The sequence below is a fragment of the Paraburkholderia fungorum genome (genome assembly GCF_003610895.1).
Taxonomy (GTDB): Bacteria; Pseudomonadota; Gammaproteobacteria; order Burkholderiales; family Burkholderiaceae; genus Paraburkholderia; species Paraburkholderia fungorum_B.
In genome coordinates, this window is record NZ_MCAS01000004.1 from 115,343 (window position 1) to 230,685 (window position 115,343).

At 63.8% G+C, this 115,343-nt stretch carries 97 protein-coding genes and 1 riboswitch (1 of these 98 cut by a window edge); of the genes, 58 read left to right on the top strand and 39 right to left on the bottom strand.

Features of this window, described 5'->3' with window-relative positions; translation table 11 throughout:
- Window positions 1–44 precede the first annotated feature (44 nt).
- The 3 genes from BCY88_RS05635 to BCY88_RS05645 form a co-directional block, all read right to left on the bottom strand.
- Window positions 45–938 carry a LysR family transcriptional regulator gene (locus BCY88_RS05635; protein WP_120343320.1) on the bottom strand — a complete coding sequence of 298 codons (894 nt, stop codon included), beginning with the start codon at window positions 936–938 and terminating at the stop codon, window positions 45–47.
- Window positions 939–1,052: 114 nt separating this feature from the next.
- Entirely contained in the window at window positions 1,053–1,673 is a 621-nt protein-coding gene (locus BCY88_RS05640) for a cysteine hydrolase family protein (RefSeq protein WP_120343321.1), read from the bottom strand.
- Window positions 1,674–1,748: 75 nt separating this feature from the next.
- Window positions 1,749–2,711 carry a LysR family transcriptional regulator gene (locus BCY88_RS05645; RefSeq protein ID WP_120343322.1) on the bottom strand — a complete coding sequence of 321 codons (963 nt, stop codon included), beginning with the start codon at window positions 2,709–2,711 and terminating at the stop codon, window positions 1,749–1,751.
- A gap of 97 nt (window positions 2,712–2,808) precedes the next feature.
- Between BCY88_RS05645 and BCY88_RS05650 the strand changes: the two genes are divergently transcribed.
- From BCY88_RS05650 to BCY88_RS05705, 12 genes are all read left to right on the top strand, one after another.
- Window positions 2,809–3,585: an HpcH/HpaI aldolase family protein gene (locus tag BCY88_RS05650; protein WP_120343323.1), complete on the top strand. Its 777-nt coding sequence runs from the start codon at window positions 2,809–2,811 to the stop codon at window positions 3,583–3,585.
- Window positions 3,586–3,607: 22 nt separating this feature from the next.
- A complete protein-coding gene (locus tag BCY88_RS05655) occupies window positions 3,608–4,486 on the top strand; it encodes an amidohydrolase family protein (protein ID WP_120343324.1) in 879 nt (292 codons plus the stop codon).
- A gap of 50 nt (window positions 4,487–4,536) precedes the next feature.
- The gene (locus BCY88_RS05660) at window positions 4,537–5,682 is read left to right on the top strand and encodes a DUF5624 domain-containing protein (protein WP_120343325.1); all 1,146 of its coding nucleotides are present in this window, start codon (window positions 4,537–4,539) and stop codon (window positions 5,680–5,682) included.
- A gap of 89 nt (window positions 5,683–5,771) precedes the next feature.
- Window positions 5,772–7,091, top strand: coding sequence for an MFS transporter (locus BCY88_RS05665; RefSeq protein WP_183081292.1), 1,320 nt, complete (start codon window positions 5,772–5,774; stop codon window positions 7,089–7,091).
- On the top strand, window positions 7,078–8,184 hold the full coding sequence (locus BCY88_RS05670) for a hypothetical protein (RefSeq protein WP_183081293.1): 1,107 nt from the start codon (window positions 7,078–7,080) through the stop codon (window positions 8,182–8,184). Before BCY88_RS05665 ends, BCY88_RS05670 begins: the two co-directional genes overlap by 14 nt.
- A gap of 133 nt (window positions 8,185–8,317) precedes the next feature.
- A complete protein-coding gene (locus tag BCY88_RS05675; protein ID WP_120343328.1) occupies window positions 8,318–9,427 on the top strand; it encodes a porin in 1,110 nt (369 codons plus the stop codon).
- 227 nt (window positions 9,428–9,654) lie between these two features.
- Window positions 9,655–9,903, top strand: coding sequence for a hypothetical protein (locus BCY88_RS05680; protein WP_120343329.1), 249 nt, complete (start codon window positions 9,655–9,657; stop codon window positions 9,901–9,903).
- A 220-nt stretch (window positions 9,904–10,123) separates the two neighbouring features.
- Window positions 10,124–10,591, top strand: coding sequence for a rhodanese-like domain-containing protein (locus tag BCY88_RS05685; protein ID WP_120343330.1), 468 nt, complete (start codon window positions 10,124–10,126; stop codon window positions 10,589–10,591).
- Between the two features lie 42 nt (window positions 10,592–10,633).
- Window positions 10,634–11,611 carry a serine O-acetyltransferase EpsC gene (epsC, locus tag BCY88_RS05690; protein WP_120343331.1) on the top strand — a complete coding sequence of 326 codons (978 nt, stop codon included), beginning with the start codon at window positions 10,634–10,636 and terminating at the stop codon, window positions 11,609–11,611.
- Window positions 11,608–11,883, top strand: a complete 276-nt coding sequence (locus BCY88_RS05695; protein WP_120343332.1) for a helix-turn-helix domain-containing protein — start codon at window positions 11,608–11,610, stop codon at window positions 11,881–11,883. The genes epsC and BCY88_RS05695 overlap by 4 nt, the downstream gene beginning before the upstream one ends.
- Before the next feature lie 108 nt (window positions 11,884–11,991).
- Entirely contained in the window at window positions 11,992–12,924 is a 933-nt protein-coding gene (locus tag BCY88_RS05700; protein WP_025495879.1) for a family 2A encapsulin nanocompartment shell protein, read from the top strand.
- A complete protein-coding gene (locus BCY88_RS05705) occupies window positions 12,899–14,977 on the top strand; it encodes a family 2A encapsulin nanocompartment cargo protein cysteine desulfurase (protein ID WP_120343333.1) in 2,079 nt (692 codons plus the stop codon). The genes BCY88_RS05700 and BCY88_RS05705 overlap by 26 nt, the downstream gene beginning before the upstream one ends.
- Window positions 14,978–15,025: 48 nt before the next feature.
- On the opposite strand, the gene BCY88_RS05710 is transcribed toward BCY88_RS05705, so the two are convergent.
- The 8 genes from BCY88_RS05710 to BCY88_RS05745 form a co-directional block, all read right to left on the bottom strand.
- Window positions 15,026–15,307 (bottom strand): DUF971 domain-containing protein, encoded by a 282-nt coding sequence (locus BCY88_RS05710; protein WP_259461254.1) that lies wholly within the window; start codon window positions 15,305–15,307, stop codon window positions 15,026–15,028.
- A complete protein-coding gene (locus BCY88_RS05715; protein ID WP_120343334.1) occupies window positions 15,304–16,299 on the bottom strand; it encodes a HEAT repeat domain-containing protein in 996 nt (331 codons plus the stop codon). Before BCY88_RS05715 ends, BCY88_RS05710 begins: the two co-directional genes overlap by 4 nt.
- Before the next feature lie 76 nt (window positions 16,300–16,375).
- The gene (locus BCY88_RS05720) at window positions 16,376–17,164 is read right to left on the bottom strand and encodes an ABC transporter ATP-binding protein (RefSeq protein ID WP_120343335.1); all 789 of its coding nucleotides are present in this window, start codon (window positions 17,162–17,164) and stop codon (window positions 16,376–16,378) included.
- Window positions 17,161–18,015 carry an ABC transporter permease gene (locus tag BCY88_RS05725; RefSeq protein ID WP_120343336.1) on the bottom strand — a complete coding sequence of 285 codons (855 nt, stop codon included), beginning with the start codon at window positions 18,013–18,015 and terminating at the stop codon, window positions 17,161–17,163. Before BCY88_RS05725 ends, BCY88_RS05720 begins: the two co-directional genes overlap by 4 nt.
- Window positions 18,016–18,055: 40 nt before the next feature.
- Window positions 18,056–19,486, bottom strand: coding sequence for an ABC transporter substrate-binding protein (locus tag BCY88_RS05730; protein WP_120343337.1), 1,431 nt, complete (start codon window positions 19,484–19,486; stop codon window positions 18,056–18,058).
- A 53-nt stretch (window positions 19,487–19,539) separates the two neighbouring features.
- Window positions 19,540–19,785, bottom strand: a complete 246-nt coding sequence (locus BCY88_RS05735; RefSeq protein ID WP_120343338.1) for a 4Fe-4S dicluster domain-containing protein — start codon at window positions 19,783–19,785, stop codon at window positions 19,540–19,542.
- Window positions 19,786–19,794: 9 nt separating this feature from the next.
- On the bottom strand, window positions 19,795–21,528 hold the full coding sequence (locus BCY88_RS05740; protein WP_120343339.1) for a fumarate reductase/succinate dehydrogenase flavoprotein subunit: 1,734 nt from the start codon (window positions 21,526–21,528) through the stop codon (window positions 19,795–19,797).
- Window positions 21,525–22,316 carry a GntR family transcriptional regulator gene (locus tag BCY88_RS05745; RefSeq protein ID WP_120343340.1) on the bottom strand — a complete coding sequence of 264 codons (792 nt, stop codon included), beginning with the start codon at window positions 22,314–22,316 and terminating at the stop codon, window positions 21,525–21,527. Before BCY88_RS05745 ends, BCY88_RS05740 begins: the two co-directional genes overlap by 4 nt.
- Window positions 22,317–22,578: 262 nt before the next feature.
- Here BCY88_RS05745 and BCY88_RS05750 point away from each other — a divergent pair, with 262 nt between their 5' ends.
- Window positions 22,579–23,901: an LLM class flavin-dependent oxidoreductase gene (locus BCY88_RS05750; protein ID WP_120343341.1), complete on the top strand. Its 1,323-nt coding sequence runs from the start codon at window positions 22,579–22,581 to the stop codon at window positions 23,899–23,901.
- Between the two features lie 78 nt (window positions 23,902–23,979).
- Here BCY88_RS05750 and BCY88_RS05755 read toward each other — a convergent pair whose 3' ends face one another.
- On the bottom strand, window positions 23,980–24,738 hold the full coding sequence (locus BCY88_RS05755; protein WP_120343342.1) for a GntR family transcriptional regulator: 759 nt from the start codon (window positions 24,736–24,738) through the stop codon (window positions 23,980–23,982).
- Between the two features lie 190 nt (window positions 24,739–24,928).
- Between BCY88_RS05755 and BCY88_RS05760 the strand changes: the two genes are divergently transcribed.
- A complete protein-coding gene (locus BCY88_RS05760) occupies window positions 24,929–26,485 on the top strand; it encodes an SLC13 family permease (protein WP_259461255.1) in 1,557 nt (518 codons plus the stop codon).
- Window positions 26,486–26,603: 118 nt separating this feature from the next.
- A complete protein-coding gene (locus tag BCY88_RS05765) occupies window positions 26,604–28,985 on the top strand; it encodes a hypothetical protein (protein ID WP_120343419.1) in 2,382 nt (793 codons plus the stop codon).
- A 38-nt stretch (window positions 28,986–29,023) separates the two neighbouring features.
- Here BCY88_RS05765 and BCY88_RS05770 read toward each other — a convergent pair whose 3' ends face one another.
- Entirely contained in the window at window positions 29,024–30,379 is a 1,356-nt protein-coding gene (locus tag BCY88_RS05770; RefSeq protein WP_120343420.1) for an LLM class flavin-dependent oxidoreductase, read from the bottom strand.
- A 363-nt stretch (window positions 30,380–30,742) separates the two neighbouring features.
- On the opposite strand from BCY88_RS05770, the gene BCY88_RS05775 reads away from it, so the two are divergent.
- The 7 genes from BCY88_RS05775 (at window position 30,743) to BCY88_RS05805 (ending at window position 39,799) form a co-directional block, all read left to right on the top strand.
- Complete coding sequence (locus BCY88_RS05775) at window positions 30,743–32,290, top strand: sugar ABC transporter ATP-binding protein (protein ID WP_120343343.1); 1,548 nt, start codon at window positions 30,743–30,745, stop codon at window positions 32,288–32,290.
- Window positions 32,291–32,330: 40 nt separating this feature from the next.
- Window positions 32,331–33,386 carry an ABC transporter permease gene (locus BCY88_RS05780; protein WP_120343344.1) on the top strand — a complete coding sequence of 352 codons (1,056 nt, stop codon included), beginning with the start codon at window positions 32,331–32,333 and terminating at the stop codon, window positions 33,384–33,386.
- Between the two features lie 122 nt (window positions 33,387–33,508).
- Complete coding sequence (locus BCY88_RS05785) at window positions 33,509–34,747, top strand: SfnB family sulfur acquisition oxidoreductase (RefSeq protein WP_120343345.1); 1,239 nt, start codon at window positions 33,509–33,511, stop codon at window positions 34,745–34,747.
- Window positions 34,748–34,778: 31 nt separating this feature from the next.
- The gene (locus tag BCY88_RS05790; protein ID WP_120343346.1) at window positions 34,779–36,161 is read left to right on the top strand and encodes an LLM class flavin-dependent oxidoreductase; all 1,383 of its coding nucleotides are present in this window, start codon (window positions 34,779–34,781) and stop codon (window positions 36,159–36,161) included.
- Window positions 36,162–36,305: 144 nt separating this feature from the next.
- Window positions 36,306–37,304 carry a substrate-binding domain-containing protein gene (locus tag BCY88_RS05795; RefSeq protein WP_259461262.1) on the top strand — a complete coding sequence of 333 codons (999 nt, stop codon included), beginning with the start codon at window positions 36,306–36,308 and terminating at the stop codon, window positions 37,302–37,304.
- Between the two features lie 136 nt (window positions 37,305–37,440).
- A complete protein-coding gene (locus tag BCY88_RS05800; RefSeq protein WP_120343348.1) occupies window positions 37,441–38,805 on the top strand; it encodes an LLM class flavin-dependent oxidoreductase in 1,365 nt (454 codons plus the stop codon).
- Between the two features lie 154 nt (window positions 38,806–38,959).
- Window positions 38,960–39,799: a CmcJ/NvfI family oxidoreductase gene (locus tag BCY88_RS05805; protein ID WP_120343421.1), complete on the top strand. Its 840-nt coding sequence runs from the start codon at window positions 38,960–38,962 to the stop codon at window positions 39,797–39,799.
- Window positions 39,800–39,989: 190 nt separating this feature from the next.
- Here the strand turns inward: BCY88_RS05805 and groL are convergent, their stop codons facing one another.
- Together groL and BCY88_RS05815 are read right to left on the bottom strand one after the other, a co-directional pair.
- Window positions 39,990–41,630, bottom strand: a complete 1,641-nt coding sequence (gene groL / locus BCY88_RS05810) for a chaperonin GroEL (protein WP_120343349.1) — start codon at window positions 41,628–41,630, stop codon at window positions 39,990–39,992.
- Window positions 41,631–41,648: 18 nt separating this feature from the next.
- Window positions 41,649–41,939, bottom strand: a complete 291-nt coding sequence (locus BCY88_RS05815; RefSeq protein WP_007177123.1) for a co-chaperone GroES — start codon at window positions 41,937–41,939, stop codon at window positions 41,649–41,651.
- A 292-nt stretch (window positions 41,940–42,231) separates the two neighbouring features.
- Here BCY88_RS05815 and BCY88_RS05820 point away from each other — a divergent pair, with 292 nt between their 5' ends.
- Window positions 42,232–43,449 carry an acyl-CoA dehydrogenase family protein gene (locus BCY88_RS05820; RefSeq protein ID WP_120343350.1) on the top strand — a complete coding sequence of 406 codons (1,218 nt, stop codon included), beginning with the start codon at window positions 42,232–42,234 and terminating at the stop codon, window positions 43,447–43,449.
- A gap of 54 nt (window positions 43,450–43,503) precedes the next feature.
- The gene (locus BCY88_RS05825; protein WP_120343351.1) at window positions 43,504–43,848 is read left to right on the top strand and encodes a DUF3088 domain-containing protein; all 345 of its coding nucleotides are present in this window, start codon (window positions 43,504–43,506) and stop codon (window positions 43,846–43,848) included.
- Between the two features lie 109 nt (window positions 43,849–43,957).
- Here BCY88_RS05825 and BCY88_RS05830 read toward each other — a convergent pair whose 3' ends face one another.
- A complete protein-coding gene (locus BCY88_RS05830; protein WP_120343352.1) occupies window positions 43,958–45,187 on the bottom strand; it encodes a porin in 1,230 nt (409 codons plus the stop codon).
- A 327-nt stretch (window positions 45,188–45,514) separates the two neighbouring features.
- Here BCY88_RS05830 and BCY88_RS05835 point away from each other — a divergent pair, with 327 nt between their 5' ends.
- The 5 genes from BCY88_RS05835 (at window position 45,515) to BCY88_RS05855 (ending at window position 52,774) form a co-directional block, all read left to right on the top strand.
- Window positions 45,515–47,158: an ABC transporter substrate-binding protein gene (locus BCY88_RS05835; RefSeq protein WP_120343353.1), complete on the top strand. Its 1,644-nt coding sequence runs from the start codon at window positions 45,515–45,517 to the stop codon at window positions 47,156–47,158.
- Window positions 47,159–47,344: 186 nt separating this feature from the next.
- Entirely contained in the window at window positions 47,345–48,949 is a 1,605-nt protein-coding gene (locus BCY88_RS05840) for an ABC transporter substrate-binding protein (RefSeq protein ID WP_120343354.1), read from the top strand.
- 13 nt (window positions 48,950–48,962) lie between these two features.
- Complete coding sequence (locus tag BCY88_RS05845; protein WP_120343355.1) at window positions 48,963–49,943, top strand: ABC transporter permease; 981 nt, start codon at window positions 48,963–48,965, stop codon at window positions 49,941–49,943.
- A 46-nt stretch (window positions 49,944–49,989) separates the two neighbouring features.
- Window positions 49,990–50,961, top strand: a complete 972-nt coding sequence (locus BCY88_RS05850) for an ABC transporter permease (protein ID WP_120343422.1) — start codon at window positions 49,990–49,992, stop codon at window positions 50,959–50,961.
- 97 nt (window positions 50,962–51,058) lie between these two features.
- Entirely contained in the window at window positions 51,059–52,774 is a 1,716-nt protein-coding gene (locus BCY88_RS05855) for an ABC transporter ATP-binding protein (protein ID WP_120343356.1), read from the top strand.
- Between the two features lie 108 nt (window positions 52,775–52,882).
- On the opposite strand, the gene BCY88_RS05860 is transcribed toward BCY88_RS05855, so the two are convergent.
- From BCY88_RS05860 to BCY88_RS05920, 13 genes are all read right to left on the bottom strand, one after another.
- Window positions 52,883–54,421, bottom strand: coding sequence for an amidase (locus tag BCY88_RS05860; RefSeq protein ID WP_120343357.1), 1,539 nt, complete (start codon window positions 54,419–54,421; stop codon window positions 52,883–52,885).
- 25 nt (window positions 54,422–54,446) lie between these two features.
- Window positions 54,447–56,081, bottom strand: coding sequence for an ABC transporter substrate-binding protein (locus BCY88_RS05865; RefSeq protein ID WP_120343358.1), 1,635 nt, complete (start codon window positions 56,079–56,081; stop codon window positions 54,447–54,449).
- A 3-nt stretch (window positions 56,082–56,084) separates the two neighbouring features.
- The gene (locus BCY88_RS05870) at window positions 56,085–57,134 is read right to left on the bottom strand and encodes an aldo/keto reductase (protein ID WP_120343359.1); all 1,050 of its coding nucleotides are present in this window, start codon (window positions 57,132–57,134) and stop codon (window positions 56,085–56,087) included.
- Between the two features lie 38 nt (window positions 57,135–57,172).
- Window positions 57,173–58,792, bottom strand: a complete 1,620-nt coding sequence (locus BCY88_RS05875) for an ABC transporter substrate-binding protein (RefSeq protein ID WP_120343360.1) — start codon at window positions 58,790–58,792, stop codon at window positions 57,173–57,175.
- 63 nt (window positions 58,793–58,855) lie between these two features.
- Window positions 58,856–59,914 (bottom strand): ABC transporter substrate-binding protein, encoded by a 1,059-nt coding sequence (locus tag BCY88_RS05880; RefSeq protein ID WP_120343361.1) that lies wholly within the window; start codon window positions 59,912–59,914, stop codon window positions 58,856–58,858.
- Between the two features lie 27 nt (window positions 59,915–59,941).
- Window positions 59,942–61,156 (bottom strand): LLM class flavin-dependent oxidoreductase, encoded by a 1,215-nt coding sequence (locus BCY88_RS05885; protein ID WP_120343423.1) that lies wholly within the window; start codon window positions 61,154–61,156, stop codon window positions 59,942–59,944.
- A 313-nt stretch (window positions 61,157–61,469) separates the two neighbouring features.
- A complete protein-coding gene (locus tag BCY88_RS05890; RefSeq protein WP_120343362.1) occupies window positions 61,470–62,711 on the bottom strand; it encodes an SfnB family sulfur acquisition oxidoreductase in 1,242 nt (413 codons plus the stop codon).
- 48 nt (window positions 62,712–62,759) lie between these two features.
- Window positions 62,760–63,707 (bottom strand): TauD/TfdA dioxygenase family protein, encoded by a 948-nt coding sequence (locus tag BCY88_RS05895; protein WP_120343363.1) that lies wholly within the window; start codon window positions 63,705–63,707, stop codon window positions 62,760–62,762.
- Window positions 63,704–65,113 carry an LLM class flavin-dependent oxidoreductase gene (locus tag BCY88_RS05900; protein WP_120343364.1) on the bottom strand — a complete coding sequence of 470 codons (1,410 nt, stop codon included), beginning with the start codon at window positions 65,111–65,113 and terminating at the stop codon, window positions 63,704–63,706. The genes BCY88_RS05895 and BCY88_RS05900 overlap by 4 nt, the downstream gene beginning before the upstream one ends.
- A 46-nt stretch (window positions 65,114–65,159) precedes the next feature.
- On the bottom strand, window positions 65,160–66,026 hold the full coding sequence (locus BCY88_RS05905) for an ABC transporter ATP-binding protein (RefSeq protein ID WP_120343365.1): 867 nt from the start codon (window positions 66,024–66,026) through the stop codon (window positions 65,160–65,162).
- 91 nt (window positions 66,027–66,117) lie between these two features.
- Window positions 66,118–66,891: an ABC transporter permease gene (locus BCY88_RS05910; RefSeq protein WP_120343424.1), complete on the bottom strand. Its 774-nt coding sequence runs from the start codon at window positions 66,889–66,891 to the stop codon at window positions 66,118–66,120.
- Window positions 66,892–67,053: 162 nt separating this feature from the next.
- Window positions 67,054–67,905: an ABC transporter permease gene (locus BCY88_RS05915; RefSeq protein ID WP_120343366.1), complete on the bottom strand. Its 852-nt coding sequence runs from the start codon at window positions 67,903–67,905 to the stop codon at window positions 67,054–67,056.
- A 16-nt stretch (window positions 67,906–67,921) separates the two neighbouring features.
- The gene (locus BCY88_RS05920) at window positions 67,922–68,989 is read right to left on the bottom strand and encodes an ABC transporter substrate-binding protein (RefSeq protein WP_120343367.1); all 1,068 of its coding nucleotides are present in this window, start codon (window positions 68,987–68,989) and stop codon (window positions 67,922–67,924) included.
- A gap of 348 nt (window positions 68,990–69,337) precedes the next feature.
- On the opposite strand from BCY88_RS05920, the gene BCY88_RS05925 reads away from it, so the two are divergent.
- From BCY88_RS05925 to BCY88_RS05950, 6 genes are all read left to right on the top strand, one after another.
- The gene (locus tag BCY88_RS05925) at window positions 69,338–70,798 is read left to right on the top strand and encodes a SidA/IucD/PvdA family monooxygenase (protein WP_120343368.1); all 1,461 of its coding nucleotides are present in this window, start codon (window positions 69,338–69,340) and stop codon (window positions 70,796–70,798) included.
- A gap of 57 nt (window positions 70,799–70,855) precedes the next feature.
- On the top strand, window positions 70,856–71,917 hold the full coding sequence (locus BCY88_RS05930; RefSeq protein ID WP_120343369.1) for an ABC transporter permease: 1,062 nt from the start codon (window positions 70,856–70,858) through the stop codon (window positions 71,915–71,917).
- On the top strand, window positions 71,911–72,741 hold the full coding sequence (locus BCY88_RS05935; RefSeq protein WP_120343370.1) for an ABC transporter ATP-binding protein: 831 nt from the start codon (window positions 71,911–71,913) through the stop codon (window positions 72,739–72,741). The genes BCY88_RS05930 and BCY88_RS05935 overlap by 7 nt, the downstream gene beginning before the upstream one ends.
- A gap of 41 nt (window positions 72,742–72,782) precedes the next feature.
- Complete coding sequence (locus BCY88_RS05940) at window positions 72,783–73,823, top strand: ABC transporter substrate-binding protein (RefSeq protein WP_120343371.1); 1,041 nt, start codon at window positions 72,783–72,785, stop codon at window positions 73,821–73,823.
- 119 nt (window positions 73,824–73,942) lie between these two features.
- Window positions 73,943–75,208: a sulfite dehydrogenase gene (gene soxC / locus BCY88_RS05945; RefSeq protein WP_120343372.1), complete on the top strand. Its 1,266-nt coding sequence runs from the start codon at window positions 73,943–73,945 to the stop codon at window positions 75,206–75,208.
- Window positions 75,201–75,809, top strand: coding sequence for a c-type cytochrome (locus tag BCY88_RS05950; RefSeq protein ID WP_120343373.1), 609 nt, complete (start codon window positions 75,201–75,203; stop codon window positions 75,807–75,809). The genes soxC and BCY88_RS05950 overlap by 8 nt, the downstream gene beginning before the upstream one ends.
- Window positions 75,810–75,901: 92 nt before the next feature.
- Here BCY88_RS05950 and BCY88_RS05955 read toward each other — a convergent pair whose 3' ends face one another.
- Complete coding sequence (locus BCY88_RS05955) at window positions 75,902–77,050, bottom strand: acyltransferase family protein (RefSeq protein ID WP_120343374.1); 1,149 nt, start codon at window positions 77,048–77,050, stop codon at window positions 75,902–75,904.
- Between BCY88_RS05955 and BCY88_RS39785 the strand changes: the two genes are divergently transcribed.
- Together BCY88_RS39785 and BCY88_RS05960 are read left to right on the top strand one after the other, a co-directional pair.
- Window positions 77,050–77,199 carry a hypothetical protein gene (locus BCY88_RS39785; protein ID WP_183081295.1) on the top strand — a complete coding sequence of 50 codons (150 nt, stop codon included), beginning with the start codon at window positions 77,050–77,052 and terminating at the stop codon, window positions 77,197–77,199. The genes BCY88_RS05955 and BCY88_RS39785 overlap by 1 nt on opposite strands.
- 107 nt (window positions 77,200–77,306) lie before the next feature.
- On the top strand, window positions 77,307–77,738 hold the full coding sequence (locus BCY88_RS05960; protein WP_120343375.1) for a DUF1801 domain-containing protein: 432 nt from the start codon (window positions 77,307–77,309) through the stop codon (window positions 77,736–77,738).
- A gap of 14 nt (window positions 77,739–77,752) precedes the next feature.
- Here the strand turns inward: BCY88_RS05960 and BCY88_RS05965 are convergent, their stop codons facing one another.
- Window positions 77,753–78,523 (bottom strand): AraC family transcriptional regulator, encoded by a 771-nt coding sequence (locus BCY88_RS05965; RefSeq protein WP_120343425.1) that lies wholly within the window; start codon window positions 78,521–78,523, stop codon window positions 77,753–77,755.
- A 251-nt stretch (window positions 78,524–78,774) separates the two neighbouring features.
- Here BCY88_RS05965 and BCY88_RS05970 point away from each other — a divergent pair, with 251 nt between their 5' ends.
- The 4 genes from BCY88_RS05970 to BCY88_RS05985 all read left to right on the top strand — a co-directional run bounded on the left by BCY88_RS05970 (window position 78,775) and on the right by BCY88_RS05985 (window position 83,469).
- On the top strand, window positions 78,775–80,268 hold the full coding sequence (locus BCY88_RS05970) for an efflux transporter outer membrane subunit (RefSeq protein ID WP_259461257.1): 1,494 nt from the start codon (window positions 78,775–78,777) through the stop codon (window positions 80,266–80,268).
- Between the two features lies 1 nt (window position 80,269).
- Complete coding sequence (locus tag BCY88_RS05975; protein ID WP_120343377.1) at window positions 80,270–81,403, top strand: HlyD family secretion protein; 1,134 nt, start codon at window positions 80,270–80,272, stop codon at window positions 81,401–81,403.
- Window positions 81,400–82,986, top strand: a complete 1,587-nt coding sequence (locus tag BCY88_RS05980; protein ID WP_120343378.1) for an MDR family MFS transporter — start codon at window positions 81,400–81,402, stop codon at window positions 82,984–82,986. Before BCY88_RS05975 ends, BCY88_RS05980 begins: the two co-directional genes overlap by 4 nt.
- A 144-nt stretch (window positions 82,987–83,130) precedes the next feature.
- Complete coding sequence (locus BCY88_RS05985) at window positions 83,131–83,469, top strand: DMT family transporter (RefSeq protein WP_120343379.1); 339 nt, start codon at window positions 83,131–83,133, stop codon at window positions 83,467–83,469.
- Window positions 83,470–83,546: 77 nt separating this feature from the next.
- On the opposite strand, the gene crcB is transcribed toward BCY88_RS05985, so the two are convergent.
- The gene (gene crcB, locus BCY88_RS05990; RefSeq protein ID WP_120343380.1) at window positions 83,547–83,927 is read right to left on the bottom strand and encodes a fluoride efflux transporter CrcB; all 381 of its coding nucleotides are present in this window, start codon (window positions 83,925–83,927) and stop codon (window positions 83,547–83,549) included.
- An 80-nt stretch (window positions 83,928–84,007) separates the two neighbouring features.
- A riboswitch (Fluoride riboswitch) is annotated at window positions 84,008–84,071 on the bottom strand.
- A 145-nt stretch (window positions 84,072–84,216) separates the two neighbouring features.
- Here crcB and BCY88_RS05995 point away from each other — a divergent pair.
- A complete protein-coding gene (locus tag BCY88_RS05995; RefSeq protein WP_259461258.1) occupies window positions 84,217–84,564 on the top strand; it encodes a DUF190 domain-containing protein in 348 nt (115 codons plus the stop codon).
- Window positions 84,565–84,585: 21 nt separating this feature from the next.
- Here the strand turns inward: BCY88_RS05995 and BCY88_RS06000 are convergent, their stop codons facing one another.
- Window positions 84,586–85,788 carry an ammonium transporter gene (locus tag BCY88_RS06000; protein WP_120343381.1) on the bottom strand — a complete coding sequence of 401 codons (1,203 nt, stop codon included), beginning with the start codon at window positions 85,786–85,788 and terminating at the stop codon, window positions 84,586–84,588.
- Window positions 85,789–86,197: 409 nt separating this feature from the next.
- Between BCY88_RS06000 and BCY88_RS06005 the strand changes: the two genes are divergently transcribed.
- Window positions 86,198–87,961, top strand: a complete 1,764-nt coding sequence (locus BCY88_RS06005) for a sensor histidine kinase (RefSeq protein WP_120343382.1) — start codon at window positions 86,198–86,200, stop codon at window positions 87,959–87,961.
- Between the two features lie 17 nt (window positions 87,962–87,978).
- Here the strand turns inward: BCY88_RS06005 and BCY88_RS06010 are convergent, their stop codons facing one another.
- Together BCY88_RS06010 and BCY88_RS06015 are read right to left on the bottom strand one after the other, a co-directional pair.
- On the bottom strand, window positions 87,979–88,302 hold the full coding sequence (locus tag BCY88_RS06010; protein ID WP_120343383.1) for a hypothetical protein: 324 nt from the start codon (window positions 88,300–88,302) through the stop codon (window positions 87,979–87,981).
- A 131-nt stretch (window positions 88,303–88,433) separates the two neighbouring features.
- Window positions 88,434–89,015: a DJ-1/PfpI family protein gene (locus BCY88_RS06015; RefSeq protein WP_030102684.1), complete on the bottom strand. Its 582-nt coding sequence runs from the start codon at window positions 89,013–89,015 to the stop codon at window positions 88,434–88,436.
- A 253-nt stretch (window positions 89,016–89,268) separates the two neighbouring features.
- Between BCY88_RS06015 and BCY88_RS06020 the strand changes: the two genes are divergently transcribed.
- The 9 genes from BCY88_RS06020 to BCY88_RS06060 all read left to right on the top strand — a co-directional run bounded on the left by BCY88_RS06020 (window position 89,269) and on the right by BCY88_RS06060 (window position 99,620).
- Window positions 89,269–90,303: an ABC transporter substrate-binding protein gene (locus tag BCY88_RS06020; protein ID WP_120343384.1), complete on the top strand. Its 1,035-nt coding sequence runs from the start codon at window positions 89,269–89,271 to the stop codon at window positions 90,301–90,303.
- A gap of 44 nt (window positions 90,304–90,347) precedes the next feature.
- The gene (locus BCY88_RS06025; RefSeq protein WP_120343385.1) at window positions 90,348–91,337 is read left to right on the top strand and encodes a quinone oxidoreductase family protein; all 990 of its coding nucleotides are present in this window, start codon (window positions 90,348–90,350) and stop codon (window positions 91,335–91,337) included.
- A 114-nt stretch (window positions 91,338–91,451) separates the two neighbouring features.
- Entirely contained in the window at window positions 91,452–92,744 is a 1,293-nt protein-coding gene (gene tcuC, locus BCY88_RS06030) for an MFS transporter (RefSeq protein ID WP_120343386.1), read from the top strand.
- Window positions 92,745–92,756: 12 nt separating this feature from the next.
- Window positions 92,757–93,434 carry a response regulator transcription factor gene (locus BCY88_RS06035; protein WP_120343387.1) on the top strand — a complete coding sequence of 226 codons (678 nt, stop codon included), beginning with the start codon at window positions 92,757–92,759 and terminating at the stop codon, window positions 93,432–93,434.
- Window positions 93,415–94,794 (top strand): sensor histidine kinase, encoded by a 1,380-nt coding sequence (locus BCY88_RS06040; RefSeq protein WP_120343388.1) that lies wholly within the window; start codon window positions 93,415–93,417, stop codon window positions 94,792–94,794. Before BCY88_RS06035 ends, BCY88_RS06040 begins: the two co-directional genes overlap by 20 nt.
- 152 nt (window positions 94,795–94,946) lie before the next feature.
- On the top strand, window positions 94,947–95,426 hold the full coding sequence (locus BCY88_RS06045) for a BCAL1086 family glycoprotein (RefSeq protein ID WP_183081296.1): 480 nt from the start codon (window positions 94,947–94,949) through the stop codon (window positions 95,424–95,426).
- A 123-nt stretch (window positions 95,427–95,549) separates the two neighbouring features.
- The gene (locus tag BCY88_RS06050) at window positions 95,550–96,005 is read left to right on the top strand and encodes an Rrf2 family transcriptional regulator (protein WP_028199761.1); all 456 of its coding nucleotides are present in this window, start codon (window positions 95,550–95,552) and stop codon (window positions 96,003–96,005) included.
- A 167-nt stretch (window positions 96,006–96,172) separates the two neighbouring features.
- Entirely contained in the window at window positions 96,173–96,820 is a 648-nt protein-coding gene (locus BCY88_RS06055) for an NAD(P)-dependent oxidoreductase (RefSeq protein ID WP_120343389.1), read from the top strand.
- 199 nt (window positions 96,821–97,019) lie between these two features.
- Window positions 97,020–99,620, top strand: coding sequence for a mechanosensitive ion channel family protein (locus BCY88_RS06060; RefSeq protein WP_120343390.1), 2,601 nt, complete (start codon window positions 97,020–97,022; stop codon window positions 99,618–99,620).
- A gap of 18 nt (window positions 99,621–99,638) precedes the next feature.
- On the opposite strand, the gene BCY88_RS06065 is transcribed toward BCY88_RS06060, so the two are convergent.
- Window positions 99,639–100,232, bottom strand: coding sequence for a cysteine dioxygenase family protein (locus tag BCY88_RS06065; protein ID WP_120343391.1), 594 nt, complete (start codon window positions 100,230–100,232; stop codon window positions 99,639–99,641).
- Between the two features lie 189 nt (window positions 100,233–100,421).
- Between BCY88_RS06065 and BCY88_RS06070 the strand changes: the two genes are divergently transcribed.
- Both BCY88_RS06070 and BCY88_RS06075 read left to right on the top strand, forming a co-directional pair.
- A complete protein-coding gene (locus BCY88_RS06070; protein WP_120305114.1) occupies window positions 100,422–100,904 on the top strand; it encodes an Lrp/AsnC family transcriptional regulator in 483 nt (160 codons plus the stop codon).
- A gap of 86 nt (window positions 100,905–100,990) precedes the next feature.
- Window positions 100,991–101,194: a hypothetical protein gene (locus tag BCY88_RS06075; protein ID WP_120343392.1), complete on the top strand. Its 204-nt coding sequence runs from the start codon at window positions 100,991–100,993 to the stop codon at window positions 101,192–101,194.
- A 190-nt stretch (window positions 101,195–101,384) separates the two neighbouring features.
- Here BCY88_RS06075 and BCY88_RS06080 read toward each other — a convergent pair whose 3' ends face one another.
- On the bottom strand, window positions 101,385–103,832 hold the full coding sequence (locus tag BCY88_RS06080) for an FUSC family protein (protein WP_120343393.1): 2,448 nt from the start codon (window positions 103,830–103,832) through the stop codon (window positions 101,385–101,387).
- Between the two features lie 222 nt (window positions 103,833–104,054).
- Here BCY88_RS06080 and recC point away from each other — a divergent pair, with 222 nt between their 5' ends.
- Genes recC through BCY88_RS06095 form a run of 3 tightly spaced genes read left to right on the top strand, consistent with a single transcriptional unit; the run spans window position 104,055 to window position 113,298 of the window.
- Window positions 104,055–107,450, top strand: coding sequence for an exodeoxyribonuclease V subunit gamma (gene recC, locus BCY88_RS06085; RefSeq protein WP_120343394.1), 3,396 nt, complete (start codon window positions 104,055–104,057; stop codon window positions 107,448–107,450).
- The gene (recB, locus tag BCY88_RS06090; RefSeq protein ID WP_120343395.1) at window positions 107,447–111,142 is read left to right on the top strand and encodes an exodeoxyribonuclease V subunit beta; all 3,696 of its coding nucleotides are present in this window, start codon (window positions 107,447–107,449) and stop codon (window positions 111,140–111,142) included. Before recC ends, recB begins: the two co-directional genes overlap by 4 nt.
- Complete coding sequence (locus BCY88_RS06095; RefSeq protein WP_120343396.1) at window positions 111,139–113,298, top strand: AAA family ATPase; 2,160 nt, start codon at window positions 111,139–111,141, stop codon at window positions 113,296–113,298. Before recB ends, BCY88_RS06095 begins: the two co-directional genes overlap by 4 nt.
- Before the next feature lie 22 nt (window positions 113,299–113,320).
- On the opposite strand, the gene BCY88_RS06100 is transcribed toward BCY88_RS06095, so the two are convergent.
- Window positions 113,321–113,962 carry a VC0807 family protein gene (locus tag BCY88_RS06100; protein ID WP_120343397.1) on the bottom strand — a complete coding sequence of 214 codons (642 nt, stop codon included), beginning with the start codon at window positions 113,960–113,962 and terminating at the stop codon, window positions 113,321–113,323.
- Window positions 113,963–114,113: 151 nt separating this feature from the next.
- On the opposite strand from BCY88_RS06100, the gene arfB reads away from it, so the two are divergent.
- Window positions 114,114–114,518 (top strand): alternative ribosome rescue aminoacyl-tRNA hydrolase ArfB, encoded by a 405-nt coding sequence (gene arfB / locus BCY88_RS06105; protein WP_120292934.1) that lies wholly within the window; start codon window positions 114,114–114,116, stop codon window positions 114,516–114,518.
- 152 nt (window positions 114,519–114,670) lie between these two features.
- On the opposite strand, the gene BCY88_RS06110 is transcribed toward arfB, so the two are convergent.
- On the bottom strand, window positions 114,671–115,343 hold the 3' portion of the coding sequence (locus BCY88_RS06110) for a sensor domain-containing phosphodiesterase (RefSeq protein ID WP_120343398.1). Its footprint extends 623 nt past the window's final position; the window shows 673 of its 1,296 coding nt (coding positions 624–1,296); its start codon lies beyond the right edge, outside the window — the gene reads right to left on this strand; the stop codon is at window positions 114,671–114,673.

Genomic DNA, 115,343 nt, shown 5'->3' on the forward strand with positions numbered 1-115,343 from the left:
CGCAGATCGTCACCGCCGTTCGTCACTGAAGGCAAGCGGGTACCTTACCGCTCGCGATAGTGCTCGACCATATGGTCCACGAACGCTCGCACCGTGGGCGCGACATAGCGCGTTTGCGGGTAAAGGGCGTAATAGTGGCGCGCGCCGAGGGAGTAGGCGGGCAAAACCTGAACCAGTTGGCCGCGCGCCAGATCGGTCTGAACGGTGTGTCGCGTGAACGCCGCGATGCCCGCACCGGCCAGCGCGGCGGCGTACAGCGCGGTGATCGCGTCCAATGCCAGGCGGCCATTCAGATCGACATGGACCGGCGCACCGCGGCCGGATGTGAGCACCCACTGGTCCGTCGCATTGGCGCCTGAAAAGGTCAGCAACTCGTGCCTGGCAAGTTGCCCCGGCGCACGTGGAAGCCCGTGTTGTGCCAGATAGGCGGGGGAGGCGACGAGGACGATGTCCGACACCGTCAAGGTTCGTGCAATCAGGCTGGTGTCGGCGAGAGGTTCGCTGATACGCAGCGCGACGTCGAAACCCTCAGCAACGAGATCGACGAATTGATCGCTGCACGACAGATCGAGCTGGAGGTCGGGGTAACGTTTCTGGAGCGCGGGAAGCCAGTCTCCCAGTTCAAGCGTGCCGATGGCAAGGGGTACGCTCACGCGCAACCGGCCAGCCACCCTTTGATGTTCGCCGGCCATCGCCTGGCTTGCCGCATCGACACGCTCGATAATGTCGACGCTGGCCGCGAAGTAGCGCTCGCCCGCGGCGGTGAGCGCGAATCTTCGCGTGTTACGGTTGATCAACTGGACACCGAGCGTGGCCTCAAGCTGCTTGAGCTGACGCGATACGGTCGAATGCGACGTGTCGAGCCGTTCGGCGGCAGCTGAAAATCCCTTGGCCTCCACGATGCAGCGGAAGACCCGCATGGCGAGCAGTTGGTCCATGAATCGAGCATCGAGCGCGTTGTCGAAGCGTCGGATGCTAACACGGCCCGGTAGCCGAACCGCCCGGCATCGCGCCGGCGTGGCGTGAATGGCGCGAATAGTGCGGTTCTGGCTTCACGAGGTGCCTGACGAAGCCAGCGACAGCACCTCCCGTGTGTTGAGCACGGAGCCAAAGGTATCCGCAATTTCGGCCAATGCACTCAGGTGCAGCATCTCGTGCGGGACGCTGGCCGTGTCGTTGAACTCGATGTCGCGGGTCGCGCACGCGTCCGCTGCCACCACGACTTCAAAACCGGCAGGCACAGCATCACGCGCGGCGCCGGCAACGCAGGCATGCGTCATCAGCCCGCATATCACGAGGTGGGTGATGCCATCGGCTTTCAGCGTCTGCGCCAGATCGGTACTGGCAAACACGCTGACGGAAGTCTTCGTGATCAAACGATGATTGGCTTTCGGCTGGATATCCGCACAGATTTCGGCAAACCGGCCGTTGGCGGCGAACAGGGGCGACTCGGCCGGCGCGACGTGCTGCACGTGCACGACAGTCCAGCCATGGCGATCGGCGTAGTCGACGAGGGCGCGTGCGTTGTGCAAGGCGCTCGTGCCGTTGGGAATCGGCAACGAGCCCGTGAAATACTCGTTCTGGAAATCAATGACCAGCAAGGCGGTGGTGCGGGCCGGCAAAGAAGTGGGCTGACCGGCACCGAGGATGCTACGCAGTGTGCGCTTCGACATGTTCGTGTTCCTTTCGACTGACTGGGAAGGAACGCAGTCTAGGGGCCGCGGGTTGCCGCTACAACGCCGCGTGCGTCACAAGTTCTGTGCACGATATGCACAGCTCGCCGGCAGACAAGCTTCTGCGTTGCCGGCGGCGCTCGCCGCAACCTGGCGCAGCCCCTGCGCCAGCGCCACGAACTGCATCGCCCGGGCATTGGCGTCGCCACGGCGGTGAGCAATGTACAAGGTAGTGGTGGTATCGGTCTCGTCCAGCTGTCTGAACACCACCCCTGGCAGCGCGATGGCCTGCAGCGTCGAAGGCACGAGCGCGACGCCGAGCCCGGTGGCCGTCAGTCCGATCAGGGTCGAAGCCTGCTGGGCCTCCTGAACCACCTGAGGCTCGAACCCGCGTTTCGCGCACAACGCGACCGTCTTTTCGTAGACCGCGACCCCCGCTTGCCGCGGATAGGCGATGAACGGCTCGTCGCGCAAATCCTTGAGCTTGATCGATGCCGCTTTGGCGAGCCGATGGCGGGCATGCATGGCGAGCACAAGCGGCTCTTCCATGAGCGGCGTGAACACCAGATCGGCGGAGGGTGGGCCCTCGGGCATCCGCAACAAACCGACGTCGATTTCGCGCTGCTCGAGCGCCTCGATCTGCCGGGACGACGACAGCTCCAGCAACGTGATGTTGACCTTCGGACGTTGCGTCCGGTACGCATGAATCAGCTTGGGGAAAAACGGCGACAGCGTCGACGCATTGGTAAAACCGACCCGCAAACGCCCCACGTCGCCGCTGACCGTCTCCCAGACGCTTTCCTTCGCGTGTTCGATCCGCGCGAGGATCGCTCGGGCGTCGTCCAGCAACGCCAGGCCCGCCTCGGTCAGCGCGACGGAGCGGCGCGTGCGGTGAAAGAGCCGCGCGCCCAGTTCCGTCTCCAGCGACTGGATCGCAAGGCTCAACGGCGCCTGCGTAATGCCCAGCCGCTCGGCGCTGCGGCGGAAATGCAGTTCCTGCGCCAGCACCACGAAAAACTCCAGATGACGGATATTCATTGATTTGCTCTGTAAATCAATAACCTTGATTTGGAGAATAAATCAAAACTGTTTCCCGGGCGATACTGTCTTCCACCTACACAACGACGGAGACAGCATGAACGGTGCGGAACTGGTCGAACGCCTGCGCGGGCGGCACAAGATCATTGCGCTGGGAATTCGCGCCTCGCGCACGACGGACGCGGTCCGCTGGGCCAAGGCGGCCGGCTACGACACGATCTGGGTGGACATGGAACATAGCTCGCTGCCGGTCGATACCGTGTCGCAACTGTGCTCGTGCGCGGTCGACCTCGGCTTGATGCCGTGGGTGCGCGTGCCGGAGCGCGATTACGGCACGATCAACCGCGTGCTGGACGGTGGCGCGCTCGGCATCATCGTGCCGCGCGTCGAGACCGCCGAGCAGGCGCGCGATGCCGTGATCGCCACGCGCTTTCCGCCGCTCGGCCAGCGTTCGCAACTGGCGACGCTGCCCTACGTCAACTTCGAGAAATTGCCCGCCCGCGAACTCAACCGGCGTCTGAATGAAGCGACCGTTCTTAAGGTGCTGATCGAAAGCCGCGCGGGCGTCGAGGCGGCGGATGCGATCGCCGCGATCGAAGGCGTCGACGTGCTGGCGCTCGGCTGCAACGATCTCTCCGCCGACCTGGGCCACACCGGCGAATCGGCACATCCCGAAGTCGTGGCGGCATGCCGCAAAGTCATCGCGGCCGCGCAACGGCACGGCAAGGTGGTGATCGTGGGCGGCATGCCGGAGTGCGAGGCGCTCAATGAATTGCGCCGCGAAGGCGCCGCGCCTTTCGTCTTTGCCGGCATCGACAGCGATGTTTATCTGGCGGCGCTGCGCGAGCGCGTGGCGCAGGCACGTCAACTTTAATTCGAACTCTTACTTTCAGATCATGGCAGAAACCCCGCTGATTTCCACGCCGATGCGTGACTACGAAACGTTGTCGCGGCCGTCGTTCACGATGCCGGCGCTCGCATGCGACGCGCACATGCACGTGTTCGGCTCCGAAGACAAATATCCCAAGGTCGAGCATCCGCACTACACGCTGCCGGACGGCAAGCTTTCGCACTATCTGCAGATGATGAGCGTGCTGCAACTGAAGCGTTTCGTGATCGTGCAGCCGAGTTTCTACGGTACGGACAACCGTTGCCTGATCGACGCGCTGCACGTGGCGGGTTCGATCGCGCGCGGTGTCGTGATGATCGACGAGAACACAGGCGCGGCGACGCTCGACAGTTTCAACCGGTCTGGTGTTCGCGCGGTGCGGCTCGATCTGTTTGCGCGTTCCGGACTGCCGACTGCTGAAATCCAGCAGTACATCACGCGTATGGCCCGCCTGTGCGCGAGCCTCGGCTGGCACGTGCAGTTCTATGCGCCGGGCTGGGTGGTGCGCAATCTGATTCCGTTTCTCGCCGACGTACAGACCGATTTCGTCATCGACCACATGGGCTACATGCTCGAAGAAGACGGGCTCACGCAAGCGGACTTCGACCGCCTGCTCAGCTTGCTGAAAGACGGCCACTGCTGGCTTAAACTCAGCGCGCCGTACCGGATCGCCAAACATCGCGGCTATGAAGCGGTAGCGCCCATGGCCGAAGCGATCATCAAGGCCGCGCCGCACAAGGTGATCTGGGGTTCGGACTGGCCGCACATTCCCGATTCGACGCGCGACACCGGCGAGTTGCTGAATCTGCTCGGTGCATGGACTATCGATCCGGCGGTGCACAAGATGATCCTGTCCGACAATCCCGCGCGCCTGTTCGACTACTGAGCGCGCACTGAACGACTACTGAGCGATTACCGAGGCGGTACACACCCACTATGTCCTACCAACCCAACGCAGCGTTTGCCGGTCTCTTTCGCGCGTTCACGTCGGACCCGCAGAGCATTGGCGCGCACCTGACGCAGCAGATGGCGCAGCAGCAGGCGGACGATCCGCTGCTGGTGTCGACCGGCAGCGATATCGTGCTGTTTCCCGGCGCGGGGCGTGCGCCGACCATCGAGAGCTTTCGCAAATCCACGCGCGGTTTCATCGAGTTGACGGCGGTATCGCATTTGCCGCTGGCGCTGGCTTATCTTGCGCGGATGCGCGAAATCGCGCCGCACGACGCGGCATGGCAACGTGACGCGTCGAACCTGCGCAGCCACGCGCAGCAAACCCGCGAAGCGAACTCGCTGGCGCTGTGGCGCGACCACGTCGCGGTCGATAGTTTCGCGGGCCATGAGCAGAAGATCGCCGATCTCGTCGACTACACCTGTGGCGTGACGATCGGTCTGCTCGACCGGATCGAGAAAGATCATGCGCTGCTGAGCTTCGAACGCCTGAACGACGAGTACTTCGCCGCGCCGTCCACGAGCGCGTTTCCCGTACCGATGAACGACGTGATGTTCGCGACTTTCGGACTCGCGTTTCTCGACATCGTCTATCGCATCGGCAACTGGTTGCGCGCGCAGGCGCTCGACTGGAACCGCTTGATGGTGCTGGTCAGCGGCCGCTCGGGCCGCCCGACTGCCGGCGTGACCTGGGCGTCGAACAACATGTGCTACCTGGTGTGGTGCGCGTCGGATCGCGTGCTGCTGCCCGAGCGCGTGTTTATCGCGCCGCATGCGCCGTCGTTCTCGGTCGCCGAGTTGCCGGACGCTGCGGGCATGAAGGAACTGGAGCGCACGTACCGGGATTTGTGGCTCAACACGCGTGCCAGTATCGACGTCGCGCGCGCTCTGTTTCCTGCGCAGAATCCGTATCACTTCGATCCGGCGCCGCCCGGCGGCATGCCGCCCATCACCTCGATCGACGACCGCGCTGCGACCACCGCGCGCCTGCGCCGCATCATGGAAGATCCGACGCAACTGCTGTCCAATTGCGTGGCGGATTACATCGTCGATCAGCTGTACCGCAACGGCAATCAGCCGCAAAAGGTCGAGATTCCAGGTTTTACGAATGTGATTTTCCCGGGCGCCGCATAGTCATAACGACGGCCGCCCGAACGACACCCGCGCGCATGGGCGCCCGCGCGGGTCATAACAAAACGCCCTTGATGAAGGAGACAGGCTTCATGAATCCACTCGCACTAGAACCGTCGGCGGGTCCACCGGTCAGCAACGTGCTGCGCATCACGCTGGTGTGCTTCGCGGTGTCGATGATCGATGGCTTCGACACGCTGATGTTGTCGTTCGTCGCGCCCTTGCTGGCGAAGTCGTTGCAGATCGATCACGCAACGCTCGGCCGTGTGTTTGGCGCGGGCTTTATCGGCACGGTGCTGGGTTCGCTGATCGTCGGGCCGCTGGCGGATCGTTTCGGACGACGGCCGATGCTGCTGCTCGCGCTCGCCGTCACCGGCATTTTCACGCTCGGCTGTGCGTTCGCCACCTCCGCGGCCATGCTGGCCACGCTGCGGTTTATCGGCGGACTCGGCATGGGCGGCGCCATTCCGCCAGTGGCGGCGATCACCGCTGAGAGCAGTTCGCCGCAACGCCGGTCCTCGCTGGTGATTCTGATGTTCATCGGTTTTCCGCTCGGCGCGGTAGTGGGCGGCGCGATCACCGCGGCCTTGATGGTGCGTTTCGGCTGGCCGTTCGTATTCCTGATGGGCGGCACGTTCGCTTTGCTCGCGCTGATTCCGGTGTTGCTCGTCATTCCGGCGCAAACCGTCAGTCGCGCCGAACGGGCAGCGGCACGGCAGCACGCGGCGGCACGCGGTCTGAGTGTGGTCGGCAGCATGTTTACCGGCGGCCGGCTTCCGGCGACGCTGGCGCTGTGGGTCAGCGTGTTGTCGAGCATGATCCTGTCGGGCTTCCTGGTCAGCTTCATGCCGACCATTCTCAACATGAACGGTGTCGAACCGGGCCGTGCCGCGCTCGGTTCGGTGTTGCTCAATCTGGGGGCCATCGGCGGCGCGCTGGTGATCTCGACGCTGGTGGGCAAACGTGGGCCGTTTATGCCAGTGGCCATTTCCTTTGTGGGCGGCGCGGTGTTGACCGTGGCCTTGGGGCAGATCATCGGCGCGGGGAATATTGCGCTGGCGATGCTGTTTGCGGTCGGCGCGTTTCTGGTCGGCGGGCAATTGACGTTTCCGGCGATTGCCAGCTATCTGTTCCCTTCCAATGTGCGGGCGGCCGGTGTGGGTTGGACGCTCGCGATCGGACGCATCGGTTCGATCGTCGGGCCGGTGGTCGGCGGCATGCTGCTGTCGCAGCATCTGGCATTCGAAACGCTCTTCATGCTGGCCGCGATTCTCGCGGTGGGCGCGGCGCTCGGCCTTTGTCTTGCCAATGTGCTGCGGCCGCGAGAGAAGGAGGGCGGAGCGGCCACGCCGGCTGCGTCTTTTGCGATCACGGGTTCGGAGTTGGGAGAAGCCAGTCATGGCAAAAACTGAATTGGGCGCGGGTCTGCTCACGGTGCTGCAGCAACTGCCGACCAGCGGTGCGCGCGCGGTGGAAGTGTTTACGACGGATGAGGGCACCTTTCTCGGCGTGCCGCAACTCGCGCGCGACGTGCCGGGTGAGCCGCCTTATATGAACGGCGGCGACAGCGACATCGAAGCACCTGTCTACCGCTGGCAGGACGGCCGTTTTATCGAGTATGAAACACTGCCGCTACCTGGCGGCGAGGACCTCGAGTACTTTGAGATCGACGGTCGGCGCTTTCTTGCGACGGCCGGCATTCGAAGCGGCAAGGGGCCGTACGATCTCGATACCGATGCAGTCGTGTACGAACGCGTTGCCGGCGCATGGGTGCCGATGCAAAGCTTCCCGGTTTTCGCGGCGAAGCAGTGGACCGCCTTTTCGTTCGACTCGCGTCATTTCCTCGGTTTGTCGCAAGGCGTGGTGGTCGACGGTGTCGAGCCGAAACATCCACGCGAATCCTGTCTGTTCGAGTGGAATGGCGAGCGCTTCGTGCCGTTTCAGAACTTCAATGGTCAGTGGGGCTACAACTTCGCGTTCGTGTCGTTCGGTGGCGAGCACTATCTCGCGTATGCGGATCACGTCAGCGGCTCGTCCGTGAGTCGCTGGAACGGCGAGACGTTTGTGCCGCTGCAAACCTTCAGCGAAAACGGCGGCCGTGCGTTCCGCTTTTTTGAAACCGATGGTGCGCTCTGGATGGTGCACGCGAATCTGCTCAAACACACCACGCTCTATCGATTCGATGGTGCGCAGTTCGTCGAGATGCAGGTGCTGGGCGGACCGGGCGGGCGCGAGCTGTGTCTGATCGACGGCAAGGCGGGACGCTATCTGGTGCGCGCCTGCTTTATCACCGGAACGCCTAAAGCGCCCGTCGTCATGCCGCAATCGGAGATTTTCCACTGGCGGGATGGATGTTTCGAACTGGTGGGCGACTTCGCGAGTTCCGGCGCAACCGATGTCGCCAGCTTTGTCGAAGGCGCTCAGCGATATCTGGTGGTCAGCAACAGCCTGAGCGGCGAGATCCGCTTTCGTACCGATTCGACCTTATACCGGTTCAACGGTTAGCGGCTAGCAGCGGGACCCGAATCCCAGCAGTGCCCCGGCGGCCCGCCGGGCAGTTCCACACAGGAACCGATGTCCCTTTTTGCGGGGGAGGGCGACGCTTTGCCTTTTAAAAATAAAACATTGGAGACGAGCAATGAAGAAGTTTGCCTTGAGCTTAAGCGCAACTGCAGTACTGGCTTTGAGCAGCCAGATGGCCCATGCACAAAGCAGCGTGACTTTATACGGCATTATCGATGCGGGTATTACCTATTTCAGCAACGTGAACGGCCATTCGAATTTCGTCGCCAACGACGGTTCGATCCAGTCGAACCGTTGGGGCCTGCGCGGTGTGGAGGATATCGGCGGCGGCACGCGGGTCGTCTTCGATCTCGAGAACGGCTTCAATCTCTACTCGGGCACGATGGTGCAATCGGGCGTGCTGTTCAGCCGCCAGGCGTGGTTGGGTGTCGAGAATCAGACTTACGGCAGGTTCACGCTCGGCAAGCAGTACGATTTCTTCTGGGACAATCTCACGCAGTTTGCGATGGGGCAGGTCGCCGGTCAGTACTCGTGGCATCCAGGTGACTTCGATCACCTTGCGGGTACGTTGCACATCAATAACGCAATCAAGTACACGTCGCCGAATTACCTTGGATTGCAAGCGGGCGCGCTGTATGCATTTCCTTCGCAATCCGTATCAGCGGGAACGGGGCGCGTGATCGCGTTCGGATTGCGCTATTCGAATGGACCGTTGAACCTCGGCGCCGCGTACACCGATACGCACGATCTTGGCCTGAATGGACCGAGCCAGGCCGGCACCACGTTCTTCCCCGATCTGCCCGGCGCGCCCGTGCTGGCCAGCAGCGTCAGCAGCTTCGGGGTGGGCGGCAGCTATCGCTTCGGCCGCAGCCTGACGCGGCTGCTGTTTACGGACACGCACTTCCGTATCCGTAACGACAACGGTTCGATGCCGACCTATGAAATCAACGAAGTATTCCAGTTGACTCCCGCCACGACGCTGATGGGCGGCTACTGGTACAGCAAGCTCGGCTCGCAGAAGTGGCAGAACGGCACGCTGCTGCTCGACTACGCGCTGTCGAAACGCACCGATGTCTATACGAGCGCGACCTATCTGCGCGCGTCGGGTGGCGCGGCGCCGGTTTTCCTCGGCGGCGGCGCGGCACCGGTGTTTACCAATGGCGTGTATGTCGGCACGGGTCAGTCGTCGACCGCGGTGCGTGTGGGGATCCGCACGCTGTTCTAGTCCTGGCCGCGCCAGCACAAAAGGCGCGGCGTAGTGACGATTGACACTGACGAAACGTACGCCGCGCGCCGACGCGGCGACTGATACGGCCAGCCACCGTCGTACGGCCCATGGAATCCATGGGGCTATAGGCTCTTTCTCCGAAAACCAATCCACAAAAGCTTGTTTGCGATTCCGTATCCAGGTCGCTAGATTCATTCATATCGCAATGAATCGACGGAGGTCGCATGACCACACTTTCAGCGACGCTTATCTGGGGCGGACTGCGGCATCCTGTGCGAAGCCTGCAGAAGCAATTGTCAAAACGCGCGCCTGTCTTGTCTGAACAATCGTCAGACAAGACGGCTGCCGCGACCTACACGTCTCCATCGCCCGAACAGCTCGAGCGCATTGCGGCTTACGCGCGCTGCGGCTATTTCCATATGGAATACACGGCGGGCATGTTTGTCGTGCCGCTCGAGATCCCACGGGACTAATCGGCAACCCGCCGCTCGCGCGGCGGGGCCGCCACGGGCGGCCGGTGCAGGGTGGTTCCAAGCAGGAGCGACCGAACCGATGCTTCTTTAGAAATCACAATTAATTGGTTCGGCTTCGGCTGACTCTCTTTCATAGTGTCTTCTGATGGCTATAGGCGGTTGCATTCGCAGATGGCTTAGACCCGCGCGTACTGATTCGCGCGATATCGACGGAGACATCATGACGCTTGAACTCGCAGAACGACCCACCCTCGCACTGCTCGAGGCCGCCCGTTCGAAGGCCGCCGAAGCCGGTTTGCCCTATGCCGGCGGCCTGTCGCCGCAGGATGCGTGGGCGCTCGTCCAGGCCGGCGACGCCGTGCTGGTGGACGTGCGCACCGCTGAAGAACGCAAATTCGTCGGACTCGTGCCGGACAGCGTGCATGTCGCGTGGGCGACCGGCACGAGCCTGACGCGCAATCCGCGCTTTGTGCGTGAACTGGAAGCCAAAACCGGCAAGGACGCGCTCGTGCTGCTGCTGTGCCGCAGCGGCAACCGCTCGGCGCTGGCCGCCGAAGCCGCGGCGAAAGCCGGCTTCACGCAGGTATTCAATGTTCTGGAAGGTTTCGAAGGGGAGCTGGACGGCGCGCAACGGCGCGGCGCCAGCAATGGTTGGCGCTTTCATGGGCTGCCGTGGATTCAGGACTGAAGACCTGATCGTTCACGCTGCACTTTACGGGGAGTAACCGCTGTGGCTGTGTTTGATGTCGATGAAATTGTCCACGCGCTTCAGACGGTCCGCCAGCAGTGGCGCGAAGTGCAGAAGCGCTCGCTGGAGCCGGGCGGGCGTGAATTGCCGGGGCGCGAAGCGCTCTCGGAGATCATCGAGACGCTCAAGGGCGTGCTTTTTCCGATGCGGCTCGGTCCGGCCGATCTGCGTCAGGAAAGCGAAAACTTCTATGTCGGGCACGCGCTCGACGCCGCGCTGCATGCCTTGCTGAGTCAGGCGCGTCTGGAGCTGCACTACCGCAGCCGTCACCAGCCGCCGCCTGGCGCCACGATCGAGGCACAGGCCGGCGTCGCGGTACGTGCTTTCGCGGCGCGCCTGCCGGCGATTCGCAGCCTGCTCGATAGCGACGTACTGGCGGCGTTTCACGGCGACCCGGCGGCAGGCAGCGTGGATGAAGTCCTGCTGTGCTATCCGGGCGTGCTGGCGATGATCCACCATCGGCTCGCGCATGAGCTCTATGGGCTCGGGCTGCCGCTGCTCGCGCGCATCATCGCCGAACTCGCGCATGCGCAGACCGGCATCGACATTCATCCGGGCGCGCGGATCGGCGCGGGATTCTTCATCGATCATGGCACGGGCGTGGTGATCGGCGAAACGGCCATCATCGGCGAACGCGTGCGGGTCTATCAGGCGGTCACGCTGGGTGCGAAACGCTTTCCGCGCGACGCGCAAGGTCATCTGGAAAAGGGCCATGCCCGTCATCCGATCGTCGAAGACGACGTCGTCATTTACGCGGGCGCCACGATTCTTGGCCGCGTCACGCTCGGGCAGGGTTCGGTGATCGGCGGCAACGTATGGCTCACGCAGGATGTCGCGCCGGGCACGCACGTGACGCAGGCCGTATCGCGCAACGAGGGCACCGGCGCCGCCGCGGTTCGCGAGCGCACGCCGCGCGATCACGCGGATGTCGAGCCAGTGGCTGCCGGAGCCGCGCGATGAGTGTGCTCGTCAGGGACTTCGGCGCCGCGGTGCGGCGCTTTCGCGAGGCGTCCGGCTGGTCGCAGGAGCAACTGGCCGAGCACGCCGGGCTCAATCGCTCTTATGTCGGCGAGATCGAACGCGGTTCTGCTATTGCGTCGATTGTCACGCTCGACAAGCTGGCCCGCGCGTTCAACGTGCCGGTCGAGCGCCTGCTCGGCCATTCATCCGATGGCGCGAACCTGGCCGCGCGCCCGCATTCCGCGCTCGTCGATCCGGCCTCTGCCCGTTAGACCGCCTCGTTGCCGTCTATAGCATGTTGAACGGCTGGGGGCGGCTTCCGATAATCACTTTCGTTCATAAGCTTTCCCGTTTTTCTTCTATCAAACCCGGAGCAACAGATGACAGCAACAGTGGGCGGCCTGACGGCGCTCGGCGATACCGCAGCACGGCAACTAGCCAATGCCACCAAAACCGTTCCGCAACTGGCGACGATTACGCCCCGCTGGCTCACCCATCTGCTGCAATGGCTGCCGGTCGAGGCAGGCATCTATCGCCTCAACCAGGTGAAGAACCCGGAAGCCGTCAAGGCGGCCTGCACCGCGCGTGAAGACGAGAGCATTCTGCCGCGCACCTTCGTACCCTACGAGGAGCAACCGCGCGAATACTTCCTGAATGCGGTCAGCACGGTGCTCGACGTGCACACGCGGATCTCGGATCTGTATAGCAGTCCGCACGATCAGATCAAGGAACAACTGCGGCTCACGATCGAAACGATCAAGGAGTTGCAGGAAAGCCAGCTGATCAACAACCCTGACTACGGCCTGCTTGCCAACGTCGCGGAAGAGCAGCGCGTGTTTCCGCTGACCGGCGCGCCGACGCCCGACGATCTCGACGAACTGCTGACCAGGGTATGGAAAGAGCCGGCGTTTTTCCTGACGCATCCGCTCGCCATCGCCGCGTTCGGCCGTGAATGCACGCGCCGCGGCGTGCCGCCGCCGACCGTCAGCCTGTTCGGTTCGCAGTTTCTGACCTGGCGCGGCATTCCGCTGATTCCGTCGGACAAAGTGCCGGTTGCCGATGGCAAGACCAAGATTCTGCTGCTGCGCGTAGGCGACAAGCGCCAGGGTGTGGTCGGCCTGTTCCAGCCGGGCGTGGCCGGCGAACAGGGGCCGGGTCTGTCGGTCCGCTTCATGGGCATCAACAATCATGCGATCGCTTCGTATCTGATCTCGCTCTATTGCTCGCTCGCGGTGCATTCGCCGGACGCGCTGGCGGTTCTCGATGACGTGGAGATCGGCAAGTACCATGACTACCCAGACACCTACAAGTAAGCCCATGGATAGCGTTCTGCCGCACGACGTGCCGACGGGTCCGCCCGCGGGTTTGCCTGATCCGGCGACGTTGGCGTCGCTGGCCAACGCGTTCTTCTCGGCGCTGCCGGGCAACGCGCCGCAGGTAGGCGGTGCGCCCGGCGTGGCGGCCACGCTGCCGCTCACGGCGCCCGTGACCAGTGAAGTCAGCAATCCGGCCCCGGCCGGTTCGCCGCTCGCGGGTCCGGGCGGCACGGGCACAGGCGTGCCTGGCGCCGCGTTGCCGCAGGGGCATCTGCCTGGCGGCAACCTGTTGCCTTCGGCGCCCACCCATGTGCTGTCGCTCGGCAATCGTGCGCCCGCGCTGGCGCCGCATGCCGTTGCGCAGAACGGCTTGCCGGATAGCGCGGTGAGCGTGGCGCCGGCACTCGATCCGCGCTTTGGCGGGGCGGCGCTGGGCGTGCCCGAGGGACACGGTGCGCAGCGTCCGTCCGCGGGCGGTGCGTCACCAGTGTCACCAGTATCAGCGGGGTCCGCATCGCCTTTTTATTTCCTGGGCGAATCGGGACAAGCTGAAACCTCGAGCGTCGCGTCACCGGATATCGTCGTGCCTGGCTGGCATGAAGTGAAGGCGCAATCGTTCGGCCTGCCTGGTGTCGACGAGCCGCTGGCGGAGCAGCGCTTTCCGTACGACGGTCTGGCGGCCTCACCAGCGAGGTCGGCGACGTCGGCCACGACGCCCGCGCAGCACAGCGGCGGCTCGCATTATTTCCTGAATCTGAATGAGGGCTCACACTTGCCTCGCCAGACGCCAGGAGAGAAGGGCGGCGTGCCGCATGCGGGGCTGTCGGCTCACCCGCCATTCGATGTGAATGCGATTCGCCGCGACTTTCCGATTCTGCAGGAGCGCGTGAATGGCCGTCAGCTGGTGTGGTTCGACAATGCCGCGACCACGCACAAACCGCAGGCGGTGATCGATCGGCTTGCGTATTTCTACGCGCATGAAAACTCGAACATCCATCGGGCTGCTCATGCGCTGGCCGGCCGTGCCACCGATGCATACGAAGCCGCACGCAGCAAGGTGCAGCGTTTTATCGGCGCGGCCTCGCCTGAAGAAATCATCTTCGTGCGCGGCACCACCGAGGCGATCAACCTGATCGCGAAGACGTGGGGCGTGAAGCACGTGGGCGAGGGCGACGAGATCATCGTTTCGCATCTGGAGCATCACGCCAACATCGTGCCGTGGCAGCAGCTTGCCGCCCAGACCGGTGCGAAGCTGCGCGTGATTCCGGTCGACGACAGCGGCCAGGTCCTGCTCGACGAATACCGGCGGCTTCTCAATGACCGTACGAAGATCGTGTCGGTCACGCAGGTATCGAACGCGCTGGGCACGGTGGTGCCGGTCAAGGAGATCGTCGAGCTGGCGCATCGGGCCGGGGCGAAGGCCTTGGTCGACGGTGCGCAGTCGGTATCGCACATGCGCGTGGACGTGCAGGCGCTCGACGCCGATTTCTTCGTGTTCTCGGGGCACAAGGTATTCGGCCCGACCGGCATCGGCGTGGTCTACGGCAAGCGCGCGATTCTCGAGGACATGCCGCCGTGGCAGGGTGGCGGCAACATGATCGCGGACGTCACCTTCGAGCGCACCGTGTTCCAGCCTCCGCCGAATCGCTTCGAAGCGGGCACGGGCAATATCGCCGATGCAGTGGGTCTCGGTGCGGCGATCGATTACGTTCAGCGCGTGGGGATCGAGAATATCGCGCGTTATGAGCACGATCTGCTGGCCTATGCGACGAGCGTGCTGCAACCCGTGCCGGGCGTTCGCCTGATCGGCACGGCGCGCGACAAGGCCAGTGTGTTGTCCTTCGTATTGAAGGGTTACGAGACCGAGGAAGTCGGCCAGGCGTTGAACGAAGAGGGCATTGCGGTGCGCTCGGGCCATCATTGCGCGCAGCCGATCTTGCGGCGCTTCGGCGTCGAAGCCACGGTGAGGCCGTCGCTTGCGTTCTACAACACCTGCGATGAAGTCGACGCGCTGGTGTCGGTGGTGCGTCGGCTGTCTTCGCGGCGCTAATGAAAAGCGGCGGCCTTTCACGGCCGCCGCTTTTTTTCACGCCCGCACTCAGGCAATACCCGCCAGATAGTCCCACGGATAAATCCCCTGCGCGTGTCCGTCGCTGAATGCGATCTGCACGCCATATCCCATTGGCTGCATCTCGACGATCGCGACATGCGGCTCGATCCGCGCAGCGTGACCTGCATGCGTCAGGCGGCGGCAGGTGGAGCAGGGGCACCTTTCCCTCAGCGTCGCGTTGTCGATCCACTGCGTCTGTCCGCTATTCCATGTCAGGGACAATCGTCCACTCGCCGCGTGAATCGTTATATGGTCGGGCGCGTTCATCATTGCGCCTTTTCAATTTGCGTCAGGGCGATTCGGGCCGCTTTGCGTACTTCCGGATCGGGGTCGGCCGCGGCGGCGTGCAAGGCCGGCAGTGACGCCACGTCGCCCAGTTCGCCAAGCGACAAGGCCGCTTCCTTGCGCAAGTTGCTGATTGCGTGAGTGAGCAGTGCGGCGAGTGCGGTGCTCGCGGTTGCGTCGCGGAGTTTGCCCAATGCGCGGACAGCCTGCAAACGGACTTGCCAGTAGTCGTCGTCAAGCGCCGCGACCAGCGCATCGCGTGCGCTCTGCACGCGCAGTTTGCCGAGCGTGGCTGCCGCTTCTTCACGGACCTGCCACGCGGCATCGCGTAGTGCGCTCAGCAAGGCGGCGACGGTGTCCTCCGTTGCGGCCGCACCGATGCCCAACGACCCGATTGCCGCGCGCCGTACGGCGGCGTTCGGATCATGTGCGGCGATTGCGGTGAGGGGCCCGAGGGCACGCTCGCTCTTCAACCAGCCGAGCACGCTCACCGCTTCGAGCCGCACCAGCTCTTCGCTCGCACTCAGCGCGGCGAGCGCGGGTTCCAGGGCGCCTGCGTAGCGTAATTCGCGCAGACCGCGCAGCGCAGCCTGGCGCACGAATGGATCGCGATGTGTCGTGAAGGGGGCGAGCAGCGGTCCCGATTCGGGATTCTTCAGATTCGACAGACTCTGCGCCGCTGCGTCGCGCACCTCTTCCGCACGATCCGCCAGCGCTTCGCAGAGCGCTTGAACCGCGTCGGCGCGCTCCCACGCACCGAGCACCTCGGCGGCCTGAGCGCGTACCTCCGATGATGTGTCGGTACGCAAGGCGGCGACCATCGGTCCGAGCACGGTTTCGTCTTCGAGATCGGCGAGCGCGAGCAGGGCGATGCGGCGCACCGCGGCATCTGTGGACGCCAGGCGCGGCAAGATTTCGGCGGCTTCCGGATCGAGGGAATCGGGGTCGAACGTGAGCGGAAGCGAAATATCGGTCATGAATTGAATAGTGTCTGGATTGAAACGGGGGCGTTCAACAGAGGGGGCAATACCCCGCTCAGGCCCGCGAGGCGCGTTAGGCGGCCGCTTCGCGTAGCAGTGCGAGGCAGTGGCGCTTGATCGCGATGAACTGCGCGTCGGTGGTGGTCTCGTCGTCGCGTGGACGCTCCAGATCGACGCGCAGATCGGCGACGATGCGCGCGGGCCGTTGCGACAGCACGAGGATGCGATCGGCGAGAAACAACGCCTCGTCGATATCGTGCGTGACGAACAGCACCGTCGTGCGGATTTGCGTCCATATGTCGAGCAGCAGCGTTTGCATCATGCGCCGGGTTTGCGCGTCGAGTGCGCCGAACGGTTCGTCCATCAGCAGAACGCGTGGCCGGTTGATCAGCGCACGGGCGATTTCCACGCGTTGTTGCATGCCGCCTGACAACTGTGCCGGATAGCGTGTGCCGAAGCCGCTCAGCCCGACCAGATCGAGCAGTTCGCCGGCTTGCCGGCGCCGCTCGTCGCCGGCGAGGCCTTTCATCTTCAGGCCGAACGCGACGTTGTCGATCACGCGCTTCCAGGGAAAAAGCGTATGCTGCTGAAACACGAGGCCGCGTTCCGGATGCGGCCGCACGACCCGTTCGCCGTCGACGGCAATCTCGCCCGCGCTGGCTGCCACGTGTCCGGCGAGCGCCGCCAGCAGCGTGGATTTTCCGCATCCCGAGGGACCCAGCACACAGACGAATTCACCCGGCTCGACGCTGAAATCCAGCTGATCGAGCGCGGTGAAACGTTGTTCGCGCACGCCGACGTCGACACTCAGCGCGCGCACGTCGATGCGGCCAGACGGTTTCGCTTGCAATTCGGTGCTCATCGCTGCGTTGCCTCCATCCGGTACCACGGTATCAACGCCAACCCGGCGCGCCGCACCAGCACACTGCTGCCCATGCCCAACGCGCCGATCAGCAGCATGCCGACGACGATGTCCGCATAGTTCTGCAGCGTGTACGACTCCCATGTGAAATAGCCGATCCCGTACTGCCCCGCGATCATCTCGGCGGTGACGAGACAGAACCATGCGGTTCCCATCCCGATCGATAAGCCAGTGACGATGGCGGGCGCCGCGCCCGGCAGGATCACTTCGCTGAACAACGCACCACCGCGTGTGCCGAGCGAACGGGCGGTGGCGACGAGCCGCGGATCGACGCCTTCCACGCCGTGGATCGTATTGAGCAGAATCGGAAACAGCGCGCCGATGAAGGTGATGAACATCATGCTCATCTCCGCTGAAGGAAACATCAGAATGGCAAGCGGGATCCACGCAACTGCGGGAATCGGCCGCAATACTTCGAGCGGGGGCAGCACAGCGTCCTCGAATGCCCGATAACGCCCGATGGCAAGTCCCAGCCCGATGCCCACGGCGCTCGCCGCGACAAAACCCGCCAGCACGCGCATGACGCTGGACAGCAGGTGCATCGGCAGTTTGGGCGAGTGGAACAGCGCCCAGGCCGCGGGCACCACGTCGCTAGGCGCGGGCACGTTGGCGAACGTCAAGACACCGAACGAGACGTGATGCCCGGCGAGCACCTGCCAGATGCCGACACACGCCAGAATCGATGTGAATCTGATCAGCGCACGTGTGAGACGTGCTGGATTCCAGGTGCGCCGGATAGCAGCGGCACGCCGGATGCTCGCATTTTCCGTGACTTCGAGAATGGCTGACATCGAGGACCCTCGTGATTGATAAACGCCGCTGGATGAGCCCTTAGCGCGCCGCGACCGCCTGGGTCGCATCGGTCTTCGCGGCGGCGAAATCCACGACATTGCCGTTCACCTGTTTCGCGTAGCGATCGGCGCTGTCTTTCAGCAGGAAGGCGTCGATGTTGCCTCTCGCGTCCTTCACGTACCACGCCTGGTTGGCGAACAGCTTCAGTCCGCTCGAACGATCCTGTACGTAGACCACGCGCGCTTTCTTGCCGCCTTGCTCGAGCGTGTTGAGGGCGGCGAAGGCCTCCTGCGTCGATGCATAGTTGCGCACCTTGTCTTCGCCGTTGAGCCAGACCTGTGTCACGCTGTGGAAATCGGCGATGCGTTTGCCCGTTTGCGCGTCATTGGCAATGAGCGGTTGCTTCGCGTAGTTCTTGAGCGCCGCGTCGTAGTTCAGTCCGGATTGCCGGAACGCTTCGCGGATATAGCGATCGTCGATGAATGTGTTGACGTCCAGATCGACGTCGGTCTTCTTCAGCAGCTTGAGTGTGTCGATGGCCGTGGCGGTTGCCTGCCGGTATTCAGGCTTCCACGTCAGATCGCGTGTCTGCAGACCGAGCGGCCCGTGGAACAGATAATTGACCTCGGCGTCGATACCGGTCACCTTCTGGATCAACAGGCTGTATCTCTCGGGGTCTTGCGCAAACAGCTGATTTGCTTCGATCACCGCGCGCAGATAGGCGACCACAACTTCCGGATAGCGCTTCGCATAGTCGGCGTCGACGAGCGTGCCGTGGAAGGTCGGCGCGTGGGCCTGCGCACCGTCGTAGATCTTGCGCGCGAAGCCGCGGAAGGGGAAGAGTTCGGCAAACGGCACGAAGTCGGCGTGTGCATCGATCTTGTGCGCCTTCAATGCGCTGCCTGCCACCTCGGGCGATTGCGTGATGATGTTGACGTCGGTGTCGGGATTCCAGCCTTGCGCCTTGATGGCCCGCAACAGCATACCGTGCGACGTCGAAGCGAATGGCACCGAGATCGTCTTGCCTTTCAGGTCGGCGATCGAGCGGATGGGGGAATCGACCGGCACGACGATGCCATTGCCGCTGCCGTCGATACTGCCCGAGAGCACTGTGATGAACACGCTCTTCTTGCCGGCCTTCTGGAAGGCCGCGCCATTCAACGACCCGGGAAAATCCGCCATCGATCCGAAGTCGAGTTTGCCCGCCACCATTTCGTTGGTCATCGGCGCGCCGGACGTGAAATCTTTCCATTGCACGTCGTATTTGACGTCCTTGTACTTGCCGTCGTGCGGCAGATATTTGTCGAGCAGATTCAGCTCGCGGATCAGCAGGCCGCCGGTCGCGCAATTGATCGTCGTATCCTGCGTGCCGATCGCGACTCGGATCGTCTCGGCGCGCGCCGCGCCCGCCGTGAGTGAAAACAGGCCGCTCGCAAGGAGCGTCGCGGCAAGCAATTGACGGAGTGTCATGAGTTAAGCCCCGGTTGATAGGGAAACAAGGTTCTGGTCTGAATGATGTGCTGCTAGCGCAGCAGATAAGGAATGTCGACCCTGACCGCATCGGTCGGGCAATCTTTCTCGCACGGCATGCAGTACCAGCATTCGTCGAACTTCATGTAGGCGTTGCCTTTGCTCAGGTCGATCGCCAGCAGATCGAGCGGGCAGACATCCACGCAGACCGTGCAGCCTTTGTCGGCGATGCATTTGTCCTCGTCGATCGTGACGGGCGCGGCACTGCGTTGGAAAATGTTGTGCGGTGTCGTAGACATGGTGGTTCCTCAAGCGTCGGCAAGCGCGGGCTCGCCGATCCGCAGGTTCTGATAGGCCTGACTTTCGTGGTTGTCGAGCGGCACCACATACGGTTCCACTGCGCGTTTTTCGCTGACCATGCGGCCTGCAGCATCTTTCTTCAGATGCGTGTGGCAAAACCACTCCGCGTCGTTGCGCTGCGGATAATCGACGCGATGGTGGTACAACCCCCAACGGCTCTCCGTGCGATACAGCGATGCGTGCGCCGCCATTTCCGCGCAGTCGCGGATCGCGCGCACTTCCGCGGCGCGCATCAGTTCGTGCGGATTGTCGGCCTTGATCTGATCGATGTCGGCGGCGATTTCGGCGAAGCGCTGCAGGCCGATTTCCATCTTGCGCGTGACTTTCGGAGGCTGAAGATAATCGTTCACCATGCGGCGCAGCTTGTATTCGACTTGCGCCGGTGCGAGTCCCGTCTCCCGTTCGAGCGGGGCATAGATCCGCAACCGCTCCGCTTCCACCTGTGCGCTATCGAGCGCCGCGTGCTCGCGGCCATCGACGTATTGCGCCGCGTTCTGCCCCGCGAACCATCCGTAAGTAAACGCGCCGAGCATGTAGTTGTGCGGCACGGCGGCCATGTCCCCGGCCGCATAGAGACCCGCAACCGAGGTTTCCGCGCGCTCGTTCACGTAGACGCCCGACGCGCTGTGACCACTGCAAAAGCCGATCTCGGAGATGTGCATTTCGATCATCTGCTGGCGGTAATCGGTACCGCGTCCCGCATGAAACCGTCCGCGGCTCGGGCGTTCATTCGTGTGCAGAATCTGCTCGATGGTCTGGATGGTTTCCTCGGCGAGATGGTCGAGCTTCAGAAACACGGGTCCGTTGCCGCTTTCGAGTTCCTGATAGAACTCCCACATCATCTGGCCGCTCCAGTAATCGCATTCGATGAAGCGTTCGCCCTTGCCGTTCGCGGTGAAGCCGCCAAGCGGCCCGGTTACGTAGGCGCAGGCGGGGCCGTTGTAGTCCTTGATCAGCGGGTTGATCTGGAAGCACTCGAGGTTCGCCAGCGCCGCGCCCGCGTGATAGGCCATCGCGTAGCCGTCGCCGGCATTGGTGGGATTCTCGTAGGTGCCCATCAGATATCCCGAGGCGGGCAGGCCGAGCCGGCCCGCGGCTCCGCAGCACAGGACCACCGCTTTGGCGCGCACCACGTAGAAATCCGCCGTGCGGCAATCGAAACCCAGCACACCGCAGGCGCGCCCTTGCGCATCGGTCAGAACGCGCGTGACGACGATGCGATTGGTGATCGCAATGCGCGCGCGTTTGAGCTGCCGGTAGAGCACTTTCTTGATGTCGTGACCTTCCGGCATCGGCAGGACATAGGAGCCCATGTGATGCACTTTCTTTACCGCGTAGTCGCCCGTGCCGTCTTTCTCGAACTTCACACCCCAGCGGTCGAGCTCTTCGATGGTCTTGAAACTGTGCCGGGCGTAGGCATAGACGGCTGCCTGATCGACGATGCCGTCATTGGCGATGGTGATTTCCTTGGTGTACTGCTCCGGTGTGGCATGGCCAGGGATGATGGCGTTATTCAGACCGTCCATGCCCATCGAAATCGCACCGCTGCGTTTGACGTTGGCCTTTTCCAGCAACAACACCTTCAGGTTCGGATTCTGTTCCTTTGCCTTCACGGCGGCCATCGGACCCGCCGTGCCGCCACCCACGACCACCAGGTCGTACTCGATCACGTGCGTATTCATTTCGTCTTCCTTGGGGTCTTTCTTGAGGTCTTCTTATCTTTCTGACGGTCGATGCGAAAGCGGTACTGGAACGCGTCGCCGCGGAAATAGAGGTATTCGTAGTCGATCGGCGTGCCGTCCGCGCTATGCGTAAGACGTTCGATGCGCAACACCGGGCTGCCTTCTTCCACGTTCAGGGCTTCGACGATTTCATCGTCGGCGAGAATCGCGTCGATCGAAACGTCGGCGTGGCCGAGCGGCACGGCGCAGTCGTTCTCGAGAATCAGGAAGATGTCGCGCGTGACCAAGTCCGCGCTGGCGAGGCGTTTGCCCAATGCTTCCGGAACCCACGTGATTTCGAGCGACACGGGTTCGCGATTGAGCAGGCGCACCCGATGGATTTCGGCCACCTTCGTGCCTTCAGGCAGTTGAAGCCGGCTCGCGATGTGCGCGGTGGCCGGGATGAAGCGGATATGTTTGAGCTGGTTGACGATCTCATATCCCATCGACGACATCGCTTCGGCGAAACCCTGCAGCGCACTGACGTTCTGGAACGCTTTCGGCCTGGAGACGAAGGTGCCCTTGCCGTGAAGCTTGAAAACGAGCCCTTCCTTCTGCAGATCGCCGAGCGCCTGGCGCACGGTAATGCGGCTGACGTTGAACATCGTGCAGAGGTCGTTTTCAGACGGCATCTGGGAATGAGCCGGATAGGTGCCGTTGAGAATGCGCGAGCGCAACGCCGTCTTGATCTGCTCGTAGAGCGGCGGAGCGGAGAGCGGCAGTACGTTGGCCGGATCGGATTTCTGCATGGTATTGAGGGGGTGTCCGTACTTGTTATGACAAGTTGCAACGCAGTCTAGTGACGACACCCCGGCGGGCGAACGAAGATTTTGTGCTTTGTATTTCTGCGGGACAGCTTTCGGCGCGCGGGGTGGCGTCGGTGCCCCCGGCACAAGGCCTTCAGCACGGGCTTACGGTGAGGCGAGTGCGGTGGATAGGGTGGGTGGTGGCAAGCAGCGTCGGTGAAGGACGATTAAACTGGCCCGACCCGTTTGCGATGGAGCCTGTACCATGTCACGTCAGCTTCGCCTCGGCGCTTTCATGCGTCCCACGACGATTCATACCGGCGCATGGCGCTATCCCGGCGCCTATCCCGATGCCAACTTCAATTTCGCGCACCTGAAGCGCTTCGCGCAGACGCTCGAGCGCGGCCGCTTCGACGCGTTCTTCATGGCCGACCACCTTGCGGTGCTCAACATGCCGCTCGATGCGCTCAAGCATAGCCATACGGTCACCTCGTTTGAACCGCTGACGCTGCTGCCCGCGCTGGCGGCGGTCACGGAACGCCTGGGCCTCGTCGCGACCGCCTCCACCACGTTCGACGCGCCTTATCACGTCGCCAGACGTTTTGCGTCGCTCGACCATATCAGCGGCGGCCGCGCGGGATGGAATCTCGTGACCACGTCGAATCCCGATGCCGCGCTCAATTTCGGCCTCGACGAGCATGTCGAACACGACGAACGGTACCGGCGTGCCCGCGAGTTCTTCGATGTGGTCACCGGGCTCTGGGACAGTTGGGCCGACGATGCCTTTATCCGCGATACGGAAACGGGCACATTCTTCGATCCGCAAAAACTCCATGTGCTGAACTACAGGAGCGAGAACTTCTCGGTGCGCGGCCCGTTGAATATTGCCCGCCCGGTTCAGGGTTGGCCCGTGATCGTGCAGGCCGGTTCATCGGAAGCGGGGCGCCAGATCGCCGCCGAAACCGCTGAAGTGGTGTTTACCGCGCAAAGTCTGCTGGCCGACGGCAAGCGCTTCTATGCCGATGTGAAAGGCCGGATGGAAAAACTCGGCCGGGCGCGCGATCACATGAAGATCCTGCCGGCTGCCTTCGTGGTGGTTGGCGATACGCTGGAAGAGGCGCGGGAAATCCGTGCGCGGCTCGATACGTTCGTTCATTACGAGAGCGGTATCGCTTCGTTGTCGATTGCATTGGGGCACGACGTGTCCGGTTTCGATCCGGACGGCCCGCTGCCCGAGATCCCCGAGACCAATGCGAGCCGGACCGCGCGGCAACGGGTGGTCGAATGGGCGCAGCGCGACGGGCTGACGATCCGTCAACTCGCGCAGCGCATTGGCGGATACTCCGGGCTCGAGATGGTGGGCACGGCGGCGATGATCGCCGATCAGATGGAGCAATGGCTGGTGGAAGAGGGCTCGGACGGGTTCAACGTGATGTTCCCGTATCTGCCCGGCGGTCTTGATGATTTCGTGGACAAGGTCATTCCCGAGTTGCAAAGACGCGGCCTGTTCCGGCGCGAATACGAAGGGACGACGCTGCGCGAGAATCTCGGATTGCCGCGGCCCGGGAACCGCTTCTTTCCCCGGTGAGATGACCGGGGCGCGGGATCAAAAATCGGCTTGTTTCAGGACACATTCGCGGGGCGGCACAACGCCAGGCGCCACGTTCTAATGTTCTGCCGTGCGCGCGGTCAGTTCCCCGCCCATCGCGCTGCTCACAACAAACTCATACCGTTCCGGCCGGATATGAAAGAGCGTCGACTCGCAGACGCGCCCATCGGTGAGGCGCGAGATCCGTTTCATCACCAGCAGGGGCGCCTGCTCAGTTGTCTGAAGGCTGCGCGCGATGGCCGCTGACGCCGCCACGGCGGTAATGCTCATGTCCGCGCGGGCGATCTTCCATCCAGGCATCGATTCGATGATCTCGTAGGAAGGCCGCGTCTGCGCCAGTTGTTCGGAGATCGATTCCGCTTCGGGCAGCAGCCATGTCTGCGCCAGCGCGACGCTGACGCCGTCCACGGAATGCAGCCGTTCGAGATAGACGGCGGTCTTGACCTCGCTTGCGAACACACCGGCCATCTCGGGCGGCAGTTTCTTGCCGGGCTGCATGCGCAGGAGCCGCATCTGCGGCTCGGCGCCCTGGCGTGCCAGCGAATCGTAAAAGCCACGCAGCACATCGAGGCGATGCTGCATGCGCTTGCCGCTGGCAAAGGTGCCTTTGCCCTGTTTGCGCTCCACCAGTTTTTCGTCCGCCAGCTTGCCGATGGCAAGGCGCACGGTCACGCGGCTCACGCCAAAGCGCTCGCTGAGCTCGGCCTCCGACGGCAGCTTGCCGGAAGGCTCGTAACTGCCGCTTTCTATTTCGCCGCGCAATGTGCCGGCAATCTGATCGTAAAGCGACGTGACATTCTCGCGGACGAGGCTCATGGGTTCTCTTTTCCTTGTGCAGTGCGCAGCGGCACTGCGCTGAATCGATGCGGCGGGCTAAGCCATTTCTTCGTATAAGGATATGAGAAGTGCTTAGATCGGCAACTTGTATTAATACGTATTATGCCAACTTTCCGGCAGCTCAGGTTCGCATGCGGGCGAATCCTGGCCGCCTTACAGGAGCGGGGAAGTGGCAAACGAAACATCGAGCTATGCGGCGGTTGCAAGTGCAAGTCCAGGCGTGCCGCAGCACGCGAGTCATGCTCCCGCGGCGCAGTTGCCCGCAGGTGAGCGTCTGCGCGGAAGTCTGTTGAAGGCTCGGGCGGGCTTCCTGCTCGCGTGGCTCTGTTTCGCCGCTATCGCATGGATATTGCCGGTGCCGCAAGGTCTGACGCCGCACGGCAAAGCCACCCTGGCCGTGGTCGCGTGGGTGGCTATCGTGTGGATCACTGAGGCCATTCCCGTCGGCGTCAGCGGCATTCTGCTGCCGATGCTGCTGGTGTTGTCGCACGCGGTCACGCCGTTTCCCAAAGCCGCGAGCGGGTTCGCCGCGCCGGTGGTGTTCCTGTGTCTTGCCGCTTTCCTGTTTTCCGCGATCATGCAGGCGGCCGTGCTCGACCGCCGCATCGCGCTGGTTTTGCTCGACAAGCTCAGGGTGCGCTCGGCGAATGGCGTGATCTGGGCGATGTTCGTCGTCAACTTCGTGATGTCGCTGGTCGTGCCGGCTGCCAACGCTCGCGCGGCCGCATTGCTGCCGGTGACCAACGGCATCGTCGGGCTGTTCGGCGATAGCAAGCGCGAGCGCAGCGCCAGAAAGGCCATCGTGATCCAGACGCTGGTGTATGGCTCGATGATTAGCGGCATGTGCATTCTCACCGCGCATCTGCCGAATATGGTGGTCTCCGGTCTGCTGGAGAAGCAGCTCGGTGTACGGATTTCATATTTCACCTGGTTCCGGCTGCAATGGCCGTACCTGGGCATGTTCGTGCTGACGCAGTTCTGGGTGCAGCACTACTTCAAATCGCGCGGCGTGCCGGTGCCGGGCGGGCGTCAGGCGATCATCGACGCGCGCCGCGGCTTGCCGCCGGTGGCGCGTCAGGATTGGCGCGTGCTCGCCATCTTCGGTTTCGTCGCCGTGATGTGGGCCACCGAATCGCTGCACCATCTGCAATCCGAAATTGTCGCGTTGATTGCACTCGCGCTGATGTTCGCGCCTGGCGTGCTGCGCGCGAGCTGGAAGGAGATACAGGAACGCACCATCTGGGGCACGCTGTTTCTGCTCGGCGGGGCACTCTCGCTCTCCGCCGCGATCAGCGATTCGGGGCTCGCGCAGTGGGCCGCCGATCACATCTACGTACTCGCGCACGGCTATGTCTGGTGGCTGATGCTGGCGATCGTGATGATCGGCACGCATGTGATCCGGATCGGCATGCTCTCGAACGTCGCGGCCGTCACCATGATCGCGCCGATCGCGCTGGCTCTCGCGCCGCGCCTTGGTTTGCATCCGGTGGCTTTCACGCTGCTGATCAGCGATACCGACAGCTTTGCCTACCTGCTGCCCACGCAAATCACGGCGGGCGTCATTGCGTATAGCAGCGGTGCTTTCACGACCTCGGATTACGCCAGGGTCGGCGTGGTCTCGGTGCTGATCGCGATTGCCTACGGTATCTGCGTGATGGCGCCGTGGTACGCGTATCAGGGCATCCCGATCTGGAATCCCGCTGCGCCCTGGCCGTTCGCGCACTGATCGAGCCGCGCATCACCCCATACTTTCATCAAGAGATACTGACGTGAACCAACACCACGAGCACGCGCACGGCCACGACGGAGATAACGGCAGCGGCAACGAAAGCCCCGCCGCAACGCTGGCGGCAAAGGGCGCCGCGCTGCGCAAGCGGCTCGGCCCGCATGTCGCGCCGGCCGGCTTGTATGAGCGTCATAAGGCACTGCCGTTTGCCGGCCGTGTGAGCTGCAACGTGACGCGGCTCGAAGCGGGCAGTTGGAGCGAGATCGTCCTCGACTATGAAGTTGGCGCCTCGGGAATCGCCGACGGCGCCTGGTTGAAAGCGACCTTCAAGTTCTATTCGGATTGGGCGCTGTTTCAGACCAGCGATCCGGGCGCGGCCAACTACATCAGCGCGGAATATCACGCGGCGCCGCTCGTTCCGGGGCAAAGCCCGGCGACCATCCAGTCGTTGAATGTGCGCTTCGATCAGAAGGGGCACGAAAGGCCGTTTCAGAAGGCCGTTATTGTGGATGTCGCCGACGGTTACCTGAATGCCGGCGACCACATCGTGATTCGCCTCGGCGATCGGCGCCGCGGTCCGGGCACGCGTGTGCAGACTTTCGTCGAGGATCAGTTCCGTTTCCGTTTTTACGTCGACCCGCTCGGCACCTCGCGCTTTGTTGCGGTGCCGGGCGGCGTCGTAATCGATATTCATGCCGGCGCGCCTGCCCGGGTGTTGCTCAATGGGCCGCGCTTCGTGCAGCCCGCACAGTCCGCGCCGTTCAGGCTTTCCTTGCAGGACCAGTGGGGCAATGCCTGCCGCGATGCAGGCGGTGCGGTGCGCGTGCGCGCCTATGATGAGGGCGAACAGCTTGTCTATGAGCACGAGCTGCCGCTGCCGGCCGTCGGCTGGGCGAGCGTCGCGCTGACCGGTCTGCCGGCAACGCCTGGCACCTTGCGCATCGTGGCGGATGTGCCGTCGCTGCGTGACGTGCGCGCGGCGGAAGTCTTCCTGACGGTGGATGCCACGCTGCCGGTCGCCCGCTCCTTGTATGCGGACTTGCATGTTCACGCGCACGATACGGTGGGCACGAACAGTCCGGCCTACAACGCTGCGTATGCGCGCGATATCGGCGGCATCGACGTGCTCGGCTACACCGCCAACGATTTCCAGATCACCGACGCGAACTGGCAACTGGGTGTCGACACCGTCGAGCAGTTCAACGAGCCGGGGCGCTTCGTTGTCTATCCGGTGCAGGAATGGTGCGGCAGTTCGACGGCGGGCGGCGATCACAATGTGGTTTTTCTCGGCGACGAGCGGCCCGGTTTCCCTTACAACGCGCGCGGCGAACACAACCGCACGTTGGTATGGAACGAGGACATGAAGGGCGCGGCGGTCGAACTCGGCCGCTGGCCGGTGGATGAACTGTGGGACGCCTACGTGGACGATGCCGCCCACCATCTGGTGATGCCGCATGTAGGCGGCCGCCGCTATATCCCTGACTGGCATCATCCGGAACTCGAACGGCTGGTCGAAATCGCGTCGACGTGGGGCCATTTCGACTGGCTCTATCGCGACGTGATCGCGCGCGGTTATCAACTCGGCGTGGCGGCGAGCGGCGACGAGCATCGCGGCCGGCCCGGCGGCGGTGCGCCTGGCGTGAGCGTGTTCGGCGTGCATGGCGGCCTGACCGGCGTGCTGTCCGATTCGCTCGACCGGCGCTCGGTTGGCGAGGCATTGCGGGCCCGCCGCACGTGGGCCACCACCGGCGAGCACAGCGCGGCGCTGGTTCGCTGTGGCGAGTTCTGGCAAGGCGATGCCTTCACGCAGCGCGGTCCGGCTACGCTCGACTATCGTTTGCTGGGCCGTGCCGGGTGGGAATATGTTGCGGCGTTCGACCACAACGGTCTGCTGGTCGAGCGCAATCTGCACGAAGAACTCGGCTATGCCGAGCGCCTGATCCGGGTGCGTTGGGGCGGCGCGCGAATTCGCGACCGCTACCGGTGGGCCTCCTGGCAAGGGCGTATTCGCATCGTCAACGGCACGATCAATAACTTCGGCGCGGCGGGCTTCGAGCATCTGGAGGAGGCCGCGTGGCGCACGGGTGCGACCGACATCGAATTTCGCAGTGACACCTATGGCGACGCCGATAGCATCGAGATCGATGTGAGCAATCTGGCGCGGGCGCGCATTGTGATCGAAGGCACGATCGACGGCTTCGTGAAGGTAGGCGATCCGCTGCAGGGCAATCCGTTCGCACACGCGCCAACTTTTCACTGGGAAATCAGCGGCGCGGAACTACTCGCAAGCGGCACGGCGCGGCATGAACTGGGCGGCACCGAACTTTTCCTGGCCGTCGAGCGTTTGACGGATCAGCCCTTGCCGGCGGATCTAACAGGCAGCTTCGACGTCGCTGCGCAGAACGCCAGCTTTGGCTTTCGCCCCGTGTACGTATTCGGCCGTCAGCGTGACGATAGCAAGGTGTGGACCTCGGCGCAGTTCATCACGTTCGACAGCTAGGGCAAGCACGCTCGGCGGGGTAGAGCCGGGCGCTTACGTTACACGGTTGCCGCCGCTTCCCGCGGATGCAGGTGGCGGCTGACAGGGCGTCGTAATCCGAAGTGTTCGCGCAGGGTACGTCCTTCGTACCCGGTGCGGAAAATACCGCGTTGTTGCAGAAGCGGAACCACGCCGTCGGCGAAATCCTGCAAGCCGCCCGGCAGCACGTCCGGCATCAGATTGAAACCGTCGGCGGCACCGCCTTTGAACCAGAGTTCGATGTCGTCGGCGATCTGTTCAGGTGTGCCGACCACGACACGATGTCCGCCACCACCCGCCAGCGCGCGGATCAACTGTCGCGCGGTGTAGCCATGCGTGCGCGCCTGCGCGAGCGTGGCGTGGAAGAACGTGTGATTGCCGTTACCGCCGCCCGGCAGGGCGAGATCGTCCGGCAGGCGTTCGTCGAGTTTCAGGCGGTCGATGCCGATACCCAATATGCCGGCCAGTCGCGTGAGGCTGTAGCTCCATGGAATCAGATCGACCAGATCGTCGCGACGGCGCAGGGCCTCGGCTTCGGTTGCACCGATGATGGTGGTGAGACCGGGTAGCACGCGAATGGCGTCGTTGCCACGTCCCCACGCCGCAGCGCGAGATTTCAGTTCACGTGCATAGGCGGCGGCCTCGTCGAATGATTGCGATGCGGAGAACACGGCCTCCGCGTGCCGCGCCGCGAGTTCGCGTCCGTCATTCGAACCGCCGGCCTGGATCAGCACAGGGTGGCCCTGCGCGCTACGCGGCAGATTGAACGGGCCATCGACACTGAAGTATTTGCCGCGATGGTCGATGCGGTGCACCTTGGTGGCGTCGATGAAACGGCCGCTTGCCTTGTCGCCGATAAAGGCGTCGTCTTCCCAGCTATCCCAGAGTGCCTTCACGACCTCGGTAAACTCGGCGGCGCGCGCGTAGCGTTGCGCGTGATCGGGTACCGCCTCGCGGCCGAAATTGCGGGCTGAGCCGAGATCGGCGGTCGTCACGATGTTCCAGCCGGCGCGGCCCGCACTGAGATGATCGAGCGTGGCAAAGCGGCGCGCGATGTTGTACGGCTCGTTGTAACTCGTGGATGCCGTGCCGATTACGCCGATATGCGTGGTGGCCGCGGCAATGCCGGCGAGCAACACGGTCGGCTCCAGCGCCGTGATCGGGCGGAAGTCGATCTGATCGGCAATCGAGGCATTGTCCGCGAGAAACACCGCATCGAATTTCGCCGCCTCGGCAAGTTGTGCGACGCGAACGTAGTGAGCGATATCGACGAAAGCGCGCGGATCGGCTTCATGCGTACGCCATGCGGAAGGGACAAAGCCGGAGTGCAGGATATTGACGTTCAGATGAAGCTGGCGGGGCGGGTCGGTTCTCATGGTCCTGTCGAATGCGGAAGCAGCCAGCGGCGAAGGAACGTGCTGGCCGATTTTCCCATTGTCGATGAGCGGATCGTTCGCGGCCACGAAGGAATTGTGGCATCGATATGCCCGCGAAGACTAAGCGCGCCGCAAGGGCCGCTCTTCCCAATCTTCCCGCGCGATTCAAGGCGCCTGCTTGCAGGCAAGCCTGCGGTTCGCCGCGCGCGGCGCTTTCTATATCAGAACAAATTGGTTCGCCGCGAGTCCCGCCCAGGCAGACAATCATTCCCGGATGACGGTACGCAGTACGCCGCCGTTGGCGGAGCATGCGTCGCGCGTTTGCGTGGATCGTCACCCCTCTTACAGGCAGATGACGCTCTCATGAACTCGACCCGCCCGTCACGTCCCGATCGTATGGAAAAGGTTTCGTGTCCGAACGAGCCGATCCTGAGCGCCTCGGCGCTCACGAAGCAGTTTGGTGCAACCGTCGCGCTATCGAAGCTCGATCTCTCGATCCACCCCGGCGAAGTCGTCGCGTTGATGGGCGCCAATGGGGCGGGCAAGTCCACGCTCGTCAAGATCCTGAGCGGCGTGTATCCGCCCGACGCCGGGACCTTGACGTTGCTGGGCAAACCGTACCGGCCCACATCACCGCAGGCGGCGAAACAACTGGGCATTGCCACGGTGCATCAGTCGATTGCCGACGCGGTCGTGCCGGCGCTGTCAATCGCGGATAACCTGCTGCTCGATCGCCTGTGCGATCCGGCGTCGGCCTGGCGCGTGCCGCCGGCGGCGCGGCGCGAGGCGGCAAGGCCGCTGGCCGGGCGAGTCGGGCTGGAGGCCGACCTGTCGGCGCCGCTCGGGTCGCTCTCGCTCGCGAATCAGCAACTCGTGACGCTGGCGCGCGCGCTGGCTGCGCGCCCCAGACTACTGATTCTCGACGAGCCCACCGCCAGCCTGTCCGCCGCCGAAGCCGAACGCCTGTTCATGCGGCTCGAGCCCTTGCGCGAAGAGGGCGTCGCGATCCTGCTGGTCTCGCATCGGCTGGGCGATTTGCGGCGGATGGCGAACCGGGTGGCGATCGTGCGCGACGGACATCTCGTCGCCGACCTGTACCCCCCAATCGATTTCGACGCTGCCGTCGAGACAATGATCGGACGGCCCATGCCGCAGGGCCGTAACCAGCAGACGAAGCACGCTACCAGGCTCGAACCCTGTTTCAGCGTGCGTGACCTTCAATTGACGCCGGAGAGCCTCCCGTTCGACCTCGACGTCCAGCGCGGCGAGATCGTCGCGATAGCTGGGCCGGTGGGCGGAGGCAAATCGCGCCTTGCTAGAACGATCTTCGGTGCGGCACACGCGAGCCGTGGCCGGATGGTGCTCGACGGCAAACCGTGGCGTCCCCGTTCGCCGGCCGACGCGATTCGCGCCGGCGTGTTCCTCGCCGGCGAGGACCGCTGGCGCACGTCGTTGTTTCCCGACAGCGTGCCGTTCGCTTCGATTGCGGGCACGCTCAGCTTTCCGTTTTTGCCTCATTGGTTCAAGCGCGGCCTGATACGTGAGACGGTAGAGCGCGATGCCGCGATGGATGCGATCAAAACCTTTGGCGTACGTTGCACTGGCCCCGACGATCGGCTGACGCGCCTGTCCGGCGGCAATCAGCAGAAGGTCGTCCTTGCGCGCTGGCATGTCGAACGCGCGCGCCTCCTGCTGCTCGACGAGCCGTTTCAGGGCGTCGACGCCGGCGCGCGCGCCGATATCGTCGACACCTTGCGGCGGCATGCCCATGAACGCGCGACGATCGTGTTCGTCAGCGATCTCGAGGAGGCGATGGAGATTGCCGATCGCGTCGTGCGGTTCGACCGGGCGACGCTCGAACCCTTGACTCACGCGCCTGCTCATTCAGCGGCTCACTTAGCGGCTGAATGAGCGGCTCAATCCCTCACGACGTGAACGCGAAACTCAATCCATGAAACCCCTCGCACCTTCTATTGATGCTCACGCGGCTTCCGGCCAACCTGCGCAATCCGCATTGCGGCGCTTGCGCGATCATCTGGAGCGCACCGGCATCCTGCTCGTGCTGGCGATTCTGATTGTCGTGTTCGCCGCCAAAGAACCCGCCTTCCTGAACCTCGACAATCTGTTCAGCATTCTCCAGGCCGTATCGATCGTAGCGTTGCTCGGCATTGGCGTGACCATCACGCTGGCGGCGGGCGGCTTCGATCTCTCCGTGGGCAGCGTGGCTGCCTCGGCTCAGATGGCGGCGAGCTATGTGCTGATCGTCTGGCATGGCAGTGCGCTTGCCGCCGTGGCCGCATGCGTGGCGCTCGGCGTCGCGGCCGGCCTGTTCAACGGCCTGTTGATCACGCGGCTGCGTGTGCCGGATCAACTGGCGACGCTCGGCACATTGTTCCTGCTGGCCGGTCTGCAACTGATTCCGACCGGCGGCCGCTCGCTGGCAACCGGTACGGTATTGCCCGACGGCACGGAGGCGAGCGGCACGTTCTCCGATGCCTTTCTGGCCCTGGGGCGTCTGCGTCTGTTCGACGTCGTGCCGCTGCCCGTCGTGATTCTCGCCGGGTTGACGGTGCTGGCCTGCCTCGTCATGGAAGCGACGCGCTGGGGCCGGGTGATCTATGCGATCGGCGGCAACGAGACGGCCGCGCGGCTGGCGGGCGCGCCGACCGCCCGCTACCGGATCGCGGCCTATGTGGCCTCAGGGGCGATTGCGTTGCTGGGCGGCGTGCTGATCGCGGCGCGTGTCGGACGCGGCGACGTCAGCGCCGGTCACTCCCTGCTGCTCGATGCCGTGGCGGCTGCGCTGATGGGTTATGCGGTGTGGGGTGCGAAGCGGCCCAACGTGTTCGGCACCGTGGTGGGGGCCGTGTTCGTCGGCGTGCTGCTCAACGGCCTGACCATGCTGAATGCGCCTTACTACATGCAGGATTTCATCAAGGGGGCACTGCTGGTCCTTGCGCTGGCGTTCACCTTCAGTGTCGGACGGCCGGCGGACTCACAAGCCTGAATCCTGTGTGCCGCCAAAAAGTTGTTTGCCATCCGAAGGAATATCGATTGCCGAATCGTTCAGTTTGCGCGTGCGGTGTCCGCTGATAGATTGAGCGCACAGTCATTCAAGCGGAGGTTTCCATGGCAGAGATTGGCGAAGCGGCTTCATCGAACACCCGCAGCGAGAACCGGCATGCAGTTCGCGTAATCGCCGACGACGCTCAGGCCATCGCGGTGGCCCACGAGGTGGCAGCGCGCCTCGCGCAGGGCGCGGCCGCGCGCGATGCCGAACGCCGCTTGCCCCGCGAGGAGATCGAATGGTTCTCGCAGTCCGGGCTATGGGCCATCACGGTACCGAAGCAATACGGCGGTGCGGGCGTCTCTTTCGTCACCTTGACGGAAGTCGTCAAGATCATTGCAGCAGCGGATCCGTCGCTCGGACAGCTGCCGCAGAATCACTTCGGCCTCGTCGACGTGATCGCGCTCACCGGAACGGAAGAGCAGAAAAAGTACTTTTTCGCCCAGGTGCTGGCCGGCAAGCGTTTCGGCAACGGTTTTTCGGAGAAGGGCACGAAGAACGTGCTCGATCTGAAGACGAGTGTGACGCAGGAGGGCGGCGACTACGTTGTCAATGGCACCAAATTCTATTCGACCGGCGCGTTGTTTGCCGATTTCGTCCCCGTGCTGGGACTCGACGCCGGACGCAAGGGCTGGCTCGCCTACATTCCGCAGGGCACCAGAGGCTTGACCGTGATCGACGACTGGTCGGGCTTCGGTCAACGTACCACCGCAAGCGGCACCGTGGTGCTGGAGAACGTACGCGTGCCGGCCTCGCATGTATTGCCGGCACACCGTGTGTCCGACTATCCGACGCTCAACGGTCCGATCTCCCAGATCATTCAGGCCGCTATCGACGCCGGCATCGCGAAGGCGGCGCTCGACGATACGCTGACATTCGTTCGCCAGCGTTCGCGGCCATGGATCGACAGCGGGGTCGAGCGCGCGAGCGACGATCCGCTGACCGTGCGGGAGATCGGCCATCTGCATATCCAGCTGCATGCCGCAGAGGCTCTGCTCGAACGGGCGGCACGGGTGATCGACGAAATTGCGGCAAAGGCCGAAACAACGGAAGACGATGTGGCGCGCGCATCGGTCGCCGTAGGCGAAGCGAAAGTGTTGACGACCGAAACAGCCTTGCTGGCAGGCGAAAAACTGTTTGAGCTTGCCGGCACCCAGTCGACCCTCGGCGAACACAATCTCGACCGGCACTGGCGCAACGCGCGCGTTCACACGTTGCACGATCCTGTGCGCTGGAAGTATCACCTGGTCGGAAACTACTATCTGAACGGCGTCAGGCCGGCCCGTCACCCCTGGAATTGACGCCAACCGCAATCCCTTACCGAATCCGATCATGGCCAGAGAAATCCGCCTCAACGCATTCGACATGAACTGCGTGGGGCATCAGTCGCCGGGCTTGTGGGCGCATCCACGCGACACGTCCTGGCGTTATAAGCAACTCGACTACTGGACCGATCTCGCGAAACTGCTCGAGCGCGGCAAGTTCGACGGTCTTTTCATTGCCGACGTGCTGGGCGTCTACGACGTTTTCAACGGCAACGCAGAAGCCGCGATCCGGCAGGCCGCGCAAGTGCCGGTCAACGATCCTGTTCTGCTCGTCTCGGCCATGGCGAACGTCACCGAACACCTCGGCTTCGGCGTGACCTGCTCGCTCTCATATGAGCACCCCTATCCATTCGCGCGGCGCATGTCGACACTCGACCACCTGACCAATGGCCGGGTCGGCTGGAACATCGTGACCTCGTATCTGGATAGCGCCGCGCGCAATGTCGGTTTGCCCGCGCAGGCGAACCACGACGAGCGCTATACGCTTGCCGAAGAATATCTTGAGGTCTGCTACAAACTGTGGGAGGCCTCCTGGGAAGACGATGCCGTGGTGCGCGATGCCGCACGAAAGGTATTCACCGAACCGTCGAAGGTTCATCCCATCAATCACCGCGGGCAGTATTTCGACGTGCCGGGCATACACCTGTGCGAGCCGTCGCCGCAGCGCACGCCCGTGCTCTACCAGGCGGGCGCGTCGAAACGGGGCAAGGACTTTGCCGCGCAGCACGCCGAGTGCATCTTCATCGCGGCGCCCTCGCGCACGATCCTGAAGAACTTCGTCGCCGATATCCGGGCACGCGTGAAGTCGTTCGGCCGCGATCCGCACGACGTGCTGATTTTTAACCTGCACACGGTGATCACGGGCAAGACCTCGGCGGATGCGCACGCGAAGCACGCCGACTATCGCCGCTATACGAGCGACGAAGGCGCGCTCGCGCTGATGTCGGGATGGACCGGCATCGATCTGTCGAAGTACGACCTTGACGAGCCGCTGCGCTATATCGAGAGCAACGCGGTGCAATCGGCGGTGGAGGCGTTGTCGAGCGCGGACCCGACGCGCGTGTGGAGCGTGCGCGAGATTGCGAAGTGGGGTGGCATTGGCGGACTCGGGCCGCTTTCGGTGGGAAGCCCGCAGGAGATCGCCGACGAGTTGCAGTCCTGGGTCGAGGAGACCGACGTCGACGGCTTCAACCTCGCTTATGCGCTGACCCACGAGAGTTTTGCGGATTTCGTCGAACTGGTCGTACCCGAACTGCAAAGACGCGGTGTCTACAAGACCGACTACGCCACGGGCTCGTTGCGCGAAAAACTGCATGGCCGTGGCCCGCGCCTCGTCGAACCGCATCCCGGCGCAGCCTGGCGGGTCCGCACGCCGGCTCATGCCGGATAGCACTAGCTGATTGACCACCACTCGTTATCACAACGTCGTCTACCAGGTTGGAGATCACTGATGAAATCGCTTCTTCGTCGCAAGCTCGCTGTGAGCGTTGCCGTGAGCCGCACGTTGCGCACGCTTGCTTTCGCTGCGGCTACGATGCTGGCCGGAGCCGCAGCCTACGCGGCGCCGCTAAAGGGTGCGCCCGCGCCCTTCGACAAGGGGGGCGTGAAGATCGCGCTCGTCAACTATCTGTCGACGGGCGATTTTTTCCAGGCCTATGAAGCCGGTGCGCAGAAGCAGGCCAAAGCGCTGGGCATCGATCTGCGCATCTACGAAGGCCGTCAGGATGCGGCCGAGCAACGTGAGCAGATTCAGCAGGCGATCAGCCTGGGCGTAGCGGCGATTATCGTGAATCACGGCTTGCCGGAATCGCTCAAGGATGTCGTGCAGCGGGCGCTCGACAAAGGCATCAAGGTCGTCGCGTTCGATGTCGACCTGGGGAACCCCAAGGTGCCGCAGATCGAGCAGAGCGATCACGATCTGGCCGCGCTGCTGCTCGATCAGGCGCTCAAGGATAACGGCGATACCTTCGCCGCCGGCTATGTGTACGTAGCGGGTTTCGCACCGCTCGACCGGCGCGACGCGGTATGGCGTGACTTCAAGGCCGCGCATCCGAAGGTGCAGGAGAAGGCGCGCTGGGGCACGGTGGACAATCCGATCGCGCAGTCGGTGGCCAATCAGGCCGCGGCAGCCTATCGCGCTCATCCTGAGATTCGTGTGGTGTTCGCGCCCTACGACGAATTCGCGCGCGGCGCGAAACTCGCCGCGGACGAGGCGAACCTGGCGTCGAAACTGCGCATTTACAGCGCCGATATTTCGACCTCCGATATCGAGGCGATCCGCGCGCCGAATAGCGCATGGGTGGCGACGGCGGCGACCAACCCGGCGGTGGTCGGCGCGGTGTCGGTGCGGGCCGCGGCCTTGCTGCTCGCGGGACAGACGCCTGAACACCGGATCGTGGTCAAGCCGACCTTGATCACGCGCGACGATCTGGTGAAGAACAACATCAGGACGATCGCCGAACTTGGCGAGAAATTCCCGGCATTTCGTTCGAGCGACGCCGCCACCGCAGCGTGGATTCCGGCCGCTGACTGAACCCTCACGCTCGTACGAGGTGTCATGCGCGATTTCGCTGCGAGAAACTCAACTACGGGGCGCGACGTCGTGATGCGCTCGCCTCGCAACCCGACGCGGCGAGCGAGCTCGCCCCCAATCATCATTCTGGACTTCCATGAGCAAACGTAGCGGGCACCTGCGCCTCGGCGCCTTCCTTTATCCCTCCGGACACCACATCGCCGCGTGGCGGCATCCCGACGCGCAGGCCGATGCCGGCGTCAACTTCCGTCACTATGTCCGGCTCGCGCAGGCGGCCGAGGCCGCGAAGTTCGATCTGATCTTTCTCGCCGACGGCGTCGGAACACGCGGCGACAACGTCGATTTTCTGAGCCGTACCGCACACAGCTACGTCGCCCAGTTCGAGCCGCTCACGCTGCTGTCGGCGCTGGCGGCCGTGACCGAGCGTATCGGTCTGGTCGGCACAGCTTCGACAAGCTTCAACGAGCCGTATCACATTGCCCGCAAATTCGCCTCGCTGGATCACATCAGCGGCGGGCGTGCGGGTTGGAATCTGGTCACCTCGTCAAGCGAGCATGAAGCGAAGAATTTCAACCGCGACCGGCATTTCGATCATGCCGAGCGCTATGCGCGCGCTGCCGAATTCGCGGAGGTCACGGAGGGCCTGTGGGATAGTTGGGACGACGATGCGTTCGTGCGCGACAAGGCCGAAGGGCGCTTCTTCGACCCGCTCAAGCGGCACGTGCTCGATCACAAAGGGCGCTTCTTCCAGGTCAAGGGGCCGCTGAACGTGGCCCGTTCCCCGCAGGGGCATCCGGTCGTCGTGCAGGCCGGATCGTCCGAAGCCGGCCGGGACCTGGCGGCAAAGACGGCCGAAGTGATCTTCACGGCGCAGCAAACGCTGCAGGACGCGGTGGATTTTTACGCGGATGTGAAAGGGCGCATGGAGGCTTACGGCCGTCATCCGGACGATCTGAAGATCATGCCGGGCGTGTTTCCGATTGTCGGCCGCACGGAGGAGGAAGCGAAAGAGAAGTTCGAGCAGTTGCAGTCGCTCATTGATCCACGGGTCGGACTCGCGCTGGTATCCGGGTTGACGGGGGGCTTCGATCTCTCGGGCTATCCGCTCGACGGTCCGATCCCTGAACTGCCCGAAACGAACGCCAGCAAGAGCCGGCAGTTGTTGACGCTCGAACTGGCTCGCCGCGAGAACCTCACGATTCGCCAGCTTTATTTGCGGGTCGCGGGTGCGCGCGGCCATTGGCAGCTCGTCGGCACGCCGGCGCAAATCGTCGATCAACTCGAAGAACGCTTCGTGAATCACGGCGCGGACGGGTTCAACGTGATGCCACCGGTGCTGCCTCATGGCTTGACCGATTTCGTCGAACTGGTCGTGCCTGAGTTGCGGCGGCGTGGTTTGTTCCGCGAGGATTACGAAGGCCGCACCTTGCGCGAGAACCTGGGACTGCGGCGGCCCGAAAACCGTTATTTCTCAGCGGCCAGTCTCGAATCCGCTGCATAACTTTCCACGATTCGTTATTTCCATCCTGCCTGGCCATTGCCTACGCTGAAACGATAGGCGCCCGCTGGTATCTCCATCAGCGGGGCGCAGTGCATGGCCGCGAGAAGTCGATCCGCGGCCATTCAATGAATCGTTTTGACGTGAGGGCATGAACATGAGCGATATCGTCATCGATGCGCCGGTGTCCGCTGCGACGCTCCAGGCGGAGTTGAACTACCTCGAGTTCACCGGCGAGAAACCGGTGTCGTATCAGTACGACCCGCCGGCGGGCGTTCCGAAGCGCAGCGGCGTGTACCGCGCTCACCGGGTGAACATTTCGAATGCGCGCGTCGCGCCACCGCCCGGTGTGTTGTCGCTCGATCGTAACGGCTTCGAACTGCATCGGCACGCCAGCGCATTGGATGATTTCTCCGATCCGGCGAAGATTGAACCTGTCTACTATCCGGAAGCGGAGCGGCTGCTGAAGCAGGCAACGGGTGCCCGGCGTGTGGTCGTGTTCGATCACACGCTGCGCGACGGCAATCCCGGACGCAGCGATGGCGTACGAGAACCGGTCAAATACATCCATAACGACCAGACATTCGTGTCGGGGCCGCGCCGGGTGCGCGATCATTTGCCGGCCGGGGAGGCCGAACGTTTGCTGCAAGGCCGCGTGGCGATCGTCAACCTATGGCGTCCGATCGGAGCAACGGTGCAATCGTCGCCGCTCGCGCTGTGCGATTCGCGCAGCATCGCGCTCAACGATCTGGTGGCGTCGGACCTGGTGTATCCCGACAAGGTGGGCGAGACGTATGCGCTGGTATTCAATCCGCGGCATCGTTGGTACTACTTCCCGCACATGTCGCCGGATGAGTTCCTGCTGCTGAAGATCTACGATTCGGCAGGCGACGGAATCGCGCGTCTGACGGCGCATACGGCATTCGACGATCCCACTTCACCGGCAGATGCGCCGCCGCGCCAGAGTATTGAACTGCGCGCGTTGCTGTTCTTCTGAGTGAGCCTATGCATTGCGGACCGGCGCGGCAGGTTGCTGCGCTGGCGTGCGGAGCCTTGTCCACCTTGTCCGCCTGATACGCCTGCTCATGTTGAGACACGCCGGCATGTGTTCTGGAGAACATGCCGGCGTGTGTACGGATAAACCGTGTTAATACCTGGAAGTCGCCTGGAAGTCGCCTGGAAGTCGCCTAGAAGTCCAACCCCGGTCCGCCCGCGCCCGGACCACCCGGCTGGCCGGCTGCCGGCGCATCTTTCGGGGCTTCGTGCACGGTGGCGTCGGTGGTCAGCAACAGACCCGCAACCGAGGCCGCATTCTGCAGCGCCGTACGCGTGACCTTGGTCGGATCGAGCACGCCCGATTCCACGAGGTCGCCATACTGACCGGTCTGGGCGTTGTAACCGAAGTTACCCGTGCCTTCGGCCACTTTCGCGACCACCACGCTGGCCTCTTCGCCGGCGTTCGTCACGATCTGGCGTAGCGGTTCTTCGAGCGCGCGCAGCACGATCTTGATACCCGCGTCCTGATCGGCGTTGACGCCTTTGAGTCCGCTGATGGCCTGCTTCACGCGAATCAGCGCAACGCCGCCGCCCGGCACGATGCCTTCTTCGACCGCGGCGCGTGTGGCGTGCAGCGCGTCGTCCACACGGTCTTTCTTTTCCTTGACCTCGATCTCAGTTGCGCCGCCGACCTTGATGACAGCGACACCGCCGGCCAGTTTCGCCACCCGTTCCTGCAGTTTCTCGCGATCGTAGTCGGAGCTCGCTTCCTCGATCTGGGTGCGGATCTGCTTCACGCGCGCTTCAATGGTCTTGCTGTCGCCCGCGCCGTCGATCACCGTGGTGTTCTCCTTGCCCACCTCGATACGCTTGGCTTGACCGAGTTCCGCGAGCGTCGCTTTTTCGAGCGAGAGCCCGGTTTCTTCGGCGATCACCTGACCACCCGTCAGGATCGCGATGTCTTCGAGCAGCGCCTTGCGACGGTCGCCGAAACCTGGCGCCTTGACGGCGACGGTCTTCAGAATACCGCGAATGTTGTTCACCACCAGGGTGGCGAGCGCTTCGCCTTCGACGTCTTCCGCGATGATCAGAAGGGGCCGGCCGGCTTTGGCAACCTGTTCCAGAATCGGCAGTAGGTCGCGAATGTTCGATACCTTCTTGTCGTGCAGCAGTACGAAGGGGTTGTCGAGCACGGCGACCTGCTTGTCCTGATCGTTGATGAAATACGGCGACAGGTAGCCGCGATCGAACTGCAGACCTTCCACCACATCGAGTTCGTCGTCGAGCGACTTGCCGTCTTCGACGGTGATCACCCCTTCCTTGCCGACGCGATCGATCGCTTCGGCAATCCGCTGGCCGATCGACTCTTCGCCGTTGGCCGAAATCGTCGCAACCTGGGCGATTTCCTTGCTGGTCGTGGTCGGCTTGCTGATTTTCTTCAGTTCGTCGATCGCTGCGATCACGGCTTTATCGATGCCGCGTTTCAGGTCCAGCGGGTTGAGGCCCGCCGCGACATACTTCTGACCCTCACGCACGATAGCCTGAGCGAGCACGGTTGCGGTGGTGGTGCCGTCGCCGGCTGCGTCGCTGGTACGCGAAGCGACTTCTTTGACGAGCTGCGCGCCGATGTTCTGCACGCGGTCCGGCAATTCGATTTCCTTGGCGACCGAGACGCCGTCTTTCGTCACGATCGGCGAGCCGAAGCTGCGCTCCAGCACGACATTGCGTCCCTTCGGTCCGAGCGTGACCTTGACCGCGTTGGCCAGGATGTTGACGCCTTCGACCAGTTTCGAGCGGGCGACATCGCTAAAAATAATCTCTTTTGCTGCCATGGTTTGATGCTCCGTTCGTTATTGAGTGACGACTGCCACAACATCTTCTTCGCGCAGCACGAGCAATTCGTTGCCGTCGACTTTGACCGACTGCCCGGCGTATTTGCCGAACAGCACACGCTCGCCGACTTTCAGATCGGGCTCGATACGCTTGCCGTCGCTATCGCGCTTGCCCGGTCCAATGGCGATCACTTCACCCTGGTCCGGCTTTTCGGCGGCGCTTTCAGGAATGACGATGCCTGAAGCGGTTTTGGTTTCCTGGTCGAGACGCTTGACGATCAAGCGGTCATGCAAGGGACGTAGGCTCATGGTTCGACTTCCGCGATTGAGATTTGGCACTCGTCGGTGGTGAGTGCTGACCGGAATCGAGTATAGAAATATGCCGCGCCGCGCTCCAATAACGGATTCATCGATCCTTATCGGCGAATCGCATTTCAGAATCGCGCATATTCATAGCTTGAATTGCTTGTTCTGCGCTGCCTGTCGCGTCCCTATACTGATCCGTCGCATCGGCACGTCCCGCTCGGACGCCGATATTCATGCTCCCAGGACACATAGCCGGGTCAAGCCTGATCCGTGCGCTTCTACAAGGAATCAAGGCATGCAGGTCTCTCAGGAAAGCGCAGCGCGTGCGCGGCTTCAGGCGGCGCTCGCGGCGTTGCCGGCGCTCGCTGAAGCAATCGGCGAAGATGCCGCACAACGCGAGGTGCGTCGCGAATTGCCGTTTGACCGCTTCGCACTGTTTCGCGATTCGGGGCTGGGCGTGCTCCGGTTTCCAGCCGAGTGGGGTGGCCTCGGCGGTTCGCTGGAGGATCTCTTTGATGTGATCGCCACGCTGGCGGCGCATGAGTCGAATGTGGCGCACGCCTTGCGGATTCATTTCGATCTGACCGAGCAGTTGCTGCTGTCGCCGCGCTCCGCGTTCAACGACACGCAGATCGAACGTGTACAGCAAGGGGCGATCTTCGGCGGCGCTTCGACTGAACTGGGCACCGCAAGGCCCGGCGAAATCGTCACCAGGCTGGTGCGCGATGGCGAACACTTTCGCGTAACGGGGAAAAAGTATTACTCGACCGGCACGGCGTTCTCCGACTATGCGCGTATCAATGTGCAGGACGAGAACGACGAGAAGGTGTCGATCGTTATTCCGGTTGCTCGCGAAGGTCTGCGGGTACTCGACGACTGGGACGGAATGGGACAACGCATGACGGCGAGCGGCAGCCTCGTGCTCGACAATGTTCAGGTATTCGCGCATGAAATCGCGACACGTGGTTATACGAGTCTTGCAGGCCGTCATGGCAGCGCGGTGCGGCAGTTGCATCTGGTGACGGTCGCGGCGGGCATTGTGCGCAACATTCTTGCGGATGCGCGTCGCTATGTAACGCAGTACGGGCGCCCGGTGTTGCATAGCCCGGCAGCCTCGGCACGCGAAGACGGTTTCGTGCAGCAGGTAGTAGGTGATCTCGCGGCACACAGCCTCTCGATCGACGCGCTGGTGGCGCAAAACGCCCGCACCCTGGACCGCTCGGCCAATGCCATTCGCAGCGGCGCGGCCAATGCGGAAGATCTCGTGCTGGAAGGGGCGTTGGCGACCGCCAAAACGCAGCTGGTGGTCAGCAAGCTGGCGCTTCATGCGGGCGAGCGTCTGTTTGAAATCGGCGGTGCATCGGCTACGGGGCGAGCTCATAACTTCGACCGTCACTGGCGCAATCTGCGCACCATCTTCAGTCATAACCCATTGCTGCACAAAGCGCGCGTGGTCGGCGATTACGAGCTGAACGGCGTGACCACGCACCTGACCGAAGGCCGCGTTTTCTGACGTGGCGAAAAGAGCGCTACCCTCCATTCACCCATCATCCCATCATTGAACGCCATGAGCCGAGATCTGCTTTTACTGCTGGAACCGGGCTTCACCGATCCGAACCACCCCGGTGAACGTTTTATCTGTCCGGATGGCGCGCCTATCGAGGGTTTGCTGGCGAGCGACCCGGCGCTCAACGCGCGTCTGGATATTCGCCGCCTGCCGTTCCCGCGTCCGCGCGCGGTGGTTGTGGAGGCGCTCGACGCCGAACACCAGAGTCTGCCGGTATTGATTCTCGGCGACGAACAGCCGGCGCCCGCCGATGCGCAGACGCTGGGCGAAAAGCGCTTCGTGACCGATACGCGTCGGATACTTGACCTGCTCGCGCAGCGCCACGGTTTCCCCAAGGTGCATTGACGCAGCAGTGATTATGCTGAGGGTGTCCGCCGATCCTCGAGTGCGGCATTCGTTGCACGCTTAAGAAACAGCGGCCACCCGATAGCCATTCTGATCGGGTGTGCCTGCCTCAGAACAGATGCTTGATGCCCGCGGAGACGGCCACCTGCTTGTTGGTGGCGGACGGCGTGAGATACCCGATCGCGGCGACGGCAGGCCGGCCAAGCGAATCGGTGCCGCTGGCGTGCTGGTAGGCGCCGGTCAGGTAGAGATCGGTGGCTTTGGATAGTGAGTAGGCCGTACCGAGATTCAACTGCTCGTACTTCGCGCTACCCTTGCCGCCGACACTTCCCCCTTCCGTATAGTCGAACGATGTGCCGAAGCGCAGGAACGGCGTCGCCTGATAGCGCAAGCTTGCGCTCAAGGTACTGAGTGTCGTCGAACCGCTGTAGTTGAGCGTATTGAGCGACGCGTTCGAACCCAATCCACGGAACTGCGTATTCGAATAGGCCGCCCCGAAGGTTGCGCCACCGCTCGTATACGTCGTCGCGACTGAAATGGTCTGTTGTGTGTGTGCCGATGCGAAACCGGCGATCGCGGGATTCGACTCGGGCGCCGTGGCCGAGCCGGCGGAACCCAGGTTATTGCCCGTAGCGCTTGCATTGGCGTTAGTGCCGTAGAGCGACGTATTCGGGTTGCGCGCATTGATGATCGACGCGGCGATCGCAAACGCTCCGCCGGTATAGGTGCCGCCCGCGGACCAGAGTTGATTCTGTGTCACGTTCCCGGCCACGCCGCCCACGCTGTACAGCGCGCCGAAACGGAACCCGCCGAACGAGTCCGACAGGTACTTGATCGAGTTGTTGATACGGTGCGTGAAGTTCAGGTTGTCATAGTCGGCCGGATGGATCGCGAGGTTGCCCCAATACCAGCCGTTGATCAACGGCGAGATGAACTCGACGGACGTGTCGCCCTGGCGTCCCAGCGTGAACGTGCCGTAGCGCCCGGCCGTGACGCCCACCCACGCCTGGCGACCGAACTCGGTGCCCCCTTGTCCCAGCGCGCCGCTATTCACGCTGAGCCCGCTTTCAAGCTGGAATACGGCCTTCAATCCACCGCCGAGATCTTCCACGCCTTTCAGGCCCCAGCGGCTCGACGACAGACCCGATGAGCCGCTGTCGAACTGCGACACCTGCGTGCCGCCCTTGGGTTTGCCGGAAGCGGAAGTTGCGGCGGTTTGCGCGTTGTTCGTATACGTGACGTTGCCGGTGACGATCCCATACAGCGTGACGCTGCTTTGAGCACTTGCGGTGCCGGCCATTAAAGATGAAACGCTAAAAGCGAAAAGCAGTTTTTTCATGATTGTTGGAATCTATATTTTGCGAGCGTCGGAGAAGTGACGATTCGTGAGCGATGAATCGAGGGTCGTTTTGAAGCGACGAGTAACGATAAGCAAAACGAATTTATTGAACAAACAAGAAAATTCGATATGGATATCGATGATTTCCCCAGGGTGTGCGCTCAAACGGCGATCTTTAAGCAATAACACCAACTATCGGCAATAGATATGCAATCCTCAATTGATTCGTTCTTTTGCCGGATGGTGATTGATATCTTGCGACGCATCCGATAGTCATTGCAGACGCTTTGCCGTTTGGCATCGCGCTCGTATCCGAGGGGAGGTCGCATGAGTCAGCGCAGAGGATTTCATTCCGAACGCCGTCACGTATTGCAGGGGCTGGCAGGCGGTGCGGCCGGTATCGCGCTCGGCGCATTCACACCGCTGGCACCGTTGGCGCGGGCGGCCGTTCAGGACAGCACGGTGTCGCCGCGACGCGGCGGCCGGCTGACGGTACTGGTGAATCCGGAGCCGAACGCATTGGTCAATTTCGCCACCACGGCGGGCGCGGAACAGAGGATCAGCCCCAAGGTCACCGAAGGTTTGCTCGCCTACGACTTCAACGTGCAACCGCGCGCGCAACTCGCCACCGCCTGGTCGATCAGTCCCGACGGTTTGCAGTACACATTCAAGCTGCGAGAAGGCGTGCGCTGGCACGACGGCCAGCCGTTCACGTCGAAGGACGTCGTGGTGTCGATCGGGTTGCTCAAGCAGTATCATTCGCGCGGCCGCTCGACCTTCGCCAATGTCGTGGAAGTGCAGACGCCCGACCCGCACACGGCCTTGCTGAAATTATCGAAGCCCGCGCCGTATCTGATCTATGCGCTTGCCGCGTCGGAGTCGCCGATCGTGCCCGCGCACATATACGGCAGCGGCAATTCGCTGGAGAACCCCCATAACATCGACCCGATCGGCACGGGACCTTATCGGTTCAAACGTTGGGAGCGGGGCAGTCACGTGGTGTTCGTGCGCAATCCTGACTACTGGGACACGCCCAAGCCGTATATCGACGAACTGGTCGTGCGTTTCATTGGCGACCCAGCGGCGCGTGCCGTGGCACTCGAAACGGGAGAGCTGGATCTGGCCGGAGAAAATCCGGTGCCGCTGGTGGACATCCAGCGCCTCGCGGCGCTGCCTCATCTGGCGCTGGAAACACGTGGCTATAGCTACAATGCAGCGCAAACCCAGTTGCAATTCAATCTCGACAACGCTTATCTGTCGAAGCAGAAGGTCCGGCAGGCGATCGCGCACAGCATCGATCGGCAGGCAATCCTGAAGTCGGTATGGTACGGCTATGGGATCGTTGCGCCGTCACCGATCAGTCCGTTATTGACCCAGTTCTATGATCCGGGCGTGCCGACCTTGCCATACGATCTCGCCAAAGCCGGGCAATTACTCGATGAAGCGGGTTTGCCGCGTCAGGCCAACGGTTTTCGCTTTCCGTTGACGATCGATTTCAACCCGTACGACCCGACGTTCGCCCGCCTTGCCGAATATTTGCGGCAGACGTTGCGTCGCGTGGGGATCGAGTCGACGGTGCGCTCGCAGGATTTCGCCGCCTACGTGAAGCGGATTTACACCGATCGCGATTTCGATCTGGACGCCAACTTTCTGGGCAACACCTTCGACCCGACCGTGGGCGTGCAGCGCCTCTACTGGTCGCGTAACTTCAAGAGAGGGGTGGCATTCTCCAATGCGTCGCACTACGACAGCCCCGAGGTCGACCACCTGCTCGAAGCCGCCGCGGTGGAGAACGATCCTCGCACGCGAGTCGACTATTTCAGGAAATTCCAGCAAGTGGTGGCGCGTGACCTGCCGATCGTCAATCTGGTCACGCTCAAGCAGGTCACCCTCTACAACAGGCGTGTGCACAACCATACGGTGACCGCCGACGGTCTGGGTGGAAATCTGGCCGATGTGTTTCTTGCTTGAAGTGGCGTTCCAGAACGGTGCATCGCCTTTCCTTCGCACCGTGCTTTGCATATGCCTAACGATTGGTTCGTTTGCTGCCGCAGCGGCTTTATCGTGAGCGCTGCGGCAGCAGCATGGCCGAAACAATCATGAAGCATTTCATTCGGCCGAGACGGGTCGAATCATCGGCAAAAGGAACGGGATCACATGGCAGGGCTGAATCGACGCGAATTTCTGATTTCATCGGGCGCAGCGCTCGCGGCTGCGGGCATGCCCGCACTGACGTTCGCTCAAGGCGACACGGCTGCGCCGAAGCGGGGCGGCACGCTGAACATGCTGATCAATCCGGAGCCGCCGGTGCTCGTGTCGATCTTTCAGACCACGGGTCCCGCGCTCGTTGCGAGTTCCAAGGTGCTGGAAGGCCTGCTCGCGTACGACTTCGATCTGCGGCCCAAGCCGCAACTGGCCACGGCATGGACGGTCAGCCCGGATGGCTTGAAATACACGTTCACGCTGCGGCAGAACGTCAAATGGCACGATGGGCAGCCGTTCACCTCGGCCGACGTCGCGTTCTCGATCGATTTGCTCAAGGCGGTGCATCCGCGTGGCCGCAGCACGTTCGCCAACGTGACGCGTGTGGCCGCACCGGATGCGCGCACGGCGGTGATCGAACTGTCGAAGCCGGCGCCGTATCTGCTAAAGGCGCTGTCCGCGGGCGAATCGCCGATCGTGCCCAAACACCTTTATGCGTCGGGCGACCCGCTGTCCAATCCGCACAACAACGCGCCGATCGGCACCGGGCCGTTTCGTTTCAAATCGTGGACACGTGGCGCCAATATTGTCTACGAACGCAATCCGGACTACTGGGACGCCGGCAAACCGTATATCGACGGCCTCGTATTCAAGGTGATCCCCGACGCGGCCGCGCGTTCCGCCGCCTTCGAAACGGGTGCGCTCGATCTGGGCGGCGAGAATCCGGTGCCCCTCACCGATCTGCCACGCCTCACGCAATTGCCGCAACTGGCCGTTGAAACGCGGGGTTATCGCTTTCTCGAACCGCTTGCCGAAATCGACTTCAATCTCGATCATCCGATTCTCAAGGATCTTCGAGTGCGCCAGGCGATCGCCCACGCGGTCAATCCGCAGGTCGTACAGCGCACGGTGGCCTATGGCTACGCCGATCTGTCACCCACGCCGATTACACCGGGCTCTCCGTATCACGACGCCGGGCTCGCGCCGTATGCGTTCGATATCGGCAACGCCGAGAAACTGCTCGATGCAGCGGGTTATCCGCGCAAGGACGGCGGCGTGCGCTTCGGTTTGACGCACGATTTTCTGCCGTACGGCGACATGTACCGCCGCCAGGCGGACTACGTGAAGTCGGCACTGGCGAAGGTGGGAATCGAGGTCACGGTGCGCTCGCAGGATTTGCCGGCGTTCCTGAAGCGGGTGTATGCCGATCGTCAGTTTGATTTCACCAGTATCGGCGTCAACACGCTGTTCGATCCGAGCGTGGGGGTTCAGCGCCTGTACTGGTCGAAGAATATCCGCCCCGGTGTGCCGTTTTCGAACGCGCCGCACTACAGCAACCCTGAGGTCGACCGGCTGCTGGAAAGCGCGTCGGTCGAAACCGACGAAAGCAAACGCGTGGCGCTATACCAGCAGTTCCAGCAGATTGTGTATCGCGATCTGCCGATTCTCAACCTGGTCGCGCCGCGCATGGTCACGCTCGCGAATCGCCGCGTTCACAACCATACGGTTTCCGCGCAGGGCCTGGAAGGCAACCTCGCGGATGTCTATCTGAGCGCATGACAGGAGAGACCCGATGAGCCGACGTTTGCGTTTCGCTGCGATTGCCCGGCGTACCGCGTGGCAGGCACTGCCGACGGTGATCGGCATCGTGATCCTGAACTTCTTTCTGCTCAAGCTGATGCCGGGCGACGCCGCCGACGTGCTGGCCGGCGAATCCGGCTCCGCAACGGTGGAAACGATGCAGGTGCTGCGCGCGAAGTTCGGGCTCGATCAGCCGGTGCTGCATCAGTTATGGTCGTATCTCGCGCATCTGTCGCATTTCAGCCTCGGTTATTCACCGCGTTACGACATGCCGGTGATGCAACTGATCCTGTCGCGTCTGCCGAATACGCTGCTGCTGATGGGCGTGGCCTTGTCGTTTGCGATTGTGGCGGGCGTGGTGCTCGGCGCGGTGATGGCGCATTGGGCCGGCAAGTGGCCCGACCGGGTGCTGTCCGTGCTGGCCTTGCTGTTCTATTCCACACCGGGTTTCTGGATCGGCCTGCTGGCGATCGTGTTGTTCTCGGTGCATCTGGGCTGGCTGCCGAGCGGCGGCAACGTCACGCTCGGTGTGCAACTGCACGGATTCGCCTATTTTGCCGATGCGGCCAAACATGTCCTCCTGCCTGCGGCCACGCTGGCGACATTCTTTGTCGCGATCTACGCACGGCTCACGCGGGCCGCGATGCTGGAGGTGCAGCGCCAGGATTTCGTGCGCACGGCGCAGGCTAAAGGTTTGCATCCATGGCGCGTGACAGTGCGGCATGTGTTGCGCAACGCGCTGATGCCGCTCACGACGATCATCGGGATTCATTTCGGCACGCTGTTGGGCGGCGCCGCCGTGACGGAAACGGTGTTCAGCTGGCCAGGTCTCGGGCGTCTCGCGCTCGACGCCGTGATGGCGCGCGATTTCAGCGTACTGCTCGGGGTTTTGCTGTTGTCGTCGCTGCTCGTGATCGTCGCCAATGTTCTGGTCGATCTGCTGCAGGCGTGGCTCGATCCGCGCGTGGCGTGACGGTTTTCTTACGCATGCCGAACTGCTTTATTTTCAGAGGGATGAAATGGCTTCCGACTCTTCCAACCTGATTGCCACACCGCCGGAACCCGCGGCGTCGCCGTGGCGGCGTCAACTGGCCGGCACGCTGTTCGGTCAGCGGCGCGCCGGCGCATCGGCTGCATCCGGATCGCGCGGCGTGGGGCGAGGCGTCTGGCGCGCGCTGTTGCGCAACCCGTCCGCGTTCGCCGGACTCCTGTTGCTGGTGGCGTTTATCGCGCTAGCGCTCAGCGCGGGGCACCTGTTTCCGGGCGATCCGCTCGATATGGTGGCGGCGCCCTTCGAATGGCCGGGCGCCGACCCGCAATACTGGCTCGGCACCGATTCACTGGGACGCGATGTGGCGGCGGGCATCGCGCACGGCACACGTGTGTCGCTGCTGATCGGCGCGGCCTCGGCCGGCATCGGTCTGGTGATCGGCACGCTGGTCGGCGCGACGGGGGGATTCTTCGGCGGTGTGATCGACGATCTGCTGGTGCGCGTGACCGAACTCTTTCAGACGGTACCGTCGTTTCTGCTGGTGATCGTGATTGTGGCGATCGGCCGGCCGAGCGTGACGATCATCGCGCTGGCGATCGGTATTGCCTCGTGGCCCACCGTTGCGCGGATCGTGCGTGCTGAATTTCGCACGCTGCGCCAAGCGGATTTCGTGCTGGCCGCACGCAGCCAGGGATTCGGCAACGCCCGCATCATCTTTGGCGAAATTTTGCCGAACGCGTTGCCGCCGGTGATCGTCACCGCGTCCGTAATGGTGGCGAGTGCGATTCTGATCGAGTCGTCGCTGTCGTTTCTCGGCATGGGTGACCCGAATGTGGTGAGCTGGGGCGGCATGATCGGTGCAGGCCGCGATTCGCTGCGCACTGCGTGGTATCTGACCGCCATTCCCGGCGCGGCGATCGTGCTGGCGGTGCTCGCGCTGAACCTGCTCGGCGATGGGTTGAACGATGCGCTCAATCCGCGCTTACGCGAACGCGTTTGACGAGCGGCTCAAGCGCGGCTCAAGCGCGACTCAAACGCGACCCAAACATGGCCCAAGCGCGGCTCCAGCACAGCCGACAACATACAAAGGATGCACAGTGGCAAACCTGCTTGAAGTACGCGACTTGCGCGTCAGTTTCGGCGCGCACGAAGCGGTGCGTGGCCTGAGCTTCGACATCGCGCAAGGCGAGACGCTCGCGCTGGTCGGCGAATCGGGTTGCGGCAAATCGGCGACGGCGCTTTCGCTGATGCGTCTCGTGCCCACGCCGGGACGCGTGACGGGCAGCCTGCGTTTCGACGGCCGTGAACTGCTCGATTTGCCGGCGCGCGAAATTCGGGACATTCGCGGCCAGCAGATTTCGATGATTTTCCAGGAGCCGATGACATCGCTCAATCCTGTGCTGTCGATTGGCGCACAGATCGTCGAGACCTTGCGGCAGCATGAACGCCTGTCCAAAGCCGCGGCATGGAAGCGCGCCGTCGAATTGCTGGAGCTGGTGCGAATTGCCGAACCACAGCGGCGTGTGTTCGATTTTCCGCACGAGCTGTCCGGCGGTCAGCGGCAGCGCGTGATGATCGCCATGGCGGTGGCATGCCGGCCGCGTCTGTTGATTGCCGATGAACCGACCACCGCGCTCGATGTCACGATTCAGGCACGCATTCTCGACCTGCTCGACGGTTTGCGCCGCGAGTTGTCCATGTCCCTGCTGCTGATCACGCACGACCTTGGCATCGTCGCCAGCCATGCGGATCGTGTTGCGGTCATGCTCGCAGGAGAGAAGGTGGAAGAAGCGCCGGTTGCGCGGCTCTTCACGCAGCCGCAGCATGCGTACACGCGGGGTCTGCTTGGCGCCTCGCTGAATCTTGCTGACGACCTGCATTATCGCGGCTGGAAGCTACCCGAAATTCGCCACAGCGTCGGCGAAGACGGCAAGCCGGGTTTCGCCGTGGTGCCGCGCTCGGTTCGCACCGGGCGCTTCGTTGCGGATGCCGATCCCGCACAACGTATTACGACGGATAGCGAAGCGCCGTTGCTCGCGCTGCAGGATGTGCGGATCGACTATCCGCAGCGTCATGGCAAAACCACACTGCGTGCCGTCGACGGTGTTTCGCTGCAGATCGCCCGGGGCGAGACGGTTGGCCTCGTCGGCGAATCCGGCTGCGGGAAATCGACGCTCTCCAAAGCGATCTTGCGGCTCGTGTCGACAGCCGCTGGCGAAATCCGCTTGCGCGGAACCGATCTCGTGCCGCTGGGCGAACGCGAACTGCGGCCGTTTCGGCGTCATGTGCAGATGGTGTTTCAGGACCCGTATGCGTCGCTCAATCCGCGCCGCACGGTGGCGGAGATTCTCGATACGGTGCTGGTAGTGAACGGTATTGGCAACGCGCAACAGCGCCGCGCGCGGATCGCCGCCATGCTCGACCGGGTAGGGCTGCCGAACTCGGCGCTCGGCCGTTTTCCGCACGAGTTCTCAGGCGGGCAACGGCAACGCATCGGCATCGCGCGGGCGCTGGTGCTGGAACCCGACCTGCTGATCTGCGATGAACCGGTGTCCGCACTCGACGTGTCGATTCAGGCGCAGATTCTCAATCTGCTGGTCGACCTGAAGCGCGATCTGGGGCTTGCCTATCTGTTCATCTCGCACGACCTTTCGGTGGTGCGTTATGTCGCGGATCGCGTGCACGTCATGCAGGCTGGGCGGATTGTCGAAAGCGGGCATCAGCGGGACATCTGGCGTGCGCCGCAGCATCCGTATACGCGCTCGCTGCTCGACGCGATTCCCGGCAAGACCTTCGACGCGCAGGCGGCGTAGACCTTGCAAGGCTGCAAGTGGCCGCGAGAGGCCACAAAAGGCCGTGCAAGAGGCCGTGCAAGGGGCTGTGCAAGAGGCGCCGGGCAGCGCGGCAGATGCCGCCCTCGCTTATCGGACCGCGCCCGCTTTTGCGCCCGCTTCATAACCGGGTGGCACGAGAAAGCCGCCGTACGCTTGCTCCAGCAGGCGCGCGAAGGCAATCGGCGTACGGTCCTCGAGCCACGGGCCGACCGCTTGTGCGCTGACCGGCAAGCCGTCGTCGTCGAGACCGAGCGGGAAACTGGTGGCCGGCAAGCCGGGCAACACGGGCAGACCTGCCCAATAGAAGAAGTCGAGGAAACGCACCTGGCGCACACCGTCTTCGTAGGCCACCGGATAGGTTCGCGCGTCTTTCGGCTCTTCATGGTTGTGGCGAAACGCGGGCACCGGCGCGACCGGCGTCACGACCACGTCGAACGATTCGAAAAGCCGTTCCCATTCATGACGCAAGGCATGGCGTCGTTCGTCGGCTTTGAGCCAGTCGCGGTGCGCGAGTGTGGGCGCGCGCAGCCAGGCGGCATCGGCGCTGTCGTCGTCCGCGGCGAGTTGGGCGAGCCGTTGCCGGGCTGTTTCGCCTGGAGCCGGCGGCTCGGCGAGCGACGAACCCAGCAGCGTCCGGTACAACGGGTGCGCGCGGGCCAGATCGGGCAGCAGACCGGCGGGCAGGTCGGCGGGGCGGCTTACCTGCGCGCCCTGGGTGCGCAGACGTTCGACCACACGCTCGGTCACGAGGCGTTCCGACAGGCTGCGTTCCGTACCGGGCCATGTGTCGATCACCAGCACGCGAAAATCGGCGAGCTGGGCATGGCGTGCGGGCGGCAAGCTCACGCGCCACGCTTTGGCTGTCAACGGATCGCGATTGAGCAGTAGATCCAGTGCGAGTTCCAGGTCACTCGCACTGCGCGCCAATGGACCCGCCACGCTCAGATCGCGGGCGGAAAAGCGTCCCGGCGGCGCACCCGCGCCCTTGAGCGAGATGAGGCCGTAACTGGGCTTGTGACCGTAGACGCCGGTAAAGTGCGCAGGAATGCGAATCGAGCCGCCAATGTCGGAGCCGAGCTCCAGCGCGACGTAGCCTGCGGCAAGCGCCGCCGAAGAGCCACCCGACGAACCACCCGGCGTGCGGTCCAGATCCCATGGATTGCGCGTCAGGCCGTAGACCGCGTTGTAGCTTTGCAGGTCGGTCAGACTGATGGGCACGTTGGTCTTGCCGATGATCACCGCACCAGCTTCACGCAGCGCGGCGACCGCAAGCGAATCGCGTTCGGCGCGATTCGCCGCGAAAGCAGGGTTGCCGACGCTGGTGACGAGTCCCGTCACATCGAACGACTCTTTCACCGTAACCGGTACGCCGAGCAATGGGCGCCGTTCGCCGCGCGCCAACGCGGCATCGGCCTCGCGAGCCGCGGCGCGCGCCGCTTCGTGGTCGTGCGCGACCACGGCGTTCAGCTCGCTGTCGAAGCGGGCAATGCGCGCGAGGCTGTGTTCCAGCAGTTCGACCGCTGAAACGCGGCCATCGGCGAGGGCTTGTGCCTGCTCTCCTGCGCTGGCGAAAGTCAGTGCGTTGAGAACGGCGGACTTCGGATCATCCAGTTGATGGGCGGTCATGATTGGCGGGTCTCGTTTCGACGTGTCAGGTTTTGGGTTCGATCCACGTGTCGGACAAATCCCCGGCGATGAGATCGATGCTGTTGGTCAGGTTGTGCACCCTTGCGTGATAAACCTGCACCGCGGGCACCGTGACGAGCGGCAGCACCGGCAGGTCGCGGCCCACAATCTGCTGGATCTGACGGAACGCGGCCGCGCGGCGCGTCTCGTCGGTTTCGATGGCGGCCTCGCGAAACAAATCGTCGACTTGCGGATTCTGATAGTGCGACGCGTTGATCCAGATGAGCGGATGCTTGACGCCGTCCGACCAGTAGATGCGTTGCACGCCGACGGTCGGGTCGTAAAGACGGCCTAGCCCATTCAGGTTCAGATCAAACTCGCGCGCCGTGTAAGCCCGGCGCAGATAGGTCGGCAGGTCGCCGTCCAGAATCGTCGCCTTGACGCCGACGCGCGTTAGCGCCGCGCGCAGGTACTCGGCGGTGCGCCGGAAATCGGCGCCGGTGATGTAGTTGATCCTGAGCGCGAAGCGTTGCCCGTCGGCCTGTTTCGGATAACCTGCTTCGTCGAGCAGGCGGTTCGCGGTGCTCAGGTCGAAGGGATAGCGGAACGTGCTGTCGTCGTAGTAGCTCGCCAGCACGGCGGGCACGGGCGAATCGACCACGTTCGAGCGCTTGTAGAAGACGTTGTCCTTGATGAAATTGCGGTCGATCGCGTGCGCGATGGCCTTACGTACTTCAGGCTTCGCGAGTATCGGGTTTTCCACGTTGAATTCGAGGAAAGCCGCGTTATTCAGGTACGCATCATAGCTATCGTCGATTCTCAGCTGCGGCAGTTTCGCGAGCCGGCCAAGGTCGGCTAGCCCGACGCCCGTTGCGGCGTCGACTTCGCCTGTTTCGAGCGCGGCGGAAATGGCACCCTGATCGGGCACGATCCGGTAGATCACACGGTCGAGGAGCGGTTTGCCCGGGCGCCAGTAATTCGGATTCCTGCGCAGACTCAGGTAGCTGCCGCGCACCCATTTGTCGAAGATGAAGGGGCCGGTGCCGATCGGCGCGGTGAGATTCGGGCTTGTCAGCGGATCGCCGTCGCCGTAGCGGTGTTGCGGCACGATCGGCAATTCCGCCGACGAGAGCGCCTTGATCAGATAGGGCGTGGGCTTGCCGAGCACCACGACGGCCGTCAGCGGATCGGGTGTATCGACCCGCTCCACATTGGCGAGGGTGATGCGTCCGCGCGGTCCGAGGCGCTTTTGCGTGAGGATCGAGTAGCGCACGTCGGCCGAGGTGAAGTTCTCGCCGTCGTGCCATCTCACGCCCGGCCGCAGTTTGAAGGTGTACTGAAGGCCGTCGGCGCTGGTGCTCCATGCGATCGCGAGTAGCGGCTGCGGCCTGAACTGCGCGTCATAGCGCAGCAGCCCCTCGGTGATTTTGGCGCTGATGTTGCGGATCACCGTGTTGGTGTCGAGCAGGGATATCAGCGACGGCGGCTCCTGTGGCACCGCATAGGTGAGGGTGCCGCCCGGGGACGGCGTGGCGCTCTGGCCGGCCGACGCTGCCGTGGTGGCCGCGGCCGCATTGGCAAGCGCTGGCCAGGCCGCCGTCGTGCCGGCGGAAAGAAAGGCCAGCGAGGTATGCAGGAATTGGCGACGGTCGAAGCTCATGGGCTACCCCTGCTGAATGGCGGCCAGCGCGTCTTCGGACGCCCCGTGCCGCGCAATCCGCCCAAAGAAAGGATGACCCGGATCGTTGAAACCCGGCGTCGACGGATGCCCGCTCGTGACGAGCGAGTCGACGAACGCTTCGTCTTCAGGCGTCAGCCGATAGCGCAGCGCCGGCAGATAGTCCTGCCATTGCGCTTCAGTACGCGGACCGGCGATTGTGGAGCTGACGTAGCGGCTATTGAGCACCCAGGCGAGCGCGAATTGCCCTGCGGAAAGTCCCCGCGCTTCGGCATGCTCGCGTACACGCCGCGCGAGTTCGAGCGATTCGGGACGCCATTCGGTCTGCTGCAGGCGCCGGTCGCTGCGGCCCGCGCGGGTGTCTGAAGCGGGCGTCGCGCCTGGCTCATACTTGCCGGTCAGCACACCGCGTGCCAGTGGGCTGTACGAAATCACGCCGAGCCCGTAGCGATGCGCGGCCGTCAACTGTTCGGCTTCGGCCTGGCGATTGGCGATGTTGTAGAGCGGCTGGCTTGCCACGGGTCCATCGAGTCCGAGCGCCTCAGCGGTATGGCTGAACTCGGCTATTCTCCACGCGCGATGGTTCGATAGCCCGTAGTAGCGCAGTTTGCCTGCCTGGATCAGCGCGTTGAGCGCGCGCACGGTTTCCTCGACCGGCGTCTCGTGATCTTCGCGATGAATGTAGAGCAGATCGATGTAGTCGGTATTCAGGCGTTTCAGGCTGGCGTCGACCGCACGCACGATATGTTTGCGCGATGCACCACGTGCGTTGATGTCGCCGCTATCGAGCGGATTGGCGAACTTGGTGGCGAGCACCCAGCGCTCGCGCTGCGCGGCGATGCTGCGGCCGACAACGCGCTCGGATTCGCCTTTGCCGTAGACGTCCGCGGTATCGATCGAATTGACGCCTTGCTCGTGAGCCTGATCGATGATGCGGGCCGAAGTGGCTTCGTCGGTCGGGCCGCCGAACATCATCGTGCCGAGCGTCAGGGTCGAGACCTTGATACCGCTGCGGCCGAGTTGTCTGTATTCCATATGAGTGGGATTCCGTGAGAATGTGAGTCGAAAGAGGCTTAGCGTTGCAGCCAGACGTCGGTGAAACTGGCCGAAACACCGTCGGGCGAGGTCGTGTGGTTATGCACCGCACGCGAATAGACGGTCAGGTACTGAGGCGACACGAGATTGATGTCCGGCAGATCACGTTCGAGAATGCGTTGAATCTGCGAGAACAGTTGCTTGCGCTTCGCTTCATCGGTTTCTTCGGCCACCTGAGCGAACAGCTGATCGATCTCCGGATTGCTGTAATGCGAGCCATTGGTAAAGGGCACGCCACGCCGGAAATTGTTGCTCGTGTATAGACGGGCCACGCCGACCACCGGATCGAACAGATTGCTCATCCCGTTGATGCTGAAATCGAAATCGCGGTCGGTATAGATACGCTTCAGGTACGCGGGCAGGTCCTGGCTGCGCACGGTGACGGTAATGCCGACGCGCGCCAATGCCGATTTGACGTAAGCGGCGGTGCGGGCGGGCAGGTCGCCGATCGGCAACGGATCGACCGTCAGGGCGAACCGTGTGCCGTCTGCCTTGCGCGGATAGCCGGCTTCGTCGAGCAGCGCGTTGGCGTGCTCCACGTTGAACGGATAAGGCGTAGGCGCGGGATCGTAATAGGGACTCGACGGAATGATCGGGCTTGCGAGCGGCGTCGCGTAGCCGTAGTAGATCACCTTGCGGATCACTTCGCGATCCAGCGCCGATGCAATCGCCTGACGTACCTTGGGATTCTTCAGCACCGGGTTGTCGAGGTTGAACTCGATGCGCGCCACGCCTGCCTGAAATTCGTAGCCGCGTGTCTCCAGCCCGAGCTTCGGGTTGCCTTTCAGGCGTTCGAGATCGGACAGCGGGACCGGCGAATCGCCGCTCAGATCCACCGAGCCGTCTTCGAATGCAACCGTGCGGGCGGCGGGGTCGTTGATCACCTTGACGACAATGCGGTCGAGCCACGGCTTGCCTGTGTCCCAGTAGTCGTCGTTACGCACGTACTCGATATAGCTCCCACGTACCCATTTGACGAAACGAAACGGCCCGGTGCCGATCGGCGCGTTATTGGCGGGATTGGTCAGGACGTCCGTGCCGTCGTAGATGTGCTTCGGCACGATTGGCGTTTCCGACGAGGAAAACGCCTTGATCAGATACGGCGCCGGTTTCGACAGCGTAATGACGACGGTGTAGGGGTCCGGCGTCGCGACGTCGGTGACGTTGGCGAAGGTGGTCTTCGCACGCGGATGGACCTGCCTGAGCGTCTGGATCGAATACGCGACGTCGGCGGACGTGAAGGGCTTGCCGTCGTGCCATTTCACGCCATGGCGCAGATGGAAAACGTATTTGCGGCTATCGTCGCTGACTTCCCACGACGTGGCGAGCGACGGCTTGGGCTGGAACTTGAAGTCGTACTCGAGCAATCCTTCCACAACCTTCGGGCTGACTTTCAGCACGTTGGTCGCGGTGGTGGCCAGATCGACGAGGGCGGTCGGCTCCGGTGTGACAATGAAGTTGAGCGTGCCGCCCCGGGTTTGCGCGTGCGAAAGCGGGCCCGATAGCGCGAAGGCGAGCGTGAGCATCCATCCAAGTGCGCGGTTGAACAGGGGCTTGCCGCGGCGGCATGGCGCCGCCTGCGATGTGACATGTGCCATCGTTGGGTCGAGCGAGAAAAGGAGAGGGGCGCAAAACGAACGCAAAACGGACGCAAACCGGACTCAGACCGAAGACGTGAGTGCCTGCCGTCGCGCGAGCGCTGCATGAAGGGGCGTGGGGTCCACCCACGCGTCGAAATCGAAGTCCGCTGGAATGAAGCCCCATGTGAACAGAAAACGTTTGAAGTCGGCGAGGGCGGCAAGCGCATGAGGATCGAGGCCGATCGCCAGTTGCCGATGCAGGCCGCCCGGGTACGCGCGCTCAACCCAATGCTCGGCGCTGCGCGTTTCGCGCGCAACGTACTGCGTGACCTCCGTCGCGTGGCGGGCGGCCCAGTCGCCGGTGTCGAGCGTGCGCGCCAATACGCGTTCGACCAGATCGGGGCGCTCGCGCAGCAGTTGCGCATCCACGGTCAGCGGACGCGGCGTGCCGTTATTCGCGTGCAATGCGCGATTGGGCTGGGCGCTGATGTCGACGAGAATCCTGGCGTTGAGCAGGTTCGTTATATCGAGGCCGGTCGCGCCTTTGACGAACACGACGTCGGCTTCGCCGCGCAGCAGCGCCTCGGCTTCACGCGCGAATTCGTGCGGGCGTTGCGCGTCGAGCCAATCGGCGAGCGGCGCGTCGCCGGCGGGTTTGGCGTCTTCCAGACTGCGTGGGGTGTGCGGCAGATCGACCAGATCGATGTCTTCGAGCTGCACGCCCAGCACGCCGAGCAAGGATGAAAAACCGCGCAAGGCGGTCGTGCGGTGAAAGTCGACCACGCTCGCACGCGTATTGAGCGGAAATCCGAAGCGGCGGCCGGCCAGCGATTCGGGGTTCGTGTCGAGTTGCCGATCCAGCGTGATCAGCGCCTGGAATTCATCCACCCAGCTCACGCCGATCAGGCGGGTGTCGCTGCCCTGGGCGCGTGCCCAAAGCGCGGGAATATTGCCGCCCTGACGGAACGACCATGGCTGCGTATGAGTGAAATGCGAGCGGCGAATCTGCACGTCGTCGGCATCCTGCAGCGCCTTGACATCGATTCCGTCGGCAGCGAATTCTTCTTCCAGCCAGCCTTTTTGCACCGTGATGCCGAAAGGCGTGGGAGCGGGGCAGCGCGTGTACCAGAGTCGGCTCATATGTTCACCTATGTGTTTTGTGTGCCATCAGTAGCGCAAGCCGGCTTCGCGCAGTAGCGGCAGCACGCGCTCGCCGAAGAAATCAAGATCGGGCTGAAAATCGAAGAAACTCAACTGCACGCCGTCGACGCCGGCCTGGTGCAAGCGCACGATGTAGTCGGCGACCTGCTGTGGCGAGCCGACGATGGAGATGTTGCCGCCCACCGCGCGCGCAGCCGCCTGATTGCGCTGTTCCGCGTTGCCGCGCCAGGCGTGGGCGTCGCTATCGAAGCGGTGGAAACTGCCTTCGTCGCCGTGCGCGACGATCGCGTCGCGATACGCACGCGCTTCCGCCTCCGTTTCGCGGCAGATCACCATCGGGTTGATCAGCGTGCGGATCTTGCGGCCGTGCCTGGCCGCTGCGGCTTTCACGCGTGCCGTGTGAGCCGGCAACGCGGCCAGCGCTCCTTCGATCTCGGAGCCGGCAGGGCTCGTGATGAACACGATGTCCGAGTAACGGGCAGCGAAGTCGATGCCGGCATCGGAGCCGGTCGCATTCACCAGCAAGGGACGCCCATAGCGTGGTTTCGGTGTGACAAAGGCCTTGTCCAGCTTCCACGAAGAAAGCTCGGGCGCGAAGCTGAAGTTCTCCGGTTGCGCCCAGAGTTGCTGCACGGCGTCGAGAAACTCGGCGGCGAGTTCATAACGCCGGTCATGTTCGATACGGTGCCAGCCGAACATCTCATGTTCGATAGCGCGATGCCCCGTGACGACGTTGATCCCCCAGCGACCCTTCGAAATGTGATCGAGCGTAGCGGTGAATTTCGCGAAATGCAACGGATGCCATGGACCGTAGAGCACATGGCTGGTCGCCACCAGAATGATGCGTTCGGTACGCGCCGTCATTGCGGCGAGCGACATGAACGAATCGAGTGCCTCGCCGTTGAATACGCCGCCGTAGCCGCCCTTCGGCAACCACTGCGACAACGCGAAGACGAGATCGAAACCGAGCGCTTCGGCTTTCTGCACCAGTGCCAGGTTGTAGTCGAATGACCAGTCGGTGGTGCGCGCAAGTGTCGAAGCGCTCCAGCCGCCTGCCTGAATCGGCAGGAACAGCCCGAGCAGCAGAGGCTCCTCCAGCGCGCGCGATACCGGGCTATCCGCGAAACTGGTGGGCGAGCGGACCGCAACGAAAGGAGATGCGTTAGACGTCGTGTCGCCAGAGGTTGTCGACGTGGGCGACGTGAGCGAGGGCGCGCTCAGAGTTGAGTGAGTCACAGTGTGTATCCGTGCCGACCGGGTTGAAGCGGCGTGTGTTTGACGAAACGGCTTGGGAAATCGCTGCGCGCGGGTGAGTCGACAGTGGGTGCGCGCGGCGCGAGGACTTAAGTGTCTGCAGTAGATCACGCGAGAGTTGGCAATGCATAACAACGAATTCTGCTATTTATTCGAGCTGAAAAACGATGCTGCGATATGCGTGCTATAGCGTGATTGCCGTGCGCCGTAACGCGGATTCTGTCTGGCTGTGCGTGGCGATGCCGCGCAACGGGTTTTTGGATTTCCGGCTACGGCGAGTTCAGGTCTGTCCGCCATTGGGTGGTTTGACGTCGTTGAGATAGAAGTCGCCGACGGCGGCGTATTTCCAGCGCACCGGGTCATGCAGCGTATGAACGCGGGCATTGCGCCAATGCCGGTCCAGACTGAATGACGGATGCGTCGCGCGCGTGCCCGCCAGTTCGAACAGCTTGTTGCTGGCGTCGATTGCGATTTCCGTCGTCAATGCCTTGGCTTCGGCCACTGCGATCGAGGCCTTCGCCAGCGAATCGGGATGCGGGTCGGCGAGGTATGAGTCGATCTCGCGTCCCGCGCGCTCCGTCATCGCTTCGGCCGCGTGCAGCCGGGTCTTCAATTCGCCCAGCTGGAAGATGACATACGGATCGGCGTGAATCGGTCCCGTTGGCGGATGGGACGGGTTTGACGCGCGCTGCCGGATAAACGCGATCGTCGCGTCGATTGCCGCACGTGCGATGCCGGCATCGATACCGACGTGGCTGATCTGCGTGATGGCGTTTTGCGGCCACGCTTCGTAGCTTTGATAGATCGGCAGGACGTTGAGTGCCGGCACCCATACGTCGTCGAAGGTGACTGTTCCGCTTGCGGTGGTCTTCTGGCCGAAACTCTCCCAGTCGTCGACGATGGTCATGCCCGGATGTCCGGCAGGCACGATCGCCACGATGCGGCGGCCCTGTTCATCCTGACCGATTGTCGAGACGTAGTCCGCAAACAATGCGCCGGTTGCATAAAGCTTGCGGCCAGACAGGCGGTAGCCCTCGCCCTCCGGCGTAATGCTCATCCGGGGGCCGGGAACCGGCTGAGGTCCCGCGTCGACGTTGGCGTTACCGAAGCGCGCACCGCGAAGGATCGCACCGAGAAAATGGGCGCGTTGCTGTTCGCTGCCGGTTTTCCAGAGCCAGAATACTGCGCTGTTATGGTTCTGCTGGATTTGCGCGATCGACGGGTCGGCCGCGGCAAGAATCGCGAACACGCGCCCGACCGTGACATAGGAGACCTGAGCGCCGCCGTAGGCCCTGGGTACGGTCATCGCCCAAAGTCCCGCTTGCGAACAGGCATCCAGTTCTGCGATCGGTAAGGTGCGTTCGCGATCGCGGCGCGCGGCATCGACGGCGAAGCGGCTGGCGAGATGTTGCGCAATGCCGATTGCCTCGTCGTCGGAGGTGATGATGTGCGCCGGTGGGTAGACGCGCGTTGTGGTCGCCGTGCTTTCGGCGGCCACAACGGATGAGACCTGCAGAGTCATCGGTAGATCCGGGCAACCCGGTTGGAAAGAAAGTTGGAGGCGTGATACTCAGTTCAACGCGACTGCCGCTGCGGCGCTCACCGGTGAGCCTTCGATCGCCACGGACGGTGCGCCGTCCGGGCCGACAGGCACGTCGCCGACAAGCGTGGTGCGATACAACTGCCGGTCGAAGTCGAGATCGAAAATATCGGTGGGGGCGAGGTGAGCCGTCGCGCGGTTGTCCCAGAAGGCAATGCTGCCGGCTTCCCATTTGAAACGCACCGTGAATTCCGGCCGCGTCACGTGTTCCCAGAGCAGTTCGAGCAGCGCCTGGCTTTCGCGTGGCGTCACGCCGACGATCGACTTCAGGAAGCTCGGGCTGACGTAGAGCGCCCGCTCACCCGTTTCCGGATGCACTCTGACAAGCGGATGCTCGGTAACGAGAATGCGCTCTTCGACGGCTTTGACAAAGGCTTCGGTGCCGCTCGCGCCGGCCGGCGGCGTGAAACGATGCAGCCCCCGCAGCCCGTCGACGAACGCGCGCAACGGCGCGGAGAGCTTCTGATAGGCAGCCACGAGGTTCGTCCACTGCGTATCGCCGCCATAGGGCGGAATCGTCACGCCACGCAGGATCGAGGCCCAGGGTGGATTGACCGCGGCGGTGACGTCCGTATGCCAGCCGGTCCAGGGGCGTTGCAGCGTTTGCCCTTCAAAGCGCGTGGCTTTGCGGTACTTCGAGACCGAATAGACCTCCGGATGACCTTCGACGTGGCCGAAGACCGGATGTCCCAAGGTCAGTTCGCCAAACTGCGCCGAGAACGCGACATGCTGTTCATGCGTCAGGAACTGCTCGCGAAAGAACACGACGCGCCATTTGAGAAGCGCCGCGCGAATTTCCGCAATCTGGCGCGCGTCCAGCTGCTGCGTGAGATCGACACCGTGAATTTCAGCGCCGATATGCGCGGAAAGCGGGGTAACCTGAATCGACTGAATGTCCTGCAATGCGGCTGCGCTCATGCGAAGCTCCTCGTGGAAGAGAGCGTGGCGGACACCTGTTTCGCCACGTCGGTATAACGGTTGGCAGGTCGCGGCAGCCCGAGATTCTCGCGCAGCGTGCGCCCCTCGTATTCGGTGCGAAAAAGTCCGCGCCGTTGCAACTCAGGCACCACCAGTTCGGTGAACTCAGTGAGCCCGCCCGGCAGCCACGGCGACATGATGTTGAAGCCGTCGGCGCCTTCTTCTTCGAACCACTGTTGCAACTGGTCCGCGATGCTTTGCGGTGTGCCCACCACCTGTTGATGACCACGCGCGCCGGCAATGCGCAGGTACAGATCGCGGATCGTCAGGTTCTCGCGCCGCGCGAGGTCGAACAGCAGGCGTTGGCGGCTTTTGCCGCCGTTGGTTTCCGGCAATTCGGGCAGCGGGCCGTCGACGGGATACCGGGACAGGTCCACGCCGCCCGACATATTCGACAGCAGCGACAGACCGACGGTTGGATGAATCAGGTCCTGCAGCGCCGCGAATTTCGCATCGGCCTCTTCCTGGGTGCGGCCGATGATCGGAAAAATGCCCGGCATGATCTTCAGATGGTCCGGGGCGCGCCCGTATTTCGCGAGGCGCCCCTTGACGTCGCGATAGAACGACTGCGCTTCATCGAGCGTTTGATGCGCAACGAAGATCACCTCCGCGGTTTGCGCCGCGAGCTCACGCCCCGCCTCCGAGGCACCGGCTTGCACGACGACCGGCCACCCCTGCGGCGAACGCGCGACGTTCAGCGGTCCGCGCACCTTGAAGTGCTTGCCGGCGTGGCCGAGTACGTGCAGCTTGTCCGGGTCGAAATAGACACCGCTTGCCTTGTCGCGGATAAACGCGTCGTCTTCCCAGCTATCCCACAGGCCGGCCACCACATCGTAGAATTCGCGCGCGCGTTCATAGCGAACCGCGTGTTCCGGATGGCGTTCGAAACTGAAGTTGAGCGCCTCGGATTCGGTGCTCGACGTGACGAGATTCCAGCCCGAGCGTCCACCGCTCAGATGATCGAGCGAAGCGAATTTGCGCGCGAGGTTGTACGGTTCGTTGAATGTCGTGGAGACGGTCGCGATCAGGCCGACATGTTTCGTCACGACCGAAAGCGCGGATAGCAGCGTCAATGGTTCGAAATGATCGGCGCGCGCTGTGCGCGAGAGCGCGGGCAGATTCGTATCGCGTACGCTGACGCTGTCGGCGAAAAACACAGCGTCAAATTTGGCGCGTTCCGCGATCTGCGCAAGTTCCGCATAGTGGGCGAAGTCGAGTCCACCGCTCGCGTGCGCGTCCGGATGCCGCCATGCGGCGATATGGTGACCTGTCTCCATCAGGAAGGCGCCCAGTTTGATCTGCCGCTTCTGCTGCTGTTGCTGCTCTTGCCGACTCTCACCGCTCATCGTTAGCTCCGTGAAGGGTTTCTGTAGTTGGGGGATGCGGCGGAGCTCACCACGCGAGCCGCCATTCGGCGAACGGCGGGCTCGCGGCCGGAATGCGCGTGCCGCCGTGCGGCGGTTCGTCCTCACGAGGTTGGCGGCGTGCGCCGTCGTGCTCGGCGAAATCCGCCAGCACCTCGTCGCGCAAACGAATGAAGCGGGGATCGTTACGCTCGCGCGGACGCGGCAACGCCACATCGACGATCCGTTTGATGCGGCCCGGTCTTGGCGCCATCGTGACGACCCGGTCGCCGAGGTATAGGGCTTCGTCCACGTCATGCGTGACGAGAATCATCGTGATGCGTTCGTGTTCCCAGATGCGTTGCAATTCGTTCTGCAAACGGCCGCGCGTGAGCGCATCGAGCGCGCCGAACGGTTCGTCGAGCAACAGCACGCGCGGGCGGTTCACGAGGCCGCGCGCGATCGCCACGCGTTGCGCCATCCCGCCCGACAACTGATGCGGATACGCATTTTCGAAGCCGTTCAGGCCGACGAGTTCGATGTGCTGCGCGACCGCCTCGCGTTTTTCACGCACCGACAGCGGCGCGTTACGCAACGCGGCGAGAATGTTTTGTGACGCCGTGAGCCACGGAAACAGACGGTGATCCTGAAACACGATGCCGCGTTCGAGCGATGTATCGCGTACCTTTTCTCCGGCCACGACGATATCGCCCGAGTAATCGGTATCGAGGCCCGCGATCAGACGCAGCAAGGTCGACTTGCCGCAACCGCTCGATCCGAGCACGCTGACGAATTCGCCGGGACGCACCCGCAGGCTGATGTCGTCGAGTACCGCGAGCGGTGCGCCGCCTTGCTGCGCATAGCGCTTGCTGACGTGGAGAATGTCGATGCTTTCGGCAAGCGTGGAAGAAGTCATGAGCGGGCCTTGATCGATGTTCAGGGTAAATTCGGTGCGAGTTCTTTCTGTGGGCGGCCTGTGTGTCCGTGGCGAATCTCGAATACGGTGTTTATCGCGCGGGCACCTGCGAACGGCGCGCGAAGATCGCCCGTTCCACCGCACGCGCCAGCGCGTTCAGCGCCCAACCGGTCACGCCGACCACGATCACGCCGAACAGCACCAGATCCATGCGGAACTGCTCGCTGCCGTCGATCAGCGTATTGCCGATTCCGCTACCGGCCACCAGCAGATATTCCGCGCCGAGTGTGGCGAGCCACGAGTAGATCAGCGCGAGATAGATGCCGGTGAAGATCGACGGCAGCGCGGCCGGCAGAATGACCGCGCGGATCAATTGCCAGCGCGAATAGCGAAACGCGCGCGCGACTTCGATATAAGCGCGCGGCACCGCATGAATGCCGTCACACGTGTGCGCGGCAACCGGCAGCAAGGCCGCGAGCGAGAGGAACACGATTTTCGCCGCATCGCCAAGACCGAACCACACGGAAATCAGCGGAATCCATGCGAACAGCGAGATCTGTTTGAACGTGTCGAAGCTTGGGCCGATCATGCGTGTGGCGAGCCGCGAGAAGCCGAGCACGCTGCCGAGCAGCAGGCCGCCTAATGTGCCGATCACGAAGCCGCTGGCTTCGCGCGCGAGCGACGCGGAGAGAGCCTTGAGCAGCGCGCCGCTGACGATCTGCTGCCAGGCGGTGGCCAGCACCTGTGCGGGGCTGACCAGCAAGCCGCTTTTGATCAGATGCGCCTCCGAGACGGCCCACCAGATCGCAATGGCGGCGATCGGCAAGACCGCGCCGCGCCAGTCGACGCGCTCGTTGACGCGCATAAGCAGCGGCCGGCGCGGCTGTGCCGCGCGCTGGAAGGCGGCGGGCACATTAGCGCAGTCGCAAGACGCGGTGTCCGGTTGCTTCGATCCGGCGGCGCGCCTGAAAATGGCAAGACTCATCGTAGATACCTCATAGGCGATGCGTGACAGCGGTTTCTGTCATCACTCGCGGAACGCCGATGGTTGACCGCGCCGCAAACGTGCTTCGAGCGCGTCGAGCGAACGATTCATCACGTAGCCGATTGCGCCGACCACGACCACCGAAGCCATCACGAGGTCGAGCTGAAATAGTTGCCGCCCGTAGACGATCAGATAGCCGAGTCCTTCGGAAGAGGCCACGAGTTCGACCACCACCAGCGCGAGCCAGGCCTTGGTGAACGCGAGCCGCACACCGGTGGCGAGCGTCGGTACAGCAGCAGGGAGCACGAGGTAGACGATGCGCTGCCAGCCGTTGTACTCGAATACGCGTGCGACTTCATCGAGTGAAGCGGGTGTCTGACGGAATCCTTGCAGCGTGCTCAAGGTCACGGGAACGAGCGCGGCATGGGCGATCAGGATGTACTTGAGCGGCTCGCCAACACCGACGAGCAGCAACAGGAAGGGCAGCCAGCCGAGCACCGGGATCTGCACGAGCGCATTGAAGCTCGGCAGTACGTAGGCTTCGAAGCTGCGCGACAAACCGAGCGCCGCGCCGAGCGCAAAACCTAGCAGCGTGCCCACAGCGAAGCCCACCAGGACGCGCTGCAGACTGATCAGCGTATTGCTGGCCAGATCGCCGCTTTTCGCGAGTTCGACGAAGGTGTCGAAGACACGCTCGGGTGGCGGCAGGATTTGCGGCGCGATCCAGCCGCGTTCGCAGCCCACCGTCCACAAGGCAAGCAGCACAGCGGGCAGTACCCATGGTGCAAGACGCCACGCCAGCGCGCGCAATTGGGCGTTGCGATGGAGCGGCGTGCGAAGCGCGGCAGCGTGGGTGAGCCGCTCGCGGTCGGCCTGGAGTGCGGTGTCGCTCATCGTGATCGATCCCGGTTTAGCTGAGCGGTTTACCGGCGGCGTCGTAGCGCGTCCAGTAGTGGTCGAGTTTCTGGGCGCGCAGCGCGTTGTCGAGATACTTCGTCTCGAACCAGTTGTCGACTTCGACCGGCTGGCGGATCAGTTTGAGTTTCAGTGCATCCGCTGCGACCGCCTTATAGCGTGCGACGATAAACGGGTCGATCAACGGCGAATTGCGGTCTTTCAGACTTTGATTGGCGAACTCGGCCTGCCATGAGGAATAGGGCACGCCGCTTTTCGCCCACAGCTTGAAGAGCGCATCGCGGTTCGTTTCATCGGACGACCACTGCGCGCCTTTGACGACCACATTGACGACGCGTTGCACGATATCCGGATGCGCGCGATCGAAGTCGTCGAGTACCAGCAGATGCGCCTGGCGGGTGAACTGCGGTCCATCGTTCTGCGATTCGTAGACGATTTTCGCGAGACCCTGGTCGCGTAGCTTGTACAAATGGTAATCATTGAAGGATGCATCGATCCCTTTTGAAGCCAGCGCGGCAAGCGAGCTGGCGGAATCGAGATTGATCACGCGAAGATCCCGCTCGTCGAGTTGATTGGCGGCGAGTGCGTTATCCGCGACGAGTTGCAGATTGGTGCCGCGAAAGATCGACACGCGCCGGCCTTTCAGGTCCTTGATCGAGCGAATATCCGAATCTGCTGGCACAGCGATTTTGACGCCGACGCGCACGCCCGAAGCGAGCAACAGATGTGTTTTCAGTCCATTGGCACGGCCGAGCACCGAGGGCAGATCGCCCTGATAGGCGAAGTCGAGCGACTGGTTCGCGATCGCTTCATTCACTGCGGGGCCGGCGCCTTTGAAGAACAGCCATTCGACCTTGATGCCGTCGGCGGCGAATTCTTTCTCGAGCGACTGCTGCAATTGCACGGTCGCGGCCGGCGAACCGCCAAAGGTAGGCGGATCGCCATTGCCTTGTTGCGCAACGCCGATGCGAATCACGGTGGGCTTGTCGGCGTACGCGTGAACCGCGGCGAACGACAGGACCGCCATGGCGACGAAAGATTTCAGCAGACGAAAATGGCGCATGCGGCAATACCAGTCGAGTGAGAGGAGTGGGGCGCCAATGCTCGGGTGAGGCAAATAGCTGGCACTACACGGTAGATTCGCGTGCGCTCGAATCCAACCAATCATTCCTGATAAGAAAATCTGCAGGAGTTCGAACCTGCTGCCGGCATAGGGCCGTGCGGCACTAGTGTGGTGCAGTTTTGGAAGAAGCACGCGAGTGGACGAATCGCCTTGAAATACAAATAAGCAAAGCGAAATTTGTTGGTTTGGGGAAGCCGGCAGCGCCGTGATACTTGATCGTCCAATGGCCACGCGATTCGATCTCAGCGTATCCGTTCGCTATTCAACCCTCTCGCCGAACCCGACACCATGACGCAATCCACGCACCCCGATCAGCTTGCGCTCGAGACACTTCGGCTGATTGGCCCAGCGCCCGATAACTGGGTTCCGCCGCGCGCTGGCATCGACCATAACGTGGTGATTGTCGGTGGCGGACAAACCGGTACGGCGTTCGCCTTCGCACTGAAGCGCGCCGGCATCGGTCAGGTCAGCGTCATCGACGCCGCTGGCGATGAAGGCCAGGCGGGCGTCTGGTTGAATCGCGCACGCATGAACAAGTTGCGCACACCGAAGTCTTTGGCTGGCCCGGAAGCGGGTTTGCCGGGACTAAGCTTTCAGGCGTGGTATGAGGCGCGCTACGGCGCTGCTTCATACACGGAGATCGACCGGATTCCTCGCGCGCGCTGGGCGGAATATCTCGCGTGGTACCGGCATTTTCTCGAGATTCCGATTCGCTACGGTACGCGGCTCGTGCGAATCGAGCCTGCGGATGAGCACTTTCGTTTGCATCTGGAAATCCGCGATGGCGGCACCGTTCGCAGTGTCGTGGAGACCGCCCGCAAGATCGTGCTCGGCAATGGGGTCGCCGGCAATGGCGGCCCGAACATTCCTGCTGTGCTGAAAAACCTTCCGCCGACGCTGCTTGCTCACACCTCCGAGGCGATCGATTTCGCCGCGCTGCGCGGCAAATCCGTGGCGGTGATCGGCGGCGCTGCTTCCGCATTCGATGCGGCAGCAACGGCGCTCGAAGCCGGAGCAGGGCAGGTCCATCTGTTCGTGCGGCGTGAGCGGATTGCATCGGTGCCGGTGACGCGTGCGCGCGCCTATCCCGGTGCGTACGACAACTATTTCCATTTGCCGGACGCGATTCGCTGGTCGCAGGCCCGGCGTTTCCGCAAAGCCGGTTCGACCCCGCCGCTCGATGCGGTGGAGCGCGTCACGCGTTTTCCGAACTTTCATCTGCATCCCGGTACGCAGTGGTTGCGTGCCGACGTCAAGGACGGACGCGTCGAGACCGACGTGGCGGGCGAGACGTTGGCATTCGATTTCGTCATCGCCGGCACGGGCTACCTCATCGATCTCGCGCTGCGCCCGGAGTTGGCGCAGATCGCGGGGCAGGTCCGCCTGTGGCGCGATCAGTACGTGCCCGCCGCCAACGAGAGTGACGACGCGCTTGGCGCGCATCCGTATCTCGGCGCCGCGCTGGAATACCTCGAAAAGGTCGAAGGCGAGGCGCCTTATCTGAAGAATATCCACGTCTACAACCCGGCGGCCTTCGTCAGCTTCGGATTGCCGGTCGGCGACGTGCCGAGCATGAAGCGCGACATTCCCGCCGTGGTTCAGCGCATTAGCCGCGACCTGTTTCTCGCCGATCTGGGCGCGCATGAGGCGCGTATTCATGGCGACATCGCCGCTGATTTCGATGAATCGGTTTACGCACAGCGTGTGTGGCAGCGTGTTTCGCAACGTGACAAGGCGGACGTCGCCTGAGGCGAGTCAGGGGAACGCGGTCACATTAGCTCAACAAGGCAGGAGGCTGGAACCGTCATGTCCACTCAGTTCGAATCGATCGCGACGCGCGCTTCGGCCATCAGTGCGGAAGAGCCGGGCGACGTCGGCCGCGTCGCGGCACAGCGCGCAATTTCACGCAGCATCTGGATTGCCGGCCTTGCGGCGCTGGCGTGGCTCGGCAGCGCCGCGCTGACCGAATGGTGGCCGAGTGCGGACGACTGGCCGTACACGAAGGAATTCATCGCGCTCAAGCTGGTGCTCGCGGGGCTCGCTGCGGCGACGGCTGTCGCCGGATGGCGCAATCCGTCCGGCGAGGCGAGGCCACTCACACGTAGCCGCGCGTGGCTCGCGGCCATGCCGTGGCTGCTCGCGCTGGCACTCGGCGTGAGCGTGTGGGAAGCCGTCACTGCGCAACTGGAGTGGCTGCCGCGGCCCTTCTTCGCGCCGCCGCAAGCGCTGATCGGCGTCTATGCCGAAGACTACCCACGGCTCGGTTCGAGCGTCGTGCATTCGTTTGGACTACTCGCTTACGGCTACGTGTTGGGTGCGGCTGCCGGGTTCGTGACGGGCGTGAGCATTGGCTGGTCGCAAGCAGTCAGCTACTGGGTTCATCCGGTGCTGCGTCTGATCGGGCCGCTTCCGGCTACCGCGTGGCTGCCGCTGGCGTTCTTCTTCTTTCCGTCGAGCTTTAGCGCCAGTGTGTTCCTGATCGCGCTGGCGACCGCCTTTCCGGTTACGGTACTGACCTGGTCCGGTGTGGCCGGCGTCAACCCGGCCTATTACGACATCGCGCGCACGCTCGGCGCGCGCCCGTCCTTTCTGATTCTGCGTGTCGCGATTCCGGCGGCGCTGCCGTCGGTGTTTGTCGGCCTGTTCATGGGGCTTGGCGCATCGTTCTCGGTCCTGATCGTCGCGGAAATGATGGGCGTGAAAGCGGGACTCGGCTGGTATCTGCAATGGGCCCAGGGCTGGGCGGCCTATTCGAATATGTATGCCGCGCTGCTTGTGATGGCGCTCATGTGCTCGGGTCTGATCACGTTGCTGTTCCGCCTGCGTGACCGCTTGCTCGCCTGGCAAAAAGGATTGCTCAAATGGTAGCCGTACCCGAAGCACTGAATCAGACCGCTGCCGTCGCGCCGGCTCGCGATGGCGCGCGCATCGACGTGCGTCATGTCAGCCATCAGTTCGCGCTGCGCGGCGCCGCCTTGCCGGTGTTGCAGGACGTCAGCTTTACAGTCGAGCCGGGCGAGTTCGTCGCGCTGCTGGGTCCGAGCGGCTGTGGGAAGTCCACCTTGCTGCGTCTCGTGGCGGGACTCGATGCGCCGACGCAAGGCAGCGTGCAGGCGGACGGCGCCGCGATCACGGGCCCCGATCCGTCGCGCGTGGTGGTATTCCAGGACCCGACCTTGTACCCGTGGCGCACGGTGCGTGGCAACGTCGGCGTCGGTCCGCAGGCGCAGCGCAAAGGCTTAGCGCGGCGCCACGCTGCGCAGGAAGATCGGGCGCTGCAGCGGATCGAGGCCGCGCTGGAGCTGGTCGGTCTTAGTGAGTTTGCCGAAGCGTTTCCGCATCAATTGTCGGGCGGCATGGCGCAGCGGGTGGCGCTGGCTCGCGCGCTCGTCAACGATCCGGCGCTGCTGGTGCTGGACGAGCCGTTCGGCAAGCTCGACTCGCTGACGCGCATCCGCATGCAGGGCGAACTGGCGCGGCTTTGGCGGGACGCCCGTTTTTCCGTGCTGCTGGTGACGCACGACGTCGAAGAGGCGCTCCTGCTCGCGAGGCGCGTGATCGTGTTCAGTGAACGGCCCGCTCGCGTGGTCGCCGAAGTGCGTAACGACGCGCCGTATCCCCGCCATCGCGACGATCCGAAACTGGTGGCGCTGCGCCGTGAGGTGCTCGCCCAGCTCGGACTCGAAACCTGAACGCGTCGAATAATCCATAACGATCTGAGGAAGCGTCAAGCATGAATCCCTACGATGAATCGCCGCTGAGCGCGAGCCGCCGCGCGTGGTTGCGCAAGACGGCGTGGACCGCGGGTGCCGCGGCGCTCGGCGGTGCATGGCTGGGTGTGTCGGGCTCGTTAGCCGTTGCCCAAACGCCGCAGGCTGGTCTCAAACCGCTCAAGCTTTCCTGGAACGCAGGCGCGATCTGTACCGCGCCGGTGGCCGTGGCGGTGAAGCAGGGCTTTTTCGAGCGGCATGGTTTGCAGGTGGAACTCGTGAATTTTTCGGGCTCGACGGACCAGTTGCTTGAAGCAATCGCGACAGGCAAGTCCGATGCCGGCGTCGGCATGGCGCTACGCTGGATCAAACCGCTGGAGCAGGGCTTCGATGTGAAACTGACTGCCGGGATTCACGGCGGGTGCATGCGTTTGCTGGCCACGCGCGCGTCGGGCATCGTCGACGTGGCGGGGCTGAAAGGCCGCACGATTGGCGTGAGCGACATGGCGAGTCCCACCAGGAATTTCTTCGCCATCGTGCTGAAGAAGATCGGTGTCGATCCGGAACGCGATGTGAACTGGCGTCAGTATCCGGCGAATCTGCTGGGCGAGGCGCTGAAGAAAGGCGAAGTGCAGGCGATCGCGGACGGCGACCCGAACATCTGGACGATCCGCGAATCCGATCGCCTGATCGAAGTGTCGAACAATCTGTGCGGCGAGTATCAGAACCGCTCGTGCTGCGTGCTCGGCGTGCGCGGTTCGCTGGTGCGAAAGGATCGCGCGACTGCACAGTCGTTGACACAGGCGTTGCTCGAAGCAACCGAATGGACTGCCAATCATCCGGCCGATGCGGCGGCGATTTTCTCGGTCTATACGCCCTCGGCCGACGTGGGCCAATTGACGGCAATGCTCAAGAGCCATACCGATCGCCATCATCCGGTCGGCGACGCGTTCAGGAAGGAAATCTCGCTTTATGCCGACGACCTGAAGGCGGTGGGCGTGCTCAATAGCAGCACCGATTCCAATCGTCTGGCGGATCGGGTGTTCTCGAACGTGCTGGCTTGACGGCGGCGGCCCATAGCCGACTGATATGCGGTCTGCGTCGATCGATAGTCGAATTTATCGTTTGGCCGTGACAACTGGCATCGGTAGGCTAGTCGGCTTGCCCACGATGCGCCGTCGCCATGATGAACCCGCCTAACGCTCCGCCGTCGCGCGGCCGCCGCCGACTCCTGGGCCGCCTGGCGGCCGGCGGTCTGGTTGTTTCCCACGCCGCGGCCGCAAGTGAACTGCTCAAGCCGCTTGCAGTCGCGCAATCGAGCCGCGTGCCCGGCGCGCCCGTTCTCGAGCATCCCTACGGTGTGCCCTCACCGTATGAGGCGAATGTCGTGCGGCGCAGTGCGCGCGCATGGCCGCTACCGGGCGCGGCTTCGTCGATGACGCCGCTCGCCGATCTGCACGGCACGCTCACCCCCAACGGTCTGGTCTACGAACGACATCATGGCGGTGTGCCGGATATCGATCCCGATCAGCATCGGCTGGCCATTCATGGCCTCGTGCGCATGCCTAAACTGTTCACGATGGACGACCTGCTGCGCCTGCCGTCCGAGTCGCGGATTCATTTTCTCGAGTGCTCGGGTAACACCGGCAACGAATGGAATGGCCCGAGCGGCATGCCTGTGCAACTCACGCATGGTCTGCTGTCGTGCTGCGAATGGACCGGCGTGCGGTTGTCGACTCTGCTGGAAGAGGTGGGCGGTCTGTCGAATCCAACCGATCCGGCGAGCGCCTGGTTGCTGGCGGAAGGCGCGGACGCCGCCGTGATGACGCGCAGCTTGCCGCTCGAACGGATACTCGAGCGCGCACTGGTCGTCTACGCGCAGAACGGCGAGCGCCTGCGTCCCGAGAACGGTTATCCGTTGCGTCTGATCGTTCCCGGCTTCGAGGGCAATACGAACGTCAAGTGGCTGCGCCGGCTGAAGGTGGTCGATGCGCCCTTGCAAACGCGTGAGGAAACCTCGAAGTACACCAGCCTGCTCGCGAACGGCACCGCGCGTCAGTTTGCGTTCGAGATGGACGCGAAGTCGGTGATCACGCGGCCCTCGCCGGGGCATCGCCTCACCACGCACGGCTATTACCCGATCACCGGTCTGGCGTGGTCCGGACGCGGGACGATCCGTAAAGTGGAAGTGTCGACCGACGGCGGAGCGACCTGGCGTCTCGCGCGGCTGGACGGCGCCATCCACGATCGCGCGCTCACACGCTTTCAGGCGGACTGGCGCTGGGATGGCGGCGCGAGCGCGATTCTCTCGCGCGCCACCGATTCGACTGGCTACGTGCAGCCCACGCGTGCCGAACTCGTTGCCGCGCGCGGCCTGAATTCGCAGTACCACTACAACGCGATCCAGCAGTGGCGCGTCGATGCAAGCGGCGAGGTGCGCAATGCGTGAGGGCCGCCGTTCGATACACACGCCGCCGCGAACGGCACGGGCCGCGCTGCTCGTGCTGCTGTCGCCGCTGGCGCTCGTGGTGCTCTCGGTGCTGGCATCGTGTTCTTCCATTGCGCCGGGCGAGCAAAGCGCGGGGGCAGGTCACGAGATCGGCACACCGCTGACCGCGCAAGACCTCGCCGCCTGGAACATCGACGTCGCGCCGGATGGCCGCGGCTTGCCTGCGGGCAGCGGCGACGTCGCCACCGGCGCGCATGTGTTTGCCGCAAAATGCGCGGCATGCCACGGCGCCCAGGGCGAGGGCGGTCTCGGCGATCAGTTGATAGGCGGGCAGGGCACGCTGATGAGCGCGAAGCCGAAGCGCACCGTGGGCAGCTACTGGCCCTACGCGACGACCCTGTTCGATTACATTCGCCGCGCGATGCCGTACAACGCGCCCGAATCGCTTTCCGCCGACGAGGTCTACGCGCTCAGCGCATTCCTGCTCAACCGGAACGGCATCGTGCCGGCGGATACGCGGCTCGACGCGGCGTCGCTGCCGCGCGTGGCGATGCCCAATCGTGACGGCTTCGTGGCCGATCCGCGGCCGGGACGCTTATGAGGTACTTGGGTTGACCGGACGATCCAGGCTTCGTTGCCGAAGCGTCGCCAACCCGGCATTGCCGGCTCGGGCGGGCGCCTCAGCGAGGCGCTTCAAGCCACCGGGGCAGCCGGTGCATTCGGCGTGTATTTCCGTAGCCGCTGCGACAGCAGATGCGAAGGTTTTTCGATCATCCGGTAGAACGCATAGCTGATAGCGAACGCCAGCGTCACCTGCACGAACCACGCGAAGCGGGATGTGTCGTCGAAGCCGGTTATTTCCAGCAGGGCCAAGGCCATCTTGTGGCAAAGATAGAGGCTATAAGACCATGCGCCGAACGCGGCCAGTCTGGGCCATGCGCCGCCTTTGGACGGCGTGGCGGTTTCCGCCGCGATCCAGACTGCCGCGAGGAACTGAAATAGCGGTAGCGTGATATCGGGCGTAATCAACGGCACGATGGCCGGTTTGAGATTCGATTCGGACAGCAAAATCATAATGGCCGCACCGGCCGCGACCACCACCACTCGCAGCGCAAGCAGATGGTTTGCCAGGTAGCGCGTGCTGCGCTCAAGGCCGCGCTGGATCATCAGCGTGAGTGGCGAATAGGCGCCACGAACCTGGAATTGCTCCGCGTTGCGCTGGGTCTCCGCGATCAGGCAGCCGAAAATCCATCCGGCCGCATACAGCAAAGCCGTACCAGGCACGCCATACGTCTCGATGACGCAGCCGTGGCAGACCGGGTGCCCAAGCAGACGAACCACGGCCACCATCACGCCCGCCGCAAGCGCGCAGCCGACGATCATTTCGCCGATGTAGCGAAAGCGGGCGCGCAGAAGCGGATAAGCGGCGTAATACACCATCTCGCAGTAAAGCGACCACAGCACGGATTCCAGATAGTTTTGCCCCGTCGGCAAAGGTTGCACGAGGCATAGCAGGATGACCAGCGGCAAGCCGATGCGGATGAATCTGGACGCGTAATAGTTGATCGGCTTGAGCGTCACATCCTTTTGATATGCGTTGTGGATGCAGTAGCCGGAAATGACAAAGAAGACGATGACGGCGGCGGGGCCCGCAAACAGCGCTGTCGAACCTGACCACAACGCGCCGCCGAGGAAGGCGAACTGATGGGGCAGCAGTTCCTTAAACGCGGGTGGCTTGAAGTGATACATCAGAACCCAGACGGCCGCCAGGAATCGGATGGCGTCGATCTTCAACGACTTGTTCGGATTTGCGGACGCTGACAGATTCAAGGTGATCGCCATTGTTTGCCCCTTCTGCTATTCAGGCTGCGGCGATCTTACCTCCGGGTTCGCTGACAAAAATAACGATAAAAATCGAAAAAAATGGGGAAATTAATGGCGAAGCTAGCGGGGAAATTAATCGGGAAACGAATGGGAAAATCAAGGCCTGATTGGCGCGGGCAGATCGATGCTGGCACAATCGAAAGAGCAGGCCCTGTCTGAACCGAACCCGAACCCGAACCCGAACCCGAACCCGAATTCGAGGCGTGACGATCCAATGAATCCATCAGAAACGATTGACCAGATGATCGCGGGAATCACGGATTGGCGTGGCCAAACCTTCGCCGCCATGCGTAAGGCCATTCTTGCGGCCGCCCCGGAGATCGTCGAGGAATGGAAGTGGATGGGAAGCCCCGTTTGGTCGCGCGACGGCATGATCGCTGTCGCCAACGCCCACAAAGGAAAGGTAAAACTGACCTTCGCGCACGGAGCGAGCCTCCCGGACCCTGACAAGCTTTTCAACGCGGGTCTCGAAGGCAACGCGAGACGGGCGATCGATTTTTTCGAGGGGGACAAGATCAATGGGCCTGCGCTGAAGCGTCTGGTTCGCGCCGCGATTGAACACAATCAGACCAGATTGAAGAAGAACGTGAAGAAGAGCGCGCCGGCGAGTACGCGGGCGAAAGTCAGCAAAAGCAAAGACTCGTAAGACGCCATCACGCCTCATCTGAAGTACTCGCTGGGCGCCACCCCTAGCACTTTGCGAAACATCGCCGTGAATGCGCTCGGGCTGTCGTAGCCGTGCTCAAGCGCGACATCGACCACCGATGCGCCGGTTGCCAGCTGTGGAAGGCTCAGCAGGACCCGCGTGTGACGGCACCACGAACCATGCGTCATACCGGTTTCGCGCTGGAAGGCCCGGGCGAAGGTCCGCGGATTCATGTTGGCGCGGCGCGCCCAGCCTTGCAATGTCGCGTCGAGCGACGGCTGCGCAATCAGCTCAGCGCACAGTTCGACGAGCGCCGGATGACGAGGCATCGGCACGTGCAGGAGGAGAGGGGCGGCCATGCAGATCTCGTCGAGGATCAGTTCCTGCACGCGCCGTTCCCGTTCACTGTGTCCGGCGGCCGGTCGAATACCGACGGCGGTCACGATCAGCTCGCGTAACAGCGCGCTCACCAGAATCACCCGGCAACTGTCCGGCAAGGCGTCGCGAGCGTCGGGTGCCGCATAGACCGTGCGGATCTGCACGTCGCTCGCAATTTCGATTTCATGGCGCACGTCGCCCGGCACCCACACCGCGCGCCCGGTCGGCACGATCCAGCTGCCGGCGGCCGAACGCACGATCATCACGCCGGAAATGGCGTAGATCAATTGGCCGCTGCTGTGCGCGTGGGGCGGGAATACCGTGCCTGCGGGCTGATCTGTGGCGAGCACGGTGACGGAGGCGACTTCAAGCGCTCTTTGGCTTTCGAAAAAACCGAAGCTGTCCATTTCGCGACGATGCATGGCAATTCTTCGAGAGATGACCGGATCACCGGACTCTACCATCATGCCTTCGACTCCACTGCCGAGCTTCTGTCATGGTTCCTCCGGGCGCTTTTTGCACCGCGTTTAGTAACGCTTTCGATATCGCTGTCAGTACCGTTTTTTGCGCCGTTCCGCGCCTCATTCATTGTCTGATCCGTCCCGGCGCGCAGCTTCGTTCACACCTGCGGCGCCGCTGCGCGCCTGCGCATTTACGCGTGGTCTGCGTTGCGGCGGTCGCACTGCTTGCCTCGGCGTGTTCCCTTGAGGCGCCGTACCGGGCGCCGCAGTTGCCGGCCGCTGCCGCCGCGCCGTTCATGTCGGCAGAACATGCGCCAGTTGTGCAGCAGCCCTTGCCTGACGACTGGTGGCGTCTCTATCAGGATCCGGTGCTGGACGGTCTCATCCAGGACGCGCTCGAACAGAACCGTGATCTGGCGGTCGCGCTCGCACGTTTTGCGCGTTCGCAAGCGGTGGTGAACGAAACCGGCGCCGCGCGGTGGCCCGATACGCAGTTGGCACTCGGCGGCAACTACGGCAAGCAGAACGCCGATCAGATCGTCGCGGCGGCGCGGCGCGAGTCGGCTGACACGCGCTGGGCTTACGCGCCTTCGCTGGCGGTCTCGTACGAAGTCGATCTGTGGGGGCGCGTACGTCATCTCGTCGACGCATCGCAAGCCGACGCCGACGCCATGCAGGCGGCCAGCGACGCGGTGCGCGTCTGGGTCGCCGCATCGACGACCGATGCGTACCTGCACGCCTGCGCCTACGGCGAACAGATCGACGTGGCCAACCGTTCGCTCGGGATCGCCCAACGCCTGGTGGATCTGACCACCCGGCAGCGCGATCGTGGACTCGTCTCCGACCTCGAGGTCACACGTGCCAGCGCCTTTCGCGATGAGACCCGCGCGACGGTGCCGACGCTCGAGGGCAAGCGTCGCGCCGCGCTGTTCGAACTGGCCGTGCTGCTGGGGCGCCCGCCCGGCGAATTTCCCAGAACGGCCGGGCAATGCCGTGTCGTGCCGGTGCTCAGCGCGCCCTTCCCGGTTGGCGACGGCGCCGCCTTGCTGCGCCGCCGTCCCGATCTGCGCGAGGCGGAGCGCAAGCTGGCCGCCGCCGATGCCCGGGTTGGCGTCGCGCGGGCGGATCTGTATCCGTCGATCGTACTGGGCGGCTCGGTGAACCTCCTGTCGACGACCGGCAGCCTGGCATCGCTCGGCGATCAGTACGCGCTGGCATGGGGCGTCGGGCCTTTGATCAGCTGGCGCTTTCCCAACATGGCCGTGAGCCGCGCGCGGCTCGCGCAGGCAAAGGCCGACAACACCGAAGCGCTCGCGCAGTTCGAGCACGACGTGCTCACGGCATTGAAGGAATCCGAGCAGGCGCTGACGTTCTACGGCGCGCAGTGGGAGCGTCAACGCGCGTTGCAGGCCGCCCGCGCGAACGCTGCCCGCGCCTTCCATCTCGCGGAGCTGAACTACCAGGCGGGAGCACTGGATTTTCTCGATGTGCTCGATGCCGAGCGCAGCCTCGTTGCCGGCGATGCGGCGCTCGCGGTGTCGACCGAAGCACTCGCATCCGACCAGGTCGCGGTGTTCAAGGCGCTCGGCGGCGGCTGGCAGCGCGAGGCCGCCGTGCCTTGCGCATCTTGCGGCACGCATCTTGTCCCGGCGCCGCCTCAAATGTCCGTTAATTTCTCATCAGGGTCCTGATATGAGTACCACTGTCGTTCCAGAAAAGACGTCGCCGTTCAGCAAAAAGAACCTTGTGCTCGCGGGCGCGCTCATCGCAGTCGTTGGACTGGTGGTGGCGGGCATCCACTGGTGGAGCGTCGGCCGTTTCATCGAAAGCACTGACGACGCCTACGTGCGCGCGGACGTGGTGACGATCAGCTCGCGCGTGCCCGGCTATGTGACGGGCGTTGATGTCGACGACAACCAGCCGGTGCACAAGGGCGACGTGCTCGCGCATATCGACAGCGCGGACTATGCAGCCAAGGTCGCGAGAGCTCAGGCGACGGTCGACACGGCGCTCGCCACCTTGCACGCGGAGCAGGCGAACGTCGCCACGCTCGATGCGCAGATCGCGCAGCAAGGCAGCGTGATGGAGGCCGCGCGGGCGGACGTCGACGCGGCGCGGGCCGGTGCGAACCGCCGCAAGTCGGACGCGCAGCGCTACCGGCAACTGGCGGCCGAACAGGCGTCGAGCACGCAGCGCTGGGAGCAGGCGCATGCCGACGCACTCACCGCCGACGCCGAACTGGCGAGAGCCGCCGCAACGGCTCAAGCCCAGCGCGGCCAGCAAACCGTGCTCGAGAAGCGCCGGGCGCAGGGCATGGCGGCAATCGAACAGGCGCAGGGCCAGCTTGAGGTTGCACGTGCCGCCTTGTCGCTCGCGCAGATCGATCTCGAGCACACGACAATTCGCGCGGCGAGCGACGGCACGGTCGGCCAGCGCACCGTGCGAGTGGGGCAATACGTCGAGACCGGACAACCGCTGCTCGCCGTGGTGCCGCTTCAGGACGTCTACGTGATCGCCAATTTCAAGGAAACGGAAGTCGCCGCCATGAGCGCGGGTCAGGCGGTCGACATCGACGTCGACACTTATGCGGGACATCCACTGCGTGGGCGCGTGCTGAGCATCGCGCCGGGCTCGGGTGCGCAGTTCGCGTTGCTGCCGCCCGACAACGCGACCGGCAACTTCACCAAGGTCGTGCAGCGCATTCCCGTGAAGATCCAGGTGGACGCCGGTCAGCACGACGCGATCAGCCTGCGGCCGGGCATGTCGGTGATTGCGCGGGTGCATACCGGCGCCCCCGTGACGCAGCCCGCCGCGAGCCGCTCATGAGCACGACGGCCGCATCTTCCCGTACTCATGACCCGGTGTCGCTGCGCGCGTGGGTGGCGGTGCTCGGCGGCGTGTTCGGCTGCTTCATGGCCGGCATGAACGTGCACGTCACCAATGCATCGCTGCCGGATATTCGCGGCTCGCTCGGTGCGAGTTTCGAGGAGGGCTCGTGGATCACCACGGCGTATCTGGTCGCGGAAATCATCGTCATTCCGTTGACCGGCTGGCTCGTGCGAGTGTTTTCCATCCGCCGCGTGATGCTGGTCGGCACGAGCGGATTCCTGATTTTCTCGCTGGTGTGTTCGGTGGCGCCGACCATCGATGCCATGATCGTTGCGCGCGCCTTCCAGGGGGCGTTCGGCGGCGTGCTGATTCCACTGTCGTTTCAGCTGATCCTGACGGAGCTGCCGGCGTCACGGCATCCGCTCGGCATGGCGCTGTTCGCCGTCGCCAACAATGTCGCGCAGGCGGCCGGGCCTTCTCTGGGCGGCTGGCTGACCGACATGTATTCGTGGCGCTGGATCTTCTATCTGCAGATTCCACCCGCGCTCATTCTGCTGGGCGCGATCGGCTGGGCGATCAAACCCGAGCCTGTGCATCTCGACCGCCTGCGCAAGGCGGATTGGCTGGGCATCGCGACGATGGCAATCGGACTCAGCGCGCTGCAGATCGTGCTGGAGGAGGGCGGACGCAAGGACTGGTTCGGCTCGAGTTTCATTGTGAACATGTTGCTGGTCGCGGTGGTTGGATTGACTGTGTTTGTGGTGGTGCAACTGCGTCGCGAGGAACCGTTCATCAATCTGAGGCTGCTTGGCCGCTATAACTTCGGCATTGCCAGTTTGATGCAGTTTCTGTTCGGCGGCGTGGTGTTCGCGGTCGTGTTTCTGGTGCCGAATTACTTTGCCGAACTGCAGGGCTACAGTGCGCGGGATATCGGCGTTCTGATGGTGCCGTACGGACTGGTTCAGTTCGTCATGTCGTTTCTGACGCCGCCGCTGATGCGCCGCACCAGTGCGCGCACGGCCATCATCGCCGGCTTCACGCTCGTCGCCATCGGCTGTCTGATGAACATTCATCTCGACGTGAACGCCTCGGCGAATGTCGTGGTCCCGTCGCTGATCGTGCGCGGCATTGGACAGTCGCTGGTGGTCGTCGCACTCGGCGTGATGGCCGTCGACGGCATCGAGAAGAGCCAGCTCGGATCGGCTTCGGGCCTGTTCAGCATGGTGCGTAACCTGGGCGGTGCGATCGGCATTGCGATCGCCAGTCAGATTGTGGTCGAACGCGAGAAGCTGCACGCCTCGCGTATCGGAGAAGCGATCACACCGTTCAACGGCGCGTTTCAGGAGCGCATGATCGGCATGGTCAGGGTGTTGACTCAAGGGCATGTGGGAAGGGCCGATGCCATGGCGGCGTCCGGACTCGCCGGCGCGCGCGAGGCGGCGCTGGGGATCGTCGACAAGCTGATCGGCCGCGAAGCGCTGCTGATGGCTTACAGCGATACCTTCTACGTGGCGGGCATCGCAATGCTCGGATGCACGCTGGCCGCGTTTGCGTTGCGTGGCCGCAGGAAAAGCGGCTAGCGGCGGGGGCGAGGAATGGCTATTCGCCGGCCTCGCCATGGACAGCCTGTTTAAGGGATGATATTTTCGCGGTGTTGGGGGTACCGCCACCTGTTTTCGCTCGCACTAACGTTCGGTATAAACGTTGGGCTGCGAGGTACGTGGATGCTCACCACTCAGGCCGCATGGCTCATTCTTGCTGCAAGCGTCGCTGCTGAGGCGCTCGGCACCGCAACGCTCAATCTCTCCGCCGGTTTCACCCGCCTGCTTCCCTCGCTCATGACGGTCGCGTGTTACGCGACAGCCGTCTGGCTAATGGCCATCGCGACGAAGCGAATAGAAATGGGCATGGCTTACGCGGCCTGGGCCGGGTGTAGCGCCGCACTAACGGCGGTGATTGGCGTCGTCTGGTTTGGCGAAGCGCTTAGCGCACTAAAGGCGATCGGAATTTGTACCGCCATCTCCGGGATCGTTCTGCTCAATCTCAGCGGCGGCGGGTCCTAGGTTCCGGCAGCCGGTTTTCAGCGAGACATTCAGTGCGGTATTTGGCGCGGTATCTAGCGCGGCGCTCAGCCTGAGGTTCAGCGTGACAGCAAGGAAACGGTCGCGATGCCGAGGATCGTCATCACGAGCGAAGCCGCCACGTGAATGACGATCTCGCCTGCCGCCCAGCCGAGCCGGCCGTCCTGCAAGCGCTGCACGACTTCCGCGGAGAACGTCGAGAATGTCGACAGGCCGCCCATCAAACCGGTGATAACGAAGAGCCGCCATTCGGGTGCGATCTGCGGCGCCCGCGCGAACCCCGCAACCGCCACGCCGATGACGTAACCCGCAATCACGTTAGCGGCGAAGGTGCCGAGCGGCATTCCCGTGAACACGCCGTTCAGACGAATCCCCAGAAACCAGCGGAACAGCGAGCCGAGCGCGCCGCCAATGCCGACCGCGAGAATGGACAAATACATGGAAAAGTACTCTGGCGAAGCCAAAAGATCGACAAACCGGGCTCGAGCGGCAGGCGTGATGCCACGTCCGCGGTCGTCCGGGCGAAGCAGGCATCATCAGCCATCAAAGGGCGGTTAATGGAGAATGCCATCTCCAGCGCGCAAGTCTAGCATCCACGGGACATTGGGGACAGGTGAGCGCAGCGCCGGCGCGCACGCGCTCGCTGCATGGCCGGGAGCGTGATCTAGAATGAATGGAGAGCCTGCGGGCGTTGGCCGTGGGCTCGCCGTCACTGCGCGGGAGGCCGCCATGATGAAGGGCTACCAGCTCACGTTCTATACCGAGCAGAACAAACACCACCGCCATCAAACCGTCGTCGAATGTCTGCTGTCGATCGCGAAGCGCGCCGGCATTCATGGCGCGACCGTGGTGGCGGCGGCCGAAGGGATCGGCCACGCGGGCGCGCGGCATGCGGCGCGCTTCTTCGAACTGGCCGATCAGCCGCAGCAGGTGATTTTCGCGGTCACCGAAGGGGAGGCGGAAGCCTTGCTCGAGGCGGTGCGCGAGAGCAACGTGCCGGTGTTCTACACGCGCTGCCCGATCGAATTCGGGCTGCTCGGCGAACATACGGGCGCGCAGCAGCCGGCGCGCCGCTAACCCTGTAGCGCGGCGAGACCGTCAGCCGACGCTTTCGCGCTCCGGTGTGGCGGAAATTCTGTGGATCGACAGGTCCGCGCCGTTGTATTCGTCTTCCTGGTCGAGCCGCAAGCCCACCGTCAGGCGAATCGCTCCGTACACGAGTGTGCCGCCGAGCAGCGCCACCACGATGCCGCCCAGCGTGCCGACCAGTTGCGCGCCGAACGACACGCCGCCAAGCCCTCCGAGCGCACGCAGGCCGAAGATGCCGGCCGCGAGGCCGCCCCACGCGCCGCACAGACCGTGCAACGGCCATACGCCAAGCACGTCGTCGATGCGCCAGCGGTTCTGCACGCAGGTGAACATATAGACGAACAGCACACCCGCAATGCCGCCCGTGACGAGCGCGCCGAGCGGATGCATCAGGTCGGAGCCGGCACACACCGCCACCAGCCCGGCAAGCGGGCCGTTGTACGTGAAGCCGGGGTCGTTGCGGCCCGCGAGCCATGCGCTCAGGGTGCCGCCGACCATCGCCATCAGCGAATTGACCGCCACGAGGCCGCTGATCTTGTCGATGGTCTGCGCGCTCATCACGTTAAAACCGAACCAGCCGACCGCCAGCACCCATGCGCCCAGCGCGAGGAACGGAATATTCGAAGGCGGATGCGCGGCAATGCCGCCGTCGCGGTGATAACGGCCGTGGCGTGCGCCGAGCAGCAGCACGGCCGGCAACGCGACCCAGCCGCCGAACGCATGCACGACCACCGAACCGGCGAAGTCGTGAAACGGCGCGCCGAATACCTGGGTCAGCCAGGCCTGAATGCCGAAGCGGCCGTTCCATGCGATCCCTTCGAAGAACGGATAGACGAAGCCGACCAGCACGAAGGTGGCGAACAGTTGCGGGTTGAATTTCGAGCGCTCTGCGATGCCACCCGACACGATCGCCGGAATCGCCGCCGCAAAGGTCAGGAGGAAGAAGAAGCGCACCAGCGCGTAGCCGTTGTGTGCGGCCAGCGATTCGGCGCTGCCGAAGAACTGCACGCCATAGGCGATCGTATAGCCGATGAAGAAATACGCGATCGTCGAGACCGAGAAGTCCACCAGAATCTTGACCAGCGCATTGACCTGATTCTTTTTGCGGACCGTGCCGAGTTCGAGAAACGCGAATCCCGCATGCATGGCGAGCACCATCGCGGCCCCCAGCAGAAGGAAGAGCGTATCGGTGCCGGTTTTCAAACTTTCCATCGATGTGTCCCGCTTATGCCAAAAAAGCGGGCATTGGATGCAAGAAGCGGGCCAAACTTGTGCCGGGACGGCTCGATAAGGTGCAGAGCCGCACCGGAATGGGTTTTGTGTGATGGGTCGCCGATTGCGCGGTATCTCTACCTTGCACCTTGGATGACGCGAAAAGCACAAAGTAAGTGCATGATGGTTTCATCCCGCTCCTCATGATCCAAATGAGGGCGAAATATTCGATTTTATTTACGTTTAATTCAAAATCCTGACGCTGTATGCGCAATCGTTGCGTATGGAGCGGTTTGTGGCGGCACAAACAGGCCAGCTGGCGCGCCGTCTTTGTCTTCCTGCGCAAACGCCGACATAATGTGCCGTCCCCGTGCACGATCTGCCGGCCACCGACCTCCAATGTGCACGCATGAGACTGACCACTAAAGGCCTGTTGCTGATCGCAATTCCGGCTTTCTTCGAACTGGCGCTATTGTCCGGCCTGGTCAAGGCGCAGTCCGACGCGGCGCTCGCCGAGCAGTGGGCTATCCATAGCGAAGACGTGCTGCGCCAGACCACCGCGATTCTCGATCCGGTGCTGGGTGAGTCCGTGGCGCTGCGCGGCGCGGTGCTTACCAACGACACACGCTTCACAACGCCGGTCACGCTGTGGATGGACGTCGACCGCCGCATCGATCAACTGGCCGAACTGGTTGCCGACAACCCGGCGCAAGTCGAGCGCGTGGTGCAGGTGCGCCAGGCGGTGCAGGGATATCGCCAATGGTCGGACCGCGTTCAGGACATGCTGCATTCGGGGCGGCGGCGCGATCTGCTCGATCGCTTTCGCGACCTGAGCACGGCCGACGTGCTCGACCGCTTCCGTCAGCAGGTGCTGGCCTTCCAGAGCGAGGAGCGGCGTCTCGACACGTTGCGCTCGAGCGTCGCCGGCGCCGCGCGCGAACGCCAGCAGATGCTGGTCGTCGCGGCTGTGTTTGGCTCCTTGCTGTTCGTCGCGCTGGCTGTCTGGTTGTTCACGCGCGGCGTGCGCGGACGGCTCGCGCTCCTGTCCGATAACGCCGGGCGCCTCGCGGGCAACGAACCGCTGGCGCCGATCGGTCCGGGCCGCGATGAAATCGCCCGGCTCGATCTGACCTTGCATGAAACCAGCCGCCGTCTGCTCGAAGCCGAGCGCATTCAGGCGCGTTTCCAGGCCGATCTCGCGCGCCGCGCCGGTGAACTGGCGCGCATCAACGAGACCTTGCGGCAGCAGACCCAGGAAAACGAAATGTTCATCTACAGCGTGTCGCACGACTTGCGTGCGCCGCTGGTGAATCTGCAGGGTTTCTCGAAAGAACTGACGCGCGCCTGCGACGATCTGCGTGCGGTGCTGCGCCAGTCGTCGCTCGCGGCGCAACCAAGGCAACGCATCGAACAGGTGGTGGACGAGGATATCGGCGAGGCCTTGCACTTTCTGCAGACGGCCGTGTTGCGGGCCTCTCATATCATCGACGCGCTGTTGCGGCTGTCGCGCGTCGGCCGGGTCGAGTACCGGCAGCAAAAGGTCGAAGTGCGCGATATCGTGCCGCGCGTGGTCGATGCCATGCAGGGGTCGATCCGCGCCCGCCGGGCGCATGTGATCGTCGACGAATTGCCGGCGGTGTGGGGCGACCCGACCGCGCTTGAACAGGTGTTCGCGAACCTGATCGGCAATGCGGTCAATTATCTGGACCCGGCGCGCGAAGGCCTGATCGAAATCGGTACGACGCCGGCGCCGCCGGGCGTGCATTCGCTACGGATTTTCTACGTCCGGGACAATGGCCTGGGCATTCCGGCGGTGGCGCTGCCGAGGCTTTTCAACGCGTTCCAGCGGCTGCACGGCAATGTGGCGGCGGGCGAGGGCATCGGTCTTGCGCTTGTGCGGCGCGTGGTGGAGCGCCATGGCGGACGGGTGTGGGCGGAGTCGAAAGAGGGGACGGGCACGACGTTTTATCTGTCGCTGCCCGAAGCCGCGGCGCGAACCGCGCAGCGGTCTGCCGAAGTGCCTGCCACGCCGGCGGAGGGTACTCACGCGGCGCGTGGGGGACGCGAAGTGCGCGCGGACCTCGGGGAGCGTGATGGCGCGGGTTCAGGTGGTGTGGGTCGTGGCGGTGCGGCGCAAATTACCAACGCCGAACCCGGCATCAGTACGCGGTAATCATTACGCGCTGATCATTACACGGTAAAGAGCCGGCGTGATTTGAGCAGTTTGCTGCCGCGAATCGACCAGTAGCAGCCGCAGCAGGTCAGGACCGCAACGCCGGTCAGCGCTTCGAGCGGCGCCGGGTGCAGGCCGGGCAGGCCGTCGAGCGCGAACAGGCCGCGCGCGGCGATCAACAACGCCGCCCATAACGCGAACGCCGCTTGTACCAGCATGCGCGTACCCGCCAGACGCCGCGCGCGGTTTTCTCGCGACCAGTTGGCCCGTGTGCGCGCGCAGAAAAAAGCAATGGCCATCAGTGTGACGGCGAGGATGACGATCCAGTCAGTCAGTTCCATCGAAAAAGGCTCCCAAGTCAACCGGCGACTATAGGAAAGTCTTTCGCTGAGAACTATCGGACTAGTCTCAAATGGAGAGGTGTTTTGGCACGCGCACATGGCCGTGAGGGCCATGTGCGCGTGCCTTGCGATCAGAGTTCGATGCGGGTGCCGAGCAGCACGAGGAATTGACGCAGCCACTCAGGATGAGCAGGCCACGCGGGCGCGGTCACGAAATTGGCGTCGGTGATCGCCGCGTCGACCGGAATGTCGGCATATTCGCCACCGGCCAGTTTGACTTCGGGCGCGCAGGCCGGGTAGGCGGAAATGCGCTTGCCGCGAATCACGTCGGCGGCGGCCAGCAGTTGCGCCGCGTGGCAGATCGCTGCGATCGGCTTGCCCGCTTCGGCGAACTGCCGCACCAGTTCGATGACCTTGTGATTGAGCCGCAGATACTCGGGCGCGCGGCCGCCTGCGATCGCCAGCGCGTCGTATTGACGGGAGTCGGCGTCGTCGAACGTTGCATTGAGCGTGAACTGGTGGCCAGGCTTTTCTGTGTAGGTCTGGTCGCCTTCGAAATCATGAATGGCCGTCTTGATTTTCTCGCCGGCCTTCTTGTTCGGACAGACCGCGTCCACCACGTGGCCGACGGCCTGTAGCGCCTGAAACGGCACCATCGTTTCGTAATCCTCGGCGAAGTCGCCGGTCAGGAACAGAATCTTCTTTGCTGCCATCGCATGCCTCCAGTTGAACAACGGAATACATCGAGCGGGCAGTCAGTCTACTCCAACGCGTTTGACAGAACCGCGACGAACAGGCGCTGCCGGCACGCCGGGCGGATCGGCAAACGAGTCGGCAAGTGGATCGGGAAACTACTGAGAAAACAGTTTGCCCGTGGAAAGCAATCAGAAGGGCGCCCTTATTTATACTGCCTCGCATGCCAAAGCCTGCCCTGACAGGCGCTGTTTCAACCGTGAGGAGACAGGAATGCAGCGTCACCCCGCAACCCTGATCCGCGTACTGTTCTGCGTCGTGGCGCTGATGGCGGCACGCTTCGTGAGCGCGCAACCCATTGTGCTGATGACCGGGGGTGCCGCAAAACTGATTTATCTGCCGGTGATTCTTGCAGACCAGCTCGGTTATTTTCGCCGCGAGGGGCTCGATGTGCGCGTAGTGTCCGCGCCCGCCGGCATCGATACGTCGACGGAACTCGTGGCGGGCGCGATACAGGGCGCGGTCGGTTATTACGATCACACGATCGAGCTGCAGGGCCGCGGTCTGGATGTGCAGTCGGTCGTCGTGCTGGGCCAGTCCGCCGGTCTCATCGAACTTGGGCGGCGCGGCGGGGCCATGGCGACGATGGCCGATGCGAAAGGGCGCCGGCTCGGCGTAACCGGTTTCGGATCGTCGACGTATTTCCTGACGCGCTACCTCGTCGAACGCGCGGGCGTGCCGTCGGGCGAGTACACGGTCGTGCCGCTCGCCAACGAGTCCGCGTTCGAGCAGGCGATTGTCGACGGCAAGGTCGATGCGGGCATGATCGAAGAGCCGACTGCGACACGCATGCTGACCCGGCTCGAAGCCACGCCGCTCGTCGACATGCGCAGCGTGAAAGACACGCGCGCGCAACTGGGCGGGGCGTACGCGGGCGCGTGTCTCTACATGCAGCGCGACTGGATCGACGCCCACGAGGACGCGACGGCGCGGCTGGTGCGTGCCGTGCGTGAGGCGCTGCATTTCATCCAGACGCATGACGAAGCCGCTATCGCCGCCGTTGTACCCGCAGGAATCCGGGGTGACGACCCGGCGCTTTACCGGCAGGCGCTGGCGATTGCGAAACCGGCGTATTCGCCGACCGGCCTGATGCCGGCGGACGCACCCTCGACCGTGCTGGCGGTGCTGGCCCGCGCCAACCCCGAGATATCGGAGCGGCACATCGACCTCGCGCGCACCTATACCAACCGCTTCGTCGCGGCTGCCCCCGCGGGCGCCCCGGACGACCGGGCCGCAGGGTCGCACTGAACCTCGCTACCCCATTCTGTTTGCACATATCGGAGACTTTTGCCATGCGAGCCATCCAGATTCACGAGTACGGCGGCCCTGAGGTGCTTCGGCGCGTCGAGATCGAGGTGCCGAAGCCGTCGCCGGGCGAAGTGCTGGTGCGCGTCGTAACGGCAGGCATCAACTTCATGGACGTCCACACGCGCCAGGGCAAGTATCGCGATTCGCGCACGTACCCGGTGAGGATTCCGTGCACGCTCGGTATGGAAGGCGCGGGCGAAGTCGTCGAAGTGGGCGCGGACGTCACGTCGTGTCGCAAGGGCGACCGGGTGGCGTGGTGCATTTCGTGGGGCGCGTACGCCGAGTATGCGGTGGTGCCCGCTGCACGTCTCGCGAAACTGCCCGGCGGGATCGGCTACGACATCGCCGCTGCAGCGATTTTCCAGGGCTCGACTGCCCACTATCTGCTCGAGGATGTCGCTCACATCGGGCCGGGCAGCACGTGTCTCGTGCATGCCGCCTCCGGCGGTATCGGCCAGTTGCTGGTGCAGCTCGCCAAGCGGCGCGGCGCACAGGTGTTCGCCACCACCAGTTCGCCCGACAAGGCAGCGCTCGCGAAATCGCGCGGCGCGGACCACGTGCTGATGTACGAGGACGGCGCGTTCGCCGATCGGGTCCGCGAGTTGACGCATGGCAGAGGCGTCGACGTCGTATTCGACGCGGTGGGCCGCACGACGCTGCGCGACAGCTTCCGGGCGACGCGAACCCGTGGCCTCGTCGTCAACTACGGCTCCGTCACCGGCCCGATGCGCGACTTCGATCCGTATGAACTGGGCGAGGCCGGTTCGCTCTTTCTCACACGGCCACGCCTCGCCGACCATCTCGCCGATGGTGAAACAGTCCAGCGGCGCGCCGACGATATCTTCGACGCCATCCAGCAGGGCGCGCTGCGCGTGGAGATCAACGGCCGCTACACGCTGGACACCGTCGAAGCGGCTCACGCGGCGCTCGAAGAACGCCGCCAGTCAGGCAAGGCCGTGATGGATATCGCCTAGCCGCCCGGTCTACCCAAACCCGTACCCAAACCCGCACCCACAGGAACGATTGCCCGGCACACGCCACGCGTGCGCCGGTTGTCGAAACTCGTCCTTACGCTATCAGAGAGCATCATGGAACCAGCCATTACCCGTCGTCCGGAATCGCGGTTTCGAGCAGTTTTCCGCGTCGTCAGCGGCAACTTTCTCGAGATGTATGACTTTACGGTCTATGCCTATTACGCCGGTGCGATCGCGCACACCTTCTTTCCCGCGGACAACGAATTCGTCTCGTTGCTGCTGGCGCTTTCCGTGTTCGGCGCGGGATTCCTCATGCGGCCAATCGGTGCGCTGGTGCTGGGTGCGTACATCGACCGTCACGGGCGGCGCAAAGGCCTGATCCTGTCGCTCTCGCTGATGGCGGTCGGCACCGCTTGCGTCGCGCTGGTCCCGGGCTACGCGACGATCGGCATCGCGGCGCCCGTGATCGTGCTGATCGGGCGTCTTCTGCAAGGCTTCTCCGCAGGCGTCGAACTTGGCGGCGTGTCCGTCTATCTCGCGGAGATCGCGCCGCCCGGCAAACGCGGCTTCTTCTGTTCGTGGCAATCGGGCAGCCAGCAGGTCGCCGTCATCTTTGCGGCGTCGCTCGGCGTGCTGCTCAATCAACTGCTGCCCGCCAGCGAGGTGAGCGCGTGGGGCTGGCGCATCCCGTTCCTGATCGGCTGCCTGATCGTGCCGTTTCTGTTGTTCATTCGCCGTACGCTGCGTGAGACCGACGAGTTCGCGGCGCGCAAACACCATCCGCGATTCGGCGAAATCATGAAGTCGATGAGCGACAACGCAGGCCTGATCGTGATGGGCATGGGTCTCGTGGTGATGACCACCGCGTCGTTCTATCTGATCACGACCTACACGCCGACGTTCGGCAAAACCGTGCTGCATCTGTCGGCTGTCGATTCGCTGGTCGTTACCGTCTGCGTGGGCATCTCGAACCTGATCTGGCTGCCGGTTTCCGGCGCGGTTTCCGATCGTGTCGGACGGCGTCCCATCCTGCTACTCTTCACCGTGCTCACCATGGCGACGTCGTATCCGGCGATGCGCTGGCTGGTCGCCGCGCCGTCGTTCGAGCGGCTCCTGCTGGTGGAACTCTGGTTTTCGGTGCTCTATGCGTGGTACAACGGCGCCATGGTGGTGGCGCTCACCGAGCTGATGCCGGCCCATGTGCGCACGACGGGCTTCTCGATGGCTTACAGCCTCGCTACGCTGGTCGGCGGTTTCACGCCGGCCGTCTCGACCTCGCTGATCCACTTCACCGGGGACAAGGCCGCGCCCGGCGCATGGATGGGCATGGCCGGATTGTGCGGCGCCGTGGCGACGCTGCTGCTTTACCGTTCGCGGCAGGCGCGCAACGGCTACAAGATGGCATAGCTTTTCTGGGCAATGAGACTTCTGCTGATCGAAGATAACCGGCAACTCGCGCATTGGTTGTCGAAAACCTTGACCGACGAGGGTTTCCTCGTCGAGCACGCGCTCGACGGTGAAACCGCCGAGGCGTTGCTGCGCGACGCGCGTTACGACGTCGTGCTGCTCGATCTGAACCTGCCGGGCATGTCAGGCAAGGCGCTGCTGCGCCGCATGCGCAAGAACGCCAACGAGACGCCCGTGCTGGTCCTGACCGCCACGGGCGATGTCGGCGAAAAGGTGATCTGTCTGAGTGAGGGCGCCGACGATTACGTCGTCAAGCCGTTCGACGACCGCGAACTCGTGGCGCGCATCAAGGTGCTGGCACGCCGGCATGCGCCCGCGCGCTCGAACCGCATCCGCTGCGGCACCTTGCTCTACGACATGGACCGCCGCCAGTTCTTCGTCGACGATGAGCCGCTGTCGCTTACGCCGCGTGAGCATGCCGTGCTCGAAGCGCTCATCCTGCAAACGGGGCGCACGGTGTCGAAGGCCGTGCTGGCCGAGGCCGTGACCGACAAGGATGCGCCGCCAAGCGGCGACGCGATCGAAATCTACGTGTCGCGCCTGAGAAAGAAGATCGAGAAGAGCACGGCAGCGATCATCACGCTACGCGGGCTCGGCTATCTGCTGGAAAATGAAGAGCCGCAAGCGTAGCCTGCGCGCGCGGCTCCTGCTCTGGGTCATTGTGCCGATGACGGCATTCGGCCTCGTCGCGGGCTGGCTCACGCTCGCCAATGCGCGGCGCACGGCCGATCTGCTGCAAGATGCAGCGCTGCTCGCCGCCGCCCGCGTGATGGCCGCCGACGTGCGCTGGAGCGGCAACGATCTGGTCGCCTCCGTGTCGCCCAGCACGATCCAGATCGTCGGTACGCCACAAGGCGATCAGGTTTTCTATCGTGTCGAGATCGCGGGCGGCCCCGTCATCGCCGGGACTTCTGATTTTCCGCAGACACGCCCCACGGATTCGCCCGATTGGTACGACGCACGCGTCTCGCAGATGCCGATACGCGCCGTCACGCTAAAGCGCCCAATGTACGACGCCGGCAGGATCGTCGACGTCGTGGTGTCGGTTGGGCGCACGCAGATCGCGCGGGATGCGATGGTCGCCGCGCTGTGGAAACCGCAACTCGCGTATATCGTCAGCAGCATTGCGGCGGCGCTGGTGCTGGTCTGTGTAGGGCTGACGCTGGAACTGCGGCCGCTCGAAAGACTGGCGAAGGGCCTCGCCGCGCAGCCGTCGCTCACGCGGGTTCGAATCGATGCGGCCGATGTCCATGCCGAACTGCATCCGCTGATTGCCGCCTTCAATGCCTGTCTCGACATTATCGAACGGCAGGGATTGGCGCAGCGGCGTTTCATCGCCGATGCCGCGCATCAGATCCGCACGCCGCTGACGCTGCTCGGGATGCAACTGCAATACGCACGGCGTCAGGGCAAGCTCGAAGAAGTGAGGGAAACGCTGCTGGCCATGCACCACAGCAACCGGGCGATGGTGTCGCTGATCAACCAGCTGCTGATGCTCGCGCAGGCCGAAGCGGCCGATTACACGGCGTTCGAAGGCGACGTTGTGGACGTGCGGGAAGTCACGGCACGCGCGATCGAGAAACTCGCGCTGGCTGCACGGCGGCGCGGTATCGAGCTCGTCGTCTCCATCGCGGCGCCGCTCTTCGTGACGGGGAGTGAGACGCTGCTTTCAGAAGTGCTGTCGAACATCCTCGACAACGCGATCCGGTACTCGCCCAAAGGCACGCAAGTCGCGATCGATGCCAGTCAGGCGGACGGTTGGGTCAGCATCCATGTGCTCGACGGCGGGCCCGGCATTCCCGCGGCGTTGCGCGAGCGCGCATTTGAGCCGTTTTTTCGTGCCTCCGACGAAGAGGGCAGCGGGCTGGGACTCGCGATCGCGCGAGAGATCGTACGCGCGCACCGAGGAACGATTTCGCTCGAGGATGCGCCGGGCGGGCAGGGATTGCTGGTGAAGCTCAGCTTTCCGGCGAGCGAACCGGCCTCGTAAGCGGTCCGCGAGGTCGCATCGATGCGCCGGCTGCCGGCCATCGCTGCCCGACAGGCGGCTCCAGGGGCGAGCCTTTGGCGCAACGGCGTATCATGGGCGCGTTTTCGCATGCGAAAGCCGCTCGATGCGGCTCATACCCAGCACATACCGATATGACTTTATCTATTCGTTCACCGTTGTTGCGCCGCGTCGCCGTTGTCGCGCTTGTGTTCGGCGGCCTTGCGGCTTGTCAGAAGAATGATGCGTCGGCAGATCAGGTCGCCGGCAAGCTCAACGATGTAGCGCAGGCGGCCGGTCAGAAGCTCGATCAGGCGGCCAGCTACGTTGGCCAGCAGGTCGACGCGACCAAGGCCACCGCGCAGCAGAACCTGGATTCGGCGGCCTCCGCGCCGTCGATCAAGATCGATCCGGGCGCCTTGGCATCGACCGCGCAAGCCAACCTGCAAGGCGCGGCGAGCGCCGCGAATGCGCAGCTCGGCAAGGCGGCGGCGCTGACCGGCCAGGGTCTCGAGACGGCCGGGCGCAAGCTGCAGGAGTGGTCGGCGCAAAGTTCGGCGTCGGCGGCGGGCGGCTCGGCTTCCGCGTCGGCATCGGGCGATTCCAGCGATGCGCAAAAGCAGATGGACAAGTGAGATGGCGCGCCGTGTGTCAGTCCGATTGACAACCCGTTTGCCAGCCCGTTTGCCGGCTCATTTGACAGCCGGATTAAATGTAATTACTATGGTTACACATTGTCGTTGCCGGGCAGGTTTGCTGTGAATACGAGTAGCCGGTTTGCGTTTGCGGTGCACGTGCTCGCGCTGCTGTCGTTGCAGGAGGGCGTGCCGCTCTCGTCGGAGATGATCGCGGGCAGCGTGAATACGAATCCTGCGCTGATCCGTCGTTTGCTGACCATGTTGGCCGATGCGGGCCTCACGACCTCGCAACTCGGCGCGGGCGGCGGCGCGCTGCTTGCCCGTGCGCCCGAGAGCATTACGCTGCTCGAGGTGTACCGCGCGGTGGACGACGCGCAATTGTTCGCCATGCATCGCGAGGAGCCGAATCCGGCGTGCATGGTGGGGCGCAATATTCAGGTCGTGCTGCGCGGTATCATCGACGAAGCGCAGCAGGCCATGGAGGCGTCGCTCGGCGCGCGTACGCTGGCCGATGCCACGGCTGACGTGGTGCGCGCTGAACGGGCACGCGAGCGTAAGCGGCGCTCGCATGGGTGACGTCGTAGAGACGCAGAACAGAAGGGCGCGCGCAGCGTAATCAGAACGTGTGCGGGACGTGTGAGAGACGCGCGCCTGAGAATGGACGGGGGCTGATGCCCCTCTTTTTTCCGGATTATATGTAATCAATGTGGTTACATATAGGCTTATATAACAGGAGTATCGACATGAGCAAACAGTTGAAAATCGCATTGTTTGGCGCCACGGGCACAATTGGTTCGCGGATCGCCGCGGAAGCGGCCCGCCGCGGGCATCAGGTGACGGCACTGGCGCGCAACCCGGCGCGCGTGCCGGCCGACGTGGCGAATGTGAAGGCCGCGCAGGCCGATCTGCTCGACGCAGCGAGCGTCAGCGCCGCGGTGCGCGGCCACGATGCGGTGGCGAGCGCATACGCACCGCCGCATGGCGATCCGGCAGTGTTGAGTCAGGCGACCCATGCGCTGGTCGACGGTGTGCGTGCAGCGGGCGTGAAGCGCCTCGTGGTGGTGGGCGGCGCGGGTTCGCTGGAAGTGGCGCCAGGCAAGCAACTGGTCGACACGGACGGATTCCCGGATGCCTACAAGGCCGTCGCCCTGGCCCACCGCGATGCATTCGATTACTACCGTGGCATCAGCGACCTCGACTGGACGTTCTTCGCGCCGGCCGCGCTGATCGCCCCGGGCGAGCGCACCGGCAAGTTCCGCACGGGCGCGAACAGCCTGATCGCCGACGCCGAGGGCAATAGCCGTATTTCCGCGGAAGACTACGCGATCGCCTTCGTCGACGAATTGGAGCAGGGCCGTTTTGTCCGTCAGATCGCGACGGTGGCTTACTGAGTCTTAAGGGGCGGCAGGGACCGCGCGCGGCCCGTGCCGCGCGGGTCCGTTGTATGCGCGGTCGCGGCCACCCGGGGGACGAGGGCGGCTGGCGAATCCCCGGATTTGTGCAAGCCTCCTAACAATCGGTTACGCATGTTCGGTCGCCTGCGGCAAAACTGCGGCTACACTGGCGTCTCCCGTTTTCTTGCGGATTGCCATGCAGGCATGCCCATTGCGGCGTGAGTCCGGGGCCGCGCCGTCTAACGGCGGACAACCGGCGACTCGCGCCGACTTTCATTTTCCTTCCAGTCAGACCGAATGCAGCACTGGACGTGGTGTTCGCGCCCACGTTGCGGCGCGCTTCGGCGCGTGGGCGGCTACGGTCTGCCTTGCGCTGATCGTCTGCCTCGGCTGGATGCCCACCGTGGTGCAGGCCGCCGGCACCGGCACGCCGGTCATTCCGGCGTTGCAGAGCCTGATCAATAGCGCGACAGCGACGCCTGCGTCCGCCGCCTCGGGCGCCTCGTCCGCGGACGCGGCGTCGGCGCCGTCGCCCGCGAGCCAGGCCGAATTGGCGCGCTCGCTCGACAGCGTGATCGCCACGCTCGACAACGACCGGCAGCGCACCGCACTCGTCGCCCAGCTCAAAAAGCTGCGCGAGGTCTCGCAAAACGTCACGCCCCCCGCGCCCGCGCAGCCGAGTCCTGGCCTGCTCGGGGCGATCGCGTCGGGCATCGCGTCGTTCGAATCCGATGTGCATCAGGGCCGCACGCCAGTGCGCTATTGGGGCGGACGCTTCAACGCGGCCGGCAACGAGCTCTACACGATCATTTCGGGTCAGGGGCAGGAGAGCTTCGGGCGCGTCCTCTTTTCGATGATTGCCATGCTGGCCGGCTGGGGGGCGTGCGCCGGCGCGCTGATCTACGTGCAACACCGGTTGTACCGGCGCTTTGGCATCGTGCTGGGGCTCAACCCGAATCCCACCACGCGCGAACTGCTGATCTTCGCGCTGCGCCGCGTCGGGCCGTGGATCGTCGCCTTTCTCGCCGCCTTGCTGTTCGTGCGCGCCATGCCCGATTCGCTCGGCCGCACGCTCGGCATGGTGGTGGCTTACGCGATCGTCGCGGGCGCAGTGTTCTCGGCGATCTGTCTGATCATGTTTTCGTTGTTCGGCTCGGGGCATCGGCGGGTTGCGGTGCGCCTGCTGCTCGATCACGCGCGGCGCATGTTGTTCGTGGTGGGCGTATGCGCCGCGCTCGGCGACGCGGCGGTCAACTACGACGTGGAGCATCAGCTCGGCTCGAATCTCGCCGCGCTGATTTCGACCGCCGCCAACATGACCGCTGCCGTGCTTACCGGCTATTTCGCGCTGGCGTTCCGCCGGCCCGTGGCGCATCTGATCCGCAACCGGGCTTACGAGCAGCGTAACGACCACAAGGCCGCGACCGACGCGTTCGACGTGCTCGCCTCGCTCTGGCACGTGCCGGTGCTGGTGCTTGCCACCGCGTCAGTGGTCGCCACGCTCGGCGGCTCGGGTTCCAGCGAAAACGTCCTGCAGATTTCGGTGGTGACCGCACTGTTGCTGGTGCTCGCATTTTTCCTGTCGGCCGTCGTGTTGCGCATGACGCGCCCGCGCAGCCCGCGCGCGCGGCGCCGCTCGCCTTATCTGTCGCGCCTGCTGCGCTTTTGCGGCACGCTGCTCACGCTGTTTATCTGGCTGCTCTTCTTTGAACTGGCGGCGCGCCTGTGGGGCGTCTCGCTCGCGGAAGTCGTGGAGGAGAACGTTGCGGCGCGGGGGATTGCGCATGCGGTGACCGCGATCATCGCGACGGTGTTCATTTCATGGCTGCTGTGGATTCTGGTCGACACCGCGATCACCGAAACGCTCAATCCAGGCAGTCTGCGCAACAAGTCGCGCAATCCGAGCATGCGGGCGCGCACGATGCTGCCGCTGCTGCGCAACGTGCTGCTGGTGTCGATCATGACGATTGCCGGCATCGTCACCGCGGCGAACCTGGGCATCAACGTGACGCCGCTGCTGGCCGGCGCCGGCGTGATTGGTCTCGCGATCGGCTTTGGCGCGCAGTCGCTCGTGACGGACCTGATCACGGGGCTGTTCATCATCATCGAAGATACGATTTCGGTCGGCGACTGGATCGACGTGGACGGCGGCCATGCGGGCACGGTCGAGCATCTGTCGATCCGCACCGTCCGTTTGCGCGACGGGCAAGGCGCGATTCACGCGATTCCGTTCTCGCAGATCAAGATCGTCAAGAACCTGTCGCGCGATTTCGCCTATGCGGTGTTCGAAGTGCGGATGTCGTTCTCGACCGACGTCGATCAGATCACGCAACTGATTCGCGAAGTCGGCGCCGATCTGATGGCCGACTTCCGCTACCGGCGCGAAATGCTCGGGCCGATCGAGGTGTGGGGGCTCGACCGTTTCGATCCGAACTGGATGGTCGTGAAAGGGCAGATCAAGACGCGGCCGTTGCAGCAATGGAGCGTGGCGCGTGCCTTCAATCTGAGGCTCAAACGCAAGATGGACGAAGCCGGCATCGAGATTCCGGTGCCGCAGATGCGTGTGTACACGTCATCGAAGGATAGTGAAGGACAGCCTTTGCAGGACGATGAGCTCGCGCACGGGCATGAGCACATGCATGCCGGGACGGGCGCCTCGGTGCGGGCTGCGCACGTTGCCGTAGCGGCGGCGCGCGATGTCTCGCACGAACCGCGTCCGGCGCCGCCACCGACCGGGCAGACCGCGCCGATCCCGCCGCAGATTCCGACCGCGGGCGATGCGGGCGGCAAAAACTGAGTGCGCCAGATGCCGGTTTCAGACGAGCGCCGGGGTGTCGGCGGTGCGCACGATGTCGTTGACGTGCGTCGAGAGTTGCGCGCCCGCGACGCCGTAAATATGTAGCGAGACGGCGGGCGCGTCGCTGCAATTGCCGAGCCGGTGAATGCCGCCTCGGCCGCCCCGCACGAACGACACGGCACCCGCATTGCGTGCTTGTGTTCGGGTGGCGCTTGCGCAATGCTGTGCGCCGTTCCATTCGAAGACCGTTTCGCTCAGCGTGCCGTCGAGTACCGCGTAGCCGCACCAGGTGTGGTGCGCGTGCACCGGGCTTGCCTGGTGTGGCAGCCACACCAGCGCGGCGATCGCATAGCGGCCGTGCGGATCGGCGGCGAGCAGATGGCGCCGGTAATTTTCCGCGGAGCCTTCGCGTTGTGCCGGGGTGAGCAAGGCGGGGTTCGCCGCGGCTTCGGCAAGCGCGATGCGCATGCTGCGCGCGAAGAAGCTCGAATGCGAAGGTTCGGGGAATTTCACGCAGGCTTCGAACATTGCATCGAGCGCCTCGCACAGGTGCGCGAGCGGCGCGGTGCGGTGCGCGCGCGTGGGCGTTTCGTGCGCCCCGGCAAACTGCATGGCGTGGGCGGAGGAGTGGGCGACAGGTGTTGAACGGAGGTCTTGGCTCATGATGGCTGCGCAGCTGCATGGCTGCGTATCGGCTATTTTTTGATAGAGACATTTATACCCGTTTGCGTGGAGAAAGAGTTTCCATATAATTCCACTCATAGTCTTAAAAGTAGAATAATTTCCTATAGGGGCGTGATGATGGGAATGGATATCATCGATCGGAAGCTGCTTGAACTGTTGCAGGAAGACGCAACGATGCCGATCGCCGAACTGGCGCAGCGCGTGAATCTGTCGCAAACGCCGTGTTGGAAGCGGCTGCAACGTCTGAAAGAGACGGGCGTGATCCGCGCCCAGGTGGCGCTGTGCGATGCGCGCAAGCTCGGCGTGGGCACGACCGTGTTCGTGGCGGTGCGAACGAACCAGCACACGGAGGCCTGGGCGCAGACCTTTACGCGTGCGGTGCAGGAGATTCCGGAGGTGGTGGAGGTTTACCGGATGAGCGGCGAAACCGACTACCTGTTACGCGTGGTGGTGTCCGATATCGACGACTACGATCGCGTCTATAAGCTCCTGATCGCCGCCGTGCCGCTGTATGACGTGAGTTCCAGTTTTGCGATGGAGCAGATCAAATATTCGACGGCGCTGCCGGTGCGGCCTTCGGCGGTGGTGGAGGGGCGTTGAGTGCAAGGCACGCGCAAGCTCAGTGGGCGTAGAATGCCGCCTTCCCAGACACTATCCGCGATTGCCTCGCGAACCGAGCCCGCCTCATGAACAAACCGCCGCGCAAGAAGAACCCGACCTTCGGCATTGCTATTTTCATCGTGGTCGCGGTGCTGCTGGTGATCGCCACGCTCTTCTACAACGCCATCACGGAAAAGCGTGAGTTCGATCGTCAGAACGAGCCGGCGCCGACGATTTCCTCGGACGCGGCGGCTGCGGTGGCCAAGCCCGCGAGCGGCGCCGCACAGTAAGGCGGACGGTACAAGCGATCAAGGCGGACGACACGGCCGATTGCCGATCCGCCATCGCGGCTGATCCGGCGGCCACGCCTTGTGCGGTGTTGATTGCAGACGGGCGTTGAAAGCCTGCGATGAAAACACCGCGCACGACGGGCGACGAGCCCCGGCCGTTGTTGCGACCGTCGTCGTGTGACACTTTGTGTCACTCTTCCGGCAGGCGAATCACGCTCGCATCCTTGCGAATCTGCGCCGACGCCGTCAGCATCTGCTTGCACTGATGGGCGAGCAATTTCATGTCGTGCACGGCGTCTGCCGAGTAATCAGGCGATTTCTCCGTCTCGACCACCATCGCATCCAACTCGCGCGTCAATTGTTTGACCTGCTCGGCCTGTTCGGCGGGTGATGCGCTACCTGCTTCGGCCTCGGTCAGATTGTCGCGGACCACACTCAGCGCACGTTGCAACGGCTGTAGCGAGACGCCGTCGGCTTGCTGCGCTGAGGTGCGCAGCAAAGGCGCGGCCGCGGTGATCTGCGAGGCGAGCACATGGCTGCGCACCAGCAGGTCGTTCAATTCCGGCACGAACTTCTGCGCGGACTTCGGCTCGAGCATCATGCGCTGGAACGCCTGCCCCAGATTGGCAAACGCGACGTGGACGTTCTTGCGCGCGAGCCGGTAGCGATAATCCCGATCGAGCGCGGTTGCAGCGGCGACAGCGGCCGGAGATGCGCCGCCGGCCGGCTTGGTGTTCGCATTGCTGAGCGTGGCGGTACTGCCGGCGCTGCTTGAGCTGGTGGTGCCGCTCGCACTTGCCGCAACGTTTGCCGCCGCGCGCACCGGCTTGGCGAATTCGATCGCCGGATCGGCCATTGCCGCGGCGGGTGCAAACGCCCCGGCCTCGGTGACCGTGGCCACCACAGCGGCGGCCGGCTTGCCGCTCCACCACCAGCTCGCTTCCAGATACTGCCGCGTGGCGTTGATCATGTTGTTGACCAGCTTGCCCATCAGCCGGTATTCCCAGTAGGGGAACAGGTGGCTTGCCGCAATCGCGATCGCGCAGCCCACCACCGTATCGATCGCGCGTTCGCCGATGATGCGCATGCTGCCCGGTGCGAGCAGGTGGAACATGAGCAGCACGTACGAGGACGTGAACACCACGCTCGCGGTGTAATTGAACAGCAACAGGCTGTAGCTCATCACCATCGACGCGAACATCACCACCAGCAGGATATGCGGCTCCTTGACGAAGATCATCAACGCGATGCTCGCCGCACAGCCGATCAGCGTGCCGACGATCCGCTGCCCGTTGCGCTGCTTGGTCAGCGAATAGCCCGGCTTCAGAATGATGACCGTGGTCATCACGATCCAGTATGCATTGGTGAGCGGCAGCAGACGGCCGAGCCAGAAACCCACGGCGACCGCAATCGTCACGCGCAGCGCATGGCGAAAGCTCGGTGAGGCCATCGTCAGATTGGAGAGAATCTGCCCGAACGGCACGCGGCGGCTGGATACGAAGCGGGACAGCGCCTGGTCGAGCCGAAGTTCGGTCTCGGTTTCCGACACGCCCGGATCGCTCGACAGGCTTTTGCGCATCTTGTCGATCAGGCGCGTGGCGCTCCAGATGCGCCGGAAGCTGGACGATACCGCGGAATAGGCCTCGGGGTTTTTGGCCGCCAGGTCCTGCTTGCGCATCTGGTCGATCTCGAACTCGATGGCGCGCAATTCGGCTTTTACATTCACGCGGATACGCGGCGGCTGGTTTTGCAATACCGCGAGCCCGATTTCCTCGAGATCGGCTGCGGATTTGCGAATCAGATCGCGGTAGAACACCAGCAGATCGGAGCCGCCAAACGTGTTGCGCACCAGCGAGTAATCGACATGCGTGCCGACAAACAGCTCGTGCAGATCGACGGTATTGATGAACAGATTGAACAGCATTGCCCGGCGCGGTTCGAGCCGGCCGGTTTTCAGTTTCGGCAGATTGCGCAGCACGATGTCGCGCGCGGCATCCTGGCGATCGACCGCGGAGATCTGCTTGTCGACCAGATTGCGATAGCACTCGTCGAGATCGTTATCGAGGTCGTAGAAGGCGGCGCGTGCGAGGAGATAGTCCGCGCACGCGAACACACTTTCGGCGAGCGCCTGCTGTTCGATGCGATGCATCATCCAGCGGCTCACGAAGGTCGACCAGTACGTGTACCAGAGACCGCCCACCAGAATCCACGACGCATTGACGAGCGCCTGCATCGGCGTGAAGTGCTCCTCCAGCGTCATGACCATCATGAACAGCGTGGCGAAGCTGATCTGCGGCCAGCGGTTGCCATACACGACGATCAACGAGAGCACGAACGTGAGCGGCACAACCGTGCACCATAGCGCGACCGCATTGACGGTAGCGAGACCGGTGGCGAGCGCGGACAGGAAGCCGATCACCGTGCACGCCAGCATCTCGTTGTGCTTGTACTTGAGCGGACCCGGCATATCGACCACACATGCGCCGAGTGCGCCGGTCGCGATCGTAAAGCCGAGTTCGCGATCGTGAAATACGATCAGACACAATATGGCCGGTAACGACACGCCGACTGCGATGCGCAGGCCGCCATAAAAGTACTGGCTGTAAAGGAATTTTTTTATTTCAACCGAATAGCGCATCGACTGCCTGAATTCCATTCACTGAGAAAACGCGGTTGAAAAGGTCGACCCGGGCCGACCCGGGGCAGACCTGAACTGCCGTCGAGTCTAACTGATTTTGTACCTGATCAGACCTCGTCCGTTCGGCCAGGTTATGCCCTGGGAGCGCGTTTGTTATGCTGTCGCTTCAGTATCTGTCGCGGCCAGGGCGTTCCGCTCGCGCCGCCTGCTTCCCCGGGATCCATGCTCCAACTCTTCTACTCGAACCGCTACGAAACGCTTGTCGGCGCGCTGCTCGACGACCTGGCGCAGGCACCGTCCGATCCCTGGAGCGCGCAGCCCGTGATCGTTCCCAGCGCGGCGGTGCGGCGCCGGCTCGAGCTCGATATCGCGGCTCGCCAGGGTATCTGCGCGAATGTCAATTTTGCTTACCTCGCGCAGTGGCTATGGGCGCAAATCGGCGGCGTAATCGAAGTGCCGAGGCATTCGCCGTTCGCGCCGGACCGGCTTGTCTGGCGTTGCTACCGGCTGCTGGGAGAAGCGGATGAAGCCTTGCCGTGGAACGCCTCGCCGCGTCTGCGCACTTATCTCGACGCGGCGGATGCGTCGATGCGTTATGAACTGGCGCGTCGCGTGGCCACCGTTCTCGACCACTATCTGACCTATCGTCCGGAATGGTTGCTGCAATGGCAGAAGGGCGGTTCGATTTTCGCGAGCGGTGCCGCGGGAGACACCGGTCCGCGTCTGGTCGGCGCAAGCGAGGCGGCGCGTGAGGACGAGCGTTGGCAAGCGGCGCTGTGGCGCGCCGTACTCGCCGAAGTGGCGGGCAACGCGCAAACGCCCGCAGCGGCCTTGCCGCCCGCGTATCGCTTTCTCGAGGAAATCGGCACGCTCGATCTGGAGGCCATCTCGAACGCGCGGTGGCCCGAAGCGGTCAGCGTGTTCGCGCTGCCCACCATGCCGCCGCTGCACGTTGCATTGCTGCGCGCGCTTTCGCGCTGGGTCGACGTGCGGCTGTACGTGTTGAACCCGTGCCGCGAGTTCTGGTTCGACGTGGTCAGCGCAGGCCGTGTCGAAGCGCTCGATGCCGCGGGCCAGCTCGATTATCAGGAGGTGGGTCATCCGCTCCTCGCCGAGTGGGGCCGTCAGACGCAGGCGCAACTGCACATGCTGCATGAACTGACCGAGAGCGCCGCATCCGGCGAGACCGGCGAATTCACCGGGAATCCGGAACCGAGCTGGCTTGCGGCCGTGCAGAACGGCATCCTCGATCTGCGGGCGGAAACAGATACAGACGACTTGCCCATCGAGAACGGCATCGAGGTCCACGTATGCCACAGCCTGTCGCGCCAGCTTGAAGTGTTGCATGACCGGCTGCTTGGGTGGTTCGACGAGTTCGACGATCTGCAGCCGTCCGACGTGCTGGTTGCCGTGTCCGATCTCGCCGCCGCCGGACCACTGATCGACGCGGTGTTCGGCACTGCGCCTCCTGGCGATATGCGCCGCATTCCCTATCGGATTACCGGCTTGCCGCCCTCGCAGGCCAATCCGGTCGCGCGTTTGCTGCTGGACTGGCTGGCTTTGCCCGAGCGCAGCGTGGGCGCGCCGGATCTGATCGAATGGTTGCGGGTCGACGCGATCGCCACGCGCTACGGAATCGATGCCGGTGCGCTCGAAACCGCGCAGGAGTGGCTTGCGGCAGCCGGTGCGCGGCGCGGGCTGGTGCCTGGCGAGCCGACCGGGGAGCACGTGCCGGTTGCGCGCCATACGTTTGCCGATGCGCTGACCCGGCTGTACCTCGGCTACGCGATGCCGGATGGCGGCGAGCCGGTGGATGCATGGTTGCCCGTTGAAGGCGCGGATGGGTCGCAGGCCGAGCTTCTCGGCCGCCTGTCACATTTTGTCGACGATATCGAAAGCTTCGCGCAGCGCTGCGCGCGCGAGCAGACCCCGGCCGAATGGACGCAATTGCTGCTCGAAACGCTCGCGCAGTGTTTCGACGGCGGCGTGGAGTTTGCCGATTCGATGGCGGCCGTGCGCGACGCCATCGACAAGATGGGCGAAGCGATGCAGGCGGGCGAAGCGATGCAGGCGGGCGCGCAAGACATCATGTTGCCGGCTACCGTGGTGCGCGGCGCGCTCACCGAGGCGCTCGACGATCCCGCGCGCGGCGGCGTGCCCTGGGGGAGCGTGACGTTTTCGTCGCTGACCAGCTTGCGCGGCTTGCCCTATCGCATCGTCTGTCTGCTCGGCATGGACGACGGTGTGTTGCCGAGTCTCGCCCGCGCTGACGAATTCGACCTGATGGCCGCGTTCGGTAAAGCGGGTGACCGGCAGCGCCGCGACGACGAACGCAATCTGTTCCTCGACCTGCTGCTGGCTGCGCGCGACCGGCTGTTCATCGCCTATACCGGCCGCAGCATTCGCGACAACGCGCCGCTGCCGCCGGCCGCGCTGGTCGACGAATTGCTCGATCACCTCGCGCAAGTGTCGGCGGGCGAAGGGGCGAGTCCCACGGAAGTCGAAGCCGCACGGCATGCGTTCATCATCGATCACCCGTTGCAGGCGTTCGCGTCGGACTATTTCTCGTCGCAGCGCGGCCTTTTTACTTACGACGTGGATCGCGCGGAGCTGGCGAGTTTGCTGGCCGCGCCGCAGCATCCGGCGGCCGCGCCGTTCTTCGATCAACCGCTGCCGGCTGAAGACACCACGTCCGTTGCCTTCGATGAATTCGTGCGGTTCTGGCGCCATCCCGCCCGTGCCTTGTTGCGCGATCGCCTGGGTATTGTGTTGTCGGATGCGCAGGGCGAATTGCTCGACACCGAGCCGTTCGAACTCGATTGGTCCGGCCGGGATGCGTTGGCGGAACGGCTCCTGCCCGTACTGCTCGGCAGCGAGACCGAAGACGAAGACAGCATGTTCGAGCGTGTGCGCCGTGTTGCCGCGGCCAGTCCCGAACTGCCGGGCGGTGCGACCGGCGCGGTATGGCGCTCGCGCGAACTCGGCGCGCTGCGTCAACTCGCCGACAGCGTGCGCCGCGAAGTCGCCTCGGGTGTCGAGCGGTTGCCGTTCGTGCTCGATATCGCGCCGCGCTGGCCCGATAGTGCCGGGATCGCCGATACGCTCTTCGGACCTCATGACGCGGCGCTGCGTAAAGCGGCCGAAGCACCGTTGCAACTGCATGGCACCTTGAATTTGCTGACTGAAACCGGACAAGTGATTTTCCGCTACGCCAAAGCGACTGCGCGCGACTATCTGTCGGCGTGGCTCGCGCATCTGGTCTACTGCGCGGCGCAGCCGAACGGCCCGCGCCGCACGGTCTGGCATGGCAGCGGCGAGAGCTTTGAACTCACGCCGGTTGCCGCACCGCTCGCCGAACTGGCGCCGCTTGCCGCGTTGTTCAGGGCCGGGCGCATGCTGCCGCTGCGTTTTTTTCCGAAGAGCGCATGGGTGAAGGTCAGTGAGAGCGATTCAGCGGCGCAGGGCGTGTGGATCAATGATCGTGTGCGCGGCGAATCCGACGACCCCGCCTTGCGCATCGCGCTGCGCGGCACGCCACTGACGCTCGACGAACCGTTCGGCAGTCTTGCCTCGATCGTCTTCAAACCGCTCGTGCAGCATCTGCGGAGCGCATCATGAGCGGCGCCGTTCACCATCACGCACTGGTTGCGGAAGAGCTCGACGTCTTCGCCTGTTCTCTCGACGGCGTCAATCAGATCGAGGCATCGGCGGGAACCGGCAAGACCTGGAACATCTGCGCGTTGTACGTGCGGCTGCTGCTCGAAAAGAACCTCAACGCCGATCAGATTCTGGTCGTGACCTTTACGAAGGCGGCGACGGCGGAGTTGCACGAACGGATTCGCGGGCGGCTCGCGGAACTGGATCGTGCTATCGATACCGACGACGGCGGCGATCCGTTTATCCGGCGTCTCTTTGAAACCACCCTTGCGCCGGAGCGAGGCATCGATCGCGAGAGCGCATTGAAGGTCGTGCGCCGCGCATTGCGGACGTTCGATCAGGCCGCGATTCACACTATTCACGCGTTCTGCCAGCGCGCCTTGCAGGAAGCGCCGTTCGCCGCGGCCATGCCGTTCGCGTTCGAAATGGAGGCCGACGACGCTGCGCTGCGTTTCGAAATGGCGGCCGATTTCTGGCGTGAGCAAGTGGAGCCGGTGGCCTACGCGCATCCTGCTTTCGCGGCATGGCTCGTGGCCAAACGCGCCGGTCCCGCGTCGCTCGACGAGCAACTCGCGCGGCGCTTGAAGAAGCCGTTGGCGCAGCTGCGCTGGGGCAAGGTCGATGCAGGTGGAAACGATGCCGATCCGCAGGCACGTTTCGATGCTGCGTGCGCAGTCTGGCAGGCGGAGCGCGACGTAATCGTTCGTCTGCTCGGCGAAGCGCAAGACCGTCTGAGCAAGACTTCGCACAAGCCCGATCTCGTGAGCGCCGCCATCGCGGCGTGGACCGAATACTTCGCCCAGGGCGATTGCCATGCGCCGCCGCCAAAGGCGGCCTTGAAGCTGACGGTGTCGGCGTTGAAGAAGGCCACCAAGGTCAAGTTCGAACCGCCCGAGCATCCGTTCTTCGAGCACGCCGAGGCGCTGGCCGCGGCCGTCGTGGCGGCGGAAGCCACGCAACGCGCGCGCTGGCTTTCGCTTATCGAGACCTGGCTCGACTACGCGCCCGCCGAACTGGTGGCACGCAAACGCACGCGCAGAGTGGTGTCGTTCGACGACCTGCTGTCCAATCTGTATCGCGCGCTCGCGGCTAACCCCTGGCTCGCCGATGCGTTGCGCACGCGTTATCCGGCCGCGCTGATCGATGAGTTTCAGGATACCGATCCGTTGCAGTTCGCGATTTTCAGCCGCATCTTCGCGCCGGCCGGTCCGCTGTTTCTGGTCGGCGATCCGAAGCAGGCGATCTACAGCTTCCGCGCGGCGGATCTGCATACCTATCTGGCGGCGCGCGAAGCGGCTTCGGCGTGCTACACGCTCGCGGTCAATCAGCGTTCGACCGCGCCGATCGTCGAGGCTTGCAACCGGCTATTCGAAGCGAATCCGCAGGCGTTCGTGCTCGACGGTCTGGACTATCAGCCCGTGCGGGCCGGCGAGCGGCGTCGGCCGCCTTTCTCCGAACCGGAGGCAGGTGCGGGTGATTTCCGCATCTGGACCCTGCCGCAAGGCGACGCGGCGTTGACCAAACGCGAAGCGCAGCGCGCGGCGAGCGAAGCCTGTGCCGCCGAGATCGTGCGGCTCCTGCGCGGCGCACGCGAAGGAGCGGTGACGATCGGCGACGTGCCGCTCGCGCCGGGCAATATCGCGGTGCTCGTGCAAACGCATAAGCAGGGCAGTCTGATCAAGCGTGTGCTGGCGTCGTGGGGCGTCGGCAGCGTGGAACTGGCGCAGGCTTCGGTGTTCGCGACGCTCGACGCCGAGCAGATCGAGCGGGTGCTGGCCGCGGTCGATACGCCGGGCGATCTGCGCCGGTTGCGCGCCGCGCTCGCCACCGACTGGCTGGGTCTCGACGCCGCCGCGCTGTGGCGCCTCGAACAGGTCGCCGACGCGCCGGCGCCAGCCGACGATCCCGCGCATGCCGCGGACGCGATGGGTTGGGTCGAACGTTTCTCGCGCTATCGCTCGCTTTGGCACGAGCGCGGCTTCGCCTTGATGTGGCGCACGCTCATGCGCGAGCTGCGCATCGCACAACGGCTGGTGGCCGGAGCGGACGGCGAGCGCCGCCTGACCAACGTGAATCATCTGGCCGAACTCGTGCAGGCGCGGGCCGCCACGCAACCCGGCATCGCGCCGACTTTGCGCTGGCTCGCCGCGCAACGTACACAAGGCGGTGGTGAAGACGCGCAGTTGCGGCTCGAGTCGGATCGCAATCTCGTGCAGATCGTCACCGTCCACAAATCGAAAGGGCTGGAATATGCGGTCGTGTTCTGCCCGTTTCTGAACGACGGTGCGCTGCGTGAGCCGCCATCGTCCGGCTTGCCCGATGCACGCGAGTATCACGACGAAACCGGCGGCGCAGTGCTGCACTACGGTTGCGATGACGAAGAGGCCGAACGCGCATCGCGTGACGCGGCGCGCGAGCAGGCGGCCGAACGGGCACGGCTCGTCTATGTGGCGCTGACCCGTGCGGTGTATCGCTGCTATCTGGTTGCCGGGACTTATCTTTCATCGCGTTCCACAAGGGAGTCTCGCCGCAGCGTGCTGAACTGGCTGGTGGCCGGCAACGGGCACAGCTTTGACGACTGGCTCACCGATCCGCCTGACGAAGCCGCCTTGTCCGAACGATGGCGGGCGCTGGCAGGCGGCCCGATCACGTTGCAGGCGTTGCCGGAAGTGGGGCGCCGGGTGCCGTTGGAAAGCCTCCAGGATAGCGGTGCGCGAATGCAGGCGCGTGCCAATCGGCGGCCGTTGCGCGATCAATGGCGCATGGCGAGCTTCAGCGGCCTGATTGCCGCGGGCAGCAAAGCCGAGGAGGGGCATGTGCCGGCGGAAGAGGTGCGTCCCGATCACGACGAGATCGTCGATGCGCTCGAGCCTGTGCCGTTGTCTGTGCCGGTGCCGCAAGCACCGCCCCGCGCGCAGGACGACATTCTCGCGTTCCCGCGCGGCGCGGCGGCGGGCGAGTGTCTGCACCGCATGTTCGAACTCGCGGATTTCACTGATCCGCAGACCTGGCCGGAGGCTATCAGGGGCGCCTTGCGCGAGCGCCCGGCGCCGGCGGTGCCCGAACTCGCGGTGCGTTTGCCGGCCATGATGCATCAGCTGATTGCGGATGTGGTGAGCACCGAGCTCGTGCCCGGCATGGCGCTTGCCAATTTGAATCCGCAGCGGCGTCTGAACGAACTCGAATTTCTGTTTGCCGCGCCTTCGCTCGATTTTCCTGCGTTGCGCGAATTGCTGATCGAACACGGCTATCCCGACGTGGCGCTGGAGCCCGGCGTGTTGCGCGGTTTCGTCAAAGGATTTATCGACATGATCGTCGAGTACGACGGGCGCTTCTGGATCGTCGACTGGAAGTCGAATCATCTGGGCGATACTGCCGCCGATTATGGCGCGGCGCCGCTCGAAGCAGCCATGGCGAGCCACGCGTATCACCTGCAGGCATTGCTCTATACGGTGGCGCTGCATCGCTATCTGAAAACGCGGCTGCGCGACTACGCATACGACACGCACATCGGCGGCTATCTCTACCTGTTCGTGCGCGGCGTTCGTCCGCAGTGGCGCGATGCCGATGGGCCGGCGGGCGTGCATATGCGGCGCCCCGCATTCGAACTGGTGGCGCTGCTCGACGCGGCGATGATCGGAGGTGTCGCATGAGCGCCTTCGAACGGGTATCTTCCGCGCCGCCGGAGCTCGATGACATTGGGGTGAATCTACCCGCGCCGGCAGATTTCAGCACCGCGCTTGCCGAAGGGTTCGCGCGCCGCATCGGCACGCTGGCGAGACGCGGCGGCGCGTCGGGCGAGGCGGTGAGGTGGGCGGCGCGGGCTGCTTTCGCCGCGAGCCGGGCGACTGCCGAAGGGCACGTGTGCCTGCCGCTTGCCGTGCTGGCGCGGCGCTTCGAGGCGTCGAGCGCGGAAGTGCGCGCGGCGCTGTTCGCAAGCGGCATGGCTAGCGACGGCACGCAGAGCGCGTCGGCGTTGCGGCCGTTGGTGATCGACGGGCAAGGGCGGCTGTATCTGGCGCGCTATTACGACTACGAGCGGCGCCTCGCGCGCTCGCTGGTGATGCATGCAGGCGGCGGCCAGGTGCAAGAGGGGCGGGCTCGTGAGCATGCGCGCGCTGCGGCCGATACCGGCATTCGCGCGAGTGCGGACACGACCGCCCAAACGCTGCACGAACGCCTGCTGCGCTATTTCGGCGCGCCGCAGGACGACGAGGTGGATTGGCAACGTGTTGCGGCGGTCATGGCGCTGTCCGGTCGGTTGACCATCGTGAGCGGCGGCCCGGGCACCGGCAAGACGACGACCGTGGTCGGTGTGCTTGCGTGTTTGCTGGATGCGCGGGCCGATCTGCGAATTGCTTTGGCGGCACCCACCGGCAAGGCCGCGCAACGGATGCAGGAAGCCCTGCTCGCCCGCGCCGGCGATTTGCCGCCCGAACTCGCGGCGCGTTTGCCGCAGACGTCGTACACCTTGCATCGGCTGCTCGGTTCGGGGCCGGGCGGGCGCTTCAGGCATCATCGCGACAACCCGCTGCCTTACGACGTCGTCGTGATCGACGAGGCGTCGATGATCGATGTCGCGATGGCGGTGCATCTGCTCGATGCGATTGCCCCGCAGACACGTCTCGTGATGCTGGGCGACAAGGATCAACTCGCCGCTGTCGAGGCCGGTGCGGTGTTTGCCGAGCTCAGCGCGCGGCCCGCTTTTACGCAGAACGGACTGCAGCGGATCGCCGGGGCGCTTGGCATTGAGGCAGCGCGGTTGTCGCGAGCGCTGCCGGCTGCGTCGGGCGGCTTTGACGAAGGGCATGACGGGTCTGTGGCATATGCAGGCGCACCGGACGTTTTTGATGCGCCTCCCGATGACCTGTTCGGCGATGCCGATGCGCAGCGCGCCTTCACTGAACTACCCGGTGACGATCTCTTCGCGAATAGTGCTGAGCCGACTACCGGAGGGCCATCGCCTGCGCCCGCTGAAAACCCGCTCGCCGACAGCGTGGTCTGGCTCGAGCGCAACTATCGATTCGGTCTCGAATCGCCGATCGGCCGTTTGTCTCTGGCGATCCGGAACGGCGCGGCCGGCGTGGCGCTCGAAGCGTTGCGCATCGATCCCGCCGAACCCTGCGCGGCGGCGCTATACGAAGACACGCATGCAACGCTTGCCGATCGCACCGTCGCGCGGCTTGCAGCCGGTTTCGCGGCGTACGCGCAGGCGCTTGCCGAAGCGCTGGCCGCCGATACACCGGACCCGTTGCCGCTCTTCGATGCCCTGAACCGCTTTCGGATTCTCTGCGCGACGCGCTCGGGGCCGCGCGGCGTCGATCAGGTCAACGCCGCGATGGCCGCGCAAGTGCGGCGCTCGGCGGGCGTGACGTTGGCTGTCGGTGCACAGTGGTTCGCCGGACGTCCGGTTATGGTCACGCGTAACGATTACGCGCTGGGTCTGTTCAACGGCGACATCGGCATTGCGCTGCCGGGCGCGGGTGGCGCATTGCGCGTGTATTTCCGTACGGGTGACGGCGATCTGCGGGCCGTGTCGCCGGCAGCGCTGCCGCCGCACGATACGGCCTTCGCGCTCACGGTTCACAAGTCACAAGGCTCGGAGTTCCAGCATGCGGTGTTGATGCTGCCGTCGGTGTTCAGCCGCGTGTTGTCGCGCGAACTCGTGTACACGGCGATTACCCGCGCGCGCGAGCGGGTGGAGGTGATCGGCGCGCGCGCCGTGCTGGCGCAGGCAATAGCAACACCGACACAGCGCGACTCGGGTCTCGCCGCGCGAATTGCGGAGGCGTGGCGCATCGCGCGGTAGCGTGGAGCGGCCCAGACCGTGCTCAGCTCGCGGCCCCGTCCGGCTGCGTGTGTGCTTCGGAACGGCTGCGCATGTTCTTGCGGTACCACATCGTCCACAGGGCCAGGCCGCCGTAAATGCCATAGCCAATGAACGGCGAGACCACCAGGAAACGCTCGATCGGCCAGGTGAGCGCCATCCATGCGCGCAGCGCCGTTTCACCGGTCAGACCGACGCCCCATACCAGCGTCATGAACCGCATTGCACGTACGAGCCCCGGCCGCTCGCGCCACAACATTTCAAAGCGCTCGGCGCCGCCTTCCATCTCGCGGGCGACGGTGGCGCGTGCGAGATAGAAGATCAGTGGGCGGCGCATCGGCAACGACAGCAGAAACACCACGCCCACGGCGCCGGACACCAGCGACTCCCGCAGCAACAGCATGCGAGGGCTGCCGCCCAGCGCCATGGCCGCGACCGACAGCACGATGCCTGCCACCACCATCACGCTGAGCGCGTCGACGCGCCGGAAGCGCACCAGTTCGATCAGGCTCCAGACGATCGGCGGCACGGCGGAGGCGATCAGGGCGCCGGTTTCACCGAGGTGCGGCAGCGCAAAGCGGTAAGCAAGCCATGGCAGCAGAAAGTTGACGACCAGTTCCAGCACAAAACCCGGACGGAGCTTCATATAAATTTACGCTGTAAGCGAAAACCGCAGTATCGACGAACCGGCTGTCCCGATGCAAATGGTTTTTCGCATCGGCGGCCGCGCCTGATAGCCCGTCGTCCGTAATCGGCCGCGCGCTGTGTACACTTGCATCTCCTAGCCTAATCCAGTCATGACATCCCGCTATCCGATCCCGCCGAACGAAATCGAACTGACCGCAGTGCGCGCGCAAGGAGCGGGCGGTCAGAACGTCAACAAGGTCTCGAGTGCCATCCATCTGCGTTTCGACGTGCAGGCATCGTCGTTGCCGGAGGTGCTGAAGATGCGCCTGCTCGCTCTGTCCGATCATCGGCTCACGCGCGACGGGGTGGTGATCATCAAGGCGCAGGAGCATCGCACCCAGGAGATGAACCGCGCAGCGGCGCTGGCGCGGCTCGATGAACTGATCGAAAGCGTGAGCGTGACGCGCAAGCCGCGCGTTGCGACCCGGCCGACGCGCGCTTCGAATCGGCGCCGCCTCGACAGTAAAGCGAAGCGCAGCGAGATCAAATCAGGCCGCGGGCGGGTAGAGGATTGAAGCGGATTGAAGCGGATTGAAGTGGCTAAAGCTTCAAGCCTCTAAAGGGAGTGACGGGGTCCAAAGGCAGAGCCGCCGAGGCGCAGGTTGCGGATTGCCAATTGCCAATTGCCGATTGCCAACCCGCAGCGCAGCGCAACCGGCAGAGAAGCTCAGCGTTTGCCTGCGCGTCCGCCAGAGCGTTTATCGGAGGCCGACGTCGCCGGCACGAAGTCGACGCACAGCACATGCGTGCCGTCACGGTCGAACGCAATGGCCGCCGTGTAGCAGTCCTGGCCGTCCGCGAGCGAATAGTGCGGACCCATCATCGCGACGCGCCCGGGAGCGGCGAGCGCGTGCTTGAAATAGGCCCGCCGCGACCAGTTGCTGCGCGTATCGGTGTAGAGCGGTGCGAGCCGCGACGGCGGGGGCGGCACCGAGGCGGCCGCGATCGACGCTTGAGTCTGTTCGCCTTGACCATCGGTGATGAACACCCGGCGCGCCTCGCGCAGGTGCCAGATCTTTTGTGCCGCCTGCTGCAGATCGCCGGTTGCTTTGAAGGCCTCGGCTGCGGCGAGCACGGCTTCGGCGAACCCCTCGAAGCCAAGCCGCTGGTGACCGGCATGGGCGTGTTCGTAGGCGGCGAACTTGGCCCACATCGAGTCGATCAGCGCCGGCACCGCGGCACATGCCGCCTGCACCGAACTCTGCGGCTGACCGAGCCAGAAACCCTGCACGAAATCGACATCGGCCTGCATCAGGATCATCAGTTCTTCGTCGGTTTCGACGCCTTCGGCAAGCACCAGCGTGCCGGACTGATGGAGCATCGCGATCAGGTGACTGATC

Coding starts and splice junctions, on each gene's coding strand:
- BCY88_RS05635 (WP_120343320.1), bottom strand. CDS start 938: ATGGACCAACTGCTCGCCATGCGGGTCTTCCGCTGCATCGTGGAGGCC.
- BCY88_RS05640 (WP_120343321.1), bottom strand. CDS start 1,673: ATGTCGAAGCGCACACTGCGTAGCATCCTCGGTGCCGGTCAGCCCACT.
- BCY88_RS05645 (WP_120343322.1), bottom strand. CDS start 2,711: ATGAATATCCGTCATCTGGAGTTTTTCGTGGTGCTGGCGCAGGAACTG.
- BCY88_RS05650 (WP_120343323.1), top strand. CDS start 2,809: ATGAACGGTGCGGAACTGGTCGAACGCCTGCGCGGGCGGCACAAGATC.
- BCY88_RS05655 (WP_120343324.1), top strand. CDS start 3,608: ATGGCAGAAACCCCGCTGATTTCCACGCCGATGCGTGACTACGAAACG.
- BCY88_RS05660 (WP_120343325.1), top strand. CDS start 4,537: ATGTCCTACCAACCCAACGCAGCGTTTGCCGGTCTCTTTCGCGCGTTC.
- BCY88_RS05665 (WP_183081292.1), top strand. CDS start 5,772: ATGAATCCACTCGCACTAGAACCGTCGGCGGGTCCACCGGTCAGCAAC.
- BCY88_RS05670 (WP_183081293.1), top strand. CDS start 7,078: ATGGCAAAAACTGAATTGGGCGCGGGTCTGCTCACGGTGCTGCAGCAA.
- BCY88_RS05675 (WP_120343328.1), top strand. CDS start 8,318: ATGAAGAAGTTTGCCTTGAGCTTAAGCGCAACTGCAGTACTGGCTTTG.
- BCY88_RS05680 (WP_120343329.1), top strand. CDS start 9,655: ATGACCACACTTTCAGCGACGCTTATCTGGGGCGGACTGCGGCATCCT.
- BCY88_RS05685 (WP_120343330.1), top strand. CDS start 10,124: ATGACGCTTGAACTCGCAGAACGACCCACCCTCGCACTGCTCGAGGCC.
- BCY88_RS05695 (WP_120343332.1), top strand. CDS start 11,608: ATGAGTGTGCTCGTCAGGGACTTCGGCGCCGCGGTGCGGCGCTTTCGC.
- BCY88_RS05700 (WP_025495879.1), top strand. CDS start 11,992: ATGACAGCAACAGTGGGCGGCCTGACGGCGCTCGGCGATACCGCAGCA.
- BCY88_RS05705 (WP_120343333.1), top strand. CDS start 12,899: ATGACTACCCAGACACCTACAAGTAAGCCCATGGATAGCGTTCTGCCG.
- BCY88_RS05710 (WP_259461254.1), bottom strand. CDS start 15,307: ATGATGAACGCGCCCGACCATATAACGATTCACGCGGCGAGTGGACGA.
- BCY88_RS05715 (WP_120343334.1), bottom strand. CDS start 16,299: ATGACCGATATTTCGCTTCCGCTCACGTTCGACCCCGATTCCCTCGAT.
- BCY88_RS05720 (WP_120343335.1), bottom strand. CDS start 17,164: ATGAGCACCGAATTGCAAGCGAAACCGTCTGGCCGCATCGACGTGCGC.
- BCY88_RS05725 (WP_120343336.1), bottom strand. CDS start 18,015: ATGTCAGCCATTCTCGAAGTCACGGAAAATGCGAGCATCCGGCGTGCC.
- BCY88_RS05730 (WP_120343337.1), bottom strand. CDS start 19,486: ATGACACTCCGTCAATTGCTTGCCGCGACGCTCCTTGCGAGCGGCCTG.
- BCY88_RS05735 (WP_120343338.1), bottom strand. CDS start 19,785: ATGTCTACGACACCGCACAACATTTTCCAACGCAGTGCCGCGCCCGTC.
- BCY88_RS05740 (WP_120343339.1), bottom strand. CDS start 21,528: ATGAATACGCACGTGATCGAGTACGACCTGGTGGTCGTGGGTGGCGGC.
- BCY88_RS05745 (WP_120343340.1), bottom strand. CDS start 22,316: ATGCAGAAATCCGATCCGGCCAACGTACTGCCGCTCTCCGCTCCGCCG.
- BCY88_RS05750 (WP_120343341.1), top strand. CDS start 22,579: ATGTCACGTCAGCTTCGCCTCGGCGCTTTCATGCGTCCCACGACGATT.
- BCY88_RS05755 (WP_120343342.1), bottom strand. CDS start 24,738: ATGAGCCTCGTCCGCGAGAATGTCACGTCGCTTTACGATCAGATTGCC.
- BCY88_RS05770 (WP_120343420.1), bottom strand. CDS start 30,379: ATGAGAACCGACCCGCCCCGCCAGCTTCATCTGAACGTCAATATCCTG.
- BCY88_RS05775 (WP_120343343.1), top strand. CDS start 30,743: ATGAACTCGACCCGCCCGTCACGTCCCGATCGTATGGAAAAGGTTTCG.
- BCY88_RS05780 (WP_120343344.1), top strand. CDS start 32,331: ATGAAACCCCTCGCACCTTCTATTGATGCTCACGCGGCTTCCGGCCAA.
- BCY88_RS05785 (WP_120343345.1), top strand. CDS start 33,509: ATGGCAGAGATTGGCGAAGCGGCTTCATCGAACACCCGCAGCGAGAAC.
- BCY88_RS05790 (WP_120343346.1), top strand. CDS start 34,779: ATGGCCAGAGAAATCCGCCTCAACGCATTCGACATGAACTGCGTGGGG.
- BCY88_RS05795 (WP_259461262.1), top strand. CDS start 36,306: ATGCTGGCCGGAGCCGCAGCCTACGCGGCGCCGCTAAAGGGTGCGCCC.
- BCY88_RS05800 (WP_120343348.1), top strand. CDS start 37,441: ATGAGCAAACGTAGCGGGCACCTGCGCCTCGGCGCCTTCCTTTATCCC.
- BCY88_RS05805 (WP_120343421.1), top strand. CDS start 38,960: ATGAGCGATATCGTCATCGATGCGCCGGTGTCCGCTGCGACGCTCCAG.
- groL (WP_120343349.1), bottom strand. CDS start 41,630: ATGGCAGCAAAAGAGATTATTTTTAGCGATGTCGCCCGCTCGAAACTG.
- BCY88_RS05815 (WP_007177123.1), bottom strand. CDS start 41,939: ATGAGCCTACGTCCCTTGCATGACCGCTTGATCGTCAAGCGTCTCGAC.
- BCY88_RS05820 (WP_120343350.1), top strand. CDS start 42,232: ATGCAGGTCTCTCAGGAAAGCGCAGCGCGTGCGCGGCTTCAGGCGGCG.
- BCY88_RS05825 (WP_120343351.1), top strand. CDS start 43,504: ATGAGCCGAGATCTGCTTTTACTGCTGGAACCGGGCTTCACCGATCCG.
- BCY88_RS05830 (WP_120343352.1), bottom strand. CDS start 45,187: ATGAAAAAACTGCTTTTCGCTTTTAGCGTTTCATCTTTAATGGCCGGC.
- BCY88_RS05835 (WP_120343353.1), top strand. CDS start 45,515: ATGAGTCAGCGCAGAGGATTTCATTCCGAACGCCGTCACGTATTGCAG.
- BCY88_RS05840 (WP_120343354.1), top strand. CDS start 47,345: ATGGCAGGGCTGAATCGACGCGAATTTCTGATTTCATCGGGCGCAGCG.
- BCY88_RS05845 (WP_120343355.1), top strand. CDS start 48,963: ATGAGCCGACGTTTGCGTTTCGCTGCGATTGCCCGGCGTACCGCGTGG.
- BCY88_RS05850 (WP_120343422.1), top strand. CDS start 49,990: ATGGCTTCCGACTCTTCCAACCTGATTGCCACACCGCCGGAACCCGCG.
- BCY88_RS05860 (WP_120343357.1), bottom strand. CDS start 54,421: ATGACCGCCCATCAACTGGATGATCCGAAGTCCGCCGTTCTCAACGCA.
- BCY88_RS05865 (WP_120343358.1), bottom strand. CDS start 56,081: ATGAGCTTCGACCGTCGCCAATTCCTGCATACCTCGCTGGCCTTTCTT.
- BCY88_RS05870 (WP_120343359.1), bottom strand. CDS start 57,134: ATGGAATACAGACAACTCGGCCGCAGCGGTATCAAGGTCTCGACCCTG.
- BCY88_RS05875 (WP_120343360.1), bottom strand. CDS start 58,792: ATGGCACATGTCACATCGCAGGCGGCGCCATGCCGCCGCGGCAAGCCC.
- BCY88_RS05880 (WP_120343361.1), bottom strand. CDS start 59,914: ATGAGCCGACTCTGGTACACGCGCTGCCCCGCTCCCACGCCTTTCGGC.
- BCY88_RS05890 (WP_120343362.1), bottom strand. CDS start 62,711: ATGACTCTGCAGGTCTCATCCGTTGTGGCCGCCGAAAGCACGGCGACC.
- BCY88_RS05895 (WP_120343363.1), bottom strand. CDS start 63,707: ATGAGCGCAGCCGCATTGCAGGACATTCAGTCGATTCAGGTTACCCCG.
- BCY88_RS05900 (WP_120343364.1), bottom strand. CDS start 65,113: ATGAGCGGTGAGAGTCGGCAAGAGCAGCAACAGCAGCAGAAGCGGCAG.
- BCY88_RS05905 (WP_120343365.1), bottom strand. CDS start 66,026: ATGACTTCTTCCACGCTTGCCGAAAGCATCGACATTCTCCACGTCAGC.
- BCY88_RS05910 (WP_120343424.1), bottom strand. CDS start 66,891: ATGCGCGTCAACGAGCGCGTCGACTGGCGCGGCGCGGTCTTGCCGATC.
- BCY88_RS05915 (WP_120343366.1), bottom strand. CDS start 67,905: ATGAGCGACACCGCACTCCAGGCCGACCGCGAGCGGCTCACCCACGCT.
- BCY88_RS05920 (WP_120343367.1), bottom strand. CDS start 68,989: ATGCGCCATTTTCGTCTGCTGAAATCTTTCGTCGCCATGGCGGTCCTG.
- BCY88_RS05925 (WP_120343368.1), top strand. CDS start 69,338: ATGACGCAATCCACGCACCCCGATCAGCTTGCGCTCGAGACACTTCGG.
- BCY88_RS05930 (WP_120343369.1), top strand. CDS start 70,856: ATGTCCACTCAGTTCGAATCGATCGCGACGCGCGCTTCGGCCATCAGT.
- BCY88_RS05935 (WP_120343370.1), top strand. CDS start 71,911: ATGGTAGCCGTACCCGAAGCACTGAATCAGACCGCTGCCGTCGCGCCG.
- BCY88_RS05940 (WP_120343371.1), top strand. CDS start 72,783: ATGAATCCCTACGATGAATCGCCGCTGAGCGCGAGCCGCCGCGCGTGG.
- soxC (WP_120343372.1), top strand. CDS start 73,943: ATGATGAACCCGCCTAACGCTCCGCCGTCGCGCGGCCGCCGCCGACTC.
- BCY88_RS05950 (WP_120343373.1), top strand. CDS start 75,201: ATGCGTGAGGGCCGCCGTTCGATACACACGCCGCCGCGAACGGCACGG.
- BCY88_RS05955 (WP_120343374.1), bottom strand. CDS start 77,050: ATGGCGATCACCTTGAATCTGTCAGCGTCCGCAAATCCGAACAAGTCG.
- BCY88_RS05960 (WP_120343375.1), top strand. CDS start 77,307: ATGAATCCATCAGAAACGATTGACCAGATGATCGCGGGAATCACGGAT.
- BCY88_RS05965 (WP_120343425.1), bottom strand. CDS start 78,523: ATGGACAGCTTCGGTTTTTTCGAAAGCCAAAGAGCGCTTGAAGTCGCC.
- BCY88_RS05975 (WP_120343377.1), top strand. CDS start 80,270: ATGAGTACCACTGTCGTTCCAGAAAAGACGTCGCCGTTCAGCAAAAAG.
- BCY88_RS05980 (WP_120343378.1), top strand. CDS start 81,400: ATGAGCACGACGGCCGCATCTTCCCGTACTCATGACCCGGTGTCGCTG.
- BCY88_RS05985 (WP_120343379.1), top strand. CDS start 83,131: ATGCTCACCACTCAGGCCGCATGGCTCATTCTTGCTGCAAGCGTCGCT.
- crcB (WP_120343380.1), bottom strand. CDS start 83,927: ATGTATTTGTCCATTCTCGCGGTCGGCATTGGCGGCGCGCTCGGCTCG.
- BCY88_RS05995 (WP_259461258.1), top strand. CDS start 84,217: ATGATGAAGGGCTACCAGCTCACGTTCTATACCGAGCAGAACAAACAC.
- BCY88_RS06000 (WP_120343381.1), bottom strand. CDS start 85,788: ATGGAAAGTTTGAAAACCGGCACCGATACGCTCTTCCTTCTGCTGGGG.
- BCY88_RS06005 (WP_120343382.1), top strand. CDS start 86,198: ATGAGACTGACCACTAAAGGCCTGTTGCTGATCGCAATTCCGGCTTTC.
- BCY88_RS06010 (WP_120343383.1), bottom strand. CDS start 88,302: ATGGAACTGACTGACTGGATCGTCATCCTCGCCGTCACACTGATGGCC.
- BCY88_RS06015 (WP_030102684.1), bottom strand. CDS start 89,015: ATGGCAGCAAAGAAGATTCTGTTCCTGACCGGCGACTTCGCCGAGGAT.
- BCY88_RS06020 (WP_120343384.1), top strand. CDS start 89,269: ATGCAGCGTCACCCCGCAACCCTGATCCGCGTACTGTTCTGCGTCGTG.
- BCY88_RS06025 (WP_120343385.1), top strand. CDS start 90,348: ATGCGAGCCATCCAGATTCACGAGTACGGCGGCCCTGAGGTGCTTCGG.
- tcuC (WP_120343386.1), top strand. CDS start 91,452: ATGGAACCAGCCATTACCCGTCGTCCGGAATCGCGGTTTCGAGCAGTT.
- BCY88_RS06035 (WP_120343387.1), top strand. CDS start 92,757: ATGAGACTTCTGCTGATCGAAGATAACCGGCAACTCGCGCATTGGTTG.
- BCY88_RS06040 (WP_120343388.1), top strand. CDS start 93,415: ATGAAGAGCCGCAAGCGTAGCCTGCGCGCGCGGCTCCTGCTCTGGGTC.
- BCY88_RS06045 (WP_183081296.1), top strand. CDS start 94,947: ATGACTTTATCTATTCGTTCACCGTTGTTGCGCCGCGTCGCCGTTGTC.
- BCY88_RS06055 (WP_120343389.1), top strand. CDS start 96,173: ATGAGCAAACAGTTGAAAATCGCATTGTTTGGCGCCACGGGCACAATT.
- BCY88_RS06060 (WP_120343390.1), top strand. CDS start 97,020: ATGCAGGCATGCCCATTGCGGCGTGAGTCCGGGGCCGCGCCGTCTAAC.
- BCY88_RS06065 (WP_120343391.1), bottom strand. CDS start 100,232: ATGCAGTTTGCCGGGGCGCACGAAACGCCCACGCGCGCGCACCGCACC.
- BCY88_RS06070 (WP_120305114.1), top strand. CDS start 100,422: ATGGGAATGGATATCATCGATCGGAAGCTGCTTGAACTGTTGCAGGAA.
- BCY88_RS06075 (WP_120343392.1), top strand. CDS start 100,991: ATGAACAAACCGCCGCGCAAGAAGAACCCGACCTTCGGCATTGCTATT.
- BCY88_RS06080 (WP_120343393.1), bottom strand. CDS start 103,832: ATGCGCTATTCGGTTGAAATAAAAAAATTCCTTTACAGCCAGTACTTT.
- recC (WP_120343394.1), top strand. CDS start 104,055: ATGCTCCAACTCTTCTACTCGAACCGCTACGAAACGCTTGTCGGCGCG.
- recB (WP_120343395.1), top strand. CDS start 107,447: ATGAGCGGCGCCGTTCACCATCACGCACTGGTTGCGGAAGAGCTCGAC.
- BCY88_RS06095 (WP_120343396.1), top strand. CDS start 111,139: ATGAGCGCCTTCGAACGGGTATCTTCCGCGCCGCCGGAGCTCGATGAC.
- BCY88_RS06100 (WP_120343397.1), bottom strand. CDS start 113,962: ATGAAGCTCCGTCCGGGTTTTGTGCTGGAACTGGTCGTCAACTTTCTG.
- arfB (WP_120292934.1), top strand. CDS start 114,114: ATGACATCCCGCTATCCGATCCCGCCGAACGAAATCGAACTGACCGCA.